106 protein-coding genes, 2 tRNA genes, 1 other RNA gene, 2 pseudogenes, 1 riboswitch and 3 other annotated features (1 of these 115 running past the window's edge) are annotated in these 115,343 nt (G+C 43.0%); of the genes and pseudogenes, 92 read left to right on the forward strand and 19 right to left on the reverse strand.

Annotated elements, in window-relative coordinates; all coding sequences use genetic code 11:
- Positions 1-122 precede the first annotated feature (122 nt).
- The gene (gene asnA / locus AB5213_RS04570; protein ID WP_008374783.1) at positions 123-1,133 is read right to left on the reverse strand and encodes an aspartate--ammonia ligase; all 1,011 of its coding nucleotides are present in this window, start codon (positions 1,131-1,133) and stop codon (positions 123-125) included.
- A gap of 282 nt (positions 1,134-1,415) precedes the next feature.
- Between asnA and AB5213_RS04575 the strand changes: the two genes are divergently transcribed.
- Complete coding sequence (locus AB5213_RS04575) at positions 1,416-1,574, forward strand: hypothetical protein (RefSeq protein ID WP_008374787.1); 159 nt, start codon at positions 1,416-1,418, stop codon at positions 1,572-1,574.
- 4 nt (positions 1,575-1,578) lie between these two features.
- On the opposite strand, the gene AB5213_RS04580 is transcribed toward AB5213_RS04575, so the two are convergent.
- Positions 1,579-1,800 (reverse strand): hypothetical protein, encoded by a 222-nt coding sequence (locus tag AB5213_RS04580; RefSeq protein ID WP_055260855.1) that lies wholly within the window; start codon positions 1,798-1,800, stop codon positions 1,579-1,581.
- A 136-nt stretch (positions 1,801-1,936) separates the two neighbouring features.
- Here AB5213_RS04580 and AB5213_RS04585 point away from each other — a divergent pair, with 136 nt between their 5' ends.
- The 8 genes from AB5213_RS04585 to AB5213_RS04620 all read left to right on the forward strand — a co-directional run bounded on the left by AB5213_RS04585 (position 1,937) and on the right by AB5213_RS04620 (position 10,273).
- Entirely contained in the window at positions 1,937-2,446 is a 510-nt protein-coding gene (locus AB5213_RS04585; protein WP_022220547.1) for an SEC-C metal-binding domain-containing protein, read from the forward strand.
- Between the two features lie 70 nt (positions 2,447-2,516).
- Positions 2,517-2,726 (forward strand) — a binding site (T-box leader).
- Positions 2,727-2,925: 199 nt separating this feature from the next.
- Complete coding sequence (locus AB5213_RS04590) at positions 2,926-3,789, forward strand: aldo/keto reductase (protein WP_008374798.1); 864 nt, start codon at positions 2,926-2,928, stop codon at positions 3,787-3,789.
- 37 nt (positions 3,790-3,826) lie between these two features.
- Positions 3,827-5,758: a threonine--tRNA ligase gene (gene thrS / locus AB5213_RS04595; protein WP_055157604.1), complete on the forward strand. Its 1,932-nt coding sequence runs from the start codon at positions 3,827-3,829 to the stop codon at positions 5,756-5,758.
- Between the two features lie 76 nt (positions 5,759-5,834).
- Complete coding sequence (locus AB5213_RS04600; protein ID WP_022220546.1) at positions 5,835-6,155, forward strand: DUF1540 domain-containing protein; 321 nt, start codon at positions 5,835-5,837, stop codon at positions 6,153-6,155.
- A 159-nt stretch (positions 6,156-6,314) separates the two neighbouring features.
- Positions 6,315-7,697: an AI-2E family transporter gene (locus tag AB5213_RS04605; protein WP_173689877.1), complete on the forward strand. Its 1,383-nt coding sequence runs from the start codon at positions 6,315-6,317 to the stop codon at positions 7,695-7,697.
- 6 nt (positions 7,698-7,703) lie between these two features.
- Positions 7,704-8,630, forward strand: coding sequence for a homoserine O-succinyltransferase (metA, locus tag AB5213_RS04610; RefSeq protein ID WP_008374805.1), 927 nt, complete (start codon positions 7,704-7,706; stop codon positions 8,628-8,630).
- A 115-nt stretch (positions 8,631-8,745) separates the two neighbouring features.
- Positions 8,746-9,375 (forward strand): cyclodeaminase/cyclohydrolase family protein, encoded by a 630-nt coding sequence (locus tag AB5213_RS04615; RefSeq protein WP_055260861.1) that lies wholly within the window; start codon positions 8,746-8,748, stop codon positions 9,373-9,375.
- Positions 9,376-9,400: 25 nt separating this feature from the next.
- Positions 9,401-10,273, forward strand: a complete 873-nt coding sequence (locus AB5213_RS04620) for a bifunctional 5,10-methylenetetrahydrofolate dehydrogenase/5,10-methenyltetrahydrofolate cyclohydrolase (RefSeq protein WP_270222812.1) — start codon at positions 9,401-9,403, stop codon at positions 10,271-10,273.
- Between the two features lie 149 nt (positions 10,274-10,422).
- On the opposite strand, the gene AB5213_RS04625 is transcribed toward AB5213_RS04620, so the two are convergent.
- A complete protein-coding gene (locus tag AB5213_RS04625; protein ID WP_022220545.1) occupies positions 10,423-10,770 on the reverse strand; it encodes a helix-turn-helix domain-containing protein in 348 nt (115 codons plus the stop codon).
- A gap of 122 nt (positions 10,771-10,892) precedes the next feature.
- Here AB5213_RS04625 and AB5213_RS04630 point away from each other — a divergent pair, with 122 nt between their 5' ends.
- The 7 genes from AB5213_RS04630 to AB5213_RS04660 all read left to right on the forward strand — a co-directional run bounded on the left by AB5213_RS04630 (position 10,893) and on the right by AB5213_RS04660 (position 17,850).
- Positions 10,893-11,186 carry a hypothetical protein gene (locus tag AB5213_RS04630; protein WP_270222813.1) on the forward strand — a complete coding sequence of 98 codons (294 nt, stop codon included), beginning with the start codon at positions 10,893-10,895 and terminating at the stop codon, positions 11,184-11,186.
- Between the two features lie 71 nt (positions 11,187-11,257).
- Positions 11,258-11,508, forward strand: a binding site (T-box leader).
- A gap of 174 nt (positions 11,509-11,682) precedes the next feature.
- Positions 11,683-12,702: an ABC transporter substrate-binding protein gene (locus AB5213_RS04635; protein ID WP_270222815.1), complete on the forward strand. Its 1,020-nt coding sequence runs from the start codon at positions 11,683-11,685 to the stop codon at positions 12,700-12,702.
- A 30-nt stretch (positions 12,703-12,732) separates the two neighbouring features.
- Positions 12,733-13,620, forward strand: coding sequence for an ABC transporter permease (locus AB5213_RS04640; RefSeq protein ID WP_055158458.1), 888 nt, complete (start codon positions 12,733-12,735; stop codon positions 13,618-13,620).
- Positions 13,607-14,380, forward strand: coding sequence for an ABC transporter ATP-binding protein (locus tag AB5213_RS04645; RefSeq protein ID WP_008374812.1), 774 nt, complete (start codon positions 13,607-13,609; stop codon positions 14,378-14,380). Before AB5213_RS04640 ends, AB5213_RS04645 begins: the two co-directional genes overlap by 14 nt.
- Before the next feature lie 340 nt (positions 14,381-14,720).
- Positions 14,721-16,853, forward strand: coding sequence for an anaerobic ribonucleoside-triphosphate reductase (gene nrdD / locus AB5213_RS04650; protein ID WP_195368174.1), 2,133 nt, complete (start codon positions 14,721-14,723; stop codon positions 16,851-16,853).
- Positions 16,854-17,351 (forward strand): anaerobic ribonucleoside-triphosphate reductase activating protein, encoded by a 498-nt coding sequence (gene nrdG / locus AB5213_RS04655; RefSeq protein WP_008374816.1) that lies wholly within the window; start codon positions 16,854-16,856, stop codon positions 17,349-17,351. It abuts the gene before it with no gap.
- Positions 17,335-17,850 carry a deoxyuridine 5'-triphosphate nucleotidohydrolase gene (locus tag AB5213_RS04660; protein WP_270222816.1) on the forward strand — a complete coding sequence of 172 codons (516 nt, stop codon included), beginning with the start codon at positions 17,335-17,337 and terminating at the stop codon, positions 17,848-17,850. The genes nrdG and AB5213_RS04660 overlap by 17 nt, the downstream gene beginning before the upstream one ends.
- A gap of 345 nt (positions 17,851-18,195) precedes the next feature.
- Here AB5213_RS04660 and AB5213_RS04665 read toward each other — a convergent pair whose 3' ends face one another.
- Positions 18,196-19,554, reverse strand: coding sequence for a spore germination protein (locus AB5213_RS04665; RefSeq protein ID WP_270222817.1), 1,359 nt, complete (start codon positions 19,552-19,554; stop codon positions 18,196-18,198).
- A gap of 255 nt (positions 19,555-19,809) precedes the next feature.
- Between AB5213_RS04665 and AB5213_RS04670 the strand changes: the two genes are divergently transcribed.
- On the forward strand, positions 19,810-20,676 hold the full coding sequence (locus tag AB5213_RS04670; protein ID WP_055246955.1) for a DegV family protein: 867 nt from the start codon (positions 19,810-19,812) through the stop codon (positions 20,674-20,676).
- 251 nt (positions 20,677-20,927) lie between these two features.
- On the opposite strand, the gene AB5213_RS04675 is transcribed toward AB5213_RS04670, so the two are convergent.
- A complete protein-coding gene (locus tag AB5213_RS04675) occupies positions 20,928-23,096 on the reverse strand; it encodes a TaqI-like C-terminal specificity domain-containing protein (RefSeq protein ID WP_055246953.1) in 2,169 nt (722 codons plus the stop codon).
- A 574-nt stretch (positions 23,097-23,670) separates the two neighbouring features.
- Between AB5213_RS04675 and AB5213_RS04680 the strand changes: the two genes are divergently transcribed.
- The 13 genes and pseudogenes from AB5213_RS04680 (at position 23,671) to AB5213_RS04740 (ending at position 33,134) form a co-directional block, all read left to right on the forward strand.
- Positions 23,671-24,009: a helix-turn-helix domain-containing protein gene (locus AB5213_RS04680; protein ID WP_008374833.1), complete on the forward strand. Its 339-nt coding sequence runs from the start codon at positions 23,671-23,673 to the stop codon at positions 24,007-24,009.
- 38 nt (positions 24,010-24,047) lie between these two features.
- Positions 24,048-24,461, forward strand: a complete 414-nt coding sequence (locus AB5213_RS04685) for an EamA family transporter (RefSeq protein ID WP_055158446.1) — start codon at positions 24,048-24,050, stop codon at positions 24,459-24,461.
- A 69-nt stretch (positions 24,462-24,530) separates the two neighbouring features.
- Positions 24,531-24,644 (forward strand): annotated as a pseudogene (locus tag AB5213_RS04690) (flavodoxin family protein); the annotation flags it as partial.
- Between the two features lie 154 nt (positions 24,645-24,798).
- Positions 24,799-26,403 (forward strand): AAA family ATPase, encoded by a 1,605-nt coding sequence (locus tag AB5213_RS04695; protein ID WP_055297085.1) that lies wholly within the window; start codon positions 24,799-24,801, stop codon positions 26,401-26,403.
- Positions 26,404-26,633: 230 nt separating this feature from the next.
- Positions 26,634-27,110: an AAA family ATPase gene (locus AB5213_RS04700; protein ID WP_008374839.1), complete on the forward strand. Its 477-nt coding sequence runs from the start codon at positions 26,634-26,636 to the stop codon at positions 27,108-27,110.
- A gap of 11 nt (positions 27,111-27,121) precedes the next feature.
- Positions 27,122-27,319, forward strand: a pseudogene (locus tag AB5213_RS04705) (DUF1848 family protein).
- A 129-nt stretch (positions 27,320-27,448) separates the two neighbouring features.
- Positions 27,449-27,601: a hypothetical protein gene (locus AB5213_RS04710; protein ID WP_156333115.1), complete on the forward strand. Its 153-nt coding sequence runs from the start codon at positions 27,449-27,451 to the stop codon at positions 27,599-27,601.
- Between the two features lie 249 nt (positions 27,602-27,850).
- Positions 27,851-28,159, forward strand: a complete 309-nt coding sequence (locus tag AB5213_RS04715; protein ID WP_022220535.1) for a metal-sensing transcriptional repressor — start codon at positions 27,851-27,853, stop codon at positions 28,157-28,159.
- Between the two features lie 90 nt (positions 28,160-28,249).
- A complete protein-coding gene (locus tag AB5213_RS04720) occupies positions 28,250-30,772 on the forward strand; it encodes a heavy metal translocating P-type ATPase (protein WP_270222819.1) in 2,523 nt (840 codons plus the stop codon).
- Positions 30,773-31,060: 288 nt separating this feature from the next.
- Positions 31,061-31,555: a translation initiation factor IF-3 gene (infC, locus tag AB5213_RS04725; protein ID WP_008374852.1), complete on the forward strand. Its 495-nt coding sequence runs from the start codon at positions 31,061-31,063 to the stop codon at positions 31,553-31,555.
- 33 nt (positions 31,556-31,588) lie between these two features.
- On the forward strand, positions 31,589-31,786 hold the full coding sequence (gene rpmI, locus AB5213_RS04730; RefSeq protein ID WP_022220532.1) for a 50S ribosomal protein L35: 198 nt from the start codon (positions 31,589-31,591) through the stop codon (positions 31,784-31,786).
- 34 nt (positions 31,787-31,820) lie between these two features.
- Positions 31,821-32,177, forward strand: a complete 357-nt coding sequence (gene rplT, locus AB5213_RS04735) for a 50S ribosomal protein L20 (protein ID WP_008374854.1) — start codon at positions 31,821-31,823, stop codon at positions 32,175-32,177.
- A 180-nt stretch (positions 32,178-32,357) separates the two neighbouring features.
- A complete protein-coding gene (locus AB5213_RS04740; RefSeq protein ID WP_270222820.1) occupies positions 32,358-33,134 on the forward strand; it encodes an ATP-binding protein in 777 nt (258 codons plus the stop codon).
- A 129-nt stretch (positions 33,135-33,263) separates the two neighbouring features.
- On the opposite strand, the gene AB5213_RS04745 is transcribed toward AB5213_RS04740, so the two are convergent.
- Positions 33,264-33,629 carry a metal-dependent transcriptional regulator gene (locus AB5213_RS04745; RefSeq protein ID WP_008374860.1) on the reverse strand — a complete coding sequence of 122 codons (366 nt, stop codon included), beginning with the start codon at positions 33,627-33,629 and terminating at the stop codon, positions 33,264-33,266.
- 298 nt (positions 33,630-33,927) lie between these two features.
- On the opposite strand from AB5213_RS04745, the gene AB5213_RS04750 reads away from it, so the two are divergent.
- The 10 genes from AB5213_RS04750 to AB5213_RS04795 all read left to right on the forward strand — a co-directional run bounded on the left by AB5213_RS04750 (position 33,928) and on the right by AB5213_RS04795 (position 41,644).
- A complete protein-coding gene (locus AB5213_RS04750) occupies positions 33,928-34,137 on the forward strand; it encodes a FeoA family protein (RefSeq protein ID WP_022220531.1) in 210 nt (69 codons plus the stop codon).
- 72 nt (positions 34,138-34,209) lie between these two features.
- Entirely contained in the window at positions 34,210-34,428 is a 219-nt protein-coding gene (locus tag AB5213_RS04755; RefSeq protein ID WP_055260881.1) for a ferrous iron transport protein A, read from the forward strand.
- Positions 34,429-34,477: 49 nt separating this feature from the next.
- A complete protein-coding gene (gene feoB, locus AB5213_RS04760; protein WP_349095883.1) occupies positions 34,478-36,655 on the forward strand; it encodes a ferrous iron transport protein B in 2,178 nt (725 codons plus the stop codon).
- An 83-nt stretch (positions 36,656-36,738) separates the two neighbouring features.
- A complete protein-coding gene (locus AB5213_RS04765; RefSeq protein ID WP_022220530.1) occupies positions 36,739-36,912 on the forward strand; it encodes a FeoB-associated Cys-rich membrane protein in 174 nt (57 codons plus the stop codon).
- Positions 36,913-36,926: 14 nt separating this feature from the next.
- Complete coding sequence (locus AB5213_RS04770; RefSeq protein WP_008374867.1) at positions 36,927-37,058, forward strand: hypothetical protein; 132 nt, start codon at positions 36,927-36,929, stop codon at positions 37,056-37,058.
- Between the two features lies 1 nt (position 37,059).
- Positions 37,060-37,428 carry a heavy-metal-associated domain-containing protein gene (locus AB5213_RS04775; protein ID WP_173686450.1) on the forward strand — a complete coding sequence of 123 codons (369 nt, stop codon included), beginning with the start codon at positions 37,060-37,062 and terminating at the stop codon, positions 37,426-37,428.
- A 27-nt stretch (positions 37,429-37,455) separates the two neighbouring features.
- Positions 37,456-37,848, forward strand: a complete 393-nt coding sequence (locus AB5213_RS04780; protein ID WP_008374870.1) for a Fur family transcriptional regulator — start codon at positions 37,456-37,458, stop codon at positions 37,846-37,848.
- A gap of 305 nt (positions 37,849-38,153) precedes the next feature.
- Positions 38,154-38,474 carry a DUF6110 family protein gene (locus AB5213_RS04785; RefSeq protein ID WP_008374872.1) on the forward strand — a complete coding sequence of 107 codons (321 nt, stop codon included), beginning with the start codon at positions 38,154-38,156 and terminating at the stop codon, positions 38,472-38,474.
- A 13-nt stretch (positions 38,475-38,487) separates the two neighbouring features.
- Positions 38,488-40,560: a heavy metal translocating P-type ATPase gene (locus AB5213_RS04790; RefSeq protein WP_368276387.1), complete on the forward strand. Its 2,073-nt coding sequence runs from the start codon at positions 38,488-38,490 to the stop codon at positions 40,558-40,560.
- A 325-nt stretch (positions 40,561-40,885) separates the two neighbouring features.
- Positions 40,886-41,644: a prolipoprotein diacylglyceryl transferase gene (locus tag AB5213_RS04795; RefSeq protein ID WP_055297075.1), complete on the forward strand. Its 759-nt coding sequence runs from the start codon at positions 40,886-40,888 to the stop codon at positions 41,642-41,644.
- A 291-nt stretch (positions 41,645-41,935) separates the two neighbouring features.
- Here AB5213_RS04795 and AB5213_RS04800 read toward each other — a convergent pair.
- Together AB5213_RS04800 and AB5213_RS04805 are read right to left on the reverse strand one after the other, a co-directional pair.
- Positions 41,936-42,020 (reverse strand) — tRNA-Leu (locus AB5213_RS04800).
- Positions 42,021-42,058: 38 nt separating this feature from the next.
- Positions 42,059-42,143: transfer RNA gene (locus tag AB5213_RS04805), tRNA-Leu, on the reverse strand.
- A gap of 277 nt (positions 42,144-42,420) precedes the next feature.
- Here AB5213_RS04805 and pap point away from each other — a divergent pair.
- From pap to AB5213_RS04840, 7 genes are all read left to right on the forward strand, one after another.
- The gene (gene pap / locus AB5213_RS04810; protein ID WP_368276388.1) at positions 42,421-43,884 is read left to right on the forward strand and encodes a polyphosphate:AMP phosphotransferase; all 1,464 of its coding nucleotides are present in this window, start codon (positions 42,421-42,423) and stop codon (positions 43,882-43,884) included.
- Positions 43,885-43,887: 3 nt separating this feature from the next.
- Positions 43,888-44,892, forward strand: coding sequence for a deoxyguanosinetriphosphate triphosphohydrolase (locus AB5213_RS04815; protein ID WP_055155673.1), 1,005 nt, complete (start codon positions 43,888-43,890; stop codon positions 44,890-44,892).
- A gap of 84 nt (positions 44,893-44,976) precedes the next feature.
- A complete protein-coding gene (dnaG, locus tag AB5213_RS04820) occupies positions 44,977-46,752 on the forward strand; it encodes a DNA primase (protein WP_022220526.1) in 1,776 nt (591 codons plus the stop codon).
- Between the two features lie 39 nt (positions 46,753-46,791).
- Entirely contained in the window at positions 46,792-47,907 is a 1,116-nt protein-coding gene (rpoD, locus tag AB5213_RS04825) for an RNA polymerase sigma factor RpoD (protein WP_008374891.1), read from the forward strand.
- A gap of 4 nt (positions 47,908-47,911) precedes the next feature.
- The gene (locus tag AB5213_RS04830; RefSeq protein WP_022220525.1) at positions 47,912-48,628 is read left to right on the forward strand and encodes a class I SAM-dependent methyltransferase; all 717 of its coding nucleotides are present in this window, start codon (positions 47,912-47,914) and stop codon (positions 48,626-48,628) included.
- Positions 48,629-48,638: 10 nt separating this feature from the next.
- Positions 48,639-49,436 carry a Nif3-like dinuclear metal center hexameric protein gene (locus tag AB5213_RS04835; protein ID WP_044999230.1) on the forward strand — a complete coding sequence of 266 codons (798 nt, stop codon included), beginning with the start codon at positions 48,639-48,641 and terminating at the stop codon, positions 49,434-49,436.
- 70 nt (positions 49,437-49,506) lie between these two features.
- The gene (locus AB5213_RS04840; RefSeq protein ID WP_173691926.1) at positions 49,507-51,180 is read left to right on the forward strand and encodes a nucleoside kinase; all 1,674 of its coding nucleotides are present in this window, start codon (positions 49,507-49,509) and stop codon (positions 51,178-51,180) included.
- A 248-nt stretch (positions 51,181-51,428) separates the two neighbouring features.
- Here the strand turns inward: AB5213_RS04840 and AB5213_RS04845 are convergent, their stop codons facing one another.
- Genes AB5213_RS04845 through AB5213_RS04865 form a run of 5 tightly spaced genes read right to left on the reverse strand, consistent with a single transcriptional unit; the run spans position 51,429 to position 56,638 of the window.
- Entirely contained in the window at positions 51,429-52,313 is an 885-nt protein-coding gene (locus AB5213_RS04845; RefSeq protein ID WP_055246944.1) for an RluA family pseudouridine synthase, read from the reverse strand.
- A complete protein-coding gene (locus AB5213_RS04850) occupies positions 52,313-54,196 on the reverse strand; it encodes an extracellular solute-binding protein (RefSeq protein WP_195509105.1) in 1,884 nt (627 codons plus the stop codon). The genes AB5213_RS04845 and AB5213_RS04850 overlap by 1 nt, the downstream gene beginning before the upstream one ends.
- A complete protein-coding gene (locus AB5213_RS04855; protein WP_195368189.1) occupies positions 54,196-55,032 on the reverse strand; it encodes an ABC transporter permease in 837 nt (278 codons plus the stop codon). The genes AB5213_RS04850 and AB5213_RS04855 overlap by 1 nt, the downstream gene beginning before the upstream one ends.
- The gene (locus AB5213_RS04860) at positions 55,004-56,077 is read right to left on the reverse strand and encodes an ABC transporter ATP-binding protein (protein ID WP_022220521.1); all 1,074 of its coding nucleotides are present in this window, start codon (positions 56,075-56,077) and stop codon (positions 55,004-55,006) included. The genes AB5213_RS04855 and AB5213_RS04860 overlap by 29 nt, the downstream gene beginning before the upstream one ends.
- Positions 56,078-56,098: 21 nt before the next feature.
- Positions 56,099-56,638: a helix-turn-helix domain-containing protein gene (locus tag AB5213_RS04865; protein WP_008374904.1), complete on the reverse strand. Its 540-nt coding sequence runs from the start codon at positions 56,636-56,638 to the stop codon at positions 56,099-56,101.
- Positions 56,639-56,873: 235 nt separating this feature from the next.
- Between AB5213_RS04865 and AB5213_RS04870 the strand changes: the two genes are divergently transcribed.
- The 8 genes from AB5213_RS04870 (at position 56,874) to AB5213_RS04905 (ending at position 66,908) form a co-directional block, all read left to right on the forward strand.
- Positions 56,874-57,128, forward strand: coding sequence for a hypothetical protein (locus AB5213_RS04870; RefSeq protein WP_215633986.1), 255 nt, complete (start codon positions 56,874-56,876; stop codon positions 57,126-57,128).
- 55 nt (positions 57,129-57,183) lie between these two features.
- Positions 57,184-57,681 (forward strand): YaiI/YqxD family protein, encoded by a 498-nt coding sequence (locus AB5213_RS04875; protein ID WP_215633985.1) that lies wholly within the window; start codon positions 57,184-57,186, stop codon positions 57,679-57,681.
- Positions 57,678-58,109 carry a flavodoxin family protein gene (locus tag AB5213_RS04880; protein WP_055246930.1) on the forward strand — a complete coding sequence of 144 codons (432 nt, stop codon included), beginning with the start codon at positions 57,678-57,680 and terminating at the stop codon, positions 58,107-58,109. The genes AB5213_RS04875 and AB5213_RS04880 overlap by 4 nt, the downstream gene beginning before the upstream one ends.
- A 579-nt stretch (positions 58,110-58,688) precedes the next feature.
- Positions 58,689-58,764: riboswitch (cyclic di-GMP riboswitch) on the forward strand.
- An 87-nt stretch (positions 58,765-58,851) separates the two neighbouring features.
- Positions 58,852-59,667 carry an ABC transporter substrate-binding protein gene (locus AB5213_RS04885; RefSeq protein ID WP_215633984.1) on the forward strand — a complete coding sequence of 272 codons (816 nt, stop codon included), beginning with the start codon at positions 58,852-58,854 and terminating at the stop codon, positions 59,665-59,667.
- The gene (locus tag AB5213_RS04890) at positions 59,651-61,807 is read left to right on the forward strand and encodes a response regulator (RefSeq protein ID WP_368276389.1); all 2,157 of its coding nucleotides are present in this window, start codon (positions 59,651-59,653) and stop codon (positions 61,805-61,807) included. Before AB5213_RS04885 ends, AB5213_RS04890 begins: the two co-directional genes overlap by 17 nt.
- 173 nt (positions 61,808-61,980) lie before the next feature.
- Positions 61,981-62,187, forward strand: coding sequence for a hypothetical protein (locus AB5213_RS04895; protein ID WP_252198731.1), 207 nt, complete (start codon positions 61,981-61,983; stop codon positions 62,185-62,187).
- A gap of 104 nt (positions 62,188-62,291) precedes the next feature.
- On the forward strand, positions 62,292-64,004 hold the full coding sequence (locus AB5213_RS04900) for an ATP-binding protein (RefSeq protein WP_252198730.1): 1,713 nt from the start codon (positions 62,292-62,294) through the stop codon (positions 64,002-64,004).
- A 36-nt stretch (positions 64,005-64,040) separates the two neighbouring features.
- Complete coding sequence (locus AB5213_RS04905) at positions 64,041-66,908, forward strand: transporter substrate-binding domain-containing protein (RefSeq protein ID WP_368276390.1); 2,868 nt, start codon at positions 64,041-64,043, stop codon at positions 66,906-66,908.
- A gap of 309 nt (positions 66,909-67,217) precedes the next feature.
- Here the strand turns inward: AB5213_RS04905 and aroC are convergent, their stop codons facing one another.
- Positions 67,218-68,336 carry a chorismate synthase gene (gene aroC / locus AB5213_RS04910; protein ID WP_215633981.1) on the reverse strand — a complete coding sequence of 373 codons (1,119 nt, stop codon included), beginning with the start codon at positions 68,334-68,336 and terminating at the stop codon, positions 67,218-67,220.
- A gap of 305 nt (positions 68,337-68,641) precedes the next feature.
- Here aroC and AB5213_RS04915 point away from each other — a divergent pair, with 305 nt between their 5' ends.
- The 18 genes from AB5213_RS04915 (at position 68,642) to AB5213_RS05000 (ending at position 91,268) form a co-directional block, all read left to right on the forward strand.
- On the forward strand, positions 68,642-70,531 hold the full coding sequence (locus tag AB5213_RS04915) for a peptidoglycan binding domain-containing protein (RefSeq protein ID WP_215633980.1): 1,890 nt from the start codon (positions 68,642-68,644) through the stop codon (positions 70,529-70,531).
- A 22-nt stretch (positions 70,532-70,553) separates the two neighbouring features.
- Positions 70,554-71,687, forward strand: coding sequence for a tRNA guanosine(34) transglycosylase Tgt (gene tgt, locus AB5213_RS04920; protein ID WP_022220357.1), 1,134 nt, complete (start codon positions 70,554-70,556; stop codon positions 71,685-71,687).
- Positions 71,688-71,773: 86 nt separating this feature from the next.
- Positions 71,774-72,052, forward strand: coding sequence for a preprotein translocase subunit YajC (gene yajC, locus AB5213_RS04925; protein ID WP_008374927.1), 279 nt, complete (start codon positions 71,774-71,776; stop codon positions 72,050-72,052).
- Between the two features lie 130 nt (positions 72,053-72,182).
- On the forward strand, positions 72,183-73,727 hold the full coding sequence (malQ, locus tag AB5213_RS04930) for a 4-alpha-glucanotransferase (protein WP_177999156.1): 1,545 nt from the start codon (positions 72,183-72,185) through the stop codon (positions 73,725-73,727).
- Between the two features lies 1 nt (position 73,728).
- Entirely contained in the window at positions 73,729-74,775 is a 1,047-nt protein-coding gene (locus AB5213_RS04935) for a LacI family DNA-binding transcriptional regulator (protein WP_022220358.1), read from the forward strand.
- Positions 74,760-77,018, forward strand: a complete 2,259-nt coding sequence (locus AB5213_RS04940) for a glycogen/starch/alpha-glucan phosphorylase (protein WP_055155652.1) — start codon at positions 74,760-74,762, stop codon at positions 77,016-77,018. Before AB5213_RS04935 ends, AB5213_RS04940 begins: the two co-directional genes overlap by 16 nt.
- A 232-nt stretch (positions 77,019-77,250) precedes the next feature.
- Positions 77,251-78,567: a Na+/H+ antiporter NhaC family protein gene (locus AB5213_RS04945; RefSeq protein ID WP_242856248.1), complete on the forward strand. Its 1,317-nt coding sequence runs from the start codon at positions 77,251-77,253 to the stop codon at positions 78,565-78,567.
- Between the two features lie 142 nt (positions 78,568-78,709).
- Positions 78,710-79,795, forward strand: a complete 1,086-nt coding sequence (gene leuB / locus AB5213_RS04950) for a 3-isopropylmalate dehydrogenase (protein ID WP_055297292.1) — start codon at positions 78,710-78,712, stop codon at positions 79,793-79,795.
- 103 nt (positions 79,796-79,898) lie between these two features.
- Positions 79,899-81,569 (forward strand): dihydroxy-acid dehydratase, encoded by a 1,671-nt coding sequence (gene ilvD, locus AB5213_RS04955; protein ID WP_008374941.1) that lies wholly within the window; start codon positions 79,899-79,901, stop codon positions 81,567-81,569.
- A 28-nt stretch (positions 81,570-81,597) separates the two neighbouring features.
- Positions 81,598-83,289 carry a biosynthetic-type acetolactate synthase large subunit gene (gene ilvB, locus AB5213_RS04960; RefSeq protein WP_022220361.1) on the forward strand — a complete coding sequence of 564 codons (1,692 nt, stop codon included), beginning with the start codon at positions 81,598-81,600 and terminating at the stop codon, positions 83,287-83,289.
- A 47-nt stretch (positions 83,290-83,336) separates the two neighbouring features.
- A complete protein-coding gene (gene serC, locus AB5213_RS04965; protein WP_022220362.1) occupies positions 83,337-84,419 on the forward strand; it encodes a 3-phosphoserine/phosphohydroxythreonine transaminase in 1,083 nt (360 codons plus the stop codon).
- Position 84,420: 1 nt separating this feature from the next.
- Positions 84,421-85,581, forward strand: a complete 1,161-nt coding sequence (locus AB5213_RS04970) for a phosphoglycerate dehydrogenase (protein ID WP_368276391.1) — start codon at positions 84,421-84,423, stop codon at positions 85,579-85,581.
- A 221-nt stretch (positions 85,582-85,802) separates the two neighbouring features.
- The gene (gap, locus tag AB5213_RS04975) at positions 85,803-86,828 is read left to right on the forward strand and encodes a type I glyceraldehyde-3-phosphate dehydrogenase (RefSeq protein ID WP_349095867.1); all 1,026 of its coding nucleotides are present in this window, start codon (positions 85,803-85,805) and stop codon (positions 86,826-86,828) included.
- Between the two features lie 278 nt (positions 86,829-87,106).
- Complete coding sequence (locus AB5213_RS04980) at positions 87,107-87,976, forward strand: shikimate dehydrogenase (RefSeq protein ID WP_055155649.1); 870 nt, start codon at positions 87,107-87,109, stop codon at positions 87,974-87,976.
- 78 nt (positions 87,977-88,054) lie between these two features.
- Positions 88,055-88,325: a binding site (T-box leader), on the forward strand.
- Between the two features lie 102 nt (positions 88,326-88,427).
- Positions 88,428-89,441 carry a 3-deoxy-7-phosphoheptulonate synthase gene (gene aroF, locus AB5213_RS04985; RefSeq protein ID WP_008374949.1) on the forward strand — a complete coding sequence of 338 codons (1,014 nt, stop codon included), beginning with the start codon at positions 88,428-88,430 and terminating at the stop codon, positions 89,439-89,441.
- A gap of 28 nt (positions 89,442-89,469) precedes the next feature.
- Entirely contained in the window at positions 89,470-90,528 is a 1,059-nt protein-coding gene (aroB, locus tag AB5213_RS04990; protein WP_368276392.1) for a 3-dehydroquinate synthase, read from the forward strand.
- Between the two features lie 136 nt (positions 90,529-90,664).
- Positions 90,665-90,922, forward strand: a complete 258-nt coding sequence (locus tag AB5213_RS04995) for a toxin HicA (protein WP_055155647.1) — start codon at positions 90,665-90,667, stop codon at positions 90,920-90,922.
- The gene (locus AB5213_RS05000) at positions 90,906-91,268 is read left to right on the forward strand and encodes a type II toxin-antitoxin system HicB family antitoxin (RefSeq protein WP_368276393.1); all 363 of its coding nucleotides are present in this window, start codon (positions 90,906-90,908) and stop codon (positions 91,266-91,268) included. Before AB5213_RS04995 ends, AB5213_RS05000 begins: the two co-directional genes overlap by 17 nt.
- 259 nt (positions 91,269-91,527) lie before the next feature.
- Here AB5213_RS05000 and AB5213_RS05005 read toward each other — a convergent pair whose 3' ends face one another.
- The gene (locus AB5213_RS05005) at positions 91,528-92,700 is read right to left on the reverse strand and encodes a ribose-phosphate pyrophosphokinase (RefSeq protein WP_008374954.1); all 1,173 of its coding nucleotides are present in this window, start codon (positions 92,698-92,700) and stop codon (positions 91,528-91,530) included.
- Positions 92,701-92,872: 172 nt separating this feature from the next.
- Here AB5213_RS05005 and der point away from each other — a divergent pair, with 172 nt between their 5' ends.
- The 4 genes from der to AB5213_RS05025 all read left to right on the forward strand — a co-directional run bounded on the left by der (position 92,873) and on the right by AB5213_RS05025 (position 98,405).
- On the forward strand, positions 92,873-94,201 hold the full coding sequence (der, locus tag AB5213_RS05010) for a ribosome biogenesis GTPase Der (protein ID WP_055246914.1): 1,329 nt from the start codon (positions 92,873-92,875) through the stop codon (positions 94,199-94,201).
- A gap of 1 nt (position 94,202) precedes the next feature.
- Positions 94,203-94,853, forward strand: a complete 651-nt coding sequence (gene plsY, locus AB5213_RS05015) for a glycerol-3-phosphate 1-O-acyltransferase PlsY (protein ID WP_055246911.1) — start codon at positions 94,203-94,205, stop codon at positions 94,851-94,853.
- Positions 94,854-94,859: 6 nt separating this feature from the next.
- The gene (locus AB5213_RS05020; RefSeq protein ID WP_055246909.1) at positions 94,860-95,870 is read left to right on the forward strand and encodes an NAD(P)H-dependent glycerol-3-phosphate dehydrogenase; all 1,011 of its coding nucleotides are present in this window, start codon (positions 94,860-94,862) and stop codon (positions 95,868-95,870) included.
- Positions 95,871-95,954: 84 nt separating this feature from the next.
- Positions 95,955-98,405 (forward strand): cation-translocating P-type ATPase, encoded by a 2,451-nt coding sequence (locus tag AB5213_RS05025; protein ID WP_368276394.1) that lies wholly within the window; start codon positions 95,955-95,957, stop codon positions 98,403-98,405.
- 51 nt (positions 98,406-98,456) lie between these two features.
- Here AB5213_RS05025 and AB5213_RS05030 read toward each other — a convergent pair whose 3' ends face one another.
- Positions 98,457-99,440: a cation diffusion facilitator family transporter gene (locus AB5213_RS05030; RefSeq protein WP_270222833.1), complete on the reverse strand. Its 984-nt coding sequence runs from the start codon at positions 99,438-99,440 to the stop codon at positions 98,457-98,459.
- Between the two features lie 212 nt (positions 99,441-99,652).
- On the opposite strand from AB5213_RS05030, the gene spoIVA reads away from it, so the two are divergent.
- From spoIVA to AB5213_RS05060, 6 genes are all read left to right on the forward strand, one after another.
- Positions 99,653-101,125 (forward strand): stage IV sporulation protein A, encoded by a 1,473-nt coding sequence (gene spoIVA / locus AB5213_RS05035; RefSeq protein WP_215633974.1) that lies wholly within the window; start codon positions 99,653-99,655, stop codon positions 101,123-101,125.
- A gap of 164 nt (positions 101,126-101,289) precedes the next feature.
- Complete coding sequence (locus AB5213_RS05040) at positions 101,290-101,775, forward strand: molybdenum cofactor biosynthesis protein B (RefSeq protein WP_008374969.1); 486 nt, start codon at positions 101,290-101,292, stop codon at positions 101,773-101,775.
- 8 nt (positions 101,776-101,783) lie between these two features.
- Complete coding sequence (locus AB5213_RS05045) at positions 101,784-102,473, forward strand: MBL fold metallo-hydrolase (RefSeq protein ID WP_117823138.1); 690 nt, start codon at positions 101,784-101,786, stop codon at positions 102,471-102,473.
- Positions 102,474-102,484: 11 nt separating this feature from the next.
- Entirely contained in the window at positions 102,485-102,958 is a 474-nt protein-coding gene (gene rnhA, locus AB5213_RS05050) for a ribonuclease HI (RefSeq protein ID WP_117834045.1), read from the forward strand.
- Between the two features lie 46 nt (positions 102,959-103,004).
- Positions 103,005-103,352: RNase P RNA component class A (rnpB, locus tag AB5213_RS05055), an RNA gene on the forward strand.
- A gap of 231 nt (positions 103,353-103,583) precedes the next feature.
- Entirely contained in the window at positions 103,584-104,513 is a 930-nt protein-coding gene (locus AB5213_RS05060) for a hypothetical protein (RefSeq protein WP_368276395.1), read from the forward strand.
- A gap of 394 nt (positions 104,514-104,907) precedes the next feature.
- On the opposite strand, the gene AB5213_RS05065 is transcribed toward AB5213_RS05060, so the two are convergent.
- Complete coding sequence (locus AB5213_RS05065) at positions 104,908-105,354, reverse strand: aspartate carbamoyltransferase regulatory subunit (protein ID WP_008374977.1); 447 nt, start codon at positions 105,352-105,354, stop codon at positions 104,908-104,910.
- A gap of 14 nt (positions 105,355-105,368) precedes the next feature.
- A complete protein-coding gene (gene pyrB, locus AB5213_RS05070) occupies positions 105,369-106,289 on the reverse strand; it encodes an aspartate carbamoyltransferase (RefSeq protein WP_173686484.1) in 921 nt (306 codons plus the stop codon).
- Positions 106,290-106,506: 217 nt separating this feature from the next.
- On the opposite strand from pyrB, the gene pheA reads away from it, so the two are divergent.
- Genes pheA through thiI form a run of 6 tightly spaced genes read left to right on the forward strand, consistent with a single transcriptional unit; the run spans position 106,507 to position 113,091 of the window.
- Positions 106,507-107,637 carry a prephenate dehydratase gene (gene pheA, locus AB5213_RS05075; RefSeq protein WP_055155638.1) on the forward strand — a complete coding sequence of 377 codons (1,131 nt, stop codon included), beginning with the start codon at positions 106,507-106,509 and terminating at the stop codon, positions 107,635-107,637.
- Positions 107,638-107,660: 23 nt separating this feature from the next.
- A complete protein-coding gene (locus AB5213_RS05080) occupies positions 107,661-108,950 on the forward strand; it encodes an ATP-binding protein (protein ID WP_022220371.1) in 1,290 nt (429 codons plus the stop codon).
- Positions 108,951-108,963: 13 nt separating this feature from the next.
- The gene (gene prmA, locus AB5213_RS05085) at positions 108,964-109,926 is read left to right on the forward strand and encodes a 50S ribosomal protein L11 methyltransferase (RefSeq protein WP_368276396.1); all 963 of its coding nucleotides are present in this window, start codon (positions 108,964-108,966) and stop codon (positions 109,924-109,926) included.
- 19 nt (positions 109,927-109,945) lie between these two features.
- Entirely contained in the window at positions 109,946-110,683 is a 738-nt protein-coding gene (locus tag AB5213_RS05090; protein ID WP_055246891.1) for a 16S rRNA (uracil(1498)-N(3))-methyltransferase, read from the forward strand.
- 59 nt (positions 110,684-110,742) lie between these two features.
- Positions 110,743-111,900, forward strand: a complete 1,158-nt coding sequence (locus AB5213_RS05095) for a cysteine desulfurase family protein (protein ID WP_008374989.1) — start codon at positions 110,743-110,745, stop codon at positions 111,898-111,900.
- A 9-nt stretch (positions 111,901-111,909) separates the two neighbouring features.
- Positions 111,910-113,091: a tRNA uracil 4-sulfurtransferase ThiI gene (gene thiI, locus AB5213_RS05100; RefSeq protein ID WP_055155635.1), complete on the forward strand. Its 1,182-nt coding sequence runs from the start codon at positions 111,910-111,912 to the stop codon at positions 113,089-113,091.
- Positions 113,092-113,183: 92 nt separating this feature from the next.
- Here thiI and AB5213_RS05105 read toward each other — a convergent pair whose 3' ends face one another.
- Entirely contained in the window at positions 113,184-113,417 is a 234-nt protein-coding gene (locus tag AB5213_RS05105; protein WP_008374994.1) for an HPr family phosphocarrier protein, read from the reverse strand.
- A 134-nt stretch (positions 113,418-113,551) separates the two neighbouring features.
- On the opposite strand from AB5213_RS05105, the gene mtaB reads away from it, so the two are divergent.
- The 3 genes in view from mtaB to ruvX are tightly spaced (at most 51 nt apart) and all read left to right on the forward strand, a layout consistent with a single transcriptional unit that may run on beyond the window.
- A complete protein-coding gene (gene mtaB / locus AB5213_RS05110; protein ID WP_368276397.1) occupies positions 113,552-114,877 on the forward strand; it encodes a tRNA (N(6)-L-threonylcarbamoyladenosine(37)-C(2))-methylthiotransferase MtaB in 1,326 nt (441 codons plus the stop codon).
- A gap of 51 nt (positions 114,878-114,928) precedes the next feature.
- Positions 114,929-115,186, forward strand: coding sequence for an IreB family regulatory phosphoprotein (locus AB5213_RS05115; protein ID WP_008374998.1), 258 nt, complete (start codon positions 114,929-114,931; stop codon positions 115,184-115,186).
- Positions 115,187-115,198: 12 nt separating this feature from the next.
- Positions 115,199-115,343: the 5' end (the start) of a Holliday junction resolvase RuvX gene (gene ruvX / locus AB5213_RS05120; protein ID WP_044999233.1), read on the forward strand. The gene runs 284 nt beyond the window's last position; the window shows 145 of its 429 coding nt (coding positions 1-145); the start codon lies at positions 115,199-115,201; the stop codon falls past the right edge of the window.

The following is a 115,343-nucleotide window of genomic DNA, read 5'->3' on the forward strand; positions in this document are numbered from 1 at the left end:
CAGAAAGAAGGACCTTAGGGTTTATAATAAACCCTTGGTCCTTCTTTTTTTCGGGACTATGCTTTTTTCACAGCCCCATTTTTATGGTAAATTATCAAATTGTGATAATGGTTGGTTATGTATTACAGTAAGTACACTCCGCGGGATGCGGCTTCTTCGAGGACGTCGTCCGGCCAGATGGAGGACTGGACTTCTCCGATGTGGGCTTTGCGGAGATAGAACATACAGATTCGGGACTGTCCGATTCCGCCTCCGACTGTGTACGGAAGTTTTCCGTTCAGTAATGCTTTCTGGAAATCCATCTCGGCGCGTTCTTCGCAGCCGGCTTCCTTTAACTGACGGCGGAGTGCATCTTCATCGACACGGATACCCATGGAAGAAAGCTCCAGTGCGATATCGAGTACCGGATAGTAGACGATGATATCACCGTTCAGTTCCCAGTCATCGTAGTCCGGTGCACGTCCGTCATGACGCTGTCCGGAGGCAAGGGTCTTACCGATCTGTTTGATGAATACGGCACCTTTGGCTTTGGCAAAGTGGTATTCACGTTCCTTTGGTGTCTTGTCCGGATACATGGTTTCCAGTTCCTGGGATGTGATGAAGCTGATTTCATCCGGAAGGAATTCTTCAATATAATTGTAACGGCGTGCCATGTAGGCTTCGGTTTCTTTGAGTGCACTGTATACTTTTCCTACAGTGTATTCCAGTGTCTCCATGTTGCGTTCTTCTTTGGAAATTACTTTTTCCCAGTCCCACTGGTCAACATAGATGGAATGGATGTTGTCAGTATCTTCATCTCGGCGGATAGCGCTCATATCAGTATAAAGTCCTTCTCCTGAATGAAAGCCGTAGCGCTTTAAGGCGTAACGTTTCCATTTTGCAAGAGAGTGGACGATCTCAACTTCGCGGTCTTCCTGTTCTTTGATGCCAAATGCAACCGGGCGTTCTACTCCGTTCAGGTTATCGTTCAGTCCGGATTCCGGGCGGACGAAAAGAGGAGCGGATACACGCGTCAGATGCAGAGATTTGGCAAGTGCGCGTTCAAAGTGGTCTTTTACTTCTTTGATTGCCACTTCAGTCTCGCGGATCGTAAGTGGAGAATGGTAATTCTCCGGTATCTGCAAATTGTTCATGATGTTCTTCCTTTCTTACTACTCACTATGTCTAGTTTAGTGAATTGACGTGGTGTTGTCAATCATATTTTCTTAAGAAACAACTTATGATTTTTTTAGAGAATCTCCATAGTAAGGTCACAGAACACGGCTATACTCTTAAAATAAAACATTCATCATAAAAAAGAAAAAGTCATAAATCAGAAAATAAGAACATATATTAAAGATGTCGGGGAAATGCCGGATGAGGCTTATACCAGAAGGCAGACAGACGAAAAAACTGTAGACAGGAGGTAACAAGATATGCAGAAAGAGAAGAATATCAGCACACAGGAAGTCATTTCCATGGAAGAATATTTAAATAAGAGACAGAAGATCAGAGAACAGGAGAAAAAACGATTCGGTGGCAGATTCGGCGAAGAGAAAAGCCCTGCCTGGATGATGGCAGAGCTTTATGTATGAGATGTTAATATTCACTGTGAAAGTCGTCATCATTCCTGTGGATCAGACGATAAACCAGGATGTAGGCGTAACTCATAACCGGCACAAGAATCGTGCAGGCAACAGATGCTTTCAGAAGTCCTAATGATCTGGATTTGTCGATAAATGCAAATACCAGAGTGCTGACGTACATCAGGAACAGAAGAATTGCACAGATAAGAGCCGCAAAACGCTTGATTTTTTTCATAACAACCACCTTCGTACTGTACTTTATCTCTATTATATAGATAAAAAACAATTTCTACAAGAAAATGTTTTGCAAACAGTCGAAAAATGCTGTATGATATATGAAGTGATAAAGAACAAAAAGGAGAATTTACAGTATGAGTACATTATTAGAACAGTGGAGAGATACCGCTTACTCGAAAGAGATGGATAAAGCTTCTCTGCAGAAGTTCTGGGGAACCTATTTCCAGACTGAAAAAGAGATCTATGAAAAGCTGCTTGAGAATCCGGACGAAGAAGTAAAAGGAACTGTAAAGGAACTTGCTGAAAAATATGGCATTAATGTATTTACAATGACAGGATTCCTTGATGGAATCAATGACAGCCTGAAAGTGGCTAATCCAATTGAAACAATGGATGAGGACACTGAGGTAAGTCTTGCTTTTGATAAAGAACTGCTTTACAAGAACATGGTAGATGCAAAAGCTGACTGGCTGTATGAACTGCCACAGTGGGATAAGATTTTTACAGAAGAAAAGAAAAAAGTCCTTTACAAAGAACAGAAAAACGCACGTACAATCCACGTAGAAAAGAAAGTTTATCCAAACGATCCATGTCCGTGCGGAAGCGGTAAAAAATATAAAAAATGCTGTGGTAAGAACAAATAAGTTCTGATAGAAATTTTCAATACATTTTTTTGAACGTGTTGACAAATGAAAATCCCATGGTATAATGTTAGCAAATGCGATGAAGAGAAGAGTAGAACGCAGAAAAATCCCAGAGAGAGAGGTCTTAGGCTGAGAGCCTCTTATTACAGAAGCGTTTGAAGACCACCTCCGAGCGGCTGTAAAACAGTCCGGCTGGATACCGTTATCATCCACAAAGAGGTCCTGGAAATCAGGACAAGCGGGGTGGAACCGCGGGTATACAAAGTAACTCGTCCTCTGCAGCAGATAATCTGTTGCAGAGGTTTTTTATTTTAAAAGTTAAGTTGTCTGGAAAAGATGTACTAGAAAATTTGAAGGAGCATATTGCACAAAAGAAATTCAGCCAATTCACTTTTTGCGCAATGGAATTGGATGAAATTCTTTTGTGCAATATGCGGTCTTGAATTACAGACAGTAGCTTTTACAGAAAGGATGATCTAATGGAAAGTATTTACGATTGTTTTAAGCTGAACAATGATATGAAAATCCCATGCGTTGGTTTTGGAACTTACAAAGCAGCAGAAGGGAATAACGTAGAGGTTTTAAAGACTGCCATAGAAGCAGGATATCGCTATTTTGATACTGCATCCTTTTATCAGACCGAAGATTTTTTAGGGCAGGCGATCCGTGAAAGCAATCTTCCAAGAGAGGATTTTTTCCTTGTATCCAAGATGTGGAAAGATGAAATGGGATATCAGCAGACAAAGGATGCATTAGAAAAGAGTCTGAAAAGACTTGGTACCGATTATCTGGACATCTATCTGATCCACTGGCCAAGACCGTCGGCTGACTGTGAGAACTGGAAAGAACTGGATCTTGAGACCTGGAGGGCGATGGAAGAACTTCAGAAAGAAGGAAAAATCCGGGGACTTGGACTCAGCAATTTTCTTCCGCACCATATTAAGAACATTCTGGAGAATGGAACAGTAAAACCAGTTGTCAACCAGCTGGAACTGCATCCGGGTTATATGCAGCAGGCTGCTGTGCAGTATTGTAAAGAGCATGGTATTCAGATGCAGGCATGGAGCCCGATCGGAAGACGGCGGATTCTGGAAGATGGACTGATCCTTGAACTTGCCGGAAAGTATCAGGTTTCACCGGCGCAGCTATGTCTGAGATTCCTGCTTCAGAATGATATCATTCCGCTTCCGAAATCATCTTCGATGGAGCGGATGAAACAGAATATGGATCTGTTCCATTTTGAGATCAGCGAAGAGGATGTATCGAGACTGGCAACTATGCCACAGGCAGGATGGTCAGGAGAACATCCGGATCCGGAGCTTGCACAGAAAAATGTTGTATAATCAGAAATTATAAAATAAAGAGAGGAACAAAAAGACTATGAAAATCACATTAAAAGATGGATCAAGCAAAGAATATGCACAGAGCATGTCAGTAATTGATATTGCAAAAGATATCAGTGAAGGACTTGCAAGGGTTGCAACAGCAGGAGAAGTTGACGGAGAAGTTGTTGATTTAAGAACTGTGATCGACAAAGACTGTGAGCTGAACATTCTTACATTCAATGATGAAAAAGGAAAAGGTGCATTCCGTCACACAACATCTCACATTATGGCACAGGCAATCAAGAGACTGTATCCGGATACAAAACTTGCGATCGGACCTTCAATTGAAGACGGATTCTATTATGATATTGACCGTGAGACTCCGCTTGTAGCAGAAGACCTGGAAAAGATCGAAGCTGAGATGAAGAAAATCGTTAAAGAAGATCTTCCAATTAAACAGTATACAATGCCAAGAGCGGAAGCAATCGCATATTTTAAAGAAAAAGATGAACCATATAAAGTGGAACTGATCGAAGACCTTCCGGAAGATTCCGTAATCAGCTTCTATTCACAGGGAGAATTTACAGATCTTTGTGCAGGACCTCACCTGATGAGCACAAAACCGGTAAAAGCATTCAAACTTACAAGCCTTGCAGGAGCTTACTGGCGCGGAAGTGAAAAGAATAAGATGCTTCAGAGAGTTTATGGTACTTCCTATCCGAAGAAAGCAGAGCTTGAAGAATATCTGCATATGATGGAAGAAGCAAAGAAGCGTGATCATAGAAAACTTGGAAAAGAACTTGGACTTTTCATGATGAGAGAAGAAGGACCGGGATTTCCATTCTTCCTTCCAAAAGGAATGGAACTGAAGAACCAGCTGCTTGATTACTGGAGAGAGATCCACAAAAAAGCCGGCTATGTTGAAATTTCAACACCGATTATGTTGAGCCGCCATCTCTGGGAAACATCAGGCCACTGGGATCACTACAAAGACAATATGTATACAACTGTGATCGATGATGAAGATTTCGCTATCAAACCAATGAACTGCCCGGGAGGAATTCTTGTATATGAATCTGAACCACGTTCATACCGTGACCTTCCGCTTCGTATGGGAGAACTTGGACTGGTTCACCGTCATGAAAAATCAGGACAGCTTCATGGACTGATGCGTGTAAGATGCTTTACACAGGATGATGCACATATCTTCATGACACCAGAGCAGGTACGTGATGAGATCAAAGGCGTTGTAAAACTGATCAATGAAGTTTACAGTCTGTTTGGATTTAAATACCATGTGGAGCTTTCTACAAGACCGGAGGACAGCATGGGAAGTGATGAAGATTGGGATATGGCTACTGAAGCCCTTCGTGGCGCATTGGACGATCTGGGACTTCCATATGTAGTAAATGAAGGAGATGGAGCGTTCTACGGACCGAAGATCGACTTCCATCTGGAAGATTCTATCGGAAGAACATGGCAGTGTGGAACCATCCAGCTTGATTTCCAGCTTCCGCTCAGATTTAACCTTGAATACACAGGAGCAGATGGTGAGAAACATCGTCCGATCATGATCCACCGTGTAATCTTCGGATCGATCGAAAGATTTATCGGTATCCTGATCGAGCATTTTGCAGGGGCATTCCCGACATGGCTTGCACCGGTACAGGTTAAGGTGCTTCCGATTTCAGACAAATATATGGATTATGCACAGAAGGTTCTGGATGAACTGAACAATTCAGGTGTTCGTGCAGAAATTGATACACGTGCAGAGAAGATCGGATACAAGATACGTGAAGCACAGATGAAGAAGATCCCGTATATGCTGGTTGTCGGAGCAAAAGAAGAAGAGGACGGACTGGTATCTGTAAGAAGCCGTTTTGAAGGGGATGAAGGACAGAAGTCACTGACGGACTTCCTTGCAGCAATCAAGATGGAGATCCAGGCCAAAACAGCAAGGGAAGTAAAAAAAGAAGACGATAAATAGAGTTTTAAATAAAATCTGAATAAGAAATAAAACTTTCGGGCATAATGATACTGATTTTCAAAAAGGAGGTAACATTATGCCTGAATTAAAATGTACAGTACAGACATGTATGCACAACAAAGATTTTTATTGTGATCTGAACGCAATTACGGTGGGAGGAAAATCTGCACGGAAAGCTGCAGAGACAAGCTGTGACAGCTTTGAAGAAAGAAAAAGCGGCACCTACAGCAATGTGACTGGTGAGGCGGGTCCGACAAGCAAGATCGACTGCAAGGCCACGGAGTGCCAGTACAATAAGGAATGCCAGTGCCATGCAGGAAAGATCAGTGTGGAGGGCAGCAAGGCATGCAGCTGTGATGAGACGGAATGTGCAACTTTCAGTTGTGGATGTGCGTAGATGAAAGTGATGGGTGTGGGAGAGTTTCTCCTGCACCTGTTTGTTTGTGTGCAAGGAATGAGAGAAAAGGTGCGAAAAGGATGGTTGGGGAGGTTGACGGGGGTGTTAGAAAGAAGGTATAATAAAAATCGGACTTTTGAAGAAAGACAGGGAAATTAAATGGAAAAAAAAGACAATGTAGAGAAAGGGGTTTCGGGGAAGCCGGAAAAGAAGAAATCGGCAGCGTATTATGAAAAGCGTCCGGAATTTGGTAACAGAGGGCCGTCAAAGATTTTGCTGCATTTCAGGAAGGGGATTACCTTTTTCCTTGTTATTGCGGCTTGTGTAATCTTTTATTTTCTGTTACTCCGAATAGAGGATATATCAGTAGGTGTCAGTAAAGTAATTGATGTGTTAAAGCCGATCCTATACGGAATGGTGATCGCATATTTGCTGAATCCGATCGTAAAGCAGATTGACCGGTGGCTGATTCCACAATTAAAAAAGAAAATGTCTCAGGAAAAGGCAAAGAAGGTTTCGCGTAGTGTCGGTGTTTTTGCAGCGCTGGTTATGCTGCTTGCTTTGATCCTGGCACTGTGCAATATGCTGATTCCGGAACTTTATAAAAGTATCCGTGACATGGTTCAGACTCTGCCGGGACAGATCAGTGATATGGTTACGAAGATCATAAGTATCCAGAAAGATACCAGTCCTGCCGGAGTCATGGCACGTAACCTGTTAGAAAAGGGATCGGATGCATTACAGAACTGGATCAAACAGGATCTTTTAACCAAGGTTAATGAAGTGATGTCAAACCTGACGGTTGGGATCATCAATTTTGTCAGTGAGATCCTGAATTTTCTGATTGGTCTTATTGTATCAGTCTATATTCTGTTCAGTAAGGAAACATTTTCCGCACAGAGTAAAAAGATCGTCTATGCAGTGTTCCGTACAGATCATGCCAATATGATCCTGCATCTGACAAAGAAAAGCAATGAGATTTTTGGTGGATTTATTATTGGAAAGATTATTGATTCTATGATTATCGGAGTGCTTTGCTTCTTTGGACTTACGCTCCTGAAGATGCCGTACATACTTTTGATCAGTGTAATCGTTGGTGTGACCAATGTCATTCCTTTCTTCGGACCGTATATCGGTGCTATTCCGAGTGCCGTTCTGATTTTGCTGAATGATCCGATCAAGGGCTTGTATTTCCTGATCTTCATTCTTGTACTGCAGCAGCTTGATGGAAATGTGATCGGACCGAAGATTTTGGGCAATTCGACCGGATTATCTGCATTCTGGGTTGTATTTTCAATCCTGCTCGGAGGCGGTCTGTTTGGATTTGTAGGAATGATCATGGGCGTGCCTACATTTGCAGTAGTTTATTATATTATTACAATGCTGATCAATCATTTGCTGGAGAAGAAAAAGCTTCCGCTTCAGACTTCGGAGTATGGGGAAAAGAGTTATGTGGATGATAGCGGAAGATTTGTCAGAGAAAATCCGGAAGAAAATGATACAGCGGTAAAAAACGGGGAAAATAAAAAAGAGAGGAAGTAAGCAGAAATGCCAATTCGTGTACAGAATGACCTTCCGGTAAAAGAAATACTGGAAAAAGAAAATATATTTGTAATGGATGAGAACCGTGCGGTTCATCAGGACATTCGTCCGATCAAGATCGGACTTCTGAATCTTATGCCACTGAAAGAGGATACAGAACTTCAGCTTCTGCGCTCCCTTTCCAATACACCGCTGCAGGTTGACATTGTATTTTTGGCAGTGAAAAATCATGTTTCAAAGAATACTTCAGCGAATCACCTGAACCGGTTTTATGAGAATTTTGAAAATGTAAAAGATCAGAAATTTGACGGATTTATCATAACCGGAGCACCGGTAGAGCAGATGCCTTTTGAAGAGGTGGATTACTGGGAAGAGCTTGTAGAGATCATGGAGTGGACAAAGACGCATGTTACTTCAACGATCCATCTCTGCTGGGGAGCACAGGCAGCACTTTATTATCATTATGGGATTAATAAAGTACAGCTGGACAAAAAGCTTTTCGGTATCTTTGAACATAAGGTTATGAACCGTAAGATTCCTCTGGTACGTGGATTTGATGATGTATTTTATGCACCGCATTCGAGACATACAGATGTGCCGATTGAGAAGATCCGTGCAGATGAGAGACTGATGATTCTGGCAGAGTCGGAAAAGGCAGGAGCATACCTTATCATGGCACAGAATGGAAGACAGATTTTTGTGATGGGACATCCGGAGTACGACCGGGTGACACTGGATCAGGAGTATAAGCGGGATCTGAGCAAAGGACTTCCGATTGAAATGCCGGAGAATTATTATCCAGACAATGACAGCACACAGAAGCCACTTCTTACATGGAGAGCACATGGTAACTGTATGTATGCAAACTGGCTGAATTACTATGTTTACCAGGCAACCCCGTATGATATGGTGGGGACACCGGATTTTCATTAGGATTCAGATAGAATTTCATATACCGATATCCTGAAAGGCATATCAGAAAGTACTATGTTTCAGAAGAGAAATCCTTTGCTATAATAGGAAAGCAAAAATAAGCGGGAGGAAAAATATGTTATTGGAGCAGAAAACAACTGATTTTTTGGAACAGCTCTCATCGTCAGCACCGATTCCGGGAGGTGGCGGTGCATCGGCAGCAGTCGGAGCGTTCGCATCAGCTTTGGGACTTATGGTTACAAATCTGACTGTCGGAAAAAAGAAATATGCGGATGTTGAAGAGGAAATTCTAGAGATAAGAGAAAAACTTGAGCAGAAGAAGCAGGATCTGGTCCGGATGGTAGATGAAGATGCCGAGGCTTTTGAACCACTGGCAAAGGCTTACAGAATGCCAAAAGAGACAGAGGAAGAACAGGCAGAGAAGGAAAAAGTTATGGAGACCGCACTTAAAAATGCGGCAGAAGCACCACTGTGTATCATGAAAACAATTGTAGATACTATGGAGATGATCCGAGTGCTGGGGGAAAAAGGAAGCAGGCTTGCTGTCAGCGATGCAGGAGTTGCAATTCTCTTTGCACAGGCAGCCCTTGAAGGAGCTTCTCTTAATATTTTTATCAATACAAAGATGATGAAGGATCAGGAAGAAGCTGAAAGACTGAATTATCTGGCTGATCAACTGATTGCGACAGGCAAAGAATTGAAAGAGACAACTTATGATGCTGTACTTAAGGGTATCAGACCATAACAGATAAGACAGACAGGAGGAAGACATGAGCATACAGATGCGAGGGGCTGAAGTGGCAAAAGCCATGAAAGAAAAGCTGATCAGAGAAAGAGAAGAGTTGAATGCGGCGGGAGTAAATCCATGCCTTACGATCATTCGGGTAGGAGCGAAAGAAAATGATCTTGCCTACGAACGTGGAGCAAAAAAAAGAATGGAAATGATCGGAATCGAGTGCCGCATTGTAGAACTGCCAGAAGATATTTCACAGGAAGAATTTGAGGATGCTTTCTGTAAGATCAATAAAGATCCGGAGGTTCACGGGATTCTTTTGTTCCAGCCGCTTCCGGAGCAGCTCGATGTAGAGAAGATCAGACAGATGATCGACCCGGCAAAGGATATGGATGGAATGAGTCCTGTAAATCTTGCAAAAATATTCGAAGGTGACAGAACTGCTTATGCGCCTTGTACTTCTGAGGCAGTGATGCACATTATGAATCACTATGGAATTGAACTCCAGGGGAAAAGAGTGACCGTCATCGGAAGAAGCATGGTTGTTGGAAAACCGCTCTCCATGCTGATGCTTGGACAGAATGCAACTGTAACTATCTGCCATTCACGCACAAAAGATCTGGCGGACAGATGTCGCGAAGCAGAGATAATAGTAGCTGCGATCGGACGGGCAAAGCATATCACCGCCGATATGATCGCCGAAGGAGCGGTGGTAGCGGATGTCGGAATCAACGTACTGGAAGACGGAACCCTCTGTGGAGATGTGGACTACGAAAATGTCCGGGAAAAAGTATCCCATATCACACCGGTTCCGGGAGGAGTAGGAAACGTCACAACCTCTGTACTCGCCTCTCACGTGCTGCGTGCCGCCCGTATAGGTCAGAACGAACCCGGACAACGCAGAGGGTAACACCTCTTCTCTGTCGAACACAATACAAATGGGCGAAGAACAGTTACAACTGGTAACCCAGAGCGCCCGGGAAGAGAAAAAATCCTATAGATTCAAGTTGAATCTATAGGATTTTTTCTCCTCCGGCTCCGGGGTGGCATAGACTACATTTATTTTTCGCCCATCTCTGGTGGAATCTTTTCTAACAACTGTCGGATATTATCACGGATCAATCGTTTATAATTATCAGGAAGCGGTGTGATCATATCCAGGATCTCGGCATTGATCGGATCCTTTGAATGAATTGAATCATCCAGGTAGTCACAGATCAGATAATCAAATTTGACATCTAATGCTTCTGAAAAATTAAGCATGGTTGCAAAGGATGTTGCCTGGCTGCCATTTTCAATCCGGCTTATCGTTGTCTCATCAAGATTTAGTTTTTCTGCTAGTGCTGCCTGTGTAAGACCGGCTTTGTGACGTGCCTGCCGAACGCGTGTACCGAAATTCTTTTCCATGCTGTATCTCTCCTTCATAAAAGTAGTGTAGCATTTCAATTTGAAAAAAGAATGATATTATATGCAAGTTAACTTTACAAAAACGCCGTGATAGGATATGATTAAAAAAAGGGGGGAGAGAAATGGATTGGGAATCGTACAGAACAGATATTGAGGCGATAAAGCTTGCGGTGAATGAATGTGAAAGACTTGGAGTGGATAAAGAAGAACTCCTCATAATCAGTATTTACCGTTTGTATGAATTTTATAAAACAGAAGACGACAGAGTCTATCTTCTGGGGGCATTATTGCATCTTAAGGCTTATCTTGAGCTGGGGATGGAATATGAAAAGAACCGTAAGATTTTTTCGCTGATTTTAGATAATTACGGAGTATGTTATCAGGATATTTTTCAGGGAGCTGTGGAAACGGAGTAGAAAAATCTGAAAAATTCCAAAAATCAGGTTGACAAACAGAGAATAAAGAGGTAATATATTAACCATAAATTGTAAAACCGTTGAGAAAGAGGAGTAGGTTATCGAACGATATCACAGAGAGCAGCAGGCGGTGGGATTGCTGTATGGAGTTGATAATTGAATGGACTTTCGAGGGCAGCCTGAAATCAGATGATTGAGAGTATGGTTTGTCGGGAACCAAACCCGTTATCAATAAGGGATGTATGTTAGTACATAAAAGAGGACAGGAAACTGTTAAAGTTGAGTGGTACCGCGTTAGTAGAAGATATTAGTCGCCTCAATCCGTAGAAGGATTGGGGTGTTTTTTATTTACCAGGAAAACCTTTCCTGATAAATAAAAAGTCTCCGGCAGGATGTTACATATGTATTCCTGTTGTGGTACGGCGCGGAATCAAGAAACACCTTCTCTTGAAAGCTAACAAAGAAAATTATTTATCAAGAAGAGGAGAACAAAATTATGAAAAAGAGAACAATCGCAGTATTATTAACAATGGCAATGGCAGTAACAATGATGGTAGGATGTGGAAGCAAGTCGGATTCCAAGACAGCAGATGGAGAAAAGAGCTATACAATCGGTATTTCCCAGTTTGCAGAGCACGGATCTTTAGATAACTGCCGTGAAGGATTTTTAGAGGGACTGAAAGAAGAAGGTATCGAGGAAGGAAAGAATCTGAATGTTGAATACAAGAACTCGGCAGCAGATATGGGAACTGCATCACAGATCGCAAGCAGCTTTGTATCCGATAAAGTAGATCTGATCTGCGGAATCGCAACACCAAGTGCACAGACAGCATACAATGCTGCGATGGATACGGATATTTCGGTTATCTATACTGCAGTTACGGACCCGAAAGCAGCAGAGCTTGCAGATGATAAAGGGAACCCGGTTGGAGAAGTCACAGGAACCAGTGATAAACTTCCGATTGAAGCACAGCTGAAAATGATCCGTGAACTTCTTCCGGATGCAAAGAAGATTGGTATCCTCTATACAACAAGTGAGGCAAACAGCGTATCTGCAATTGCTGAATACAAAGAAAAAGTCGGTGACTATGGATTTGAACTTGTAGAAAAGGGAATTACAAATACATCAGAAATCGCACTTGCAACAGACGATCTTCTGTCACAGGTAGACTGCATCAGCAACCTGACAGATAACACGGTAGTAAGCTCACTTGCAACCATTCTGGATAAGGCAAATGCAGCAAATATCCCGGTATTCGGAAGTGAGATCGAACAGGTGAAGCTTGGATGCCTGGCAGCAGAAGGCCTTGATTATGTAGCACTTGGCAAACAGACAGGTAAGATGGCAGCAAAGGTTCTCAAAGGAGAAAAGAAAGCATCTGAAATGCCATTTGAGACGATCACAGAAGCAGGACTTTACCTGAATACAAAAGTAGCAGAAAATCTTGGAATCACAGTGGAAGACGATCTGAAAAACAGCGCAGTAGAGACATACGATTCTATCAGCGAAAACTAAATTTGAATTAGAAAAGTGAGGAGCAATGCAATGAGCTTTGCAGTATCGATTTTGGAGCAGGGACTGATTTACGGAATCCTTGCATTGGGAATTTATATAACATACAAAATTCTGGATTTTCCAGATCTGACCGTAGATGGCAGCTTTCCATTAGGAGCTGCCGTAACGGCGCTTATGATCACAAAAGGAGCGAACCCATATCTGACCCTTCCGGCTGCATTTGCAGCAGGTGTGGCAGCCGGTATTTGTACCGGACTGATCCATGTCAAATGCAAGGTAAGAGATCTGCTTTCAGGTATCATTATGATGACAGCGCTCTGGACGATCAACCTTCGTGTGGCAGGAACAGCCAATGTACCATTGTTTTCCCAGAAGACAATCTTTAAAAATGATACACTGGATAAGCTGCTTCCGTCAGGATTTTCCGCTTACTCTACATTGCTCATCATTCTGATCATTGCGTTAATTGTGAAAATCATTCTCGACCTTTACCTGAATACCAAGTCCGGATACCTGCTCCGTGCAGTCGGAGATAATGATAAACTGGTTACTGCAATGGCAAAGGATGAAGGAAATGTGAAAATCCTGGGACTTGCGATCGCAAACGGGCTGTGTTCGCTTGCGGGATGTATTTTCTGCCAGGAAGAACGTGTATTTGAAATTTCCAGTGGTACAGGGGCGATGGTAATCGGTCTTGCAAGTGTTATCATCGGAACCAGTATTTTCAAAAAAATCAGTTTTGTAAAAACAACGACAGCTGTATTGATCGGTTCTATCATTTACAAGGCCTGTGTGGCAATCGCACTGAAGAACTTCGAACCGCAGGATATGAAGCTGATCACAGCCGTACTATTCCTGGTAATTCTGGTGCTTAGTATGGAGAGAAAGAAGAAGGTGAAGAAGAATGCTGGAGCTTAGAAATATTCACAAATATTATAATCCGGGTACAGTCAATGAGATGTGTCTTTTTGAGGACTTCAATCTGACGATCAATCAGGGCGAATTTGTATCCGTAGTAGGAAGTAACGGTTCCGGTAAAACTTCGATGTTGAATATCATCTGCGGAAGTATTCCGGTAGAATCCGGACAGATCCTGATCGATGGAAAAGATATCACAAGGGTAAAAGAATACAAGAGAAACCAGAAGATCGGACGCGTGTACCAGAATCCATCTATGGGAACCTGTCCGTCCATGACGATCTTGGAAAATATGTCTCTTGCGGACAATAAAGGAAGGTTCTACGGACTTGGACGGGGAACGAATAAGGCACGTATTGATTATTACAGAGAACAGCTCGCCCAGCTTGGTCTTGGACTGGAAGATAAGCTTCATGTCAAAGTCGGATCACTTTCCGGAGGACAGCGCCAGGCGATGGCACTGCTGATGTCTACGATGACACCAATCGAGTTTTTGATCCTGGATGAGCATACTGCTGCGCTGGATCCAAAGACAGCAGAACTGATCATGGAGCTGACCGATAAGATTGTAAAAGAAAAAAATCTGACAACGGTTATGGTCACACACAATCTCCGCTATGCAGTAGAATACGGTAATCGTCTGATCATGATGCATCAGGGACATTGTGTGATGGATAAGGCAGGAAAAGATAAAGAGGATACCTCGATCGATGAAATCCTGACGATGTTCAATGAAATCAGTATTGAGTGTGGAAACTAAAAAATACAAGATTATGAATTAAAGAGATAAGCAGAAAAGGAAACAGTTTTGGCTTATCTCTTTTTGTGTCTCCAAAGGTTTTGGAAAAATTATTCGAGGATTTTCAAAATGAAAGGCTATTGTCTGAATACAGAAGGAGAAGCCTGTCCGGTATAAAATGTCAATGGATTTTCAGGAATATGCCTGTAGAAGATTTGGTTGTCTGGCTGCCGGAAAATTGGTTATTTTCACAGATTGACGCTCTCTCTGTGATAGTGCTAAAATAGAGGAAAACGGTCAAGATATAGTATGTCTTTTAAATAGAATACAATATATTGTAGTTATCAGAAAGGAGAAGAAGATGAGCTTAAACAATGTGAAAGTTGTAAAAAAAGATGGGACAAAAGAAGAATTTAACGTGCAAAAAGTCGTTGTGGCAGTCAATAAGTCTGCATATCGTGCACTGATCAAATTTTCACAGAAAGATATTGATTTTATCTGTCATTTTGTAGAAGAAAAGGTAGAAGAACTCGGAGTGCATGAGATCCAGATTCCGGAAATGCACAATATTGTAGAGGGAGCGCTTGAGAAAGTGAATCCGATCGTGGCAAAAAGTTACCGGGACTATCGGAATTACAAGCAGGATTTTGTGCAGATGCTTGACGAGGTTTATAAGAAAAGCCAGTCGATCATGTATATCGGGGACAAAGAGAACAGTAATACAGACAGTGCACTGGTATCGACCAAGCGAAGCCTGATCTTTAATGAGCTGAACAAAGAATTATATAAGAAATTTTTCCTGACGGTGGAAGAATTACAGGCAATCCGGGAAGGATATATTTATATCCATGATATGTCAGCCAGAAGAGATACGATGAATTGTTGTCTCTTTGATGTGAAAAGCGTACTGACCGGTGGATTTGAGATGGGAAATCTGTGGTACAATGAGCCAAAGACACTGGATACGGCATTTGATGTGATCGGAGATATCGTACTGAGTGCGGCAAGCCAGCAGTACGGAGGATTTACCGTGCCGAGCGTAGATGAGATCCTGGAGCCTTATGCGAAGCGTTCCCATGAAAATCATCTGAACAAATACAGAAGCCTTGGACTTTCGGAAGAAGTAGCACAGGAGATTGCCTGGAAGGATCTGGAAAAAGAGATGGAGCAGGGATTCCAGGGATGGGAGTATAAGTTCAACTCCGTATCCTCAAGCCGTGGAGACTATCCATTTATTACCATGACCAGCGGAACCGATATCAGCGAATACGGAAAGCTTGTCACAAAGACGATGCTGGAAGTAAGAGCAGGAGGACAGGGAAAGCCGGGACATAAAAAACCGGTACTTTTCCCGAAAATCGTGTTCCTTTATGATGAAAATTTACATGGACCTGGAAAGCCGGGAGAAGATCTTTTTGAAGCCGGAATTGAGTGCTCCAGAAAGACTATGTATCCGGACTGGCTCAGCCTTACCGGAAAAGGCTATGTGCCGAGTATTTACAAGCGCTACGGAAAGGTCATCAGTCCGATGGGATGCCGTGCATTTTTATCTCCATGGTATGAAAGAGGCGGTATGAATCCGGTGGACGAAAAGGATGAGCCGGTATTTGTCGGAAGGTTCAACATCGGTGCGGTCAGTCTCCATCTTCCGATGATCCTTGCCAAATCCAGACAGGAGAACCGGGATTTCTTTGAGGTACTGGATTATTACCTGGAACTGATTCGGAAGCTTCATATCCGTACTTACGAATACCTCGGAGAGCTGCGTGCTTCTACAAATCCGCTTGCCTACTGTGAGGGTGGTTTCTATGGCGGACATCTGAAGATCCATGACAAGATTAAACCGGTGCTGAAATCGGCAACCGCTTCCTTTGGAATTACGGCGCTCAATGAATTCCAGCAGCTTTATAATAAAAAGTCCCTGGTAGAGGATGGAGCATTTGCCATCAAGACCATGGAATATATCAACATGAAGGTCAATGAATTTAAAAAAGAAGACGGTTATCTGTATGCGATTTACGGAACACCGGCTGAGAATCTGTGTGGTGTGCAGGTACAGCAGTTCCGTAAGAAATATGGAATCGTGGAAAATGTATCGGACAGGGCGTATGTGAGCAACAGTTTTCACTGTCATGTAACCGAGGATATTACACCGATCGAAAAGCAGGATCTGGAAAACCGTTTCTGGGATCTGTGTAACGGTGGAAAGATCCAGTATGTAAAATACCCAATCAATTATAACAAAGAGGCTATCAAATCACTGGTACGCCGTGCAATGGATATGGGATTTTATGAGGGCATTAATCTTTCACTTGCCTACTGTGATGACTGTGGTCATGAAGAGCTGTCTATGGATGTGTGTCCGGTATGTGGAAGCAAGAATCTGACAAAGATTGACCGTATGAACGGATATCTGTCTTATTCGAGAGTCAAGGGAGATACCAGACTCAATGATGCCAAGATGGCAGAAATTGCGGAAAGGAAAAGTATGTAAATGCGTTACCATAATATAACAAAAGATGATATGCTCAATGGGGATGGTCTGCGGGTTGTCCTCTGGGTTGCAGGATGTGACCATTGCTGTAAGGAATGCCACAATCCGGTGACCTGGGATCCGAATGGTGGGCTTTTCTTCGATGAAAAGGCGAAGGCAGAGATTTTTGAAGAACTGGAGAAGGATTATATCAGTGGGATCACATTCAGTGGAGGCGACCCGCTACATTCGGCAAATGCCTATGAGGTCATGATGCTGGCAAAAGAGATTAAAGAAAAATTTCCGTCAAAGACGATCTGGCTTTACACCGGTTATGAATGGAAAGATATCAAGAATATGGATATTGTAAATTATCTGGACGTTCTGGTGGACGGAGAATTCGAGGTTGAGAAGAAAGAACTGGATCTGCACTGGAAAGGCAGCGCGAACCAGATGGTCATTAACGTACCGGAGACATTAGGAAAAGGAGAAATTGTATTACATGAAGAGAATTGCTAAATTTCACAAAGTAAGTCTGAAACAGTTTATGGAAGGATGGAAGGATACTTTTGGTGAGCAGTATACAGAGGATCAGATCAAGGCTTTATATGAAGAAGTCAAACTGCCGAAGCGTGCAACGGCAGGAAGTGCCGGATATGATTTTTATGCACCGGATGATTTTGTGATCGAGCCGGGAAAGACGATCAAGATCCCGACAGGGATCCGTGTGGAAATGGAAGAAAACTGGGTGCTCAAATGCTATCCGAGAAGCGGACTTGGATTCAAGTTCCGTCTGCAGCTGAATAATACGGTAGGAATTATTGACAGCGATTATTTCTATTCTGATAATGAAGGTCATATCTTTGCGAAACTGACGAATGATACCAATGAGAATAAAACGGTAGAGCTTGGAAAAGGGACAGGCTTTATGCAGGGGATTTTTGTTGAGTATGGAATTACTGTGGATGACGATGCGACAGCAGTCAGAAACGGGGGATTTGGAAGTACGACGAAGTAGGGGTGTAAAAAAGAGTGACTAAGGTATAGGTTGTGTTGGCGACCGGGATTAAAAAATGGTGTCCAATTCCATTGTGCAAGGGCATTACGATGAGCCTCTTAGGGCGGGAAGCGTGTTCAGCAAAGGCTTCCGCGCTTCCTGAGTCTCATCTCCATTGCACAATAAGTGAATTGAACACTATTTTTTTGATCCCGGTCGCCGGATTTACTGTATTAGAGAGGCGTTTTTTTACAAGGCTGGACTGATAACCGGTTGAGGAGATTTAGGTAGTGGTGGGAAGGGGTGTTGTGGAAAGGTGAAGGTTATGTAGGTGTAGCCTGCAATTTTGTTGCAGGCTACAGGGGATTAGTTTAATTTTACGTTCAGGTAACTACGGCCGGAGAGGGTTTTGTTGAAGGTGATACAGAGGATGACGATGAGGCAGCCTGTGAGGAATCCTGGGAGGTTGAAGATAGCGGTGAGGATGAGGAGCAGGAGGCGCATGAATTTTAATGCGTAGCCTAGTTCAAAGTTTGGCTGGGTGTAGTTGGCGATGGAAACGAATGCCATGTAGAGCATGATCTCGCTGTTGAACCAGCCGGATTCGACAGAAAATTCACCCATGACGATACCGGCGATGACGCTGAGTGGTGTGCTGAGCATGCTGGGGGTGTTGAGGGCGGCGAGGCGGAGTCCGTCGATGGCAAGCTCCAGGATCAGGATCTGGAAGATCAGGGGGATGTTGACCGTATCTTCGATCAGAACGAAGCGGAAGATCTCTGGTATCCATGCCGGGTTCTGCATAAAGAGCAGAAAGAGTGGAACCATGAAGACAGTGAGCAGTGTGATCAGTACACGGGATATTTTCAGGTAGATTCCGGTGATTGGCGGAAAGTAGTAATCATTTGCCTCTTCGATCATATCAAAGATGGAGGTTGGCAGGATCAGTGCAGATGGGGAGGTATCAGTAAGGAGGATCACTTTTCCTTCCATCAGGCAGGCGCAGGCTGTGTCTGGACGTTCGGTAAATTTATATTTTGGAAAGGGATTGTACCATTTGCGCTGAAAGAGAGATTCTGCAAGAGATTGCTGACTCATTTTCAGATCCTGGGATTTGCTTTCTTCCAGTTTGTTCTGGATCGTGGTCAGAAGTTCGCGGTCTACACGGTCGGACATATAGCAGAGAGCTACGTCGGTGCGTGTGGAAGTGCCGGCTTCATACATTTCCATGATCAGATGCGGATCGCGGATCCGGCGGCGCATCAAGGCAGTATTGAATACGATTGTTTCCACAAAGCCATCACGGGAACCGCGCAGGGATTTGTCTTTATCGGGTTCCTCGATGCTGCGGGACGGGTAAGTACGGCAGTCGATGGCAATAGCGGCTTCATAGCCGTCAATAAAAAGACAGGTGACACCGGACAGAAGATTTTTGAAAATGCTGTCAAAGTCACCGAGAATATCAACTTCCACATAGGGGATGCAGCTTGTAGAAAAGGAAGTTGCATCCTCTGGCATATCATCGGCGGAAATATTGAGGAAGGAGTCCATAAGTTTCAGCATGGTTTCATCCTTGGTGAAACCATCAATAAAATAAAAGGCACTATTTTGACCGCCGATGATCAGATTTCGTTCGATAATATCAAAGCTCTTTTTTACGGGAAGAGCCCGGTTCATATATTTTGTATTGTCGGTGAGAGAAGCACTGACAGTATGTTTTTCCATATTGAATCCTCCATTCAGAGATAATTTAAAGTTAAGAAAATCTGGAATCCCGGAAATATTTTACTGCCTGGATTCTGCATAGATTTAGCATTTCACAAAAAAAGGAAAATATACCGGATTATGACAAAAGTTATTAAGAAACTTAAGATTTTTTTAGCATGGGAAAAAGATTTTGCTATCTTGCGGAAAAGAGGGTATACTGTACATAATTATAAGTAATATATAAATCCCTAAAGGGATGAAGGAGGCACACTTATGAGTGAATATATGATCATGACAGACAGTACAGTAGATTTACCGAAGGAATACCTGACCGAGGAGCTTGGGGTTCCGTATATTCCTCTTACTTATCTGATCGATGGACAGTCTTATGAGGATATGATTGGACTTACCGGGGAAGAATTTTTTGCAAAAGTCAGGGCAGGGTCGATGCCGACTACTTCTCAGATCAATCCGGAGCAGGCAAGAGAAGCACTGGAACCGTATCTGAAAGAGGGAAAGGATATTTTATATATTGCTTTTTCGTCAGGACTTAGCGGAACTTATAACAGTATCCGGATGGCAGCAGAAGAATTGCAGGAAGAATATCCGGAGCGGAAGCTGATCGTGATTGATTCACTCTGCGCCTGCATGGGAGAGGGGCTTCTTGTGTACAAAGCTGTTCAGTTAAAGCGTGCAGGAAAGAGTCTGGAAGAAGTGGCTGCCTGGGTGGAGGAGAACAAGCTTCACATCATGCACAACGTTACGATTGATGATTTATTCCATTTACATAGAGGCGGAAGAGTATCAAAAGCTTCTGCTATTGTTGGAACGATGATCCAGATCAAGCCGATCATCCACATGGACGATCATGGTGAACTGAAGGTTATTGGAAAAGAACGTGGCAGAAAGAAAGCATTGACACACATCGTGGATATGGCAGTGAAGCAGTCCGAAGGTTGGGATAATGATATTGTGATGATCACACACGGTGACTGCAAAGAAGATGCGGAATTTGTGGCAAGACAGGTGGAGAAGAAGATGGGAGTCCACAATATTCTGATTAACTGCATTGGAACGGTGATTGGGTCACATACAGGTCCGGGGGTTGTGGCTGTGTTCTGTATGGGGAATAAGAGATAAGACTTTGTGAAGACGAGGCATACAAATGAAAGAATTACGGAGACAATTGAAAGAGCTACTGCAACAGGCGGGAGCAGATGTATTTGAAGGTCAGGTTTTTATGATAGAAGAGGACTAAGACCATTTTTGGTTGCTGAAAAAGATGTCCTTAATGTCGTTAAGAAGAAAGGGAGATAAGAAAAAACCAGAGCAGACCTGGCAATCCTATTGTTAAATAGGGAAAGCCAGGAATATCTCTGGTTTTATGTTTGTCAGAACAGAAATTTGTTTTCTCCATCTACTGCATGCTTAATGATATCCTGCTCTTTAGAGGTAAGATTAAATAATTTAAAAATCAATTGGTCAAGTTGCTCGTAGGCAATTTGTGCTCCCTCAGGAGGCAGTCCGTTAATTAGTGGTTCGACAGCTTGGATGATACTGTTTTGCATGTCGGCATTAACATCCAGAATCGGAATATTTTCAATATGAGAGCGCAATACCTTCACGGAGTGAAATTCCATTTTGTAAATAAACTGTGCAATTCTGGAATTAAGGATGGCAAGAATATATTTTATATGCAGTCCTTCAAGTTTGGGGATGACTAAGTTGCAGCTATTCAAAGAAAGTGTTTGTTTATCATCATAAGCAAAGACAAGCTGGCTGCTGATAAAACGATACAAAAGCTTTTCTGGCGCACGGTACATTTCTATAGGTGCTACCTGCTGAAAATTCTGTGGGTTAAACACGATATAGTTTGAGTTAGGATTAGTATGGTACTTACAGATATCGGAGCCTTTTAAAATAACTTCGTTATCTTTGTTTTTCACGGAAGAAATATATTTTTTATTATTTCCGGTTACGATTCCTAAAGCAAAATCGGCGTTTCCGGCAAGGAATTTTGTTTTAGGAATATGCCGAATTTTTTCAAGCAGCTGATATTCAGCATCCGTTGTATGAAAGCTGAAATATTCGGCTGAAATTTTACGGTTTGTCAGAATGGTTGTACAGTGACTACAGTCGGATACTTCCATTCCGACTGTCGAAAGTGGCTTTCCGGTGTGAATGAGCTGCAATATAATGCAGGGACACTGAACCTTATCAAAGGCATTTCCCAAAAAATTAAGATATCGGATGGAATTACTTTCCATAATGGCAGTACGGACCGGTGTATGTGCCTTTACATTAAGTATTGCCTCTGGAAGAATAAAAGAGAGTTGTCCGTTTATGGACAAATTACGTAGTGCTTTTTCAATAAACAAATCATAAGACTCTATATTTTTCCCGGAAGCAGTCCGATAGTTTTTGCGAAGCTTTTCCTTTTCCGACTCGGAAAATTCATATCCCCATGGCGGATTGCCGATGATATACTGATAAGAGGTTTTTGAATCGGATGCAAGATAATCGGCTTCGGTTATATGCTCGTACAGAGTTTTGACAGAAAGAATGTCATATTTTAAAACCATGTTCAACCGGGTGATTTTTACACTGATTGTATCGGTGTCATTGCCATAAATCTGGTCAAAACGAACATGTGCTGGAAGTTGCAATAAAAAATTTCCAGTTCCACAGCAGGGATCCAGAATTCTGGCATCTGATGCAATATCCAGCTTCTCAATCAGCTTTTTGACGATTTTGGTAGGCGTATAGTAGGAGCCGGTTGCCTTGCGGCTGTCGATATTTTTACAAGAAATGTAAATGAGACCAAGAATATCTTCAGCAGGTTCGTATACATAATCAAAATCAAAAAGCGGAGAATATTTTTCACAGAAAAGCAGAGCCTGCTCGGAATCTGCAATCAAAGCATAGATCAGTTCGTCGTATAGAGACAGGGTGATTTCTTTTTTTAAAAATCTGCTCAGCAACGCTTTTTCATGCTTGAAAGAAAGATCATATTTTTGGGCGAGCAAATGCAGGGCACAGTCAGCAATGAAATATTGAATCACATCCGATGAAAGAGCAATGGATTCATCGGTTACAATTCGGAGAATCTGCTGCAGTGGTTCGATATTCTGACAATTTTCAGAAATATAGGCGCTGTAAAGAGAATTTCCACAGACAAATTTCTTGTTACGTCTGCTTTTCAGCGATTGATTTTTGCCTGATTGCAGTTCGGCTTTCAACTTTTCGGTATATTGTTTTGTAAAATAAGGCTTTCTTTTATCCGTATATTCAGGAATAAGTTTGCCAAGCTTGATCCAGTTGCGCCCGGTTGCGGTCGAAATGGAAAGTATATCACATAATTCTTTTAAAGAGAGATAATCGGAATCTTTCGGGAAATTCGTCATTCGCTCATCGGAAGGTTTAGTGGCCGAGGCAGGGATCAACCAGATGCCGCTGACCATTTTGCAACCCTCAATCCGGTTGGTTTCGCAGAGTTTTTGTATGCGGCGTTCAGATAAATGGAATTTCTTCGAAGTTTCTTTTACAGAAATATAATCCATAGTCGTGCAGACTCCTTTTTTTGTATAATAATGATGTGAGTGTCAAAAGTAAATTTTGCCGCTCACTGGTGTAATCAGATTGCTCCATTGCGAAGCGATTCCCGCAATCCTTGAACACCTCAAACTCCCATAAAATGGCGTATTCATATCATTTTATTTCGTTTTCAGTGTTCGGCGTGTCAATAAGTATCAATTGCTTATTTGCGCGAGCACAAACGCAATTGATACTTTTGACACTTACATCATATAATAAAGATTATATACGGCAATACGAATGAAAACAATATTAATTTAAAGGATTCAAATTTGGACTGGACGATTGTTTGACTCATGCTGATTATTGGAAGGTGAATTGAGCGTTACTATCAATTTATATAGTTGAAAAAGGGAAATTCCTTTTCTGATAAGAAATTTTCCTAAGTAAATGTCATTTACTGTGAACAGTAACTAGTTTTGCTCTCATAACTTGAAATTCATTTGACAGTATGATTTATCCTGCTTATAATTATATACAGGCAATTTATAAATTCAAGTACTAACAAAAAAGACAGGTACTATCTAAGGAGAAAGCGTTATGATAAAGAACTATATCGAAAATGCAAATTTTGAAGATACAGGCTTTGCCTACACATTGTCCCTGATTTCCGGCAAACATAAGATGGTTATTCTATACTGTCTGATGGAGTTTGAAACGGTACGGTTCAATGAATTAAAACGGTATCTGAAAACTATTTCCGACAAAACACTCAGTACCAATCTCAAAGAGCTGGAGAAAGACCGACTGATTATCAGGACGGAATATCCGCAGATCCCGCCGAAGGTGGAGTACAGCCTTTCAGAAAGAGGGAAGTCATTGATGACTGTACTGGATCAACTTTGCATTTGGGGAGAAGAGAACAGATTGGTGAAATGATCAGTTCTTATTTTTTTATGTGAAAAGAAGGTGTTATTATGTGGATGATATTTGCTGTCTTATCAGCGGTATTTGCTGCGTTAACCTCAATTCTTGCCAAGATAGGTATAGAAGGAGTGAATTCCAACCTGGCAACTGCAATCCGAACCATTGTTGTAGTAATCATGGCATGGGGCATGGTCTTTCTTACTCATGCGCAGAATGGACTGGCAGAAATCAGTAAGAAAAGCTGGATTTTTTTAATCTTATCTGGATTAGCAACAGGAGCTTCGTGGCTGTGCTATTATAAAGCTTTACAAATGGGGGATGCATCAAAGGTTGTACCAATAGATAAACTGAGTGTGGTAATCACACTTATATTGGCATTTGTGTTTTTACATGAACAGTTTACTGCAAAATCACTCATTGGCTGTATTTTGATAGGAGCAGGTACATTGATAATGGTGTTATAAATTTTTAATTAAATCGGAAAGATTTGGTGAAATAAAAAGAGTATATAATTCGATGGTTGGAGGGGATATATGAACATTGTAATTATTAACGGAAGTGCCAGAAAAGGAAACACGCTGACCACAATTGATGCATTTATAAAAGGGGCATCAGAAAAGAATGAAATTGAAATCATTAAACCGGAAAATCATTGTACATCGTATGAGAGCGGTAGAAAATGCAGATGGAGTCAGCGGACTGGAAGCTGAATGCGAAATAGATTTACATTTTTATAATTCTTGCACCACCGGAGAAAAAAGGCTATACTCATATTATAGGCATAGAGGGAGGGCACATAAAATGGGACAGTTTTTGAATAATAAAGAACCATATGATAAATACAGAACCGTCAAGAATGGGCCCTATTTTGTTGATAAGTCGGAGATACTTGAAGAATTGATTCCGGCATTGCAGCAGGAACAGCGCTTTTTCTGTATTACCCGTCCAAGGCGTTTTGGGAAGACGATTATGGCAAATATGATCGCGGCTTTTTTTGAAAATACAGAGGAAGAATCCTTATTTGATGATCTTTATATTTCAAGGTATAAGCACTATAAAGAACAGGCTGGCAGGCATGATGTGATCTATATTGATTTCAGTGAAATGCCGAGGGGATGCAGAAATTATCAGGAATATATCCTCAGAATCCAGGATGGTCTGATCCGGGATATTGAAGAAGCGTATCCAGAGCTTGAGATAAAATCTGATGCAGCAGTATGGGATATTTTATCGCATGTTTTTGACAAGACAGGAGATAAGTTTGTTTTTGTAATGGATGAATGGGATGCTGTTTTTCATATGTCTTTTATTACAGAGCGGGACAGAGAAAATTTTCTTCTTTTTCTGAAGCTTTTACTGAAAGGAAAAAGCTATGTAGAACTGGCATATATGACTGGTGTTCTTCCGATTGCAAAGTATTCGGATGGATCAGAATTGAATATGTTTCTGGAATATAATATGGCAACAAGAGTAAGGTTCAGTGAGTATTTTGGATTTTCAGATGAAGAAGTTGACGTGTTGTATGACCGTTATCTGAAAAATACGAAAAAACCACAGATTACCAGAGAAAGCCTGAGAGAGTGGTATGATGGATATCATACAGCCTCCGGAGAACGACTGTATAATCCACGTTCTGTAGTATGTGCGCTTACCGACAATCAATTATCGAATTACTGGGTAAGCTCTGGCAAATATGATTCGGTGTTTACTTATATCCGATATAATGTGGATCAGATTCAAAATGATCTGACACTGATGTTTGCGGGAGAAAAAATACCTTCCGGGATACAGGAGTATGCTGCGACAGCACAGGAATTAAAGACAAAAGAAGAGATTTATTCAGCAATGGTTGTGTATGGACTTCTGACATATGATAACGGGATGGTGTTTATCCCGAATAAGGAGCTTATGGGCAGTTATGCAGCAATGATGAAAAAAGAAGAATCTTTGGGATATGTGTATCGTTTGGCAAATGCGTCCTCGCAAATGTTGCAGGCGACTCTTGCGGGCGATACGGAAACAATGGCAAAGATTATTCAGTATGCACATAATACGGAAGTACCGATTTTATCGTACAATAATGAGACAGAATTATCAGCAATTATCAATCTTGTATATCTGGCTGCGAGAGACCAGTACAGAGTGGAGCGGGAAGATAAAGCGGGGAAAGGATATGTTGATTTTATTTTTTATCCAATCAGACATGATCAGGATTGTATGATACTGGAACTGAAAGTAGATCATAAGCCGGAAGAGGCAATTGCACAGATAAAAGAAAAAGAATATGCTTTGCGGTTTAAAGGAAAAACAGCAGAAAGAAAGGAATATACAGGACGCATTCTTGCTGTTGGAATCAGTTATAACAGCAAGACAAAGGAACATGAATGTAAGATTGAACAACTCTAAAAAAAGTGCAGTTTTATTACAGGATTCTAAAATCATTCATTCATCAGATTGCTATAATATTTCGTTTTGCTCGCTTATTTTATGGTATAGTGGCGGATATATGTACGGAATGAAGGAAATGGTTCATATGTCCAGAGTAGATATGTGTGGGAATGTTGCTGGAGGTTTGTGATATACTGAGGTTGGCTTCTTTAACTATAATTAGGAAAAGGATCAGGAGATAAATAAATATGAAAAAAGTTCTGATACTTGGGTGTCCTGGTGCGGGGAAAAGTACATTTGCAAGAAAACTCAGAGACAAAACAGGACTTCCATTGTATTATCTTGATATGATCTGGCATAAGCCGGACAGGACAACGATAACAAAGCAGGAATTTGATGCAAAATTATCTGAGATTATAAAGCAGGAAGAATGGATTATCGATGGTAATTATGGAAGAACACTTGAAATGCGTTTTAAAGAATGTGATACGGTATTCTTTTTAGATCTGCCAACAAATGTGTGTCTTGCGGGCGTAGAGGGGCGTATTGGAAGTGAAAGAGAAGATATGCCATGGCAGGAAGAAGAACTGTCAGCAGAATTCAGAAATTTTATTATCAATTTTTCAAGGGATGAAATCCCTGAGATTAATGAGATGCTAAGAAAATATAAGAATAAAAATATTATTATATTCAAATCGCGGGAAGAGATAGATGCATGGAAATGAGGAAGAGATAAATGATCCTACACACAGGAATGCGAACGGACATCCCGGCGTTCTATTCAGAATGGTTTCATAATCGAATAAAGTAAGGTTACGCGCTGACCCGCAACCCATATAATCCAAGTCAGGTAACAAGATACAGTCTGTCACCGGAAGTTGTGGATCTGCTTGCATTCTGCACAAAAATTGAAAAGATTTTCGTCTATAATTGAAGATATGAAAATATTTCTTTTAAAGAAAGTGCGAAGGAACAAGATGAGACAAGCTATGAGTGATATGTTGAAAATAATCCGCAGGAAGGAGATCTGGTAGGAGCCATTTATGAAGGAATCGCAGAATTCTTGAATGGACTGGATGATGCGGAGCGTGCAGAAGTTTTGTATGATGTTTATGCAGCAAATGTTTATCAGAATGGAAACGGAGAAGATGAACAGGGCAGAGTACTTCATACGATGTTTGATCAGGTGATTATTGAGAATGTTTCTTTTAAATAAACAGTAAGAAGGAATAAGAGAATCTGTGGGTTGAAAAACCTGCAGGTTCTTTTTGCGTGTAAAAAAGTTTCTGCTAAATAAAAGATACAATGAGCCAAAGACGCGTGCCCGGTACAAGAATGTGTCATTGTGCAACCATCATTCATTGCTGTATATAAAAATTTTAAAATCGAGAAAATTTCCCTTGCAATATACCCCAATGGGGTATATAATAGCCATCGTAGAGAGAAAAAATAAGAGGTGAGACGCATGGAAGAAAAGAAAGAATGTTGTCACTGTCATAAGACGAAAGAGCGTTCTGAAAAGGAATACAAGGACATGATCAACCGCCTGAGCCGGATCGAAGGGCAGGTCAGAGGTGTGAAGCGCATGGTAGAAGAAGATGCGTACTGTCCGGATATTCTGATTCAGGTATCGGCAATCAATGCGGCGCTCAACAGCTTCAATAAAGTCCTTTTGGCGAATCATATCCGTACCTGTGTGGCAGAGGATATCCGCGAGGGAAAAGATGAGACGATCGATGAGCTGGTTGTAACGCTTCAGAAACTGATGAAATAACAGGATTGTTATAGATTTTTATGCAACAGGCGCAGGAGGATCTTTACAATATAAAAAGGCAGATAAAGCCAAAGAGTGAGGTGGATTTTTGTGGAACAATATACAGTAACAGGAATGAGCTGTGCGGCGTGCAGCAGCAGAGTGGAAAAGGCAGTATCGAAGGTATCGGGAGTTACCAGCTGTTCGGTCAGTCTTCTGACGAATTCCATGGGAGTAGAAGGAACCGCATCCCAGTTGGAGATCATTGCGGCTGTTGAGGCAGCAGGATACGGTGCTTCGGTAAAAGGAGCAGATGCAGGAGCCAAAAAGGGCGCAGCAATGGATGAGGATGCCCTGAAAGACAGGGAGACACCGATTATGAAGCGTCGTCTGATCGCATCACTGTGTTTTCTGATTCCACTGATGTACATTTCCATGGGTCATATGATGTGGAACTGTCCACTGCCGGGATTTCTGGCTGGCAATCATGTAGCAATGGGACTGATCCAGCTGTTATTTACCGGAATTATCATGGTGATCAACCAGAAGTTCTTCATCAATGGATTTAAGGGACTCCTTCATGGTGCGCCGAACATGGATACCCTGGTTGCACTGGGATCAGGGGCATCCTTTGTATACAGCACCTATGCATTGTTTGCAATGACCGATGCACAGGTGAAGATGGATATGGAAGGCGTCATGTCTTATATGCATGAGTTCTATTTTGAATCAGCAGCCATGATCCTGACGCTTATCACAGTCGGAAAGATGCTGGAAGCGCATTCCAAAGGAAAGACAACAGATGCATTAAAGAGTCTGATGAAGCTGGCTCCGAAGACAGCTGTTGTCTTGAAAAATGGTGTGGAGACAGAGGTTTCCATCGACCAGGTGAAAAAAGGCGATATCTTTGTAGTAAGACCGGGGGAAAATATACCGGTAGACGGTATCGTGCTGGAAGGAACCAGTGCAGTCAATGAAGCAGCACTTACCGGAGAGAGTATTCCGGTTGACAAAGCAGAAGGTGACAAGGTATCTGCTGCAACCATGAATCAGTCCGGTTTCCTCAAATGCGAGGCAACCAGAGTTGGGGAAGATACCACACTTTCACAGATCATTCAGATGGTCAGTGATGCGGCGGCAACCAAAGCACCGATCGCAAAGATTGCAGACCGTGTATCCGGGATATTTGTGCCGGCGGTTATTACGATTGCAGTGATTACAATTATCGTATGGTTGATCGCAGGTCAGAGTGTTGGATTCGCACTGGCAAGAGGTATTTCCGTACTCGTTATCAGTTGCCCTTGTGCACTGGGACTTGCCACACCGGTTGCCATTATGGTTGGTAACGGAATGGGCGCAAAGAACGGAATCATGTTCAAGACGGCGGTATCTCTGGAAGAGACCGGTAAAATGCAGATCGTAGCTTTGGACAAGACTGGAACCATCACAAGCGGGGAACCGAAAGTAACGGATATGATACCGGCAGAGGGTATCTCGGAGGAAGGACTTTTGGGATTTGCTTATGCACTCGAAAGAAAGAGCGAGCACCCACTGGCACATGCAATTTTACAGGAAGCCCAAGAGCGCAGACTGGATGCGGAGGAAGTAGAAGACTTCCAGGCAGTACCTGGAAACGGACTTTCCGCAGTTCTTGCAGGAAAGACGATTTATGGTGGAAATAAGAAATTTATCCAGACAAAGACTTCTGTGGATGCAGGAATGCTGAAAAAGGCAGAAGATCTGGCGGCAGAAGGAAAGACACCTTTGTTCTTTACGAAAGAAGATCAGCTGATCGGAATCATTGCGGTAGCAGACGTCATCAAAGAGGACAGTCCAAAGGCAGTCAAAGAACTGCAGAATATGGGAATCCAAGTGGTAATGCTGACCGGCGACAATGAGAGAACCGCAAAAGCGATCGGACGTCAGGCGGGTGTAGATGAAGTCATCGCAGACGTTCTTCCGGACGGAAAAGAAGCCGTTATCCGGAAATTAAAGAAAAAAGGAAAAGTTGCCATGGTTGGTGACGGAATCAATGACGCGCCGGCACTTACCAGAGCCGATATGGGAATTGCGATTGGTGCAGGAACCGATATCGCGATCGACGCAGCAGACGTTGTTCTGATGAAAAGCCGTTTAAGTGATGTACCGGCAGCCATTCGTATGAGTAAAGCAACTTTAAGAAATATCCATGAGAACCTGTTCTGGGCATTCTTCTACAATGTGATCGGAATCCCGCTTGCAGCAGGTATCTGGTATCCAATCTTCGGATGGAAATTAAATCCGATGTTTGGCGCAGCAGCTATGAGTCTTTCAAGCTTCTGTGTCGTAACCAATGCACTTCGTCTGAACTGGTTTAAAATGTATGATGCCAGCAAAGATAAGAAGATAAAGTCAAAAGTCAAAGAAATAGAGGAGGAAAAGACAATGACAAAAACAATGAAAATCGAAGGTATGATGTGTGGACACTGTGAGGCAACCGTAAAGAAAACTCTGGAAGCAATCGAAGGAGTAGAGGCGGCAGAAGTAAGCCATGAAAATGGAACAGCGGTAGTAACACTTGCGGCAGAAGTAGCCGATGAGGTACTGAAAAAAGCTGTTGAAGACAAAGATTACAAAGTGACAGGGATTGAGTAGGTTTAAGTCCGAAAAATAAAGATTGTTAGAAATTAAGTGAAGATTGGCTGGTTCATAAAAAAATAAAAAAAGTGTTGACACCATATAAAATTTGTGGTAAATTATAACTTGCGTAAAGCGAACAACAAAGAAGAGTATCCACTCTCACCTTAGCGCAATCAGGCGACTAACGGTTTGATATTGAATTTATAATACCGGATATAAGTATTGTATGCAATAGATAGTGGATAGTCTGCAGCTATTCACTATTTTTTTATTTATTGGAGGTGCACAACAATTAGCGATTTAATGATTAACGAACAAATCCGCGACAGAGAGGTACGCGTGGTTAGCGAGAGTGGGGAACAGTTAGGAATAATGTCAGCAAGAGAGGCTATGAAGCTGGCACAGGAAGCGGAACTGGATCTGGTTAAAATCGCTCCGACAGCGAAACCGCCGGTTTGTAAGATTATCGATTATGGTAAGTACAGATACGAACAGGCAAGAAAAGAAAAAGAAGCAAAGAAAAAACAGAGAACTGTCGAGGTTAAGGAAGTGCGTCTTTCACCAAATATTGACACCAACGACCTGAACACGAAGATGAATAATGCTAGAAAATTTATCTCAAAAGGAAATAAAGTAAAGGTTACACTTCGTTTCCGTGGTAGAGAGATGGCTCATATGCAGCAGAGTAAACATATTCTTGACGATTTTGCTGAGAAGATGAAAGATGTTGCTGTCATTGAAAAGCCGGCAAAACTTGAAGGCAGAAGCCTGAGCATGGTTTTAACTGAAAAACGTTAAAAATAAATTATCTATATTAAGGAGGAAAACATCATGCCAAAAATTAAAACAAATAGAGCTGCTGCAAAGCGCTTCAAAACAACAGCTACAGGTAAACTTAAAAGAAACAAAGCTTACAAGAGCCATATCTTAACAAAGAAGTCTACTAAGAGAAAAAGAAATCTTAGACAGTCAACTATCACAGATTCTACAAATGTAAAGAACATGAAGAAAGTTTTACCATATCTCTAAGATTTGGCAGGAAAGATAGAAGGAGGATTAAGTAATGGCAAGAATTAAAGGCGGAATGAACGCTAAGAAGAAACACAATAGAACTTTAAAACTGGCTAAAGGATACAGAGGAGCTCGCTCTAAACAGTACAGAATTGCAAAACAGTCTGTAATGAGAGCCCTTACATCAGCATACGCAGGAAGAAAGCAGAAAAAACGTCAGATGCGTCAGCTTTGGATCGCTCGTATCAACGCAGCTGCAAGAATGAATGGTCTTTCTTACAGCAAGCTTATGCACGGACTTAAAGTTGCCGGTGTAGATATGAACAGAAAGATGCTCGCTGAAATGGCAGTTAATGATGCAGCTGGCTTCGCAGCTGTAGCTGAAGTTGCTAAAAAGGCACTTGCATAATTAAATCAGACGATTTCGTATAGAGTTTGAGAGAAGAGGGAAAACCTTGTGGAGAGAATCCGCAAGGTTTTTTTATGTGGATTGTTGTTATAACAACAGAATAGAATGCGGTTGTAAGCTAAAATAAGCTGGTAAAGTTAAAGGAATACAAATTTTTCGAATAGGAGGATATAAAGGAATATGATTCGTAGAATTATTCAGATAGATGAGGAGAAGTGTAATGGGTGTGGAGCTTGTGCAAAGGCCTGCCATGAGGGGGCTATTTCTATGGTAAATGGGAAAGCAAAGCTGATGAGAGATGATTATTGCGACGGACTGGGAGACTGTTTGCCGAATTGTCCGGTGGATGCCATTCATTTTGTAGAGCGTGAGGCGGCGGCTTATGATGCGGAGGCTGTGAAGCAGAATATGCTTAAAAAGCAGCAGGAAGAGGCTACAAAGCAGAATGCGGGAGAAGGACCTAAAGCACCGGTAAAATCATTTGCAGGGGGATGTCCTGGAACCCGCATGCGTATGATGAACAGAGAGGAGAGTATGCAGAATGCAGAGAGCGAAGAGGAAGGAAGGGAGACGGCGAAAAGCGTGAATAAGAGTATGCTTTCCCAGTGGCCGGTACAGATTAAGCTTGCACCGGTGAATGCACCATATTTTGACGGGGCGAAGCTTCTGGTCGCTGCAGATTGCAGTGCCTATGCTTATGGAGATTTTCACAATCGTTTTATCAAAGGGCATGTGACTTTGATTGGATGTCCAAAACTGGATAATGTGGATTATTCGGAGAAGCTGACGGAGATTATTAAGAACAATAATATTAAGAGTGTGACGATTGTGCGGATGGAAGTACCTTGTTGTGGCGGACTTGAGCTGGCGGCTAAGAAAGCTCTTCAGGAAAGCGGTAAATTTATTCCGTGGCAGGTCGTGACCTTATCGCTTGACGGACAGATCCTTGATGAATAGTATCAGTAAAGTAATTTCATTACGGAAAACAGCATATGAAATATGTTGCGGTAAATCTGTAGAGTCTGCAAAAGGGCAAAGAAAAAGGCTGAAAAGTTATAAACTTTTCGGCCTTTTTTGACGCATTTACTAATGTGTTCGTACATATTCTTTGATTGCGTTAAAGCTTTCTCTACTGATTACGTGCTCCATCTGGCAGGCATCATCTGTAGCGATTTCTTCTGGGACACCGAGTTCGATCAGCCATTTTGAAATAAATTCATGCCGTTCATAGATCATGTTCGCGATCTCTTTTCCTGAATCGGTAAGATAGATAAAACCTGCATCTGTTACGGTAATATGATTCTCCTGACGAAGTTTCTTCATGGCGATGCTGACGCTTGATTTTTTGAAACCAAGTTCGTTGGCAATATCTACGGAACGTACGACAGGTAATTTTTTACTTAACATCAATATTGCTTCAAGATAATTTTCGGAAGATTCATTTTTAGCCATTTATTCCGGTCACCTCACTATTTATTCTTATATCTAATAGGATACCATGGATTATATTTTTTTTCAAATAATATTGTTCTGTAAATGCTCTTTTTGTGCAAAAAGTAGAAGCTATAACTATTAGAAGTAAGTGATAAATGGCAAAAATGAGTAACAGAAAACAATGGTTTAATAAAACTTAAAAAAATACTTGACAACACACAAATGTTAGCATATACTAACGAATGAACAAAAGTTGGTAATGAAAAAAATTATCATTCAAAATTCCAAATACGCAAAAGAACAGGAGGTAGGGATTATGCCTTTAACGATGGCGAATATTGGTGAAGTAAATGAGATCAAGAGAATTGGTGGAAATGAAGAAACAAGGCGATTCCTTGCGAATCTCGGATTTGTAGCAGGTGCAGAAATTACAGTTGTTTCTGCAATCGGTGGTAATGTGATCGTGAACATCAAGGATTCACGTGTTGCGGTTAATTCTGATATGGCGCGGCATATCATGATCTAGCCTCTGGCTGGTCGATGGATCCGCTGCATATATATTCTGTATTACGAAGCTTAAAGGAAAGGAGATACGACAATGACTTTAGGTGATGCAAAGGTTGGAAGCACTGTTGTTGTGACCAAGATTGAAGGAGACGGAGCTTACAAACGCCGTATTATGGACATGGGCATAACAAAAGGAAGCGAGCTGTACATCAGAAAAGTTGCGCCTCTCGGTGATCCTGTTGAGATTACTGTAAGAGGATATGAACTTACAGTAAGAAAAGATGATGCACAGTGTGTGCAGGTAAAATAGCATATACATAATTATGCATGAGAGTAGTACAACAAGGAGGTAAAAAGGAATGGCAATTAAAATTGCACTTGCCGGAAACCCGAACTGCGGTAAAACTACCATGTTTAACGCGCTCACAGGAGCCAACCAGTATGTTGGTAACTGGCCAGGGGTTACTGTAGAGAAAAAAGAGGGTAAATTAAAAAGTAAGAAGACAAAGGAAGAAGTTATCGTAACTGACCTTCCGGGTATCTATTCAATGTCTCCATATACACTGGAAGAGGTCGTCAGCCGTGACTATGTGCTGAAAGAAAATCCGGATGTGATCATTGATCTGGTGGATGCAACCAATATTGAACGTAACCTGTATCTGACAACTCAGCTGATCGAGACAGGTGTTCCGGTTGTTATTGCACTGAACATGGCAGATCTTCTTGCGAAGAGAGGAATCAAGATTGATGTGAAGAGACTTTCAATGCTGCTTGACTGTCCGATTATCGAGACATCTGCGCTGAAAGGTGAAGGACTTGACAAACTGATCGATGAAGCAGTAAAAGTTGCTAAGAAGTCAGAAATCGATCTTCCGAAAGATATCTTCTCAGCAGAGCTGGAAGGTGCTGTAGCAGAAGTTAAGAGCGTTCTTCCGAGTTCTGTTTCAGAAGAGAAGAAGAGATGGTACGCTGTAAAATTCCTTGAGAACGACAGCAAGGTAGTAGAGAGCATGAAACTTTCCGGTGCGGCAGCCCAGACGGTGGAAGCACAGAGAAGAGCTCTTGAAAAGAAACATGACGATGATATGGAAAGTATTGTAACAGACGAACGTTACAAATTCATTCAGAAGATTGTTTCAACAACTGTTCAGAAGGGAAAAGAAAAACTTACAACTTCTGATAAGATCGACCGTATCGTTACGAACCGGTTCCTCGGAATCCCGATCTTTATGCTGGTAATGTGGATCGTATATTATGTTTCTGTAACGACAGTCGGTACCTTTGTAACAGATTGGACAAATGATGTATTTGTAGTAGCAATTCAGGATGCAGCAACAAGCGCACTTTCAGCGATCGGTGCCGGTGACATGGTTATGGGACTTGTTGTTGATGGTATCATCGGTGGTCTTGGAGCCGTTCTTGGTTTCGTTCCACAGATGGCGATTCTGTTCCTTTTCTTGTCTATCCTTGAAGACTGTGGATACATGGTTCGTATCGCATTCGTCATGGACCGTGTGTTCAGACATTTCGGACTTTCGGGAAAGAGCTTTATCCCGCTTCTGATTTCATCAGGCTGCGGTATTCCTGGAATCATGGCTTCTAAGACTATTGAACAGGACAATGACAGACGTCTTACAATTATGACAGCAACTTTTATCCCGTGTGGAGCTAAGCTTCCGGTTATCGCTCTGATGGGTGGTGTTATTTCCGGTGAAGTAGCAGGATATCAGGAAAGTTCATTTATCGCACCGCTTATGTATTTCATTGGAATCGTTGCAGTACTTGTAGCTGCGATCATCCTGAAAAAGACAAAACCGTTCTCAGGAAAACCGGCACCGTTCGTAATGGAACTTCCACAGTACCATATTCCACAGGCTAAGACAGTTCTCCTTCATGTATGGGAAAGACTGAAAGGCTTCATCATCAAAGCCGGAACAATCCTGTTCCTTGCCTGCGTTGTAATGTGGTTCCTTGGCGGATTCGGATTTGTAGACGGAAGCTTTGGCATGGTAGAAGACAGCGCAGACAGTCTTATGGCAATGATTGGTGGCGTGATCGCACCGCTCTTTGCACCACTTGGATTTGGCGAGTGGCAGCCGGTAGCAGCTTCTATCTCTGGATTTACAGCAAAAGAAGCAATTGTTTCAACAATGGGTGTACTTGCAAATGTATCTGGTGATACAGAAGATGCAGTCAACGTAGCAGCTGGTGTTGCATCTTGGTTCCCAAGCTCAATTGCAGCATTTACATTCCTGATGTTCAACCTTCTTGATTCTCCTTGCCTTGCAGCAATTGCTACAATGGCACAGCAGATGCAGTCAAGAAAATGGTTCTGGTTCGCAATTCTCTTCCAGAACATCTTCGCTTACATCGTATGCCTCTGTGTATATCAGATCGGTTCATTCGTAACAGGCGGAGCATTCGGAGTTGGTACAGCAGTTGGATTCCTTTTCCTTATCGCAATCCTTTTCATGCTGTTCAGACCAGATCCGTATAAAAATCAGAAAGTTTATTCAAAACGTTCTGTAAACGCATAAGATTTATAAGAACTTTAAGGCGGAAGCCGGATGCAGAAGCCTGTGTCCGGCTTCCAGTGTAAAAGAAAGACAAGGTGAAGGTTATGATCGCAAATATTGTGATAGTGGCACTGATCGCAGCATATTGTATTTATCTGATTTACAAAGGTTATAAAAACCATAAAGAAGGAAAACCGGTCGGTTGCGCTGGATGCAGCGGTAACTGCAGTTCGTGTAGCGGATGTAGTGGAAAAACCGCACCAAAGAAGAAAGACTGAAAGGCGGAAGGCATATGGGAAGTTCAACAGGCTCTATGTTCTATGCATTCGGAGCATTCTTGATCATTTATCTTGTAGGAGTCAGCATATATCAGTTGGTTTTATGGATAAAGAAATGGCGTGAACGCCGGAAGGATGAGGAATAAGATGGTTGATGCAATTATTGTTCTGATCGTGATCGTACTTCTTATTTTTGCATTAAAGGGTACACTTAAACATTTTAAAGGGGAAAGCCCTTGCTGTGGTGGTGGATCTGGACTGATCAAGACAGAGATTGAAGAAAAGGTTCTGGAGCATCCGGCAATCGGTAAAAAGACGGTGATGATTTCCGGTATGCACTGTGATCATTGCGTGAAAAGTGTAACGGAAGCAATTGACAAAATCGAAGGTGCATCTGCAAAGGTGAATCTCAAAAAAGAAGAAGCAGTTGTAAGCTATGACAGAGAAATCGATGATGATGATCTGAAAAAAGCTGTCGAGGAAGCAGGATTTAAGGTGGTTGATATCAGAGCCTAACAGGCGACAGCATGGAAAGGGGCTATCATGGACGCGAAAGAAAGAATAATCGAGCAGCTGAAAAGAAGTGGCTGTAGGGTTACGAAGCAGCGGCTCATGCTGATCGATGTTATTTTGGAAGGAAAATGTAATTGCTGCAAGGAAATTTATTATCAGGCGTCTCTGAAGGATCCGAGTATCGGACCGGCGACGGTATACCGTATGGTCAATACGCTGGAACAGATCGGAGCGATCAGCCGCAAGAATATGTATCGTATTTCGGATGAGGGCAATAAGATGGAATGCATGGTCGAACTGGAGGATGGAACGGTTCTTGATCTTCCGGAAGATAAATGGACAGCAGTAATTAAAACTGGTCTGGATGCCTGTGGATTTTCGGGTGGACAGAATGTGAGAAACATCACACTCAAAGAAGCATAACATTGTAAAAAAACGTTCTGAAACGGAACGGTTCGGATATGGAGGCAGGTACCGTGGTTGTATCTGTCTCTTTAAGATACCGGGAAATGAGTTTCTTCTATATAAATATGGATATAGATAACTGTGAAAAGTTGTGTAAAAATTAAGGTGAAAATAGCGAATTTGTGTTAGATATAATGAAAAAAGTTTGACAAAACTGATTTTGCGCAAAAGTGAGAAAATTTATCAGAAGCAAAAAAAGACTGGAAATTTTCAGATTCGTGTCATATAATAGGCGTTAATGAAAAAACAGGAGGTACGTAGATATGTTTGATATTACTAAAGTAAATTGGAAAAAGGTTGGAATTTTTGCATCAGGAGTTCTTTTTGGAACAGCTGGAATCAAAGCGCTTTCAAGCAAGGATGCTAAGAACGTGTACACAAATTGTACAGCAGCAGTTCTTCGCGCAAAAGACTGTGTTATGAAAACGGCTACAAATATCCAGGAAAATGCAGAGGATATTTACGCTGAAGCTAAGAACATCAACGAAGAAAGAGCTGCTGAAATGGAAGAATTTTCTGATGCAGATACAGCAGCAGAGGCTGAAGAAGCTGAAAATACAGAGTTCAACGAAGTAACAGAGTAAGAGGCGCCTGAACGTGAAGTTTATAATTAAACATGAGATGAAAGGCCGGATGAGAGTCCGGCTTTTTCAAAAAAGAATGACATATGAACAGGCTGATATATTACAGTATTATCTGCTCTGCAATGAATCAGTCAAATTAGCAAAGGTATATGACAGAACCTGTGATGCAGTCATTAATTATACCGGCGACAGAGAAGATGTAATCCGTCTTCTGCAGGAATTTCACTATCAGACAGTGGAAGTTCCGGCAGACGTACTTGCAACTTCCGGTCGTGAAGTGAATGCGCAGTATCAGGAAAAGCTGTTCAATAAAGTAGTATTTCATTATGCAAGAAAATGGTTCCTTCCGTATCCACTGAATGCATGCTATACATCGGTCATGTCACTGAAGTATATCTGGAAGGGAATCAAGTGTCTGTGGGCACGCAAAATTGAGGTTCCGGTGCTGGATGCGACTGCAATCGGTGTATCCGTTGCACGTGGGGATTTCAGTACAGCCGGATCCGTCATGTTCCTGCTTGGAATCGGTGAGATTCTGGAAGAGTGGACACATAAGAAATCCGTAGATGACCTGGCAAGGACCATGTCTCTGAACGTAAGTAAGGTATGGCTGAAGACAGAAGATCAGGAAGTTCTGGTTCCTGCATCCAAGATAAAAGCAGGAGACCGGATTGTGATTCGTATGGGAACTGTGATTCCGTTTGACGGCGATATCGTGGATGGTGAAGCGATGATCAATCAGGCATCTCTTACCGGAGAGTCAGTGTCTGTCCGCAAGACGGTTGGAAGCTATGCATATGCAGGAACGGTGGTTGAAGAAGGTGAGATCACAGTCGGAGTCAAACAGGTAAGCGGAAACAGCCGCTTTGATAAGATCGTTACGATGATTGAAGAATCTGAGAAGTTAAAATCAGGAGTAGAAAGCAAGGCAGAACATCTTGCAGACAGGCTTGTACCGTATTCGCTTGGTGGAACAGCTCTTACCTATCTGCTGACGAGAAATGTCACAAAGGCCCTTTCAATCCTGATGGTAGATTTTTCGTGTGCCCTTAAGCTTTCAATGCCGATTTCGGTGCTGTCTGCAATCCGTGAAGCAAACCTTTACAATATTACCGTAAAGGGCGGAAAGTATCTGGAAGCCGTGGCAGAGGCAGATACGATCGTATTTGACAAGACTGGTACACTTACAAAAGCAACACCTACCGTGGTGGATGTGGTTCCCTTTGATGGAAGAACACCGGATGAACTGCTCCGTATTGCAGCGTGTCTGGAAGAACATTTTCCACATTCTATGGCGAAAGCAGTAGTAAATGCAGCAAAAGAGAAAAATCTGGATCATGAGGAAATGCATTCCAAGGTAGAGTATGTGGTTGCACATGGCATTTCTACAACGATTGATGATAAAAATGTAATTATCGGAAGCTCTCATTTTGTATTTGAAGATGAAAAATGTACAATTCCGGAAGGAAAACAGGAGTTATTTGACAGTCTTTCGGAAGAATATTCACATCTGTATCTTGCAATCGAGAATCAGCTTGCAGGAGTGATCTGTATTGAAGATCCATTGAGAGAAGAGGCGAAGACAGTAGTTGCCGAGCTCAAGAAAACAGGATTTGGAAAGATTGTTATGATGACAGGTGACAGCGACCGTACAGCTTCGGCGATCGCAAAGCGTGTCGGTGTGGATGAATATTATTCAGAAGTACTGCCAGAAGATAAGGCTGCATTTGTAGAAAAAGAAAAAGCAGCCGGAAGAAAAGTTATTATGATCGGCGATGGTATCAATGATTCTCCGGCGCTTTCAGCGGCAGATGTGGGAATTGCGATCAGCAATGGCGCAGAGATTGCACGTGAGATTGCAGATATTACGGTAGGCGCAGATGATCTTGGACAGATCGTAACCTTAAGACGTCTCAGCAATAGGCTGATGAAGAGGATTCAAAGTAATTACCGTTTTATCGTTGGATTCAATTCCGGTCTGATCGTACTTGGAGTAACCGGTGTGATCCAGCCGACGACATCAGCACTTTTACACAATACTTCAACTCTGGCAATTGGGCTGAAGAGTATGAAGAATCTTCTGTAAGGCAGAACAATTTAATGATAGCTCTAAACGTGGGGGATGATTCTCTGAATCATGCCCCATTGCTGGATTAATAAGAGGCAAAATAGCGTTACTGTTCACTCCCGTGTCAATCACTACGCTGATTGGCACGGAGGATGCACGTTTTATCTTGAATGGCATCTCGCCCATCGCCAAAGGCGATTTAAAATGGCGAGATGCGTTGCTGGTCACAGGTACTGTGAACAGTAACAAAATAGCAGATAGTATCCAAAAGGATAAGATTGACAAATGAAGGGATAATCCATACAATGATAAATAGATTGATAAAAGGGAGGAAGAAAAAAGCGTGAAAATTGATCTGTTTTCAATAGGAAAGTTTACGATACATGGATATGGACTGATGATCGCAATCGGTATCCTTTGTTGTGTGGCAATGGCTTCTTATCGGGCAAAAAAGAATGGCCTGGATCAGGAAGCAATTGTGGATATTGGAATTTACGGTGTAATCGGCGGTTTTTTAGGTGCAAAAATTCTATATGTGATCGTGGAGTTTAAGACGTTTATCAAGGATCCGAAGACGGTACTCGGTTCAGAAGGGTTTGTCGTATATGGTGGAATTATTGCCGGTTTTCTGACAGCAATTGTATATTGCAGAATCAAGAAGCTTTATTTTCTGGAATATTTTGATCTCGCTGTGGCAAGTATTTCGATGGCACAGGGATTTGGAAGAATCGGATGTTTTCTTGCAGGATGCTGCTATGGAAGGGAGACAACCTTCAGATTTGGTGTGGTCTTCCCGGAAGGTGGGCTTGCTCCGGCAGGTGTAAAACTGATTCCGACACAGCTTATTTCGTCGGCGGGTGATTTCCTGATCATGATCGTGTTACTTCTATATTATAGAAAGAATAAAAAAGACGGTACACCGGGAAACGTAGGCTTTTTATATATGCTGCTGTATGGTGTGGGAAGATTTCTTGTTGAGTTTTTGAGAAATGATAACAGAGGGGGAGCTTGGATGTTCTCAACCTCTCAGTGGATCTCCATGGTGATCGTAGCAGGTGGAATTGTATTGTATCTTGTAAATAAAAAAAGGCATAAATGGTAAGGAAGCGGAAGATGGGGCCAGGTTCGTCCGGTGGACGGATGCTCTGCGCCGACCGTAGCGAAGCGAAGACCTGAACCATGGGTTTAAGCTGTACGTTGGTATAAAAAAGAATTTCTAAACAAAAACGGAGAGTTTGAAAAAGGAAGGAAGCGGAAGATGGGGCGCAATTCGTCCGGTGGACGAATGCTCTGCGCCGACCGTAGCGGAGCGAAGACCTGAACCATGGGTTCAGGTCACGCTTCGGTACTATAAAAAGGAACCTCTGATAAAATCAGAGGTCCCTTTTTATAATGCGGAAGATGGGACTTGAACCCACACAAGCGCAATGCTTACAAGATCCTTAGTCTTGCTCGTCTGCCAGTTCCGACACTTCCGCACAAAAATATTTAATTACCGGATTCGGATAAATCCGAATGCGGAAGATGGGACTTGAACCCACACAGGCGCAATGCCTACAAGATCCTTAGTCTTGCTCGTCTGCCAGTTCCGACACTTCCGCATATCACTCAGTGAGCTTTGTTTTTAACTGCTCGCCGCTGACAAAAGCTATAATACTATATTCCAAACGCAAAGTCAACAAAAAATTAAAAGAAATTTTAATTCGCAATATATTACAAAAAATATCGAAAAGATAAATAATTCAATGATTTTACAAATTTACTTTCTTATTATGAGAAAATATAGTAATATGATATATAATTGTATGCGTTAAATGCGCGTTTTATCAATGAATTTGGGGATAATAAGAGCAGAAACTGGTGAAATGGAGGCATTTTATGGAGAAAAATATAAAAATGAAGGATATAAAAGAACTGGGAGAGCAGCTTGGAGAACTGCAAAGAGTGTGCAGGGAGAAAAAAATCCCGGTGATGATCGCGTTTGAGGGTTATGGAGCAGCAGGAAAAGGACTTCAGATTGGTAATCTGATCCAGGCACTCGATCCAAGAGGCTTTAAAGTATATGCGGTAAAAAATGAAACGGAAGAGGAATGGATGCATCCTTTTATGTGGCGTTTCTGGACGAAGATCCCGGAAAAAGGAAGAATTGCGATTTTTGATACCAGCTGGTACCGGAGAGTTATGATTGAACGTTTTGAAGGAAAAACACCGGAAAAAGAGCTGGAAAAGGATTTTGCATCGATCCGTGCGTTTGAAAAACAGCTGACGGATGATGGAATGGTGATCATCAAACTGTTTTTAAAGATTGACCGGAAAGAACAGAAAAAGCGCTTTGAGAAACTGCTTGCTTCCAAGGATACTGCATGGCGGGTAAGCAAAGGCGATCTGAAGCGGAACCATGATTTTAAAGAGTATAAAGCAATCAATGAAGAGATGCTGCGGAAAACGGATGCAGATTACGCACCGTGGACAGTGATCAATGCTACAAAGAAGAAAGAAGCCAAAGTGGCTGTTTATCAGGCGGTGATCCAGGCAATGAAAGAAGCAGTCGCAAGAAAGGAACTGGAAGAAAAAGGCAGTCTGGAAAAGAAAACGGAAATGAAAAGGGAAACAGCAGAATCCATTCTGGCAAAGACGGATCTTTCCAAATCCATGCCAAAAGAGGTTTATGAGGAACGCTTAAAAGAACTTCAGAAAAAGATGGAACATCTGCATGGAGAGCTTTATCGCAGGAGAATCCCGGTTGTCCTTGGCTTTGAGGGGTGGGATGCCGGAGGAAAAGGTGGTGCGATCAAACGTCTGACTTCACATATGGATCCGAGGGGATATGTGGTGAATCCGACAGCGTCACCGAGTGATACAGAGAAAGCACATCATTATCTGTGGCGTTTCTGGCGTGCAATGCCGAAAGCCGGCCATATTGCGATATTTGACAGAACCTGGTACGGAAGAGTGATGGTAGAGAGGATTGAAGGATTTTGTACCGAAAAAGAATGGAAGAGAGCTTATGGGGAAATCAATGCCATGGAGCAGGATCTGGTAAATGCAGGAGCAATCGTGCTGAAATTCTGGATGCAGATTGACAAGGATGAGCAGGCGAGAAGGTTTAAAGCCAGACAGGAAAATCCGAAAAAACAGTGGAAGATCACCGATGAAGACTGGAGAAACCGGGAAAAATGGGATCAGTATGAGGTGGCGGTAGAAGAAATGCTGGAAAAGACTTCTATGCCACATGCACCGTGGATCGTAGTGGAAGGAAATGATAAATACTATGCACGTATTAAAGTTCTGGAATGCGTGACAGAAGCAATCGAGAAACGACTGAAAGAAGAGAGAAAATAAAAAATGACAATCAGGGAACAGATGGAAGAAAGAGAAAAGGAATATCTAAGCCCCTGTGCCACATTAAGCATGGCTTCCCGGGGGAGAAAGAGAAATGAGCCACAGTGTGACATCCGACCGGTTTTTCAGAGGGACAGAGATCGGATCCTGCACAGTAAGGCATTCCGGCGCATGAAGCAGAAGACGCAGGTGTTTCTCCTGCCAATCGGAGACCATTACAGGACACGGCTGACGCATACGCTGGAAGTATCGCAAAACGCCCGGACGATCGGAAAGGCGCTCAGGCTGAACGAAGATCTGGTGGAGGCAATTGCACTGGGGCATGATCTTGGGCATACTCCGTTTGGACATGCAGGAGAGAGAGCTCTGAACAATGTGTGTCCGTGTGGATTTAAACACAATGAACAAAGTGTCCGTGTAGTAGAGGTGTTGGAGAAACAGGGGGAGGGACTGAACCTGACTTGGGAAGTGATCGATGGAATCCGCAACCACAAAAGTGCGGGAATGCCTGCGACACTGGAAGGGCAGATCGTTAGACTGTCTGATAAGATTGCTTATGTGAACCATGATATTGATGACGCAGTAAGGGCGGGGATCATGAATGAAGAGGAACTGCCCAAAGAGCTGCGAAAAGTTCTGGGCAACAGTAAAAGAGAGCGTTTGAACACACTTACCCATGATGTGATCGTAAACAGCATGGACAAACCGAAGATCTGCATGTCAGAGGAAGTCCGTGAAGCATTGATGGAGCTGCGGGCATATATGTTTACTCATGTTTATGAGAATCCACTTGCAAAGGGCGAAGAGGACAAAGCAATCCGAATGGTCGAAGATCTGTATTCTTATTATGAAACGCACATGGAAAAGATGCCGGAGCAGTATCTGAAACAGCTGCAGAAGGGGGAAATGCCGGAGATCGCAGTGTGTGATTACATAGCAGGAATGACGGATAATTTTGCCGTAAAAAAGTTTGAAGAAATTTTTATTCCACAATCTTGGAAATTTTAAAGGAAATAAAAAAGTTTTGTCGAATATATATTATGTAGGGGTTGCGCAAGGCGCGTGAACCCTGCCAGGAAGGTGTAGGACATAATGTATTATTCAGATGAGATTATAGAAGAAGTAAGATCGAAAAATGATATCGTAGATGTGATTTCCGGATATGTGAAGCTGAAGAAGCAGGGGAGTTCGTATTTCGGACTTTGCCCGTTTCACAGTGAGAAATCTCCTTCTTTTTCTGTGAGCAGGGATAAGCAGATGTATTACTGCTTTGGCTGCGGAGCGGGAGGAAATGTATTTACCTTCATTATGGAGTATGAGAATTATTCTTTTGTAGAAGCACTCAAGTTTCTGGCACAGCGTGCCGGTGTGGAGCTTCCGCAAGAGGAATATTCAAAAGAAGCGAAAGAAAGAGCAGATACGAGAAGTGCGCTGCTTGAGATGAACAAGCTGGCGGCCAAGTATTATTATGCGCAGCTGAAGACGGAGGGCGGAAGGCAGGCAAGAGAATATCTGCAGAACCGTCAGTTGAGCCAGGAGACGATCACCGCATTTGGACTTGGATATTCCAGCAAATACAGTGATGATCTGTTTCGATACCTTAAGATGAAGGGTTATAGTGAAGAGATGATCATCAAAGCCGGTCTGGTAAATGTCGATGAAAAGCACGGAGTTTACGACAAATTCTGGAACCGTGTCATGTTTCCGATTATGGATGTGAATAACCGTGTGATCGGATTCGGCGGGCGTGTGATGGGCGATGGGAAGCCAAAGTACCTGAACTCACCGGAGACTCTGATCTTTGATAAGAGCCGGAATCTGTACGGACTTCACCGGGCGAGAACATCAAGAAAGCCGTATTTTATTGTATGTGAAGGCTATATGGATGTAATTTCGCTCCATCAGGCGGGATTTACCAATGCAGTTGCATCACTTGGAACTGCACTTACAGCAGGACATGCAGCATTGATCAAACGGTATGTGAATGAAGTCTATCTGACCTATGACAGTGATGAAGCCGGAACTAAAGCGGCACTCCGGGCAGCTCCGATCCTTCGGGAGGCCGGTGTGACGACCCGCGTGATCCGGATGGAACCGTACAAGGATCCGGATGAATTCATCAAGAATCTTGGAGCTGAGGCATTTGAAGAGCGGATCAGGAAAGCAAGGAACAGCTTTATGTTCGGTCTTGAGATGCTGGAAAAAGGTTATGACCTGAATGCACCGGAAGGAAAGACGGAATTCCTCAGAGAGGCGGCGAGAAGGCTGGCACGTTTTGAAGAAGAAATTGAACGTGATAATTACATAGAAGCGGTGGCAAAGACTTATCACGTCGGCTACGAAGAACTTAAGAAGCTGGTTGTCAAGGTAGCAGTCCAGAGCGGAATGGCAGCTCCGGCCACAAAGCCAAGACAGACGATCCGCCAGGAAACGCCAAAAGAGGATGGTCATATCCGGTCACAGAAGATTCTGCTTACCTGGCTGATCGACAGGGAAGAGCTGTTTGATCAGGTAAGCCGTTATGTTACGCCGGAGGATTTTACGGTGGAGCTGTACCGGAAAGTTGCTGAACTTCTGTATGAACAGCATGCAAAAGGAGAACTGAATCCTGCGCAGATCATGAATTATTTTACAGAGGAAGAGGAACACCGCGCGGTGGCAGCACTTTTTAATACGAGAATCAAAGAGCTGACGACTGCGGGAGAGCAGGAAAAAGCGATCAAGGAGACGATTCTCCGGGTAAAGGAGTACAGTATCGAAACCGCAACCCGGAATCTGGATCCGACAGACATTCAGGGGCTGCAAAGGCTTATGAATGCGAAGAAGGCAGTGCAGGACCTTCATAAACTGCATATTTCCATTAATTAGGGATAGAATATAAACAAGCGATGAGAGGAAGGACACTACATGGAAGAGAACGTAGTAAAGTTTCAGGAAAAATTAAAAAATCTGGTTGCCCTTGCGAAGAAAAAGAAGAACATTCTTGAAATCCAGGAAATCAATGATGCATTCCGGGATATGGAGCTGGAACCGACACAGATGGACAAGGTATTTGAGTACCTGGAGGCCAATGGGATCGATGTGCTTCAGATGAATGATGACTCCAATGTGGATGATGATGATCTGGAGATCATGCTTTCGGATGAAGACGAAGTGGATATGGAGAAGATCGACCTGTCTGTTCCGGACGGAATCAGCATCGAAGATCCGGTCCGTATGTATCTGAAGGAGATCGGTAAGGTTCCGCTTCTTTCAGCAGAAGAAGAGATTGAGCTGGCAAAGAGAATGGCAGATGGTGATGAAGAAGCGAAAAAGCGTCTTGCAGAAGCCAACCTGCGACTGGTAGTCAGCATTGCAAAGCGTTACGTGGGACGTGGTATGCTGTTCCTGGATCTTATACAGGAAGGAAACCTTGGACTTATCAAAGCGGTAGAGAAGTTTGATTATCAGAAGGGATTTAAGTTCAGTACCTATGCAACATGGTGGATCCGTCAGGCAATCACACGTGCGATTGCTGACCAGGCGAGAACCATCCGTATACCGGTTCATATGGTAGAGACGATCAACAAACTGATCCGTGTATCCAGACAGTTACTGCAGGAGCTTGGACGTGAACCTACGCCGGAAGAGATCGCTGCAGAGTTGGACATGCCGGTAGACCGTGTGCGTGAAATCTTAAAGATTTCCCAGGAACCGGTTTCTCTTGAGACTCCGATCGGTGAGGAAGAGGACAGCCACCTGGGCGACTTTATCCAGGATGACAATGTACCTGTTCCGGCAGAAGCAGCAGCGCAGACACTTCTGAAAGAACAGCTGGATGAAGTTTTAAGTACACTGACAGAGAGAGAGCAGAAGGTTCTCCGCCTGCGTTTTGGTATGAGTGATGGAAGAGCACGTACACTGGAAGAGGTCGGAAAAGAGTTCGATGTCACCCGTGAGCGTATCCGTCAGATTGAAGCAAAAGCACTCCGCAAGCTTCGTCATCCAAGCCGTAGCAGAAAATTAAGAGATTATTTGGATTAAGAAGATGGCTGAATTATCAAAAAGATTACAGGCAGTGGCGGATCTTGTCACACCGGGAATGCGTCTTGCGGATGTGGGAACAGATCACGCTTACATCCCAATCTATCTGACACAGAACGGGCTGGTTCCATCCGCAATTGCCATGGATATTAACAAAGGACCATTAGAGAGAGCGGATACACATATCCTTGAACATGGACTGGATGGGAAGATCGTTACCCGTCTTTCTGATGGTCTGGTGAATTTGAAAATGGAAGAAGCTGACACAATGATCGCCGCCGGAATGGGCGGCGGTCTTGTCATACATATTTTGAATGAGGATCCGGCAAAAACCAGAAGCTTAAAGGAACTGATCCTGCAGCCGCAGTCAGAGCTTGCGAAAGTCCGCCGTTATCTGGAAGAACATAGATTTCGTATCGTTGCAGAGGACATGGTGGAAGAGGATGGCAAATACTATCCGATGATGAAGGTGATCCCGACAGAGCAGAAAGGTCTTTATGCGGAAGGTGTTCCGGCAGCAGAAGAAGAGCTTGAATATGGAAAATATTTATTAGAGAAGGGTCACCCGGTGATGGGAGAATATCTGAAAAAAGAACTGTCTGTGAATCAGGGCGTGTATGAAAAGCTTCGGGTGCAGGAGAGTGAACGCACGAAGGAGAGAAGTGCAGAGATTCTGCATATGATAAAGAGAGCAGAAGACCTGCTTGACCGGTATTTTTAGGAGGAAAATGATGATTTGCAGAGAAATTATAAAAGAAATAGAAGCACGTTTTCCAAAGCACTATGCTATGGAGTGGGATAATGTAGGACTGCAGGTCGGAAGAAGCGATAAAGAAGTAAAGCGGATCTATCTTGCACTGGATGCGACGGATGAAGTGATCGAAGAAGCAGCAGACTGGGGCGCGGATATGCTGATCACACATCATCCGATGATCTTTAAAGCAATGAAAAAGATCAATGACGAGGATTTTATTGGCAGAAGAGTACTGAAGTTGATCCGGGATGACATTTCTTACTATGCGATGCATACCAATTATGATGTGATGGGAATGGCAGAGCTTGCTGGGAAGGTACTTGAACTGAGTGAACCGGAGGTTCTGGAAGTGACGGGAAGCATGCATTCAGAATCCGGCGAAGTTCCGGTTGGGATCGGAAGAGTTGCTGATCTGGCACAGCCGATGGATTTAAAATCCTGTGCGGAAATGGTAAAAAAAGCATTTGATCTTCCGAATGTGAAAATTTTTGGAGAGCCGGATATGCAGGTACATCGCCTTGGTGTTTTTCCGGGCTCCGGGAAGAGCGCAATTTCCGTATCTTTGGAAAAAGGTGTGGATGTACTGGTGACAGGTGACATTGATCACCATGAGGGGATTGATGCAGTTGCGCAAAAAATGGCAGTAATTGATGCCGGACACTATGGCGTGGAGCATATCTTTATTGCAGATATGGAACATTTTTGCCGGGAGAAATTTCCAGAGGCAGAGATCCGGACAGCAAAGATCCGGCAGCCATTCTGGGTTTTGACGTAAGGTGTTTGGGAGCGGGGAGAAAACAGACAGATTTGTCAAAGCGCCGTAAGGCAGAAAGAAGGCGGTAAATATGGAACAGCAGATGTACAAAGTACAGATTGACGGGGAAGAGAGAAGTTTTCCGGCAGGAACCACATATCTGCAGATTGCCGGGGAATATCAGGAAAGATACCCACATGATATTGTTCTTGTATATGTAAATGGAAAGCTTCAGGAGCTTGGAAAGAAGCTGAAAAAGGACTGTACGCTCCATTTTGTGACGACAGGCGAGACAATTGGAAATCTTACCTATCGCCGTGGTGTAAGTTTTCTGCTGGTGAAGGCAGTATATGATACAATCGGACACGATAAGATAGAACAGGTGAGAATCCATTTTTCTGTAGATAAAGGGTATTATTGTACAATAAAAGGAGATCAGAAGCTGGATCAGGAACTGCTTGCAAGGATTGAAGAACGGATGCATGAAATGGCAGATATGGATCTTTCAATCCGGAAGAGATCGGTTCATACCGATGAAGCGGTTGAAATGTTCCGCAAGTACGGTATGAAGGATAAAGAGCGTTTGTTCCGGTATCGCAGAGTGTCTACAGTCAATATTTACAGTATCAATGAATTTGAGGACTACTATTACGGCTATATGGTTCCATCAACCGGCTATCTGAAATATTTTAAATTATATTTATATGATGAGGGATTTGTAGTGCAGATGCCGGAGGCAGCTGAACCGGAAAAGATACCTCCGTTTCAGCCACAGAATAAGCTGTTCCATGTGCTGAAGGAATCTACGCGTGGCGGTGACATGCTTGGAATTGAGACGGTAGGGGCACTGAATGATTATGTGACAGGCGGCAGCGCCAATCCAAAGGAACTGCTTCTGGTACAGGAGGCAATGCAGGAGAAGAAGATTGCGCAGATCGCAGAGCAGATTGCAGGAAATCCGCAGAAAAAGTTTGTCTTGATCGCCGGTCCTTCTTCGTCAGGAAAGACTACATTTTCCAGACGGCTTTCCATCCAGCTCCGGGTAAGCGGTCTGGTCCCGCATCCGATTTCGGTGGATGATTACTTTAAGAACCGTGTGGATACACCGCTGGACGCAGAAGGAAAGCCGAATTATGAGTGTTTGGAAGCACTGGATGTGGAACTTTTTAATCACGATCTGAAAAAGCTGCTTGCAGGAGAACGGATTGAGCTTCCGACGTTCAATTTCAAGACCGGAAAACGGGAATATAACGGACATTATATGCAGCTTGGTGAGCAGGATATTCTGGTGATCGAAGGCATTCATTGTCTGAATGATGCGTTGACCCATGATCTGCCAAAAGAAAATAAATTCAAGATCTATATCAGTGCACTGACCCAGCTGAATATCGATGAGCATAACCGGATCGCATCAACAGATGGACGTCTGATCCGCCGGATGGTGCGTGATGCAAGAACCAGAGGTACTTCGGCAAAGCAGACGATCGCTATGTGGCAGTCGGTGCGAAGAGGGGAAGAGAACAATATTTTCCCGTATCAGGAAGACGCGGATGTGATGTTCAATTCAGCTCTTCTTTATGAGCTGGCAGTTCTGAAAGCTTATGCAGAACCGATCCTGTTCGGAATTGAGAAGGACTGCGCCGAATATCAGGAGGCGAAGAGACTGCTCAAATTCCTGGATTATTTTGTGGGGATCGGAAGTGAGTATGTTCCGCAGAATTCGATTTTGAGGGAATTTATTGGAGGCGGATGTTTCGATTTGTAGAATGTTGAAGCTGGTCACATGGTAAGAGACCAATATAGATTATAGGGGCAGTTTGAATCCGTTCCGCTGTTTTTTTAGTGTGATCCGTCGTCAGAAATAAGAAATAAACAGAAGAAGAGCTTCTGGGAGAATGAATATCTTTGTTCTCTCAGGAGCTCTTCTTCTGTTTGACCGGAAAATACATATGGAAAATTCTTCCATAAAAAGAGTATTATGTGCCGGGGATGGGGATCACTTAAATATATTTATCAGAGTAACATATCTTCAGGCACAGGCGCTGTGAAATGCATTTCTTCTCCTGTGATTGGATGCCGGAAACGCAGATGATGTGAGTGCAGTGCCTGACGGCTGATATGGCTGTAATCCGGATTATAGAGAAAATCTCCCGGAAGCGGATGACCGATGTAATTCATATGCACCCGAATCTGATGAGTGCGTCCGGTATCCAGCTTTAAGGCAACCAAAGAGTAGACCGGATCTGTATTTGTGATGGAAAGCCTGCGGTAATGGGTGCAGGCGTATTCACCATGTTTAAAATCGACCATGCGCTCGATGGTAGAACCCTCTTTTCTGGCAATTGGAGCAGTGATGATTCCGTCTTCCGGGACGATTCCCGTGGCAAGTGCCAGATATTCCCGGTGGATTTCCCGGCGTGCCATCATGGCAGAGAGGAGAGAGGCACTGTAAAGATGCCGGGCAATAATCAGAAGACCGGTGGTGTCCCGGTCAAGTCGGTTAATGCAGCGGTAGACAAAAGGCTCGCCTTTCTCTTTGAAATACCAGGCACAGGCATTGGCAAGTGTGTTGTCATAATTTCCCTGGGAAGGGTGAATTGGCATTCCGGCAGGTTTATTGATGACCAGCAGGTCCGGATCTTCATATACGATCGAAAGAGGCAGATCTGACGGAACAATATTTTCGGAGAATTTTGTTTCGGTAATCCGGATGGCAAGCTGGTCGCCGGGAGTAAGAAGAGTGCGCGCCAGTACCGGTTCCCCGTTCAGACGGATTCCTTCCGTATCCTCTTTGATTGCCCGGATCAGAGAAGAAGAATATCCATGAGCTTTTAAAAACTCATGGATATTGGAAGTTTTCTGTTCGGTTATTGTATAATTCAGAATTCTTTCCCACATTACTTTGATTTCACTTCCCGCCATAATTCATTGTAGACAGCATCGTTTTTATCTCCAAGGAATTTGAAGGTCTCACATCCGGAGAGCTCGCTTGCATCCGGGAATGCAATCTTGCTGTTGCGGATGGACTCGTCTTCAATCAGTTCCCGTGCTGCTTCATTTGGAGTCGAGTAGGTGATGTACTCAAAGTTCTTCAGTGCGATGTCCGGACGGCAGAGGAAGTTGATGAACTTTTCTGCATTTTCCTTATGCTCTGCATTCTTCGGAATTACCCAGGAGTCGATCCAGATATTGGATCCTTCTTTCGGGATCACGTATTCCAGGTTTGGATTTTCTTTCTGTGTGTAAATGGCTTCACCGGAGTAAATAACACCGATGGCTGCTTCGTTTCCGATCATCTTGTCACGCACCTGGTCAACGACGTATGCCTGAACCAGTGGTTTCTGTTTGATCAGAAGATTCTTCGCTTCGTTCAGCTCGTCCAGGTCGGTTGAGTTCAGGGAATATCCAAGATATTTTAAGGTAACACCGAATGCATCGCGGACGCTGTCCTGCATCAGAATGCTGTCCTTGTACTTTGGATCCCAGAGAACAGACCAGGAATCAATTGGTTCGTCTACCATGGTTTTGTTGTAAAGGATCCCGACAGTTCCCCAGCAATAAGGAACAGAGTATTTATTTTCCGGATCAAATGCTTTGGACTGATCCATGTAAGTCTGTCCAATATTTTTGATATTCGGAATATTATCCCAGTTGATCTCGGCGAGGAGATCATTCTCAATCATACGCTGGATCATATAGTCAGAAGGGCAGACCACATCGTAGGAAATGGCGCCGGACTGCACCTTCGGGTACATGATCTCATTGGTTTCGTATTCTTCATAAACTACCTGGATACCGGTTTCTTCTTCAAAGATATCCAGGACATCCGGGTCCAGATATTCGCCCCAGTTGTAGACAATTACCTTTTCGGCGCCGGAAATCTTTGTCTTTGAATTGTAGAAAAATCCTCCGGCTGTAATGACGATCACGAGCAGTGCCGGTACGACACGTGTTACGACGAGACGCATCGTGTGGCGTGCACGGGATGGCTTGCGGATCGTGCCGTCTTTTTCGTGAACTTCTTTTTCCGGTTTTAAATTGACCAGGAAGAGAAGGAAGAGCACCGTTACAAACATGATCGTTGAGAGTGCGTAAATTTCCGGACGGATTCCTTTTCGTACTTCACTGTAAATTTTGGTGGACAGGGTATCGATTCCAGGTCCTTTGGTAAAGTGGGTGATCACAAAATCATCCAACGACATGGTAAATGCAAGCAGGAAACCGGAAAGAATTCCTGGAAGGATATCCGGAAATACGACTTTGAAAAAAGCGTAGATCGGGGAAGCACCCAGATCCAGTGCAGCTTCATAGGTCCGCCGGTTGGTCTGCTTTAGTTTTGGCATGACACTTAGGATGACATACGGGATATTAAAGGTTATATGTGCAATCAGGATTGTCGAAAATCCCATGTTCATACGGAATGCGATAAACAACAGCATCATAGATACACCAGTCACAATGTCTGCGTTCAGCATCGGAATGTTGGTGACACCCAGCATAAAGGTACGAAACTTGCGGTTCATACTCTGGATTCCAATGGAAGCCAAAGTTCCGATCACGGTTGCAATCAGCGCAGAAAGAAGTGCGATGATCAGGGTGTTGTATAAGGTGCTCATGATCGCTTCATCCTGGAAAAGGGATACATACCATTTTCCGGTAAATCCGCCCCATTTGGCACGGGTTCTGGAACTGTTAAAGGACAGAACCATCAGTGTCATGATCGGAGCATAGAGGAAGATCACGATCAGCAGTAAATATAAATTCTGTAATTTCTTTTTCATTAGAATGCTGTGCCCTCCCCGTCTTTATCGTATTTGGCGATCAGAGCCATACTTGCAATGATGAAGATCATCAGGACAAGTGAAAGTCCACTTCCTACATGCCAGTTGCTTCCCTGCTGGAATTCCTGTTCGATGACATTTCCGATCAGAAGGATTTTGCTTCCACCGAGGAGGTTGGAAATGACGAAGGTTGTAAGCGCAGGTACAAATACCATAGTGATTCCACTGATGATACCCGGAACACTAAGCGGAAGGATGATCTTGGTAAATGTCTGGATATTTCCGGCACCGAGATCTCTGGCTGCGGAAATAACATCTTTGTCAATCTTTACAAGTACATTGTAAATCGGCAGCACCATGAACGGCAGGAAGTTGTAGACCATACCGAGGATGATCGCTGTCGGTGTGTTGATAATGTTCCATGAAGGCAGCCCGAAGAAATGGAGAACGGAGTTGATGACACCGTTTTTCTCCAGGAGGTTCTGCCATGCAAGAGTTCTGAGCAGAAAGTTCATCCACATCGGAAGGATGAAAACAAGTACTACGAAGCTGGACTGGTTTACATTTCTTCCGACAAGGATCATTGCCAGAGGATAGGCAAGGATCAGGCAGATCACTGTGCTGACAAATGCAAGTAGAAGTGCAAGCCCCAGAGCCTTTAAATTCTCAGGTGTTGTGATTTTGGCAAGGTTCATCCAGGTGAAATTTCCGTCATTGTCAGTCAGACCATAATAGAAGATCATGATCAGAGGAATGATAATGAAAGAAACTGCCCAGAAAAGGTATGGCCCTGCCAGGAGACGTTTGCTATTCTTCAATTCCTGCAGCCTCCTCATCTTCAGATTCCGGTTTTTTCATGATCTGAATATCAAACGGGTCAACATGGATTCCAACCTCAGTGCCAACCGGGAACATATCGGTGCTGTGTACCAGCCATTCATAGTTGTTGGCAAGGACTTCCATTTCATAGTGGACTCCTTTGAAAATCAGATGGGTAACGACACCCTTTAATGTGCCTTCTTCTGGTTTTACAAGATCGATGTCCTCCGGACGGATGACCGCATCGACCGGTTTGTTGGTTCCGAATCCGGTATCCACACACGGGAATTCGGCACCGACAATATTGACCAGCTTATCGCGTACCATGATGGCATTGAAAATGTTGCTATCGCCAATGAAGTCGGCTACGAAAGCATTTTCTGGTTCGTTGTAGATATCTTCCGGTGTACCGATCTGCTGGATGTATCCCTGATTCATGACAACAATCGTGTCAGACATGGTGAGGGCTTCTTCCTGATCGTGGGTAACGTAGATAAATGTAATTCCCAGCTCATTTTTTAAACGGATCAGTTCATACTGCATGTCCTGGCGGAGCTTTAAATCCAGGGCACCGAGAGGTTCATCCAGAAGAAGAACTTTTGGTTCATTTACAATGGCGCGGGCGATGGCAATACGCTGCTGCTGTCCCCCACTTAAAGAATCCGGATAACGGTTCTGGTAACCTTCCAGATTGACCAGTTTTAATGCATAATGAATCTTATCATCGATGTAAGATTTTGATTTCCCTTTGATCTTTAGACCAAAAGCAATATTTTCAGCAATGGTCATATGGGTGAAAAGCGCATATTTCTGGAAAACAGTGTTGAGCTGCCGTTTATTCGGTGCAAGGGATGTAATGTCCTTTCCATCGAAAATTACTTTTCCGGAGTCCGGATTTTCGAATCCGCCGAGGATACGCAGAAGCGTTGTCTTTCCGCAGCCGCTAGGTCCTAAAAGTGTGAGAAATTCATTTTCTCTGATATAAAGGTTCAGGTCGTCCAGAACCAGATTGTCTCCATATGATTTGGAAACACCAACAATGTCAATCAGTTTGTTTGGCATATGTATAATCCTCCTGTGTACTTAAAAACTTGGGGGAGTGCTGACCCAGATCAGGCGTGCCCCGGAAGAAGACGATGCTTCTATATAATGCTTTGCGTGGGGAGTAAAATAAAAGGATTCTCCCTTTTTAGCTTTGTAGACCTTATTGCCTACGTGGATTTTGACGGAACCCTGAAGCACGTATCCGAATTCCTCACCTTCGTGTGGAAGATCCGGGTAGGTTGCACCGCCCGGAGCCAGGGTAAGACGGATCGGTTCCATCATATTGCGCTGGGCATTCGGAATGATCCATTCAATCGTATTCTTCAGATCAGTATCCTTTTTTTCAAAATAATCCTCATCACCGAAGACAACCTGTTCTTCCTCGTCATCGCTGAAAAATTCATTCAGATTGGTGCCGAGACACTGCAGAATATCAACCAGTGTGGCGATAGAAGGAGAAGTAAGATCCCGTTCCAGCTGGGAAATGAATCCCTTCGAAAGCTCACTCCGGTCTGCAAGTTCTTCCTGGGTAAGATTTTTCGCAATACGGAGCTCCCTTACTTTCTGTCCGATGTTCATAAATAGCTCCTTTCTGTAAATTGTTTGTAAAAATAAAAATAAACCTAGAGTTTAGTATTTCTATACACACGACAAGGTTTATTATACTATAGTTTAGAGAAAAAGCAACCGTTTTATAAGGAAAATGGAGGCTTTTTTGAAAAATAAAAAACGGGTAAGAATTGACTAATTTTAGTTAATTACAAAAAAGTTTGATTTGTTTAGTAAAGGCTGTAGCTTTACAGATGATTCTGTTATGACAATAGCAGTTGGAGAAGCTCTTCTTGCAGTCGGAACGGAAGCTATAGTAAAGAAAATAGAAGAAGCGGTAGTAACTAACATGCAGGATTGGGGAAAAAGATATCCATATGCAGGTTATGGTGGAAGATTCAGGTATTGGTTTAGAGAAAGAAATCCTAAGCCATACGGAAGTTATGGGAATGGTTCTGCTATGAGAGTGTCAGCGGCGGGATGTGGTGCTAGAATAGTGTTTGGTGAAAAGGGGGAATAGTGGTATAATTCTATTGTAGTAGATTATAGATTTAAAAAGAAATGGAGAGGCACTAGTGCAGATATTTGTAGATGCAGATGCATGTCCGGTAGTAGGTATTATCGAGACAATAGCAGAGAAATATAATATTCCAACTACATTGCTGTGTGATACGAATCATATTTTGTATTCTGATTATAGCGAAGTGATTGTAGTAGGGGCAGGAGCAGATGCAGTAGATTATAAACTGATTAGTATCTGCCATAAAGGAGATATTGTCGTATCACAGGACTATGGTGTTGTAGCAATGGCACTGGGAAAAGGTGCTTATGCCATTCATCAATCGGGCAAATGGTACACGAATGACAATATTGATCAGATGCTCATGGAACGTCATTTGAATAAAAAAGCCAGAAGAAGTTCCCATAAGAATCATATCAAGGGACCGAAAAAACGAACAGAAGAAGATGATGTAAGGTTTGCACAGTCTTTTGAAAAAATGCTCATGATGGTACAGGAGAAATTTCAAAAGAATACTAAAACAATGGAGACAGGCAGAAAGGAAAACAAATGAGAAAAGCAATCGTATATGCATCTGTACATCATGGAAATACAGAAAAACTAGTAAAGGGCATAGCAGAAGAATGCCAGGTCGATTTGATTGATGCTGTAAAACAGCCAGATGTAGATCTGAGCAGTTATGATATGATTGGATTTGCATCAGGAATCTATTTTTCAAAATTTCATCAGTCGATATTGGGATTTGCAGAGAAGAATCTACCGGACGATAAAAAGGTATTTCTGATCTGTACTTATGGTGGAAGTGCGAATTATAAATCCATAGAGCAGATTTTGGATGAGAAGCGTTCTAAAGTGATAGGAAAATTCGGATGCAAGGGTTATGACACATTTGGTCCATTTAAAATGGTAGGTGGTATTGCAAAAGGACATCCGGATGAGGAAGATATAAAAAATACAGTTGAGTTTGTAAAAGGATTATAAGTAGTCCGCAAATAAAAAGTCAAGGCTTAATGACATTGGGCTAAATGGTTACTTTTTTGTTTGAGTTTCCAAACTTTTATGTGGCAAACGTAGCTGTCTGTGATATTATTAAGATAATATAAGCGAAAAAGACTTTTGCAGAAACGAAAGTATCTTCAAATTTTATTTTACGAATGTACTTCCTATAATAAAACTAATTACTTGTAAAATTGATAACTAATATTTTTCTGCTATTACAAGTACAATAAGAACATGTAATAACAGAAATGAGGTATAGTTACTTGCAGATAGAGAAGTATATCGCAGATAAAATAACATCTTTATGTGAGAAGCGTGATATCAGTAAATACAGATTATCGCAGTTGTCGGGAATTTCCCAGTCGTCACTGAGAGAATCATGACGCAGGAAACAGTAATGTCAATGCTGCGTGGACTTTGGAAGTAGGAGAACAGTTCGAGTATATGTATCGGCTGTTCTTTTTTATTTTTCAGCGTTAAAGCGGTGAGGTTTTTCTTATGCACGATAGATTGTGGGAGTATAATAACATCAATATTTTTGCATAAGTTTAAAAACTATAATAGGATGATCGGCAAACCAGATGAAAATCTGGGACGCAAAGCTACAGGGCCTGTAAAATGGCAGCCAGTTGCATGAAATGAGATGCACTGTCTGTAGGACAGTGTTTTTTTATTTCATAGATATATGAAAAAAACGAAAAGGATAGTTAGGAATAGGCGGAAAATGAAAGGGAAAAGAGTGATTGCAGGCATTCTGCTTGCGGAAATTTTAGCAGTCACCCTGGCAGGGTGTAAAAACATAGATAACACCAGAGAAGAAACAGAAAAGCCGGTCATTACACTCGGCAACGATAACTACCCACCATACAATTATCTGAATGAGGATGGTGTACCTACGGGCATAGATGTAGAACTTGCTACAGAAGCTTTCAAAAGAATGGGATATCAGGTGGATGTTGTCCAGATCAACTGGGAGAAGAAAAAAGAATTGGTAGAAAGCGGAGAGATTGACTGTATCATGGGTTGCTTTTCCATGGAAGGACGCCTTGATGATTACCGCTGGGCAGGACCATACATAGCAAGTCGACAGGTGGTAGCCGTAAACGAGAGCAGCGATATCTATAAGTTGAGTGATCTGGAGGGAAAGAATCTGGCTGTCCAGTCCACAACCAAACCGGAAGGTATCTTTCTGGACAGGATGGATGAGAGAATCCCAAAACTGGGCAATCTGATCAGTCTTGGACACCGGGAACTGATCTATACGTTTCTGGGGAAAAGGTATGTGGATGCAGTTGCCGCACATGAGGAATCTGTTGTCCAGTATATGAAGGATTATGATACAAGCTTCCGTATCCTGGAAGAGCCTCTGATGATCACCGGAATAGGTGTTGCTTTTGCAAAAGATGATGACAGAGGAATCTGTGAGCAGATGGAACAGACATTGGAAGAAATGCGCCAGGATGGCACATCCCTGAAAATCATTGAAAAATATCTGGATGATCCCCAGAAGTATCTGGAGGTGGATGATCTTGGATATTAAGAAAAAAGAAAAACGAATCCAGCTGCTCGGCGGTCTGCTTGGAATCTGTGTGGCGGTAGTTTCCCTGTTTTATTTCTTCCACTCAGAAAAAGCGGAAGCAGAGAAAAGAATGGTGGAGATTGTAAATTATGTGAAAGTGCAGTGTTCCACCTACACCCATTATAATGAATCATCGGAATCCAAAAGTCTCCTCCGTGCGATTGAAAGTGCCAGACAGATGAGTACAAATATTAAAACGGAAACAGAAAACGGCGGGCAGCTAAGCCGGGATTTTCTGAAGGGAAATCTGCAGACTCTCTGGGTGGATGGTATCCTTGTATTGGATGCAGATGGAAAGACGGACTGTGAATACAGCACAGATGAGTCTCTGACTAATGAGATTACGGAGTATCTGCAAAAAGACATCATCATGGATTTTGCCGGATATGAAGAAAGAAGCTATTCGGAACGGTTTACCAGGGAAGATGGGGCACATATCGATATTGCAGCCTGTGCCAGAAAAGATGCACCGGGCATCGTCGCAATCTACTATTACACTTCTCCTGAATTTGCCAGAAACTATACACTGACGATACAGAGGCTTTTAAACGGTTATAGTACTCAGAAAGATGGAAAGATTCTTGTTACAGACAATGGGACAGTTGTTGCCTGCAATGATGAGAGCCTGTTGGGGCAGAATACAGCCGACAACGAAGTGGTTCGGGCAATGAAAAAGCATACAGACAGTCAACATATCTATCATTTTAAGAAAGAAGGAATCGGATGTTACGGAATCATGCTGAAGCAGCGTGATTATTATATCTATGCATATCTTCTGGATACGGAAGTATTCCACAACCTTCCATTAAATGTGATGAGTGTTATTTTTCTTTATTTTTTGATGTTCGGTTTATTCTGGTTCTGGACATATAAAACCAATCTGACACATCAGAAACTGGAACAGGAAAAAGATGAAAAATATAAAGCAGAACTTCTGATAGCAGCTAAAAAGGCAGAAGCCGCCAATGAGGCAAAAACAGAGTTTCTTCAGCGAATGAGCCATGATATCCGGACTCCGATTAATGGAATTTGCGGCGTGCTCAATGTGGCAGATCATTATGCAGACGATATGAAAAAACAGACGGAATGCAGGGCAAAAGTCAAAGAGGCCTCTCATCTGCTTCTGGAACTGGTAAACGATGTCCTGGATATGAGTAAGCTGGAGTCAGATGAAGTGATTCTGGAAGAAATACCATTCAATCTGAGCGGTATTTTCAGGGAAGTATTTGTTGTGATTGAACAGATTGCAGCAGAACAGAATATTCGGATTGCGTGGGAGAAAAAAGAAATCATACACCGGAATCTTATCGGAAGTCCGGGGTATGTGAAACGTGTGATGATGAATATTCTGTCGAATGCGGTGAAATATAACAGAGAAAACGGACATATTTATATCAGCTGCGTAGAAATTCCATCCGAACAGCCAGAAACGGCGATAATGAAATTTGTCTGCCGGGATACCGGAATCGGAATGGCAGAAGAGTTCCAAAAACATATTTTTGAACCATTTGCACAGGAACATGCAGGAAGCCGCACAAAATTTGCCGGAACAGGTCTGGGAATGCCAATTACCAAAAAACTGGTTGAAAAAATGGGTGGAACCATTATGTTTAAAAGTAAAGAAGGTGTTGGGACAACATTTGTGATCCGGGTTCCATTCAGAATAGATCTGGCTACGGATAAACGGAAAGAACAGAAGGATGCATCAGAAAAAACGATAAAGGGGCTGCACATTCTTCTGGCGGAAGATAATGAGCTGAACATGGAAATTGCAGAATTTATGTTTCAGAATGAAGGCGCTGAAGTGACCAAAGCATGGAATGGACTGGAGGCTGTTGAAATATTTGAAAAAAGCAGACCTGGTGAATTTGATGTGATTCTGATGGATATCATGATGCCAGTCATGAATGGTTATAATGCCACAAAGAGGATCCGTTCTATGGACAGAGAGGATGCCAAGGAAATACCGATCATTGCAATGACAGCAAATGCATTCACAGAGGACAGAATAAGAGCAAAAGAAGCAGGGATGGATGAGCATATTTCCAAGCCTGTTGATGGAAATTTACTGGAAAAGGTAATTCATGAATTGTTGAACTAGCGGAAAAAGAAGATGCAGAAACAATCACGGTGTACTTATTTTGATGACTGCTATCGGTCAGAGCCAGTCCGAGTCAGAGGATTCAATTATTATGGTCGCCTTTAAAGAAGGATGGATACATCGGGATCATTGGATATTTTGACAATTAAGTTTTTTTAAAGAGAGGGTAGCGTATGGATGATTTTAAAAAACTCACAGAACAACTTTTGAAAATATATATTAATGCCGGATCAGTAAATAATCTTGGTATAGAAAATTATTTTGATGAAAATATCAGTCTGATTGGAACTGGGAAACATGAGTTATTCACGAATCTGCATGAGTTTTTAGAATCATTCAAATTTGATGTAAAACGAAGAGGAAAATCAGACTCGAAGTAAGAAATTTACATCAGGAAGAAGAAAGACTTGATGATGACCATGTTCTTGCACATGGAACAGTAGATTTTACTGGTCTGTTTAAAGATGGTTCAATCTGTTTTAAAATGGAGACAAGATTTACGATTATCTATAAGTGGACGAATGGAAAATGGATGGTTCAGCATCTGCATCATTCAACACCGGATCTGGAACAGATGGACGGTGAAGAGTTCCCTCTCGCATTGGGGGAGCAGGTCAAAAAAACCCGGCAGGCCCTTCATGCATTAGGTACTGCTTATTATCATATCTCAAGGCTGAACTTAAAAACAAAGAAGATAGAACTTGTTAAAAGATCTCGAGAAATGGATATGGGTATTAAAGAGAATACTTCAGATTGGGATCCTCAGTTCAAGATTATCGAAGATATTATAGCAGAACCATTTGTGCAGAAGTATATGGAATTTTTTGACATACAAACCATGGCGGCACGTCTTCATAATAAAGAATCTATGTCTTCCGAATTCAAAAAGAAGGATGGATCATGGTTTCTTTCCATGGTTGTTCCTCAGAGTTATGATAAAAATGGAAATGTGACATCCGTGTTGTTTGCAAATAGAGATGTGACAGATGAAAAATTGAGGGAATTAAAACAAGAGGAAGAATTGCGGGAAGCTAAATTAAAAGCGGAATGTGCAAACAAAGCAAAATCATCATTTCTGTTAAATATGTCTCATGATATCAGAACTCCTATGAATGCAATCATTGGTTATGCAGAACTGGCATCCAGACATTTGCAGGAAACAGATAAGCTTGGCAGATATCTTGAAGAAATCCAAATATGCGGAAAAGAACTTTTGTCGATGCTTGGTAATGTTTTAGATCTTGCAAGAATTGAGAATAATAAGGTTGAGATGGAATACACTGTTTCAAATGTCCATGAGTGCTTTGAAAATTGTGTCATTATGTTCCAACAACAGGCAGAAAGTAAAAATCAGACGATCTCTTTGACAGAACAAATCATGTATCCATATGTGTATATGGATGAACCTCACCTGTCAGAAGTCTGTCTTAATATAATAAGCAATGCAATAAAGTATACAAATACAGGAGGTTGGATATCCTGTAATGTTGTACAGAAATCCTGTGAAAAAGAAGACTGGTGCAATATGATCATTAGTATTACCGATAATGGAATTGGTATGTCTGAAGAATTCCAAAAGCGTGTTTTTGAAACTTTTGAAAGAGAACGTAACACTACATCCAGTCATATTGAGGGCAGCGGCATCGGAATGGGCATTACAAAAAAGCTTGTAGAGCTCATGGATGGCACAATAGAAGTGAAAAGTGAGCAGGGTAAAGGTTCCACATTTACAGTAACTATTCCTTGCAGAAAAGCGTCAGAAGACGATTCTCTGGTGAAGAAAAACAGTAATTTGAGCAATAAGAATTGTTTGAACGGTGTTCGGATCTTACTGGTCGAAGATAATGAGATCAACACTGAAATCGCAACGGAATTATTGAAGGAAGAAGGATGTATTGTTGAGACTGCCAATGATGGTGTTGCATGTATTGACATGATTGAAAAGGCTGATGCTGATTATTACAAGATGATCCTTATGGATATCCAGATGCCGGTTATGAATGGATATGATGCTACATTAGCTATCCGAAAGATGAAGGATACGAAAAAAGCCAGGATCCCTATTATTGCGATGACTGCCAATGCTTTCGCAGAAGATGCACAAAAGGGTCTTTCTGTTGGAATGAATGCTCATGTTGCAAAGCCTGTTGATATGAATATTCTTGTCCCAACCATGCTGAAATTTTTGGGTTTGTGACGTGTAATAATCTGGTGATTTAAGGAGAAAAGAACAATGTACAAAAGTAGAAAAAAATCAGACGTACTATTTGCAGGTATATTTGTGATTTTAGGAATGTGGATGATATTATCAGTACACTGCCGGGCCGCTGAAAAGAATAATGATGAAAAACAGTCACAGATCGTCCGTATCGGATCCTTTGAAGATACCTTTGATTATATCGATAAAAACGGTGTCAGACGAGGATATGGGTATGAACTCCTGCAGGCTCTGGCAGGCTATACCGGATGGAAATTTGAGTACGTGAAATGTGACTGGTCCAACTGCTTTGATAAGCTTGAAAATGGTGAGATTGATATCATGGGCGATATCTCTTATACCGATGAACGTGAACAAAGGATGCTTTTTTCAGATGAAGCGATGGGTGAAGAAAAATATATTCTTTATGCTGATTTGTCAAACATGGATCTGGGAATGTCCGATTTCAAATCTATGGACGGGAAACGAGTAGGTGTGCTCATGGATACAGAACCGGAAATTATGCTGACAGAATGGGAAAATAAGAATAGCATACATACAGAGCATGTAAATGTGAATAATAACGATGATGTCGAAAAGAAATTAGCGAATCATGAGATTGATGCTTTTGTATCTTTGGAGGAATCCGTCTGGTCTGAACAGGGAATATCATCTGTTACCACGATTGGCAAATCAGGCATATATTTTGCAATAAATAAAGAGCGCAGCGATATCAAGACGGAGCTGGACTGGGCAATGCGCAAGCTAGATCAAGATAGTCCATTTTTTAAGGCAGATTTGTATAAGAAGTATTTTACGCTTGAATATAGTCAGATTCTTACAGGTGAAGAAAAGTCCTGGGTGGAAGAACATGGTAACATCCGGATCGGATTTCAGAGCAATGATCCGGCGGTATTTTCCATGGACGAAGAAACTGGAAAACTTACCGGAATGCTGGCAGAATATGTATCCTATGCCAAAGACTGTCTGGGGAATCAGAAACTGGAATTTAATATACAGGAATACAATGATTATGACGAAATGATACAGGCTTTACAAGAGCGTGAGATTGACATGATTTTTTATACCGGCAGAAATCCCTGTTTTGCAGAAGAAAAAGGATATGCACTTACAAACACAGCCTGGACTTACAGCCTGATGGCGGTAACTGATGAAGAAAATTTTGATGAGCATAATGTGTATAAAGTAGCTGTGCAAAAGGAAAAAGAAGCCTTAAAACAGCATATTGCTTTCTGTTATCCACAATGGGAGCTGGTAAATTGTGATTCGCTTGATGATGCAGCAGATATGGTTTTGAATGAAAAGGCAGACTGTTTCCTCATGGGAGCAAGCCAGGCGATGATATATGATAACAGTAGAAATTTCAAGAGTGTTCCACTTACAAAAACAATGGAGGCATGCTTTGCGGTAAGAGGTGGAGCGGGTAGCCTTTTATCAATACTGAATAAAACCTTAAAGGCCATGCCGTCTGATATGCTTACAAGTGCACTTGCTATCTATGACAGTACGGCAGATAAGGTAACATTTTCTGACTTTGTAAAAGATAATCTGATTGCTTTTTTTATTACGGCAATATTTTTTGCATCCAGTATAATTAGTATTATCCTCGTACTTTTACGAAAGGCAAGAAAAGCAGAAACTGTTGCAAAGCTTGCAGCAAATAATACACAAAAACTCAATGATAAATTGGAGATTGCTTTGAAAAAAGCAGAGGATGCCAGTCTCGCAAAGACTCGTTTTCTTAACAATATGTCACATGACATCCGGACGCCTATGAATGTAATTCTGGGCTATGCACAGCTTATGGAGGATGAACTGAAAGGAAAAGACATGCCTGAAACCTTAGAACATTTGGAAAAAATGCAGCAGTCGGGGAATCTTCTCCTGTCAATTATAAATAATGTACTGGATATGGCCCGGATCGAGAGTGGAAGGATGGAACTTGATGAGAATTACTGCCGGATTGAAGATGTCAGGAAGTCTTTGTTTGCAGTATTTGATGAGAAAGCAAGGAAAAAGAATATTGCGCTTCATTGCACGATGAATGTAGAACATGAGCATGTACTGACAGATGTTACCAAGGTGAAAGAAATATTTGTCAACATCCTGAGCAATGCTATAAAATATACTCCGTCCGGTGGTTCTGTTATGATGAGCGTAGATGAATTGCCATGCGACGAGCCAGGGTACACGATCGTGAGGAACAGAGTGAGTGATACAGGAATTGGCATGAGTCAGGATTATATGACGAAGATTTTCGACGCATTTACACGTGAACAGAACACTACAAAGAGCAAAATCGCAGGAACTGGACTGGGAATGTCGATAGTCCGGAAATATGTTGATCTGCTTGGTGGAACAATAGATGTAGAGAGTGAACTCGGAAAGGGCAGCACCATTACAGTTACACTTAAACATAAGATAGCCGATGAAAGCTATTATGTAAAAAAGCATATTGAAGAGTCTGGAACAGGCAGCGAAATCCTTGAAGGCAGGAATATCCTTCTGGCAGAGGATAATGATCTGAATGCAGAGATTACAGAAGCAATCCTTGAGCGTGCCGGCATTAAAACAGAACGTGTGGAGGATGGCATTCAATGTGTAAATATGATAGAAAAGATGCCGGCAGGTACATATGATATGATCCTGATGGATATTCAGATGCCGAAAATGAACGGTTATAAAGCAACACAGGCAATCAGACGCCTGCCGGATAAGGATAAAGCATGCATACCTATCATTGCAATGACAGCAAATGCATTTGAAGAAGATAAGAGAGATGCTCTTGCAGTTGGTATGAATGGTCATATCGCAAAACCCATTGAGCTTGATAAACTGCTGTCGATGTTAGCGGAAGTAATAAGGCAACAAGAAAATTGCTGATTTCATGTTATACTGAATGGAGTGTCATTTTGGAAAATATGCAAAAGCAGGGAGAGATGCATTGTGATACAGAAATCGTAATTCTGATAGGAATATCAGAATATATTTTCAAGATGTTATTGGAGAATGGAATCGGTTATAAAAAGCCACCTGACTGATGAGGTGGCTTTTTGTGTGTCAGAAATTATTTCAAAGTCCAGACAGTTATTATAAAAAATGAGGAGGAACTCTATGGAACAGAAGTCTGACGGTACAATAGCAGATAAAACATACAAAATATACATGAAGTTTTATCTTGGAAATCAGATATCAAAATAAGGCTACCACATCAGTGCCGTAGAAGCTTTTGAGTTTGTCCATTCGGGCACTCATGTTGGTGAAGAGCAGATCGAGGATCGTGATTGCAGCCATGGATTCTACGACTACGACGGCGCGTGGGACGATGACCGGGTCGTGACGTCCTTTAATGATCATTTCGGTGTTTTCTCCATCTTTGGTGACGGTGGACTGTGGCTGTGAAATAGACGGAGTCGGCTTTACTGCCGCGCGGAAGATGATCTTGCTTCCGTCACTCATACCGCCGAGGACACCGCCTGCATGGTTGGTGTCTTTGGTGATCCTTCCATCTTTTGTATGGAAGGAATCATTGTTGATACTTCCTTTTGTATCTGCAGCTTTAAAGCCGTCACCGATCTCAAAGCCTTTGACTGCTCCGATGGACAGCATTGCTTTGGCAAGATTGGCGTCCAGTTTTTCAAATACGGTATCACCGATTCCTATCGGCATACCGGTAACAACACATTCAATGATGCCTCCTGAGGAATCCTGATTTTTAATACATTCTTCCAGATAGGCAGATGCTTTTTGGGCATATGCGTTGCTTGGCATATAAATCGGGTTCTGGAAAATCTCTTCCGGATGGTATTCATTTTCCGGAACAGATACCGGACCGATTGCTTTCGTATAAGCATGTACTTCAATGCCAAGTTCTTTCAAAATCTTAGCAGCAACTGCACCTGCAGCAACTCTGGCAGTAGTTTCTCTTCCGGAAGAGCGTCCCCCTCCTCTGTAATCACGGAAACCATACTTTTCATCAAATGTATAATCTGCGTGTCCCGGTCTGTATGTGTTCATAATATTTCCGTAATCACGGGAACGCTGATCCTGATTTTGTACGAGAATTGAAATCGGAGTTCCGGTCGTCCGGCCTTCAAATACGCCGGACCAGATCTGTGCCATATCACTTTCCTTACGTCCGGTTGTAAACTGGCTTTGTCCGGGTTTTCTTCTATCCAGATAAACCTGGATATCCTCCTCTGAAAGAGAAAGCCCTGCCGGACACCCGTCGATCACAACACCGATCCCCTTTCCGTGCGATTCCCCCCATGTAGAAATCTGAAACAATCTTCCATAAATAGATCCTGCCATACTATATACCATCCTTTCTGTAAGCTTTTATTTATAAAGAATTAATTTGTGAATCAGTCAAAATGAAAAAACGAACAATAAAGCAGAAGAACACTTGCGCGATGGGATTTGAAACATTTCGTTTATTCTATTTGTCATCACAACGCAAATCATTCATTCCCCCAAATCACCTCATTATTATAATAGAAGATTCTCATCCCAACAAGTGATAAAAATATGAAAGTTAAAGTTATGTATTGTATTTACACGCCCCTTCGTATTATAATGACTACATATTGAGTGAAAAAAGGAAGTCAATAGTATAAATGAGTGAAAAAAGTATGAATGAAAAAAACGAAAGAAATCTTGACAGCACAGTAGATGAAATCATGGAAGAGATCAGAGAGCAGACTGTAAGTGAGGTGAAGGACATCAATGAAAAAGAACAGAAAAGCGAAGAAAGACCGCGGAAAAAGAAAGTCACTAAAACAAAACGTCCTTCAGACCATCACGTATCTGGCGATGGTGTGGATCATAAAGCAGCCTCAGACAAAGATCGACCGGTTAAGAAAAAGGCTCCGCGCCGGAAAAAGAAAGTAGTTCGTGAAGAGACCGGGCTTCTGGATCTGGATGGAGCAGAAGAATGGCGGGATGAAGAAGAGACAGCAGTACCACCGGTTATTAAAAGTGCAGATATTTTAAGCAGTGGAGATGCAGAAGCATTCAATCCGGATGAGGAAGAAATTTTTGATGATTCTTTCTTTGATGAAGAAGAGGAAAAGCCGCGTAGAAGAACTAAACGGAAGAAAAAGCAAGGCTCTGAAAAGTCCGGTAAAGTGGTTAAAATTGTAGTTGGCGCTGTGGTTGGAGTGGCAGCGGTTGTTTACCTTGGATTTTCCGTATATTTCATGAATCATTTTTATTTTAATACGAAGATCAACGGTGTGAACTTCTCCGGAAAATCAGTTTCGGCAGTAGAGTCATACATGAAGAGTCAGGTAGATGGATATGTTCTCACGATGAAGGAATCAGACGGAACAGAAGAGAAGATTGCCGGAACAGATATTTCTCTTGCGTACAAAGCAGGAGATGAACTGCAGAAGCTTGTAAAAGAGCAGAATGCATTTCTGTGGCCGGTCTGCCTTGGAAAGACACAGACAATTACGGCATCAGTCGGTGTTACATATGACGAAAACCAGCTGGATACCCTGATTAACGGTCTCGAGTGTATGCAGGCAGATAAGCAGGTTGAACCGGTAAATGCACATCCGGAGTATGACGGCAATTCGTATGTAGTCAAAGCCGGGGAGACCGGAAGTAAGATTGATACCGAGAATTTCAAAAAGGTAGTGAAAGAATCAATCGAAGGTTTCAAAAGCGAGATTGACATGACCGCTGAAGATTGCTATGTAGAACCAAAATACACAATCGAGTCAGAAGAAGTGAAGAAAGCATGTGACGATATGAATAAGTATCTGAAGGCAAGTGTCACTTATACTTTTGGTTCGAATACAGAAGTTGTAGATAAAGATCTGATTTCCCAGTGGGTAACGGTAGATGATAACATGGCAGTTACCTTTAACAGTGATGCAGTTGTAAAATATGTACAGCAGCTGGAGAGTAAGTATGACACTTACCAGACAAAGAGAACATTTACAACCGGAGGCGGCAACAGTGCAACGGTTGAAGGTGGAGACTATGGATGGATCATTGATGAAGCTGCCGAGATTGCAGCCCTTGAAGCGAATATCCGCAATGGAGAAACTGTAACGAGAGAGGCGAATTATTCACAGACTGCAGCAAGTCATGACGGAGCAGACTGGGGGAATACTTATGTTGAAGTCGATCTGACAAACCAGTATATGTATCTTTTTGTAAATGGTGCAATTGTGACACAGGGACCGATCGTTACCGGTAAGCCAAGCAGAGGAGATGCTACACCGCAGGGAGTATATATTCTGAAATACAAAGAAAAAGATACAACCCTTCGTGGACCAAAGAAGGAAGATGGAAGTTACGAATGGGAATCACCGGTTACTTACTGGATGCCGTTTAACGGTGGAATCGGACTGCATGATGCACCGTGGCAGACGAACTTTGGCGGGGACTGGTATCTGGAACATGGGTCACGCGGATGTGTCAACCTACAGTATGATGTTGCAGAGACGGTGTTCAACAATGTAGATTCCGGAACACCGGTTGTATGTCATTACTAAATTTGAGAGAGAGGTCAATTTTATGTATGAACTGATAAAAAGGGACGGTCGCGCCAAGCGCGGCCGCTTCCATACCGTACACGGAGTGATCGAGACTCCTGTATTTATGAATGTAGGAACAATTGCAGCGATCAAAGGGGCTGTTTCTACCGCAGATCTTGAAGAAATCGGAACACAGGTGGAATTGTCTAATACTTATCATTTGCATGTGCGTCCGGGGGATCAGGTAGTGAAAAAGCTTGGCGGGCTGCACAAATTTATGGCCTGGGACAAGCCGATCCTTACTGATTCCGGCGGATTCCAGGTGTTTTCTCTTGCCGGACTCAGAAAGATTAAGGAAGAGGGTGTATACTTCAATTCCCATATTGACGGAAGAAAGATTTTTATGGGACCGGAAGAAAGTATGCAGATTCAGTCGAATCTGGCGTCTACGATCGCAATGGCATTTGATGAATGTCCGTCCAGCGTAGCGGAAAGGAAATATATGCAGGCATCGGTAGAGCGTACAACGAGATGGCTCGCAAGATGTAAAGAAGAGATGGCAAGACTCAATTCTCTTGATGATACGATCAACAAACATCAGATGCTTTTCGGGATCAATCAGGGTGGTGTCTATGAAGATATCCGTATTGAGCATGCACAGCAGATCGCAGAGATGGATTTGGATGGATACGCAGTCGGCGGACTCGCAGTTGGTGAGACACATGAAGAGATGTACCGGATCCTGGATGCAGTAGTTCCGTGTCTTCCGGTTGCCAGACCGACCTATCTGATGGGAGTCGGAACGCCGGCAAACATTCTGGAAGCGGTAGACAGAGGTGTGGATTTCTTTGACTGCGTATATCCAAGCCGTAACGGAAGACATGGACATGTTTATACAAAACATGGTAAGCTGAATCTGTTCAATGCAAAATTTGAACTGGATGAACGCCCGATCGAAGAAGGCTGTCAGTGCCCGGCCTGCCGCCGTTATTCAAGAGCTTATATCCGTCATCTGCTGAAAGCAAAAGAGATGCTTGGAATGCGGCTTTGCGTTCTCCACAATTTATATTATTATAATCATCTTATGGAAGACATCAGAGAGGCGATCGAAGAGGGAAGATATGCCAGGTTTAAGAAAGAGACACTGGCAAAAATGGAAGAAAAAGAAGATTAGGATAAAAAAATTCTAAAATGTCTTGATGAATGTCCTATTATTGTGTATGATGGTAACAGTGTCTATTTTAGCAGGAGGAAAGAAGAATGAATAATCCAATCGTACTTATTTTATTTTACGTTGTAATTATCGGAGGATTCTGGTGGTTACTGATGAGACCACAGAAAAAGGAACAGAAGAGAGTACAGCTGATGTTATCTGAACTGGCTGTAGGAGATACTGTTCTTACAACAAGCGGTTTTTACGGAGTTGTTATTGATATTACAGATGAAGACGTAATCGTTGAATTCGGAAGCAACAAGAACTGCCGTATCCCGATGCAGAAATCTGCGATCATGCAGGTTGAAAAGCCGGAGAACAACTAAATCCAATTTTTTGAAAAAGTTGAAAAAAAGCATTGCATTTTATATGCAATGCTTTTATAATACAATTATTGGAAACGTTACCGATACCGATACCGAAACCGTTGCTGTAGAAAGATATGAGGTGCATATTATGAGAACAAGCGGTATATTACTGCCGGTGGCAAGTCTGCCATCAAAATATGGAATAGGTGCTTTTTCGAAAGAAGCATACAAGTTTGTAGATACACTTGAGAAGGCAGGTCAGAGTTACTGGCAGATCCTTCCGCTAGGTCCGACAGGGTATGGAGATTCGCCGTATCAGTCTTTCTCAACTTTTGCAGGAAATCCGTATTTTATAGACCTGGAAAAGCTGATAAAAAAGGGCTGGATTACAAAAGATGAATGTAAGGCATATGACTTTGGTGATAATGCGGGATATGTGGATTATGAAAAGATTTATAACTGCAGGTATGAGATCTTAAGAAAAGCATATGAAAGAAGCCAGATCGCAGATGATGCAGATTTTCAGAAATTCTGTAAGGAGAATAAAGAATGGCTGGATGATTATGCGCTTTATACGGAGATCAAAGCCGCGAATGATGGGAAGAGCTGGAGTGAATGGGAAGATGAATATCGTCTGAGAGATGAGCTGGCGCTGGAAAAATTCGCCAAAGAGAATCGGGAAGGCATCCTGTTCCAGAAGTTTATGCAGTATGAATTTGCAACACAGTGGGGTGCACTGAAAGCATATGCGAATGAAAAAGGGATTGAGATCATTGGTGATATCCCGATTTATGTAGCGTTCGACAGCGCAGACAGTTGGTCGCATCCGGAACTGTTCCAGTTTGATGAGAACGGACTTCCGACTGGTGTTGCAGGGTGCCCGCCAGATGCATTTAGTGCAACCGGACAGCTTTGGGGCAATCCGCTTTATAAGTGGGAATATCATAAAAAGACAGGATATGCATGGTGGATGAAGAGAATCCGTCATTGTGTTGAACTTTATGACGTGATCCGAATTGATCATTTCCGTGGATTTGATGAATATTATTCCATTCCATACGGAGATCAGACAGCGGAATTCGGACATTGGGAAAAAGGACCGGGAATGGATATTTTCCGGACGGTAAAAGAGACTCTGGGTGATGTGAAAATTATTGCAGAGGATCTTGGATTCCTGACAGACAGTGTGATCCGGATGGTGGAAGAGTCCGGATATCCGGGAATGAAAGTTCTGGAGTTTGCATTTGATTCCAGAGAGCCTAGCAACTATCTGCCACATAATTATGATAAGAACTGCGTAGTATACACGGGAACCCATGACAATGAAACACTGGCAGGATGGTACAGAGAATTAAAAAAAGAAGATAAGAAGTTCGCACTTCGCTATATGGGAAGAAAGAAACTCAGTGTCAATGAAGCAGTATGGGAAATCATCCGTCTTGCGCAGTCGAGCGTGGCGGATACCTGTATCATTCCGATTCAGGATTATCTCTGTCTCGGTAATGAAGCGAGGATCAATCATCCGTCAACCCTTGGCGGTAATTGGATCTGGAGACTTCATAGGGATGAGATCTCAAAAAAACTTGTGAAAAAGATCCGCAGGATGACAGAACTTTATTGCAGGATCCCGGAGAAGACAGAGATGCTCCTTAAGGCTGAAGATGCGGAGGACTTAGGAGAAGAAAAGAAATAAAATGGGAATGACGATTAAAGATATTGCGAAGAAGTGCGGGGTCGGAGTCAGCACCGTGTCCCGTGCGCTGAACAATCATCCGGATATCAATCCTGAGACCAAAAAGATGATTTTAAAGACGGTTGAAGAATCAAATTTTGTGCCGAATAACAGTGCGAGGAATCTGAAACGGACCGATTCGAAATCCATTGCGATTCTGGTAAAGGAGATTGATAATCCATTTTTCGCGACGATGATGCGGGTAATGGAAAAAAAGATCCGCAGACAGAAATATTCCTTTTTTATCCAGCATATGGGAAAGGATCAGGATGAGGTCGATACCGCACTGGAGCTGATCAAAGAAAAAAAGCTCAGAGGGATTATTTTCCTGGGTGGGGATTTCAGGAAGAACAAAGAGCGGATTGCAAAGATAAAGGTTCCGTTTGTTGTAAGTACGGCAGCATTTGATAAACTGCCGGAGAAATGTATCGCATCCTATGTATCAATTGACGACCGTGCGGAAAGCCGTAAGATCGTAGATTATCTGTGCGAGACCGGACATAAAAAGATTGCAATCCTTGCCTCGGATAAGAAAGATGAGAACATCGGAAAACTCAGACTGGAAGGTTACAGGGAAGCACTAAAGGCACATGGTCTGGAAGCGGATGAGGAAAGAATCTGTTATCTGGATGAAGAAGATACCACTTATTCGATGGAAAACGGATATCGGATGATGAAAAAACTGTTGAAAAAAGAAACAGAATTTACCGCAGTATTTGCAATTTCCGATCTGATGGTGATTGGTGCATGCAAGGCGCTTTTGGAAGAGGGAAAAAGGATTCCGGAAGATGTGGCGGTTGCAGGATTTGACGGACTTGACTATACCGGATTTTATCAGCCGGCGATCACTACGATGGCGCAGCCGGTCGAAGAGATCGCGAGACAGTCTGTCGGGATTCTGTTTGACATGATAGAAACAAAGAAAAGCCAGGAAGGGAAATATCTTCCGGCAACACTGAAAGAAAGAGAATCAACTACAGGAGGTAGAAGAACATGGAAGCAAGACTGACAGAGATTTTACAGGAGAAATTCCAGACAGGACTTGAACAGGCAACGAATGAACAGGTATATTATGCGCTGCTTACACTGACAAAGGAACGGATCAAAGAAGGCCCGAAGAACGAAGGAAAGAGAAAACTCTATTATATTTCCGCAGAATTCCTGATCGGAAAGCTTTTATCCAACAACCTGATCAACCTTGGAATTTATGATGAGACAGCAGAGGTGCTGAAAAAGCACGGGAAAAATCTTGCAGAGATCGAAGAAGTTGAACCGGAACCGTCTCTTGGAAATGGTGGACTTGGACGATTGGCAGCCTGCTTCCTGGATTCCATTGCAACACTCGGACTTCCGGGAGACGGAATCGGACTGAACTATCATATGGGTCTGTTCAAACAGGTATTTACCGACCACAAACAGGATGAACAGAAGAATCCGTGGATTGAAAAAGACAGCTGGCTCAATGATACCGGTATTTCATTTGAAGTCCCGTTCAAGGATTTCAGTCTTCGTTCCCATCTGTATGATATTGATGTAACCGGATACGAAGGCGGAAGCAACAAACTTCATCTTTTTGATGTAGAGACGGTAAATGATGCAATCGTTGGAAACGGAATCAATTTTGATAAGAACGATATCCGTGAGAACCTGACGCTGTTCCTCTATCCGGATGACAGCGACAAGGCAGGAAATCTGCTCCGTATTTATCAGCAGTATTTTATGGTTTCCAATGCAGCACAGTATATCATCCGCGAGTGTGAAGAAAAGGGATATGATCTCAGAAAGCTTCATGAGCATGTGGCGATCCAGATCAATGATACACATCCTTCTATGGTTATTCCGGAGCTGATCCGTCTTCTTGTTCAGAAACAGATCGACTTCAATGAGGCGATTGAGATCGTACAGAAGACCTGCGCATATACCAATCACACCATCCTCGCAGAAGCACTGGAAAAATGGCCGGTTGATTATCTGGAGCAGGTTGCACCGCAGATCGTTCCGATCATCCGAGATCTGGATGCAAGAATTAAGGGAAGATATAAAGATCCGAGAGTCCATATTATCGATGATCAGAATCGTGTACACATGGCTCATATGGACATCCATTATGGATACAGTGTCAACGGAGTTGCTTATCTTCATACAGAGATCCTGAAAAATGAAGAGCTGAAACCGTTCTACGACATTTACCCACAGAAATTCAACAACAAGACTAATGGTATTACGTTCAGAAGATGGCTGCTGCACTGCAACCATGAACTGACTGCATGGCTGGATGAGAAGATCGGACCGGATTACCGAAAAGATGCAACAAAGCTTGAAAAACTGCTTGACTATGTAAATGATGAGGAAACTTTAAAGAGCCTTCTTGTAGTAAAACAGAAAAAGAAAGAGGATCTGGCAGCTTACTTAAAAGAAACACAGGGACTGGAAATCAATCCAAATTCAATTTTTGATATTCAGGTAAAACGTCTGCATGAATACAAGCGTCAGCAGATGAATGCATTATATGTGATCTATAAATATCTGGAGATCAAGAGCGGAAAGAAACCGGAGACTCCGATCACGGTAATCTTTGGAGCCAAGGCTGCACCGGCTTATATTATTGCAAAGGATATCATTCATCTGATCCTCTGCCTGCAGGAGCTGATTGATAACGATCCGGAAGTTGCACCGTATCTGAAAGTGGTTATGGTAGAAAACTACAACGTGACACTGGCAGAAAAGCTGATCCCGTCCTGTGATATTTCTGAACAGATTTCTCTTGCATCCAAAGAAGCAAGTGGAACAGGTAACATGAAATTCATGCTGAACGGGGCTGTGACAATGGGAACAGAAGATGGAGCCAACGTAGAAATCCATCAGTTTGTAGGGGATGAAAATATCTACATCTTCGGAGAATCCAGTGAACAGGTTATCGAGCATTACCGCAAGATGGATTATAATGCAGTTGATTACTATATCAATGATGAAGAGATCCGCAGACTGGTAGACTTTATCATCAGCCCGGAACTTCTCCGTATCGGAGATAAATACCTGCTTCTTGAACTGCATGCAGAACTGATCCGTAAAGACTGGTTCATGACACTTCTTGATGTGAAAGATTATATCCAGAAGAAAGAACAGGCTTACGCAGATTATGAAGACCGCATGGCATGGGCAAAGAAGATGGTTGTGAATATCGCAAAAGCAGGATATTTCTCATCTGACAGAACCATTGCTGAATACAACAGAGACATCTGGCATCTGTAAAATGTATATGTAAAAAACAGAAGTCTGTCCTGAAAAAACAGAGACAGACTTCTGTTTTTTGTGCAAAAGTGTATTTTTATACGGTTTCTGCAGGAACTTTCTGTATTTCCCTTATTGCGGGAAAAGAGAAGGATATGCTATGATAAGGAGAAATATTGCTGTTTGTTTTCCGGATATGGAAAAGTTTTTGGGAAGATCCGGGAAGCAATAGAAGCAGATGAGAGGTGAATATATGGAAAAAAGAAGAAAAAGTGCATCACTTTTGCCGGTCGGTGTATTTCTGGTATTTTATCTGGGACTGGGTATTTTATTTGAATACATAATGAAAATTCCAATGGGGTTTTATAATGTACCGATCGTAGTGGCGTTTCTGGCGGCACTCCTGGTCGCGTGTCTGCAGAACAGAAAGGTTGGCTTTGATGAGAAGCTGGAGATCATGGGACGGGGAATCGGAGATAAGAATATTATCACAATGCTGCTGATTTTCCTGACGGCGGGAACTTTTGTGGGAGTGGTTGGAAGAAGCAGTGCAGAGAGTGTGGCGTATTTTATGCTATCGATCATCCCGGCACGGTTTGCGGTTGCCGTTCTGTTTGTGGTTGCATGTTTTGTTTCAACAGCAATGGGAACTTCGGTTGGGACGATCACCCTTCTGACTCCGATTGCGGCGGCAGTTTCGCAGTCGTCCGGTTTTTCCCTGGCACTTTGCGTGGCATCGGTGATGGGAGGCTCCATGTTCGGGGACAATCTTTCTTTCATATCAGATACAACAATTGCTGCCTGCAACGGGCAGGGATGTGAGATGAAAGATAAATTCCGGGAAAATTTCTGGATCGCACTTCCGGCGGCGATCGTATCGTTGGTTCTGATCCTGATCAGCTCTTTCCGGGCAGAGATCGGAACGGCAGTTACGCACGAATACAATCTGACGCAGATCATTCCGTATGTGCTGGTGCTGGTCGGCGGGATCGCAGGGTTCAACGTCTTTCTGGTACTTTTGACAGGAATTGTGTCCGGTGCGGTGATCATGCTTGCAATGGGGCAGGTAACACCGTATGAAATGCTTGCTGCCATGGGCTCAGGTGTATCCGGGATGTTTGAAACCTGTATGGTGGCGGTGCTGGTTGCTGCAATGTGTGCGCTGATCCGGGAAAATGGTGGCTTTGATGTATTGCTGGATGTGATCCACCGTGTCTTTAAGGGATCGAAAAGTGGTCAGCTGGGTGTTGGTATTTTGGTAGCGCTCCTGGATGTGGCAACAGCGAACAATACCGTAGCAATTGTGATGGCTAATCCAATTGCAAAGGAAATGGCAGACGATTATCAGATCACACCGAGAAAGACAGCCTCCCTTCTGGATACTTTTTCCTGTATTTCACAGGGGGTGATCCCGTATGGTGCGCAGATGCTTGTGGCAATTTCGGCAGTGCATGAGCTCGGCGGTGAGATTTCTGCATTTCAGATCATTCCGAAGCTTTTTTATCCGGGAATGCTGTTTGTCAGTTCGCTGATCTTTATCTTTGTGATTCCACAGAAAACAGGAAAATAAAACAGAGTTCACTCTGGATTTTTATACTTTTACAGATTAAAGGGTTGAAACCTGACGAAAAATACGGTATTATAGTGTTTAACAGATTTTTGGAACAAAAAATGGTACAAAAATCACAGATACATAGAAGGGAATGACAAAGATGAGCCTGAAAATCGGAGTAATTAAAGGTGACGGAATCGGTCCGGAGATTGTAACGGAAGCGATGAAGGTTCTTGATAAAGCAGGAGAGGTATACGGATTTGACTGTTCTTATGAACAGCTGCTTCTTGGGGGCGCATCCATTGATGTACATGGAGTCCCGCTTACAGATGAGACGGTAGCAAAAGCAAAAGCATGTGATGCCGTACTGATGGGATCCATTGGAGGAGATGCAAAGACTTCCCCGTGGTATAAGCTGGAACCGTCAAAGAGACCGGAGGCCGGTCTTCTGAAGATCAGAAAAGAACTGAACCTGTTTGCAAATCTGCGTCCGGCAGTTTTGTATAATGAACTGAAGGGTGCATGCCCTCTGAAAGAAGAGATTACAGAAGGCGGATTTGATCTGATGATCATGCGTGAACTGACAGGCGGTCTTTATTTTGGAGAGAGGAAGACAGAAGAAGTGGATGGTGTGATGACTGCATTCGATTCACTTACCTATAATGAGGATGAGATCCGCAGGATTGCGATCCGCGCGTTTGACATTGCAATGAAGAGAAGAAAGAAAGTGACAAGCGTCGATAAGGCGAATGTACTGGATTCTTCAAGACTCTGGAGAAAAGTAGTAGAAGAAGTTGCGAAAGATTATCCGGAAGTTACACTGGAGCATATGCTGGTTGACAACTGTGCAATGCAGCTTGTAAGAGATCCGAAGCAGTTTGATGTCATTCTTACAGAGAATATGTTCGGAGACATCCTTTCTGATGAAGCAAGCATGGTAACCGGTTCGATCGGAATGCTGGCAAGTGCAAGTCTGAATGAAACCAGGTTCGGACTGTATGAACCAAGTGGCGGTTCGGCACCGGATATAGCAGGACAGGGAATTGCAAACCCGATAGCAACAATTCTTTCAGCAGCAATGATGCTTCGTTTCAGCCTGGATCAGGATAAAGCAGCAGATGCGATTGAAGCAGCAGTTTCCCAGGTGTTAAAAGATGGATACAGAACCGGGGATATTATGTCAGACGGATGTACAAAGGTTGGAACAGCCCGGATGGGAGATCTGATCTGCGAAAGAATTCGATAGTCAAGGATTGGGAAAGATACAGTTCCGTACTGCTATGGGGAAAGAAAAGCAGGACGGAACTGTAATAGAATAGAGCCAAAAGTTACAGGAGGATTATAAAATCATGAGAAGTGATAATGTAAAAACAGGTATGCAGCAGGCGCCGCACAGATCATTGTTCAATGCGCTTGGTCTTACAAAAGAAGAACTGGAGAGACCGCTTGTCGGAATCGTATGTTCTTATAACGAAATCGTTCCGGGACATATGAACCTGGATAAAATTGCAAATGCAGTAAAGATGGGAGTTGCCATGGCAGGTGGAACACCGATCATGTTCCCGGCGATCGCAGTCTGTGACGGTATTGCAATGGGACACATCGGTATGAAGTATTCTCTGGTAACGAGAGATCTGATCGCAGATTCGACAGAAGCAATGGCAATGGCGCATCAGTTTGACGCCCTTGTTATGATCCCGAACTGTGATAAAAATGTACCTGGGCTTTTGATGGCAGCAGCCCGTATTAATGTACCTACAGTGTTCGTCAGTGGCGGACCAATGCTTGCGGGACATGTAAAAGGACAGAAGAGAAGTCTTTCCAGCATGTTCGAGGCAGTTGGATCCTACGCAGCAGGAACAATGGACGAATGTGATGTATGTGAATTTGAAAATAAAGTATGTCCTACCTGCGGATCATGCTCCGGAATGTATACAGCCAACAGTATGAACTGTCTGACAGAAGTACTTGGTATGGGGCTTCAGGGAAATGGAACAATTCCGGCTGTATATTCAGAAAGAATCCGTCTTGCAAAACATGCAGGTATGCAGGTAATGGAAATGTACAGAAGAAATATCCGTCCGAGAGACATTATGACAAAAGAAGCCATCTTAAATGCCCTTACTGTTGATATGGCACTTGGATGCTCAACCAACAGTATGCTTCACCTTCCGGCGATTGCACATGAGATCGGTATGGATTTTGAGATTGATTTTGCAAATGGAATCAGCGAAAAGACTCCGAACCTCTGTCACCTTGCACCGGCAGGTCCGACATATATGGAAGACTTGAATGAAGCGGGTGGTGTATATGCTGTTATGAACGAGCTGAATAAGAAAGGTCTTCTTTACACAGACTGCATGACAGTAACCGGAAAGACAGTTGGAGAAAATATCGCAGGATGCGAAAACAAAAATCCGGAAGTAATCCGTCCGATCGACAATCCATACAGCCAGACGGGTGGACTTGCAGTCCTCAAAGGTAATATCGCACCGGATGGCAGTGTTGTAAAACGTTCTGCAGTTGTACCGGAAATGCTGGTACATGAAGGACCTGCAAGAGTATTTGAATGTGAAGATGATGCGATCAAGGCAATTAAAGGCGGAGATATCCATCCGGGAGATGTTGTAGTTATCCGTTACGTCGGACCAAAGGGTGGTCCTGGTATGCCGGAAATGCTGAATCCGACTTCTGCAATCGCAGGTATGGGACTTGGTTCATCGGTAGCACTTATTACAGACGGACGTTTCAGCGGTGCATCCCGTGGAGCTTCTATCGGACACGTATCACCGGAAGCGGCAGTCGGCGGTCCGGTAGCACTGATCGAGGAAGGCGATATCATCGAGATCGATATCCCGAACCTGAAATTAAATGCAAGAATTTCAGATGAAGAACTTGCAAGAAGAAAAGAAAAATGGCAGCCAAGAGAACCGGAAGTTACAACAGGATATCTTGCAAGATATGCAGCAATGGTAACTTCAGGAAACCGTGGAGCAGTTCTGGAAGTTCCACACAAATAAAATAAAATCTGGACAAGGGGAATGTACAATGCAGTTAAATGGTGCAGAAATACTGATAGAGTGTTTAAAAGAGCAGGGCGTGGATACCGTATTCGGATATCCGGGCGGCGCAATTTTAAATGTATATGATGAATTATATAAGCATAGTAATGAAATCAGACATATCCTTACATCGCATGAGCAGGGAGCTTCTCATGCGGCAGACGGATATGCGCGTGCCACTGGTAAGGTTGGGGTGTGTTTTGCAACCAGTGGACCTGGAGCAACAAATCTCGTAACAGGAATCGCGACCGCATTTATGGATTCTATTCCGATCGTTGCGATCACCTGTAATGTAGGGGTACCGCTTCTTGGAAAAGACAGCTTCCAGGAAATTGACATTACCGGTATTACGATGCCGATCACAAAGTATAATTTTATTGTGAAGAATGTCAATGATCTTGCAAAGACGATTCGCAAGGCGTTTGAGATCGCACAGTCCGGAAGACCGGGACCGGTGCTGATCGATATCCCAAAAGATGTGACAGGCAATAAAGCAGAGTATGAGCCTGTCAAAATCCAGCCAATCGTAAAATACAAAAAAGAAATCTGCATGGAAGATATTGACAAGGCAGTAGAGATGATCGAAGAAGCAAAGCGTCCGTTTGTATTCGTCGGAGGCGGAGCTATATTATCTGATGCAAGTGAAGAACTCCGTGCATTCGTAGACAAGGTACAGTGTCCGGTATGTGATTCCCTGATGGGAAAAGGTGCATTTCCGGGAACTGATGAACTTTATACAGGAATGCTTGGTATGCATGGTACCAAGACATCGAACTTTGGAGTCAGTGAAAGCGATCTTCTGATCGTAGTCGGTGCAAGATTCTCCGACCGTGTCACAGGTAATCCAAATAAATTTGCAAGTAATGCAAAAATTCTCCAGTTTGATATTGATGTGGCAGAGATGAACAAAAATGTCATTATCGATGAAGGTGTGGTTGGAGATATCAAAGAAGTGCTTGCGGCAGTTAATGAAAAACTGCCACAGCAGGAACACACCGAATGGATCAAAAAGATCCAGGAATATAAAGCAAAATACCCGCTTGCCTATCATCCGGAAAGTCTGACCGGTCCGTATGTGATCGAAGAGATTTACAAACAGACAGAAGGTGATGCGATCATCGTCACAGAAGTTGGACAACATCAGATGTGGGCAGCGCAGTATTATAAATTCACAAAACCGAGAACACTGCTTACGTCAGGTGGTCTTGGAACCATGGGATACGGTCTTGGAGCCGCAATCGGAGCCAAGATGGGCAGACCGGAGAAGACGGTAGTCAATATCGCCGGAGACGGATGCTTCCGTATGAATATGAATGAAGTTGCAACAGCGGCGCGTTATAACATTCCAATTATCCAGGTTGTAGTGAACAACCATGTGCTTGGTATGGTAAGACAGTGGCAGAATCTGTTTTACGGACAGCGCTATTCAGCAACTGTTCTGAATGATGCAGTAGATTTTGTGAAACTCGCAGAAGCGATGGGGGCGAAAGCGGTAAGAGCTACGACCAGAGAAGAATTCGCAGATGCATTTAAGTTTGCTTTAAATGCAGGCGGTCCGGTGGTGATTGACTGCCAGATCGACAGCGATGACAAGGTATGGCCGATGGTTGCTCCGGGTGCTCCGATCAGTGAAGCTTTTGACGAGAAGGATCTGCAGGAAAAACAGCAGACAAACTAAAAAACATATGCAGCGACAGATACGCAGAGCAGGAATGGAGGAGTAATATGAAACGAGTTTACAATTTTTCAGCAGGACCGGCAGTACTGCCGGAAGAAGTTTTACGAGAAGCAGCAGATGAGATGCTGGATTACAAAGGATGTGGAATGTCCGTTATGGAGATGAGTCATCGCTCGAAAGCTTTTGCTGAAATCATTGAAACCGCTGAACAGGATCTTCGTGATTTGATGGGAATCCCGGATAATTACAAAGTACTGTTCCTTCAGGGTGGCGCAAGCCAGCAGTTTGCAATGATTCCAATGAATCTGATGAAGAACAAAGTAGCGGATTATATTGTTACCGGGCAGTGGGCTAAAAAAGCAGCTGCCGAGGCATCCAAATATGGAAAGGTGAATAAGATCGCATCGTCCGAGGATAAAACCTTTTCGTACATTCCTGACTGTTCGGATCTGCCGGTTGATGAAGATGCAGATTATGTATATATCTGCGAAAATAATACAATTTACGGAACCAAATTTAAGGAACTTCCGAACACGAAAGGCAAGACACTGGTAGCGGATGTATCATCCTGCTTCCTGTCTGAGCCTGTAGATGTGACAAAATATGGTCTCATCTATGGCGGAGTCCAGAAGAATATCGGACCAGCGGGTGTTGTTATCGCGATCATCCGTGAAGATCTGATTACAGAGGATGTACTTCCTGGAACACCGACCATGCTTACATACAAGACACATGCAGACGCAGGTTCTCTTTACAATACACCGCCGGCATACGGAATCTATATCTGCGGTAAGGTATTTAAATGGCTCAAAAAGATGGGCGGACTGGAAGTTATGAAAGAACGCAACGAAAAGAAAGCCAAACTGCTCTATGACTACCTGGATCAGAGCAAACTGTTCAAAGGTACGGTAGAAAAGAAAGACCGTTCTCTTATGAATGTACCATTTGTGACAGGCAGTGACGAGCTGGATGCCAAATTTGTAAAAGAGGCAAAAGAAGCAGGTCTTGAGAACCTGAAAGGACACCGTACTGTTGGGGGTATGCGTGCAAGTATTTATAACGCAATGCCATACGAAGGTGTGGAAGCCCTGGTTGCATTTATGAAGAAGTTTGAGGAGGAGAATCTGTAATATGTATAAATATTTTTGCTTAAACCCGATTTCTCCTGTTGGACTGGAGAAATTCAGTGATGACTATGTGCCTGCCGGTGAGATGGCAGGAGCAGATGCGGCACTTGTAAGAAGTGCCGGAATGCATGAACTGGAATTTGATAAAGATTTAAAAGCGATTGCCCGTGCCGGAGCCGGTGTAAATAATATTCCACTGGACAAATGTGCGGAGCAGGGAATCGTTGTATTTAATACGCCAGGGGCAAATGCCAATGGTGTAAAAGAGTTGGTGATCGCCGGTATGCTGCTTGCATCCAGAGATATCCTTGGCGGTATCAACTGGGTACAGGAGAACGAAGAGGATGGCAATATTGCCAAAGATGCAGAAAAAGCGAAAAAAGCATTTGCAGGCTGTGAGATCCAGGGAAAGAAGCTTGGTGTGATCGGTCTTGGTGCAATCGGTGTCCTGGTTGCGAATGCGGCTACGCATCTTGGGATGGAAGTGTATGGTTATGATCCATATGTTTCTGTAGATTCTGCATGGAGACTTTCAAGAAGTATCCATCACACTAAGAATGTAGATGAGATCTACAAGGAGTGTGATTATATCACAATCCATGTACCGGCACTGGAAGATACAAAGGGTATGATCAATAAGAATGCCATCAGTCTGATGAAAGAGGGCGTTGTGATCCTGAACTTTGCAAGAGATGTACTGGTGAACAGTGAAGACATTGTGGATGCACTTGTTGGTGGAAAAGTCGGACGCTATGTAACTGACTTTCCGACACCGGAGATCGCAGGAGTGAAGCATGCGATTGTCATTCCGCATCTGGGAGCGTCAACTGCTGAATCAGAAGACAATTGTGCAAAGATGGCAGTAGAAGAGCTGAAGGATTTCCTGGAAAATGGAAATATCCGTAATTCTGTCAACTTCCCGGCATGCGATATGGGTGTAAGGGATAAGACAAGAATTACGATCCTGCACAGGAATATTCCGAACATGATCGGTCAATTTACTGCGCTTCTGGCAAAGGATAATGTCAATATCGATGATATGACGAATAAGAGCCGTGGCAGCTATGCATATACGATGATCGATGTGGATAATGATGTGGCAGAAGACGTGGTAAAAGGTCTGGAAATGATCGAGGGTGTTCTGAAAGTCAGAGTAATTGCATAAAAAGTGACAGAGGGTGCGTTTGGAAAAGCGCATCCTTTTTTGTTAAAAAAATAGGAATCCTGTTAAAAAAATAAGAATCCTGTTAAATGATTAATTACTGCCATTTCGGTAGCATTTCAAAAAAAAGTGTGTTACACTCGCAATAGATTGTGGCGGACTGTTATTGCAAGGAAAGAAGATACAAAGAGTATCAATATGTCATATACAGGGAGGTATTTAATATGGCAATAACAATCGGCATAAACGGATTTGGACGTATTGGAAGAGTTGCATTCCGCATTGCCATCAATCAGCCGGAAAAATTTAAAATTTGTGGGATCAATGTGAGAAACGCAGATCTGGATTATATGATTTATATGATCCGTTACGATTCGATCTTTGGACGTTTCCAGGGAAGTCTGGAAAAATATGAGGATGGAATTGTTGTAAATGGCGAGAAGATCCGAGTGTATTCAGAAAATGATGCTGCTGACATTCCGTGGGGAGAGTGTGGAGCAGAATACATTATAGATGCGACAGGTGCTTACTGTACGACAGAAAAAGCAATGGCACATATCCGGGGTGGAGCAAAGAAAGTGATCATCTCTGCACCGGCTAAAGATCAGGACACACCGACATTTGTAATGGGCGTGAATCATGAACTTTATCAGTCATCTATGCAGGTCGTTTCAAATGCATCTTGCACAACAAACTGTCTTGCACCGATCTGTAAGGTTTTGGAGGATAATTATGGAATAGAGTATGGTCTGATGTCTACCATCCATTCAGCTACAGCAAAACAGAAGGTAGTTGACTGCCGTTCGCTGAAAGACTGGCGTACAGGTCGTGCTGTATTCGGAAATCTGATCCCATCTTCAACAGGAGCTGCAAAAGCAATCTCACTTGTTATTCCGGCGTTAAAGGACCGCATGAATGGAATTTCTTATCGTGTACCGACTTCAGATGTATCCATTGTGGATCTGAATGTCGCGTTGAAGACAGAAACCACTTATGAAGATATCTGTAAGAAAATGAAGAAAGCTTCCGAAACAACTCTTAAGGAGATTCTGGATTATGTGGATGATGAAGTTGTTTCTTCCGATTTTATCGGAGATAATCACGCATCCTCTTTTGATGCAAGGGAAGGAATCCAGGTAAACGGTCATTTTTTCAAACTGATCAGTTTTTATGATAATGAATGGGGATATACCAGTCAGATCTTCCGCCTGATTTCGCATATGTACCAGGTGGACCATGGTGTAAAATAAAACAGATTGTAAATGAAAAAGTAAAACGTATATCAGCAGTAACAGTCAGAAGCCATGAAAGAAAGAGTATCACGTGAACAAGAAGAAACGTGATACTCTTTTTGCTACATAGGAACATTCATTCTTATTTGGTATTTAAAATTTTTCAAAATGTTTTTTCAAAGGCAGAAAATATCGTCTTTTTTATAACGATACTTGCGTATTTTGAAAAATATGGTATGATAAAGGACAAAAGTAGCACTTTACAGTGTGAAAATGTAACGCAGGAGGAAGAGATAATGGCATACGAGATTACAGGACATACAGTCCTTACCGGATTACTGGGGAGTCCGGTAGCACACAGCATTTCCCCAATGATGCATAACGAGGCATTTCGCCAGCTGGAGCTGGATTACGCATATTTGGCATTTGATGTTGGAACAGATAACTTAAAGACAGCAGTAGATGGTCTGAAAGTCATGGGAGTCAGAGGATTCAACCTGACTATGCCTGACAAGAATCTGATGTGCTCACTGGTTGATAAACTTTCACCGGCATCTGAGATCGGTGGGGCGGTCAACACTGTTGTAAATGATAACGGTGTCCTGACAGGTTATACGACAGACGGAATTGGATTCATGCGTGCAGTCAGTGAGACAGGCGTTGATATCATTGGCAAGAAAATGACACTTCTTGGAGCGGGTGGAGCCGCAGCAGCGATTCTGATCCAGGCAGCACTTGACAAAGTAGCAGAGATTTCGGTATTCAACATCCGTGATGAATTCTTCACACGTGCGGAGAAGACAATCGAGAAACTTCATGAGAAGACAGACTGCAAGATCAACCTCTATGACTTTTCTGACCCGGAAGTCCTCAAAAAGGAGATCGCAGAAAGTGCAATTCTGGTAAACGGAACTTCCATCGGTATGGCACCGAAGACAGACAGATGTATCATCACAGATGACAGTGTGTTCAGAAAAGATCTGTTTGTATTTGATGTAATCTACAATCCGGAAGAGACGTTATTCCTGAAGAAAGCAAAAGCAGCAGGATGCCAGACACTGAACGGTCTGAATATGCTGTTATATCAGGGTGCTGCATCATTTGAACTCTGGACAGGAAAAGAAATGCCGGTTGATATTATCAAAGAAAAATATTTCTCGCGTTAATATGCTGAAAATGATTGACAAAGCCTATTGATTCGTGTAACATAAACTATAGATTTTGAAAATTACATATTCTACTATCAAAATACAATGAAAAGAAGTAGTAAATATAATAAGACGTCACAGAGAGTCCTTTATCGGTGGAAGAAGGATACCGAAGATTATATTGAATTCCTCTTGGAGTAGGATACTGAATGCATTCTTTTGAAGAATTGTTAATAGGTATTTCCGGTAGCAGCCGTTATCTGCAAGGGTATAACCGTTATGAACGACGTACCTGACGAGGCAGTTGTCGTGAGACAATTGTAAAATGAGGTGGAACCACGAAGTATATAATACTCTCGTCCTCTGTTTTTACAGAAGACGGGGGTTTTTTGTTTCATAGGAAATTCCGAAGGAACTTCTAAAAGACATATTCGATGATTAGTAGAGAGAAGAGAAAGGGAAAAAGATTATGATTATCGTATTAAAACCAAGAACAAGTGATGAAAACGTAAAACGAGTTGAGAATATGGTCCGTGCAAAGGGACTGGAAGTACATACTGTAAAAGGTGAGGATCTTACAATTATCGGCTGTATCGGCGATACGGTCCGTGTGGATCCAAAGCTTTTCGAAGTAGACTCTTCTGTTGAGAAAGTTATGCATGTACAGGAACCTTATAAACTTGTAAACCGTGCATTCCATCCGGACGATACCATCGTAGATGTATCTGGTGTCAAAGTTGGCGGCGGACATCTGGCACTGATCGCCGGACCTTGTTCTGTGGAGTCAGAAGAGCAGGTGATCGAGATCGCAAAGGCTGTTAAGGCATCCGGTGCAAATATGCTCCGTGGTGGTGCATTCAAGCCGAGAACAAGCCCATATTCATTCCAGGGACTGGGCCTTGAAGGTCTGGAAATCTTATGTGCAGCAAGAGAAGAGACAGGGCTTCCGATCGTAACAGAGCTGATGTCACCGGAATATCTGGAAATCTTCGATGAAAAGGTAGACCTGATCCAGATCGGTGCACGTAACATGCAGAACTATGACCTGTTAAAACAGCTCGGACAGACAAAGAGACCGATCCTTTTGAAGAGAGGACTTAATGCAACTTACGAAGAATGGATGATGTCAGCAGAATACATTATGGCATCTGGAAATCCAAATGTTATCCTCTGCGAAAGAGGAATCCGTACCTTCGAGACTTATACCAGAAATACACTGGATCTTCAGTCTATTCCGGTAGTAAGAAAACTCAGCCATCTTCCGGTAGTTGTAGACCCGAGCCACGCAGGAGGAAAATGGTGGCTGGTTGATCCGATGGCAAAAGCATCAGTTGCAGCAGGAGCGGACGGGTTGATCATCGAAGTACATAACAGTCCGGAAACGGCACTTTGTGACGGAGCACAGTCGCTGAAACCGGAAAAATATGATACACTGTTAAAAGAGATTACCGGAATCGCAAAAGCAGTCGGTAAAGAAATGTAAAAAACAGCAGCCTGGGAGGAACAAAACGATGAAAATGACGGTAGATTTAAAGGAACACAGCTATCCGATCTATATTGAAAGAGGAATTCTGAAAGAAGCGGCAGAAAGAATAGCGGAAGTATATCAGGGATCAAAGATCATGATCATTTCCGATGACAGAGTTTATTCTTATTACGGAGAAGCGCTTAAAAAAAATCTTTCTGAAAAATATGAGTGTGCGGAAACCGTGATTCCACATGGAGAACCGTCAAAAGCATTCGAAACCCTTCCGGGGGTATACAGTTCTCTTCTGGAAGCAAAGATTTCCAGAACAGACCTGATCGTTGCACTTGGCGGTGGAGTGGTAGGAGACCTTGCCGGATTTGTGGCAGCGACCTTTCTTAGAGGAATCAAGTTCGTACAGATTCCAACTTCCATTCTTGCACAGGTAGATTCTTCTGTTGGTGGAAAAGTTGCAGTCGATCTTCCACAGGGTAAGAACCTGGTAGGTGCTTTTTATCAGCCGAAGATGGTACTGATCGATCCGGATGTGCTGGAAACCTTGCCGGAGCGTTACGTGACGGATGGCATGGGGGAGGTTATCAAATACGGATGCATCAAAGACCGCAAGCTTTTTGATCTTCTGGAAAAATGCGGATGCTATGAGAATCTGAAAGAGCATTTAACTGATGTGATCGCAACCTGTGTCGATATCAAACGTCGCGTTGTGGAAGAAGACGAGTTTGATATCGGAGAGAGGATTCTCCTGAACTTCGGACATACCCTTGCCCACACCATTGAGCAGCACTTCCACTATGAAAGAGAAAGCCACGGTGAAGCCGTAGCCATCGGAATGTACCAGATCACAAAGATTGCTGAAGAGAAAGGACTCACCAAAAAAGGCGAAGCCGAGCACATCCGGAAAGTCCTGGAAGCTTATAAACTTCCGGTAAAAGCCGATGTCCCACTCCCACAGCTTACCGAAGCAATCAAGCTGGATAAAAAAACACTGAATAATAAATTAAAAGTCGTCCTTCTCCATGAAATCGGAGATTCCTATACATACCCGACCGGACAGGAATTCTTTGATGGGGATAGGACAGTATAAGTAAATACGATAAATAAGAATGCCGTAAAACCATGAAAGATATTGGTTTTACGGCATTTTAGTTAATTTCTGCGCATATGCCATAATAGCTTGACACCATATATGACACCATTCATAATAAAAGGAGAGATAAATAATGTCAAAATGGGATAAACTGATAATGCAGATATGTAATTTATCAAAAGACATCCGGTTTGATGAACTGCGGAAAGTGTTGGAAAGCTATGGTGATGAAATGAATTCGCCCAAGGGAGGAAGCAGTCATTATACATTCAGAAAGTGTGGCTGTATGCCAGTTACAATACCAAAGCATGAACCGATCAAAAAAGTATATGTAGAAATGGTAAGACAGATAGTAGAAAGTGAGACGAGGAAAGATGAAAACGCTGAATGAATATATGAAAATGCCTTATCGAATGGAAATTGTAGAGGATGAAGAGGAAGGTGGATTTGTAGTTTCATATCCAGATTTGCCAGGGTGTATTACCTGTGGCGAGACAATAGAAAGTGCAGTACAAAATGCATTAGATGCAAAAAGAACTTGGATTGAAGCAGCATTAGAAGAAAGAATTGAGATATATGAACCAGACAGCTTGGAAAATTATTCTGGACAGTTCAAATTAAGGATTCCAAGAAGTCTTCATAGATCTCTAGCAGAACACTCTAAAAAAGAAGGAATTAGTATGAATCAATACTGTATATATCTTCTTACAAAAAATGATGCAGTATTTTCAAAATAATATGATATAAAAAAGAGCTTCTTGTTTGTCAGAAAAGTAAAAATATACTAACAAACAGCCGCAAGAGAACCATAAAACAGGACAGATTCCATTTTTGTGCAATGGAGATGAGACTCAAAAATCGTGGAAGCCATTGCTGAACACGATTTTCGCTTTCAGAGGCTCATCGGAATGGTTTGCACAAAGGAAGCTGTCCTGTTTTATGGTTCTTTTGCGGCGTCTGTTCGCTAATATATCCTTACTATCCCGCCAACAAAATTTATCTCATATTTCTCTTCGCAAGCAAATCATGAATCTTATCCGTCGGATTCATAACCGCACTAATAGATGTAGAATGATTCATCGAATCAATGATCAGTGCAAGGAACTTACTCATATCTGCTTCAATGAAATACGGTTTATCATGAAGCTGAGGAGGCAGATAGGTCAGATTGGTTGTGATCAGTCTGTCCAGATAGCCCTTTTCATAATATTCATCGAACTTGTCAAGACCTTCTGTGAAGAGACCAAAAGTAGTACATACAAATACACGCTCAGCACCGCGGTCTTTTAACTGCCTGGTAACATCCAGCATACTTTCACCGGAAGAAATCATGTCATCGATGATGATAACGGTCTTTCCATGTACATCGTCACCTAAGAATTCATGTGCAACGATCGGATTTTTACCATTTACGATGGTAGAATAATCACGGCGTTTGTAGAACATACCCATATCAACACCGAGTACGTTGGAGAAGTATACGGCTCTTTGCATTGCACCTTCATCCGGGCTGATGATCATCAGATGGTCTTTGTCTGCTTTCAGATCCGGTTCTGCTTTAAACAGAGCTTTGATGAACTGATACAGAGGGTTGAAGCTGTCGAAACCATTGAGTGGGATCGCATTCTGTACACGCGGATCATGTGCGTCAAATGTAAGAATGTTAGATACACCCATTGCGGTTAATTCTTCCAGAGCCATTGCACAGTCCAGAGATTCGCGTTTGGTTCTCTTGTGCTGGCGGCTTTCGTAAAGGAATGGCATAATTACATTTACACGGTGTGCCTTTCCTGTAGAAGCGGAGATGATACGCTTCAGATCCTGATAGTGATCATCCGGTGACATATGATTGATATGTCCGTTTACTGTGTATGTCAGGCTGTAGTTGCAGACATCCACCATAATAAAGAGATCTTTTCCGCGGATACTTTCGCCAAACATTCCCTTTGCTTCCCCCGAACCAAAACGTGGGCAACTGTTCTTTGCAAGATAAGAATCTGCTTCATAAGATGAATAGATTGCAGGATCCAGAAAATCATGCAGAGAATTTTTGCGGAACGATACGATGTACTGATCCACTTTTTCTGCCAGATCCTTGCAGCTTTCCAGGGCAGCAATTTTAAGTGGTGCTGTTGGAAGAGCTTTTTCCATAAGTTCGATATTTGTCATGAGTGCCTCCTTATAATAAGCGTTTTAAGTGCTTTTTATCTAATCTTACTTATCTTTTATACCATTATTTAAAAGCAATGACAAGAAAGAGGCGTTAAAAAATTGCATTTTTTGAAGAAATCTAGTATGATATAGAAGCAGAATTCCGAATAAATATCAGGAGGAAGAAAATATGAGTAAACCAGTTGTTGCCATTGTAGGGCGGCCGAACGTTGGAAAGTCGACGCTTTTTAATGCACTGGCAGGAGAAAAGATAGCAATCGTTAAAGATACGCCGGGTGTTACCCGCGACAGAATTTATGCAGAAGTGAATTGGCTCGATAAAGAATTTACGTTGATCGACACCGGTGGAATCGAGCCGGACAGCCGTGATGTGATCCTCTCCCAGATGAGAGAGCAGGCACAGATCGCCATTGACACTGCGGATGTGATCCTGTTTATGACAGATGTAAAGCAGGGACTTGTAGATTCCGATTCAAAAGTGGCAGATATGCTCCGCCGCTCCCACAAGCCAGTCATTCTTGTTGTCAATAAAGTGGACAATTTTAACAAGATGATGCCGGATGTGTATGAATTTTATAATCTGGGAATCGGAGATCCGGTTCCGATCTCAGCATCGGAACGAATTGGAATCGGAGATATGCTGGATAAGGTTCTGGCACATTTTCCGGAAGGGGCAGGCCAGGAAGAGGAAGATGACCGTCCGAGAATTGCAATCGTTGGGAAGCCGAACGTTGGGAAGTCTTCGATCATCAACCGTCTGATCGGAAAAGACCGTGTGATCGTATCCGATATTGCCGGAACTACAAGAGATGCCATTGACACGGAAGTAGTGCACAATGGAAAAGAGTATGTATTCATTGATACAGCAGGACTTCGCCGTAAGAATAAGATCAAAGAGGAACTGGAGCGCTACAGTATTATCCGTACAGTTACGGCAGTAGAAAGAGCGGATGTGGTCCTGGTTGTGATCGATGCGGCAGAAGGAGTAACCGAGCAGGATGCCAAGATCGCAGGAATCGCACATGAGCGTGGAAAAGGTGTCATCATCGTTGTAAATAAATGGGATGCCATTGAAAAGAACGATAAGACCACGAGGGAATATGAGCATCAGATCAGGATGGTGCTGTCTTTCCTGCCTTACGCAGAGATCATGTATGTGTCTGCACTGACAGGCCAGAGACTTCCGAAGCTCTTTGACATGATCGACACCGTTATTGAGAACCAGACACTCCGTGTGGCTACGGGTGTCCTTAACGAGATCATGACCGAAGCTGTTGCAATGCAGCAGCCACCGTCAGATAAGGGAAAACGGCTGAAACTTTACTATATTACCCAGGTAGCGGTCAAACCGCCGACATTTGTCATCTTTGTAAATGATAAAGAACTGATGCATTTCTCTTATACGAGATATCTGGAGAATAAGATCCGTGAAGCGTTTGGCTTCCGTGGAACGTCTCTTAAATTCTTTATCAGGGAGAGAAAGGAGAAGGACAAATAAGATGGAACGTCTTGTATGTTTGCTGATCGGCTATATATTTGGTCTGTTTCAGACCGGCTATTTCTATGGAAAAACTCAGGGGGTAGATATCCGCAAGATGGGAAGCGGAAATGCAGGTTCTACCAATGCACTTCGCACCATGGGAATCAAAGCCGGAATGATCACCCTGCTAGGTGACTGCTTCAAATGCGTGATCGCAGTTCTGGTGGTCCGCGGAATTTACGGACAGTCTCACGCAGATATTTTACCGCTCCTTTCGCTGTATACAGGTTTTGGGGCAGTGCTCGGACATAATTTTCCATTCTATCTGAAGTTCAAGGGCGGAAAGGGAATTGCAGTTACGGCAGGTATGATCTTATCTACAGATATTCGGATTGCGGCAGTATGTTTGATCGTGTTTATCGTAATTGTTGCCGTGACACGTTATGTATCACTGGGATCGCTGGTGATTTCCGTACTGTTCCTTGTCGGACTCGTCGTTGACGGACAGATGGGAATGTTTGGAATGGCGCAGAAGTATCTGTTTGAAATGTATGGAATCGGAGTACTTTTTGTTCTCTCTGCATTTATCCGTCACCGTGCGAATATCGGACGTCTGAGAAATGGTACAGAGAGCAAGATTAGTTTTTCAAAAAAGAAAAATAAGAGGTAATAATTTATGGCAGAAATCGGAGTTATCGGTTCAGGAAGCTGGGGAACGGCTCTGGCCCTGGTACTGAATAAAAACGGACATCATGTAACCATCTGGTCTTATTTAAAAGAAGAAGCAGATGAGATCAGGAAAAAGCGGGAAAATCCAAGTAAGCTTCCGGGCGTTCATATCCCGGAGGAGATCGAGATCACAACAGATCTGCAGGGAAGTGTGGAAGGAAAAGATGTGGTCGTTCTTGCAGTTCCGTCTATGGCAACCAGAGCTACGGCGAAGAAAATGTGCCCGTATGTAAAGGAAGAGCAAATTCTGGTCAATGTGGCAAAAGGAATTGAAGAGGGTACTTTAAAGACGCTTTCTGAGCAGATTGAAGAAGAGATTCCGCAGGCAAATGTAGCTGTTCTTTCTGGTCCAAGTCACGCAGAAGAAGTAAGCCGCGAACTTCCGACAACGGTTGTAGTCGGAGCAGAGACAGAAGAAACCGCCATTTATCTGCAGAAAATTTTCATGAATGATGTATTCCGTGTCTACACAAGCCCGGATATTAAAGGAATTGAGCTTGGCGGTTCCCTGAAAAATGTAATCGCACTTGCAGCCGGAGTTGCAGATGGACTAGGATACGGGGATAACACCAAAGCTGCACTGATCACCAGAGGAATTGCGGAGATCACAAGACTTGGTGTAAAGATGGGCGGAAAGCTGGAATCCTTTACCGGACTTACCGGAATCGGTGATCTGATCGTCACCTGTGCAAGTAAGCACAGTCGTAACCGTAAAGCAGGTGTTCTGATCGGTGAGGGAATGACGATGGAAGAAGCGATGGCTGAGGTCAAGATGGTAGTTGAGGGTGTGTATTCAGCAAAAGCGGCAAGAGAGCTGGCTGAAAAATATGAGGTATCCATGCCGATCGTGGAAAAGGTCAATCAGGTACTTTTTGAAGGCAAACCCGCAAAGGATGCGGTAAGTGAACTGATGATGCGTGACGGGCGCAGCGAATACAGTAACCTTCCGTGGGATTAAAGTTTCAAAGAAATTTCATAAAGTCTTAATGGAAAATCCTTCCGTATAGGCGTATAATGACGTGTATACAGGAGGATTTTTTGTATGAAATTCGGAAAAAAAGAAAAAGAAACACAAGAGGAAAAAGTCGTTCGCGGCGAGATCCAGCGTGTGGTTCCAGACTACCGGGTAGGTCTTAATCCCGAGCAGATCCGGATAAGGGAAGAGAATGGCTGGACCAATGATGAGGTTGCTCCACCGGGACTTACGACAAAAGAGATTGTTCATAATAATATATTTACCTATTTCAACCTGATCTTTCTGATTCTGGCGATTCTGCTGTGCCTGGTAGGTTCTTTTCGAAATCTGACATTCCTGCCGGTTATCATCTGTAATACACTGATCGGGATCATTCAGGAGATCCGTTCCAAGAAAGTACTGGATAGGCTGACCATGCTGAATGCACCGCACGCGGAAGTAATCCGTGGAGGGGTATCGCTGAATCTGGAGGCGGATCAGCTGGTTGTGGACGACATTGTTGTATTTCGTGCAGGGAACCAGATCTGTGCAGATGCGGTTGTTGAGGCTGGCGAGGTTCAGGTCAATGAATCTTTACTTACCGGTGAATCTGATGAGATCACGAAAAAGCGTGGAGACCGTCTGATGTCAGGTAGTTTTGTGGTATCAGGAAGCTGTCATGCACGCCTGGACAAGGTTGGAGCGGATTCCTATATTTCACAGCTGACTCTGGAAGCAAAAGCCATGCAGCAGGGGGAACAGTCGGAGATGATCCGTTCCCTGGACAAGCTGGTAAAAATGGTCGGAATCGCACTGATTCCGATAGGAATCATTTTGTTTGTGCAGAGTTATTTCTATAATCACGACAGCTTCCGGCAGAGTATTATCTCCATGGTTGCTGCAGTGATCGGCATGATCCCGGAAGGATTATATCTTCTTGCAAGCGTGGCACTTGCGGTAAGTGCAATGCGTCTTGCATCGAAAAAGGTATTGCTCCATGATATGAAGAGTATCGAGACTCTGGCGCGGGTAAATGTGCTTTGTGTTGACAAGACAGGTACGATCACAGAAGACAGTATGTGTGTCAGTGAAGTGGTGAAAGCCAAGGCCTATGACGAAGAAAAGATGCCGGATCTGAACCGGATGATCGGCGATTTTGTCAAAGGAATGGACGCGGATAACAGCACGATGCATGCGATGCAAGAACATTTTACAGAGCATTCAGATAAAGTGCCGGAAAAAGTGATTCCTTTTTCTTCCACGGTCAAATACAGCGGAGTAATTTTCAAAGATCAGGCATATGTGCTTGGTGCACCGGAATTTGTCCTGCGTGAGGATTATACAAAGTATCAGGGAAGAATAGAACAGTATACGTCCAGGGGGTTCCGTGTACTGGTATTTGGAAGCTATGATGGAGAGCCGGATGGTAAGCCGCTGACTGGAACGGTAACGCCGCTTGGTTATGTCCTCCTTCTTAATAAAGTCAGGGAAGAAGCGCCTGCGACTTTCAAATATTTTGCGGACCAGGGTGTTGCGATAAAAGTTATTTCGGGTGATAATCCGATCACCGTATCGGAGACTGCGAAGCAGGCCGGAATTGAAGGCGCAGAGAATTACGTGGATGCGGGAACATTAAAGACCGAAGAAGATATTGCCCTTGCGGTGAGCAAATATACGGTCTTCGGAAGGGTAATCCCGGAACAGAAAAGACAGTTTGTGCAGGCACTGAAAAAGCAGGGAATGACGGTCGCTATGACCGGTGATGGTGTTAATGATGTACTTGCCCTGAAGGATGCAGACTGTTCGGTGGCGATGGCATCAGGAAGCGATGCGGCGGTCCAGGCGTCCCAGGTGGTACTTCTGGAATCCGATTTTTCAAGGATGCCGGAGGTTGTTCTGGAAGGAAGAAGAGTTGTCAATAACATTCAGCGTTCAGCAAGTCTGTTCCTGGTGAAGAATATTTTTTCCTTCCTGCTTGCAATTTTCTCGGCAGTCTTTATGATTACCTATCCGCTGGAGCCATCCCAGGTATCGCTGATCAGCATGTATACGATCGGTATTCCGGCATTCTTCCTGGCACTGCAGCCGAACCGGGATATCATTAAGGGACACTTCCTGACCAATGTGTTCTTAAAGGCACTTCCGGCAGGACTTACGGATGTACTTGCGGTTGGTGCGCTGGTTGTATTTGGACAGACGTTCGGAGTTGCATCCAAAGATATTTCTACGGCGGCGACGATGCTGCTTGCAATTGTCGGATTCATGATCCTTTACCGAATCTGCCAGCCGATGAATGCACTGCGTATGATCGTCTGGATCGGATGCGTGATCGGACTGTTAGGATGCAGTATCTTCCTGCCACAGTTATTTGCGATTACGGGAATGTCCAGAAAATGCATTATGCTTTTTGTAATATTCTCTATTGCGACCGAGCCGGTACTTCGGTATCTGACGAAGCTGATCGAATGGCTGAGAAAGCAGTACATAAAATTTATCAAGAATCCAATCAAAGAATTTAAAGGAAAAGCTGCCGTTTAAGGCAGCTTTTCTTGGAAAATGAGTATTTTTAAAGAATAAGGATCAGATAATTCAGTCTGCAAATTTTGCATTCTGATCCACTTCTTCCGACTGGCTTACGATATGATTGGTCAATGCCTCATCATCCGTGGTAAACACAATATCCGGCAGAAGTTCAAAATAAAAATCCGTATATTTTTTCGCAAGAGCCTGGATACAGAAATTCTGTACGATCTTAAACCGGGTAATGGAAACCAGATCTTTGTCAAAGGTGATGTAAACACTGATCCAGAGCTTTCTTCCGGTACGGAGAATGTCATAGTAGAGTTTTTTGTAACCATAGGCATTTAGGACAGGTTCGATCGTTTCTTTAATTTCATCAACAGTCTCTTCCTCCGGCGGGATCAGGAACAGATCCCGAAGTCCGGTTATTACCGTCTTTATCGGTGTCGGCAGCATAAAGATGGACAGGGTGACGGTAATGATCTGGTCAAGATAAGGTGTTATGGGTCTGAACCATGGAAAAGGCAGCAGAACCGGAAGAAAGAAGGCAATTGCCATACCGAAAGAGGCAATACTGTCGATCTCCCAGCCTTCCATTTCCATTGTGATCATTGGTGAATCCATCAGACGATTCTTATATTTGAGATAAATGGATACGGTAATTCCCAGAAAAAATGCAAATAATTCAAACCAGGCAATGGTATCAAAAGCGACTTTTCTGCCACCATGGATCATGATTTCGATATTGTTCAGGATCAGCCCGACGGTAACGCCAGTCATGGTAATGCCCTTGACAACGACAAACATAGATTCAATCTGCATATAACCGAACGGGTGCTTTTCATTGGATGGCTTGTAAAGTAGCGGAATCAGAAAAAGCGACGGAAGGAGCATGCAGAACTCGACTCCGTCATAGATTGCGTCCAGAAGAACTGCCTGGGAACTGGTGTAGATTGCCATGACGATCTCAACGATAACGAAAAACAGATTCCCGTACAGGGAGACAGACATGGCTTTTTTTTCTCTTTTTTGTGCTTTTCTTCCTACGTGCATAGGATACCTCCTTTTTTGACTGTAAGAAAATCCCGATAGGATTTTCTGATAAATGAAAGGCATTACGTGCCTGTAATACGCTTTTTTGTTACCATTTATCATACCCGATTTTGAAATTGATGGCAAGAAAGTAAAAGTGAACTGGCAGTATAGTTGTTCTAAACCGGGGAAAGCCCGCATACACTGTATCAGCAATCAAAGGGGGACAGTGTATGGATACATTTGATTTATACAAGGATATACAGTGCCGGACGAATGGAGAGATCTATCTGGGTGTGGTAGGACCGGTACGGAGTGGCAAATCAACCTTTATCAAGCGTTTTATGGATGTGCTGGTGCTGCCGAAAATGACCGATGAGCATGCAAAAGAGCGGACGGTGGATGAGCTTCCGCAGTCTGCGTCAGGGAAGAGCATCATGACAACGGAGCCGAAATTTGTGCCAAAAGAAGCTGCCGAAATCCAGCTCGCAAAGGATGTGAGTGTGCTGGTGCGTCTGATCGATTGTGTGGGCTATATGGTGGAGGGAGCCGCCGGTCACATGGAAAATGGAGCAGAACGTCTGGTGAAAACGCCGTGGAACGAAAAAGAAATTCCGTTTACAAAGGCGGCAGAAATCGGGACGAAAAAGGTAATCCATGACCACTCCACGATCGGGATTGTTGTGACGACAGACGGAAGTATCGGAGAGCTTCCCAGAAACAGCTACCGGGCGGCAGAAAAGAAAACGATCCAGGAGCTGAAAAGCATTGGCAAGCCGTTCGTGGTCTTGGTCAATACCCGGAAACCGTACAGCACAGAGGCAAAAAACGTGGCAGAAGAAATCCAGAAAGAATATCAGGTAACGGCACTTCCGGTCAACTGTGAACAGCTCCGGGAAGAAGATATCCACCGGATCATGGAAAATGTGCTCTTTGCATTTCCGGTCACAGAAGTAAAATTTTTCCTTCCAAAATGGGTGGAAATACTTACAGCAGATCACAAGGTCCGGGAAGAGCTGGTATCTTATGCAAGAGAAGTCATGGGCAGAATCGGAGAAATCCGGGATGCGATGGAGATCCGGAAGCCGGAGCAGAGTACCTACATAAATGCAGTAAATGTAACAGGTGTGTCCATGGATACCGGTGAGATCTCGGTTGAAATCAAGGTGGAAGATGGCTGTTATTATGAAATGTTAAGTGATCTGACCGGAACGCAGATCAGCGGGGAATATGATCTGATCCATACAGTGCGTAATCTTGCCATGCTCCAGAAAGAATATGAAAGTGTCAAAGATGCACTTGCTTCGGTTAAAATGAAAGGCTACGGTGTAGTCAGCGCGACAAGAGAAGAAATCCGGCTGGACGATCCAGTGGTAATCCGGCAGGGCAATAAATACGGAGTAAAGATCCGTTCGGAAGCACCTTCTATCCATATGATCCGAGCTAACATTGAGACCGAGATCGCACCGATCGTGGGGAGTGAGCAGCAGGCAAAGGATCTGGTAAATTATATCAACGAGGCGGCAAAGAGCCCGGATGGAGTCTGGGGAACCAATATTTTCGGAAAATCGATCGAAGAGCTGGTGATGGATGGCGTGCGAAACAAGATTGCCATGATCGGAGATGAGAGTCAGGCAAAACTGCAGGACACCATGCAGAAGATCGTCAATGACAGCAACGGAGGTATGGTTTGCATCATTATCTAAAATTTTTCTTAAATCAATTCGATTGGCGGCAGGAAACTTGCATGGCAATCCGAGAGTATGTTATACTAAAGTCTATACGTTAGGGGATACATTTTCATGGAATGAATGGTCATATAAGATACCATGAAATCTATACGTGAGGAGAAAAGAAAAGAGGGACATCTATGAAAGTAGCAATTGTATCAGCAGACACCATGATATACAGAAAACAGAAGGATGATACGTGTTCGCCAATCGTGCGAAGAGTGCTCGATCAGGTCAGCTTCAAGACAGAGCTTGTACAGCCGGTACCAAATGACAGGGAGGTTATCCGCAAGATCCTTGCGAAGATCGCGGATGCACAGATGGCAGATCTGATCCTTACGATCGGTGGGATCGGATGCAGAGAAGAGGACTGTGTTCCGGAAGCGACAAAGGCAGTGGTCGATAAGGAGATTCCGGGGATCGGAGAGTCGATGCGTCTTTTTATGACACGGACCAGAAAAAGGGCAATGCTGACGAGAGGAACAGCAGGTATCCGGGGTAAATCCCTGATCGTCAATCTTCCGGGAAGTCCGAAGATCATTAAAGAGTGTCTGGAATATGTTCTTCCGGAGATTGTTTATGCGACAGAGACGGCAGCCGGTGAACATGATGATGTTGAGGAGTAGGCAGACAGATGAGGGTGACGTATATCGGACACAGCGGATTTTCGGTGGAACTGGAATCCCATATTCTATTATTTGACTATTATGAAGGAACGATGCCGGAGTTTGATCCAGCGAAGAAGCTGTTGGTGTTTGCCAGCCATTCCCATCCGGATCATTTTAACAGAGAGATCCTGAAGCTTGCGGATGTGTATCCGGATGTGGAATATATTTTCCCGAAGGATATCAGAATTGCGAAAAAGGAGCAGCGTGAATCGGAACATTTCATGCGAAAAAGGGATGAGATTACTGTCGGGGATACAAAGGTAAAAAGTCTGCGCTCAACCGATGAAGGGGTTGCCTTTCTGGTAAGATGCGAAGACAGGATCATTTATCATGCAGGGGATCTGAACTGGTGGCACTGGGAAGAGGAAGATGATGCGTATAACCGGATGATGCGCGGCGATTATCAAAAGGAGATTGAAACGCTGGCTGGTGAAAAGATCGATCTTGCATTTGTCGTGCTTGACCCGAGACAGGAAGAGCAGTTTTACTGGGGCTTTGACTGGTATATGCGGCATACGGATACGAAGATTGTATTTCCGATGCATATGTGGAAGCAGTACGAGGTGCAGGATCGGCTTATCGGAATGGAAGTATCAGAACCATACCGGGAGAAGATCATGCGGGTCCGGGAAAAGGGACAGGTATTTGAACTATAAGGAGACAATTTATGAAAGTCAGTATTTATACAGATGGAGCGGCAAGAGGTAATCCGGACGGACCGGGCGGTTATGGAGTCGTTCTGGAATATGTAGACCCGAAGGGAGAACTTCACGTTAAAGAGCTTTCCGGCGGCTATGTGCGGACAACCAATAACCGGATGGAGCTGATGGCTGTCATCCGGGGGCTGGAAGCGCTCAACAGACCTTGCGAGGTAGAGCTTTTTTCTGATTCCCAATATGTGGTCAATGCATTCAATCAGCACTGGATTGAGGGATGGATCAAAAAGGGCTGGAAACGTGGGAAGAATGAGCCGGTCAAGAATACCGACCTGTGGAAGCGTCTTCTGGAAGCGAAAAAGCCGCACCAGGTGAACTTCAATTGGGTAAAAGGGCATGATGGACACCCGCAGAATGAACGTTGTGATACTCTTGCGACAACGGCAGCAGACGGAAATGAGCTGCAGGTTGATCCGGGGGTGTAGAAGAAATCCTTTACACTGATAAAAAAATGTGATAAAGTATCTAAGGCAAGTAAGACAGACGTTCGCGGATGCAGGTGCCGAAAGGCCGCAGACGAGGAAAGTCCGGGCTTCACAGGGCAGGATGCCGGATAACGTCCGGTAGAGGTGACTCTAAGGATAGTGCAACAGAAATATACCGCCTGCAGATGCAGGTAAGGTTGGAAGGGCAGTGTAAGAGACTACCGCCTGGGTGGTAACACACAGGGCATATGTAAACCCCATCCGAAGCAAGACCGAAAAGAAGTGGTATGGCGGCCCGTCATGCTTCAGGTTGGTCGCTTGAGTCTGCTGGCAACAGCAGAACTGGATAGATGAACGTCCACGACATAACCCGGCTTATCGTTTTGCTTGCTTTTTTATTTTTAATTGAGAAATTTTGAAAAGAATCTGTATTCATATTCATGAAGGATATAGATTCTTTTTTTGTTGCGGTGCCATTTAAAAAGCTTTAATTTTTATGATATCGTAGTATTGTGTGAATGATTTTTTGAGTGGAATGAAAAATAAAAAAACGTGATAATCCGTTTGACAATCGTTTGAAAAATATGGTAGTTTTAGGAGGATTAAAGTTATGTAGGAGTGTCAAATGAGGAATAATCGTTTTCAAAGTCGGGAAAGAGGAAATGTAGCATATTACCATCTTCCGGGCTTGTTTGAATTTTATGAACTGTACAGACTTTTTTTGTCGCTGTTTTATACACACAGGGAGTATTTCTATGACTGGTGTGAGATTGGTTCTATTTATGGAGCCCCGGAAGACTGCCTGTGGGGCGGAGGACGTGTGGAAGCAGGAGAAGCTGAGCCGGAAGAAGTGCTTGCACTTATGCAGAAGTACGGGATTTCTGCCCGTCTGACCTTTAGTAATTCTCTGCTCAGGAAAGAGCACCTTGCGAATCAGAGATGCAATATGCTTTGTCAGTTATTTGAGAAAAGCACAGGTGTGAAAAACGGTGTGATCGTGCACTCAGAGCTGCTGGTGGATTATCTGAAAAAGAAGTATCCGGGGTTTTATCTGGTCTCATCTACCACGAAAGTGTTGACCGAATTTCAGGAGTGTCTGCGGGAAATCCAGAGAGAAGATTTTCAATATGTCGTGCCGGATTTCCGTCTGAATAAGATGTTGGATAAATGGAATACATTATCAGAAGGTCAGAAGGATAAAGTCGAATTCCTGTGTAATGAGTGTTGTTGGTTTGGCTGCAGGGACCGGAAAGCCTGTTATGAGGATGTGAGCCGAAAGAATCTCGGAGAAGATGGAGAGGAACACCGGTGTACTGCGCCAAATGCAAAGGAAGGCTATCGTTTTTCAAAAGCAATGACAAATCCGGGATTTATCAGCGTAGACGATATCAAAAATATCTATTTGCCGATGGAATTTACAAATTTTAAGATCGAAGGCAGGGGACTTGGAAGTGCGCTGATCCTGGAATTTCTGCTGTATTATATGACAAAGCCGGAATATCAGCTGCATGTAAGAGAGGAATTGTATCTGGATAATATGCTGGATTTGTTTTAAAATCAAGGGAAAGATTTTTATGGACAAATACCAGAAATTTCGAAGACATATTCGTTTTTGTTTTTGTGCGTCTATAGGAGGTATTTTTTATGTTATTAAGTATTGCGCTGATCCTGCTTGTTGGAATGTGTATGAGTTGGATCTGTCAGGACTGAAGAAAATAGGAAGATCCGCAGTGATGATGTGCTTTGTCCCTGCAAGCCTATGACTGCATTCTGTCAACATCCACTGTATGCTGTGTCGGACAAACATACTGCAGAAAACAGGACGAGCAATACCAAGATCTCCTTTCTTACTGTACGAAGGAGACAAAAAATAAAGGACGCATGAAAAAAATTTCTTTTTTCATGCGTCCTTTGCGTGACACCTGTCCGCCTAGTCCAACAAGCCGACGCTAGCCCCGCTTTCTGTTGTATTTCTCTTCACAGTATTTACATCTATACACTTCGTTCTCCGGATCAGTCAGTACAAACACATGATCCAGTCCCTGTTCAATCGAAGTAATACATCTCGGATTGTGGCATCTGATTACATTCTTGATTTCAGATGGCAGTTTCAGTTCTTTTTTCTCAACAATCTTGGAATCTTCGATAATGTTTACCGTGATATTATGATCGATAAAACCAAGGATATCCAGATCAATGATATCGATCGGGCATTCAATCTTGATGATGTCCTTTTTACCCATCTTGTTACTTTTGGCATTCTTGATGATGGCTACGCAGCAGTCAAGCTGATCAAGTTTCAGATATTTGTAGATATCCATGCTTTTTCCTGCTTTGATGTGATCCAGTACGAAGCCCTCTGAAATTTTCCCAATGTTCAGTGTATTTTCAACCATGTCTTTCGCCTCCCTTAATCTACATGAATATCCAAAAGTGTCAGGATCAGTGCCATACGGATATAGACACCATACTGTACCTGCTTGAAATAAACAGCTCTTGGATCATCATCAACTTCAACAGAAATTTCGTTGACACGCGGAAGTGGATGGAGAACCAGCATATCTTTTGGTGCAAGTTCCATTTTCCCTTTGTCCAGGATGTAGAAATCTTTCATACGGATATAATCTTCCTCGTTGAAGAAACGTTCCTTCTGAACACGTGTCATATAAAGGATATCGAGATCCGGAAGGGCATCCTCCAGGCGTTCTACTTCTGTATATGGGATATTTTTCTTATCCAGTACGTCTTTGCGTACATAACCTGGCAGACGCAGTTCCTCCGGTGAAATAAGTACAAACTCGATGTTCTCATAACGCACCAGGGCATTGATCAGAGAATGTACGGTACGACCGAATTTGAGATCTCCACAGAGTCCGATCTTCAGATTATTCAGACGTCCTTTTAAAGAACGGATGGTTAAAAGGTCAGTCAGTGTCTGTGTAGGATGCTGATGTCCGCCATCACCTGCGTTGATCACCGGGATTGAAGAGTACTGTGCTGCAACCATCGGTGCACCTTCTTTTGGATGTCTGATCGCACAGATATCTGCATAGCAGGAAACCATACGGATCGTATCTGCTACGCTTTCCCCTTTGGTAGCAGAGCTGGAAGCTGCCGAAGAAAAGCCAAGTACATTACCACCGAGATTCATCATTGCTGCTTCATGACTCAGTCGGGTACGGGTACTTGGCTCATAGAATAAAGTGGCAAGCTTTTTGCCTGCGCAGGCGTGTGCATATTTTTCCGGATGAGCTTCGATATCACCTGCAAGATCCATAAGCTGGTCGAGCTCTTCCACAGAAAAATCTAAAGGACTCATTAAATGTCTCATAAGAAACCTCCTTAAAAATAACCGCAGAATATGTGCGGGTTCATATATTCTTTATCTATAATATAACAAAAACATGGTTATTTCAACAAAGTTTTACATGTTTTTTCTGATCGGGTTTGCGAAGAAATGTAGATTTTACAGAAAAAATATATTATAATGAAAAATTAGTAACGTCAGCGTAAGAAGACATAAGGATAAAACGATAAGGAGTGGGACGATGCAGAGTCTGGAAGAGATGAGAAAAGAGCTGGATGTGATCGATGACCAGATCACCACGCTTTATGAGAGACGTATGAAGGTCTGCGAAGGAGTTGCAGAATATAAGATAAAGAACGGACGAAAGGTATTTGATAAGACAAGAGAGAACGAGAAACTGGCAGCAGTAGCGGAAAAGGTGTCCACAGATTTTAACAAAAAAGGGATCCGGGAGCTTTTTGAACAGCTGATGAGCATGAGCAGAAAGCTGCAGTACCAGCGTCTTTCTGAGGAAGGAGTTCTGGGAAGACTTCCCTTTATCGGACTGGATCAGCTGGATCTTGATGGTGCACGTGTGGTCTTCCAGGGAGTGGAAGGAGCCAACAATCAGGCAGCTATGTTAAAATATTTTGGGAAAAATGTGAAAAACTTCCATGTACCGTCATTTCGTGATGCAATGGAAGCAATTGAAGAGGGAAGCGCAGATTATGCAGTCCTTCCAATTGAAAATTCTTCCGCAGGTCCGGTGACACAGGTGTATGACCTTCTGGTGGAATTTGAAAATTACATTGTAGGAGAGACGGTCCTTCCGATTAAGCATATGCTTGCCGGAGTGAAAGGAACTACACTTTCCAGCATTGAAAGAGTGTATTCACATCCACAAGGACTGATGCAGACATCCCATTTCCTGGATGAACACGGAACCTGGCAGCAGATCAGTGTTGCCAATACTTCTATGGCGGCCAAGAAGATGATGGAAGACCAGGATACCACGCAGGCAGCTGTCTGCAACGAATATGCAGCAGAGCTTTACGGACTGGATATCCTGGCAAGAGAGATCAATGACGAATCTGACAACAGTACAAGATTTATCATTGTCACAAACCAGAAGGTATTCCTGAAAAATGCATCCAAGATCAGTATTTGCTTTGAAATACCGCATGAGAGTGGATCGTTGTACCATCTGCTTTCCCATTTTATTTACAATGACCTGAACATGACAAAGATCGAATCCCGACCGGTAGAAGGAAAAAGCTGGGAATATCGTTTCTTTGTGGACTTTGAAGGAAATCTGGCAGATGCCGCAGTGAAAAATGCGATCCGTGGACTGAGGGAAGAAGCACTGAACCTGAAAATCCTTGGAAATTATTAGACTGAAAAAGAGAGGACACGTCTATGAGAACAAATGAACTGATATTATATCGTTATATGGAACATGAAGATCTGCTTCGGGACATGACATTTCTGATCGACAATGCAGATAATGATTATTACAACAAAGAGGATTTGAAGAGCCTTCTTTTCGAAAATTTAAATGAGCTGATCGAGCTGGCTGCAAACTATGGATTCGAGGGGAACCTCTGGCATACCTTCCTGACGTTTCTGCTTGCCAACAGTGAGAATGCTTACAGCACAGCCTGTGAAGTGGTAGGAGAGGTAGAGGGAAGCGTCAATAAAGCAGCCCTTCATGATTTTCAGATTTTCAAAGAACTGTTCGAATATGATCTGAAAGAGATGGGTGAAAAGCTCGGTACAGACAGCCTGGAACTGATTGAGGACTATCATCCGGTCAATGCCAAGGGACATGTATTTAACAAGAGGATTCGCGACCGGATCTGCGACTTAAGCAAAGCTCTTGCACAGACAGATGATGCAGAAGAATTTAAGACAACTGTAACCCAGTTCTACAAAGAATTCGGAGTGGGAACTTTCGGACTTCACAAGGCATTCCGTATTGAGCATACGGAAGAAGGAGCACAGATCGTGCCGATCACCAAGATTGCACACGTCCATCTGGACGATCTGGTGGGCTATGACATTGCCAAGAAGAAACTGATCGATAATACCGAGGCATTTGTAAAGGGTAAAAAAGCTAATAACTGTCTGCTTTTTGGTGATGCCGGAACCGGTAAATCTTCTTCGATCAAGGCAATCCTGAACCAGTATTATGACCAGGGACTTCGTATGATCGAAGTGTACAAGCATCAGTTCAAAGACCTGAATGATGTGATCGCACAGATTAAGAACCGGAATTACAAATTTATTATTTATATGGATGATCTTTCTTTTGAAGAATTCGAGATTGAGTACAAATATCTGAAAGCGGTGATCGAAGGCGGTCTGGAGAAGAAACCGGATAATATCCTGATCTATGCAACTTCCAACAGAAGACATCTGGTACGTGAGACATTCAAAGATAAAGCTGACAGAGATGAAGAACTGCATACCAATGATACCGTACAGGAGAAACTGTCGCTGGTAGCAAGATTCGGCGTGACCATTTATTTTGGAAAACCGGATAAAAAAGAATTCCAGAAGATTGTCACCACGCTTGCAGATCGTTACGGTGTCGAGATGGAAGAGGAAAAGCTTCTTCTGGAGGCAAACAAATGGGAATTGAGCCATGGTGGATTAAGCGGACGTACTGCACAGCAGTTTATTGATTATTTGCTTGGACAACAATAAAAGGAGAACCAATATGAAGTGGAATAAATTCAGATTAAAGACAACAACCGAGGCAGAAGACATTGTCAGTAGTATGCTGATGGACCTTGGTGTACAGGGAATCGAGATTGAGGATAAGATTCCGATGACACAGGCGGAAAAAGAGCAGATGTTTGTTGATATCCTTCCGGAGACAGGAATCAATGACGGTATCGCATATATCAGTTTCTATCTGGAAGAAGATGAAGATAAAGAAAGTCTTCTGGAAGCTGTGAAAAATGAACTGGAAGATATGCGTGCCTATGTGGAAGTAGGTGAAGGAACGATAGAAGAATCCCAGACAGAGGATGTGGACTGGGTCAATAACTGGAAAAAATATTTTCACCAGTTCTATGTGGATGATATCCTGATCATTCCGTCCTGGGAAGAAGTAAAGCCGGAAGATGAAGGCAAGATGATCGTGCATATCGATCCGGTAACTGCATTCGGAACGGGAATGCATGAGACCACACAGCTCTGCATCCGTCAGCTCCGCAAATATGTGACAGAGGACACCAGAATTCTGGATGTAGGATGCGGAAGTGGAATTCTTGGAATGCTGGCGCTGATGTTCGGTGCAAAGTATTCTGTAGGAACAGACCTGGATCCGTGTGCGATTGATGCAACCTATGAAAATATGGAAGTCAACGGTATTTCAAAGGATAAATACGAAGTAATGATCGGAAATATCATTGATGATAAAGCGGTCCAGGATAAAGTTGGTTATGGATGCTATGATATCGTTGTGGCGAATATTCTTGCAGACGTACTGGTGCCACTGACACCGGTGATCGTGAACCAGTTAAAAGATGGTGGTATCTACGTGACAAGTGGTATCATCGAAGACAAGGAGGAGACAGTAAAAGCAGCGGTAGAGGCAGCAGGTCTCACGGTCCTGGAGGTTCATCATCAGGGAGAATGGGTATCTGTAACAGCGAGAAAAGAAACGAAAGCGTAGGCAGAGAGGATCAGAAAAGATGCATCATTTTTTTGTAACACCACAGCAGATCTCCGGAGATAAGATCCGGATTGAAGGCGGAGATGTTAATCATATGAAGAATGTGCTCCGGATGAAGCTGCATGAAAAGGCTGAAATCAGTGACGGAGAAAGCAGAACCTATCTGTGCGAGGTGGAAGCCTATGAAGAAGATGTGGCGGTTCTGCATATTCTGGAAGAAATGGAAGCGGACACAGAACCGGCGTCAAAGCTGTATCTTTTCCAGGGGCTTCCTAAAAGCGACAAGATGGAGCTGATCGTGCAAAAAGCGGTGGAGCTTGGCGTGTATCAGGTGATTCCTGTAGCAATGAAGCGTTCTGTTGTTCGTTTGGATGATAAGAAAGCAGCGAAAAAAGCAGACCGTTGGAATTCCATCGCAGAAAGTGCGGCAAAGCAGGCCGGAAGAAGCCGGATCCCGGAAGTTACCATGCCGCTTTCTTATAAAGAAGCACTGAAAATGGCAGAAGAGCTTGATGTGACGTTGCTTCCGTATGAACTTGCAGGTGGTATGAAAGTGACAAGAGAAGTGATCCGTCAGATTAAAAGTGGACAGTCTGTTGGGATTTTTATTGGACCAGAGGGTGGATTTGAACCGGAAGAAGTTGATGCAGCAGTCAGTATGGGGGCGAAGGTCATCACCCTGGGCAGGCGGATCCTGCGGACAGAGACAGCCGGACTTGCAACGCTTGCTGTACTGATGTTTGAACTGGAACAGTAGACCGGCAGGCAAAGAACTGCATAAGATAAAGAGAAGAAGTGTTTGGGAGACAAAGAAAAATGGAAGTTTATCTGGATAATTCAGCAACAACGAGAGCCTATGAGTGTGTTCGGGATATAGTTGGAAAAGTGATGTGTGAGGATTACGGCAATCCATCCTCCATGCATAAAAAAGGTGTGGATGCAGAAGCGTATGTCCGTGAGGCGAAGGAGACACTTGCAAAGATTCTGAAGGTGCAGGAAAAGGAACTTTATTTCACATCCGGTGGAACAGAAAGTGACAACCTTGCATTGATCGGAGGTGCACGTGCCAATCACCGTGCCGGCAAGCATCTGATCACCAGTTCAATTGAACATCCGGCAATTCTCAATACCATGCGTTACCTGGAAGAGGAGGAGGGTTATCGTGTGACCTATCTTCCGGTTGATGAGTATGGACGGATCCGCCTGGATGCGTTAAAGGAAGCGCTCTGTGACGAGACGATCCTGGTATCGGTCATGTATGTGAATAACGAAGTGGGATCGGTTCAGCCGATTGCAGAAGCATCTGCGATCGTAAAGGCATATAATAAAAATATCCTGTTCCATGTGGATGCAGTACAGGGATTTGGAAAATATAAGATTTACCCGAAAAAGATGGGAATCGATATGCTTTCTGTAAGCGGACATAAGATCCATGGACCGAAGGGAATCGGTTTTATCTATATCAATGAAAAAGCAAAAGTAAAACCGATCATTTTCGGAGGCGAGCAGCAGAAAAACATGCGTTCCGGAACAGAAAATGTACCGGGGATTGCAGGAATCGGGCTGGCAGCAAAGACGATTTACACAGACCTGGATGAAAAGGTGGCACATATGCGTGCCTTGAAACAGCACTTTATCGAAGGGGTACAGAAAATCGATCATACTGTGATCCACGGACTTTATGATGAAACAAGTGCACCACATATCATCAGTGTGGGATTTGCAGGAATCCGGAGTGAGGTTCTTCTTCATACACTGGAAGAGAAGGGAATTTATGTATCATCCGGTTCGGCATGTGCATCCAACCATCCGGCGATCAGCGGAGTGCTAAAGGGAATCGGAGCCGGAAAAGAATATCTGGACGCAACGCTCAGATTCAGTATGTCAGAATTTACTACAGAAGAAGAAATTGACTATACGCTGGAAACATTATATAATTGTGTACCGATGCTTAGAAAGTACACACGCCATTAGGAGGAAAGAATGAAGTTTCAGACTTATTTGATAAAATATGGAGAAATCGGAATCAAAGGAAAGAACCGTTATATGTTCGAGGATGCACTGGTAAGACAGATCAGGCATTCGTTAAAAGACCTGGATGGATTATTCCATACTTATAAAGCACAGGGAAGAGTTTATGTGGACTGTGACGGAGATTATGACGGAGATGAAGTGGTAGAAGCTCTGAAAAGAGTATTCGGAATTGTAGGGATCTGTCCGGTTGTCCGCGTAGAGGATAAAGGATTTGAAGAACTGAAAAAAGATGTGATCGCATACATGGATGAGGTTTATCCGGATAAGAATATCACATTTAAGGTAGAGTCCCGTCGTGCAAAGAAAACCTATCCGAAGAAATCAATGGAGATCAATTATGACCTCGGAGAAGCTATTCTGTATGCATTCCCGGAAATCCGGGTAGATGTACACCACCCGGATGTACTGCTTCATGTAGAGGTAAGAGAAGAGATTTATATTTATTCCGAGATCATTCCGGGACCTGGCGGTATGCCGATCGGGACCAATGGAACCGCGATGCTTCTGCTTTCCGGTGGAATCGACAGTCCGGTTGCAGGTTATATGATCTCCAAACGTGGCGTCGGACTGGAGGCAACCTATTTCCATGCACCGCCGTACACCAGCGAGAGGGCCAAACAGAAGGTAGTGGATCTTGCAAAGCAGGTTTCCAAATATACAGGACCGATCAAGCTGCATGTAGTCAACTTTACCGATATCCAGCTTTATATCTATGAAAAATGCCCACATGATGAATTGACGATCATCATGCGCCGTTATATGATGCGGATTGCAGAGCATTTTGCAAAAGAAGACGGATGCCTGGGACTTATTACCGGTGAAAGTATCGGACAGGTGGCAAGCCAGACCATGCAGAGCCTGATGGCAACCAACGATGTATGTACATTGCCGGTATATCGGCCGCTGATCGGATTTGACAAGCAGGAGATCGTAGATATTTCAGAGAAGATCGGAACCTATGAGACTTCCATTCTTCCATACGAAGACTGTTGTACGATCTTTGTGGCAAAACATCCGGTAACAAAACCGAATGTAGAAGTGATCCGCAAATCAGAAGAAAACTTAAGTGAAAAGATTGATGAACTGTTTGCAGAAGCAGTGAATACTGTGGAGACGATCATCGTAAAATAATAAAAGAAAAAGGGGAGCTTTTTCAGGCTCTCCTCAAAAAAGGAAGGGACGCAGTACAGAAAATGTACTGCGTCCTGATACTTCACATTCTATTATACTAAGTATGGTTTCAGAAGTTCGATGATGTTATCAGCATCCTGGTTCTCAGCATGGATGTTCAGATCGATCGGTTTAGAAAGATCAAGACTAAAGATACCCATGATAGATTTTGCATCAATCACATATCTTCCGGATACCAGGTCAAAATCGTAATCGTATTTTGTGATTTCGTTTACGAATGATTTTACTTTGTCGATAGAATTTAAAGAAATTTGTACGGTTTTCATTGAAAACACACCTCCTTGATTTCATTTTCTATAGTTATATTAAAAGTTATACATAAAAAAGTCAAGGAACAAAACGCCGAAGAATGAATGAAATTTTCGTTAAATGTTATAAATATTGAAAGTAGGATGAATTTATGAAAAAAGCAGCATTACACAACCTGGGCTGTAAGGTAAATGCTTATGAAACAGAAGCGATGCAGGAACTGCTGGAAAAGAACGGATATGAGATCGTACCGTTTCATGATCTGGCAGATGTCTATGTGATCAATACCTGCTCGGTGACGAATATGGCAGACCGCAAGTCCAGACAGATGATCCATCGTGCCCGAAAACAGAATCCTGATGCAGTGATCGTAGCGGCCGGCTGTTATGTGCAGGCGCAGGCGGATATGGGTGAGCTGGATGAGAATATAGATATTGTAATCGGGAATAATAAAAAAAAGGATCTGATCCGCCTTCTGGAAGAATATTTTAAAGAAGACATTCCGGAACAGATGCAGGAGGTCATTGACATTAACCATACCTTCGAGTATGAGAGCCTCCATCTTTCCCGGACAGCAGAGCATACAAGGGCATATCTGAAAGTACAGGATGGCTGCAACCAGTTCTGTACCTACTGCATCATTCCTTATGCGAGAGGACGTGTGCGCAGCAGGAAAAAGGAAGATGTAGTGGAAGAGGTGCGTACACTTGCGAAACATGGGTATCAGGAAGTGGTGCTTACCGGAATCCATCTCAGTTCTTACGGATTGGAATGGAAAGATGAAAATGGAAAGCAGACAGAAGGACTCCTGGATCTGATCCGCGCGGTACATGGAGTTGAAGGGATCAAAAGGATCCGTCTGGGTTCTCTGGAACCGCGTATCGTGACGGAAGAATTTGCAAAAGAACTGGCTTGCCTGCCGAAGATATGTCCGCATTTTCACCTGTCTCTGCAGAGCGGATGTGATGCAACCCTGAAACGGATGAACCGCAGATATGATGTGGCAGAATATCGGGAAAAATGTGAGCTTCTCCGGAAGTATTTTGAAAATCCGGCACTGACAACCGATGTGATCGTAGGATTCCCGCAGGAATCAGAGGAAGAATTTGAAGCCTCCCGGGACTTTGTAGACAGCATCAATTTTTATGAGACTCATATATTTAAGTATTCAAAGCGCCAGGGAACGAAGGCTGCGAAGATGGACGGGCAGATCCCGGAACATGAAAAAACGCGAAGAAGCAATATCATGCTGGAACTGAACCGCAAAAAAATGCAGCGCTATGAAGAAGGATGGCTTGGAAAAAAGGTGGAAGTTCTATTTGAAGAGATAACAGAGCGTGATGGAAAAAATTATGTCACAGGGCACACCAAGGAATATCTGCGGATTGGGGTTCCATGCGAACCGGAACAGGCAGACCGGTGGACCAATCAGTTAAAAGAGATAGAACTTACTTCACTTTCACAAATTATGCATTGAATTTTTGTATAGATTATATTAAAATGAATATGAAGTATTGGAGGTCGTAAGATGAAAGATATAACGAATACACAATTTTTTCAGGTAGAGACAGGACCACAGATCCAGGCAAAAGATATTCTGGAAATTGTATATAATGCTCTGGTGGAAAAAGGATATAATCCGGTGAATCAGATTGTAGGATACATTATGTCCGGTGATCCTACATACATTACCAGCTATAACGGAGCAAGAAGCCTTGTGATGAAGGTTGAGCGGGATGAGATAGTAGAAGAATTATTAAAAGCTTATATCAGACATGAACTGTAGGTTGAAGATATGATGCGGATAATGGGACTTGATTATGGTACGAAGACCGTAGGTGTTGCTGTAAGTGATCCTCTGGGGATTACGGCACAGGCAGTGGAGACAGTTACGAGGAAGGACGAGAACAAGCTTCGGAAGACACTGGCAAGGATTGAGAGTC

It is taken from the genome of Coprococcus sp. RTP21204st1_G4_RTP21204_210225, from assembly GCF_040915385.1.
GTDB classification, from domain to species: Bacteria; Bacillota; Clostridia; order Lachnospirales; family Lachnospiraceae; genus Allocoprococcus; species Allocoprococcus comes.

Coding starts and splice junctions, on each gene's coding strand:
- asnA (WP_008374783.1), bottom strand. CDS start 1,133: ATGAACAATTTGCAGATACCGGAGAATTACCATTCTCCACTTACGATC.
- AB5213_RS04575 (WP_008374787.1), top strand. CDS start 1,416: ATGCAGAAAGAGAAGAATATCAGCACACAGGAAGTCATTTCCATGGAA.
- AB5213_RS04580 (WP_055260855.1), bottom strand. CDS start 1,800: ATGAAAAAAATCAAGCGTTTTGCGGCTCTTATCTGTGCAATTCTTCTG.
- AB5213_RS04585 (WP_022220547.1), top strand. CDS start 1,937: ATGAGTACATTATTAGAACAGTGGAGAGATACCGCTTACTCGAAAGAG.
- AB5213_RS04590 (WP_008374798.1), top strand. CDS start 2,926: ATGGAAAGTATTTACGATTGTTTTAAGCTGAACAATGATATGAAAATC.
- thrS (WP_055157604.1), top strand. CDS start 3,827: ATGAAAATCACATTAAAAGATGGATCAAGCAAAGAATATGCACAGAGC.
- AB5213_RS04600 (WP_022220546.1), top strand. CDS start 5,835: ATGCCTGAATTAAAATGTACAGTACAGACATGTATGCACAACAAAGAT.
- AB5213_RS04605 (WP_173689877.1), top strand. CDS start 6,315: ATGGAAAAAAAAGACAATGTAGAGAAAGGGGTTTCGGGGAAGCCGGAA.
- metA (WP_008374805.1), top strand. CDS start 7,704: ATGCCAATTCGTGTACAGAATGACCTTCCGGTAAAAGAAATACTGGAA.
- AB5213_RS04615 (WP_055260861.1), top strand. CDS start 8,746: ATGTTATTGGAGCAGAAAACAACTGATTTTTTGGAACAGCTCTCATCG.
- AB5213_RS04620 (WP_270222812.1), top strand. CDS start 9,401: ATGAGCATACAGATGCGAGGGGCTGAAGTGGCAAAAGCCATGAAAGAA.
- AB5213_RS04625 (WP_022220545.1), bottom strand. CDS start 10,770: ATGGAAAAGAATTTCGGTACACGCGTTCGGCAGGCACGTCACAAAGCC.
- AB5213_RS04630 (WP_270222813.1), top strand. CDS start 10,893: ATGGATTGGGAATCGTACAGAACAGATATTGAGGCGATAAAGCTTGCG.
- AB5213_RS04635 (WP_270222815.1), top strand. CDS start 11,683: ATGAAAAAGAGAACAATCGCAGTATTATTAACAATGGCAATGGCAGTA.
- AB5213_RS04640 (WP_055158458.1), top strand. CDS start 12,733: ATGAGCTTTGCAGTATCGATTTTGGAGCAGGGACTGATTTACGGAATC.
- AB5213_RS04645 (WP_008374812.1), top strand. CDS start 13,607: ATGCTGGAGCTTAGAAATATTCACAAATATTATAATCCGGGTACAGTC.
- nrdD (WP_195368174.1), top strand. CDS start 14,721: ATGAGCTTAAACAATGTGAAAGTTGTAAAAAAAGATGGGACAAAAGAA.
- nrdG (WP_008374816.1), top strand. CDS start 16,854: ATGCGTTACCATAATATAACAAAAGATGATATGCTCAATGGGGATGGT.
- AB5213_RS04660 (WP_270222816.1), top strand. CDS start 17,335: ATGAAGAGAATTGCTAAATTTCACAAAGTAAGTCTGAAACAGTTTATG.
- AB5213_RS04665 (WP_270222817.1), bottom strand. CDS start 19,554: ATGGAAAAACATACTGTCAGTGCTTCTCTCACCGACAATACAAAATAT.
- AB5213_RS04670 (WP_055246955.1), top strand. CDS start 19,810: ATGAGTGAATATATGATCATGACAGACAGTACAGTAGATTTACCGAAG.
- AB5213_RS04675 (WP_055246953.1), bottom strand. CDS start 23,096: ATGGATTATATTTCTGTAAAAGAAACTTCGAAGAAATTCCATTTATCT.
- AB5213_RS04680 (WP_008374833.1), top strand. CDS start 23,671: ATGATAAAGAACTATATCGAAAATGCAAATTTTGAAGATACAGGCTTT.
- AB5213_RS04685 (WP_055158446.1), top strand. CDS start 24,048: ATGTGGATGATATTTGCTGTCTTATCAGCGGTATTTGCTGCGTTAACC.
- AB5213_RS04695 (WP_055297085.1), top strand. CDS start 24,799: ATGGGACAGTTTTTGAATAATAAAGAACCATATGATAAATACAGAACC.
- AB5213_RS04700 (WP_008374839.1), top strand. CDS start 26,634: ATGAAAAAAGTTCTGATACTTGGGTGTCCTGGTGCGGGGAAAAGTACA.
- AB5213_RS04715 (WP_022220535.1), top strand. CDS start 27,851: ATGGAAGAAAAGAAAGAATGTTGTCACTGTCATAAGACGAAAGAGCGT.
- infC (WP_008374852.1), top strand. CDS start 31,061: ATGATTAACGAACAAATCCGCGACAGAGAGGTACGCGTGGTTAGCGAG.
- rpmI (WP_022220532.1), top strand. CDS start 31,589: ATGCCAAAAATTAAAACAAATAGAGCTGCTGCAAAGCGCTTCAAAACA.
- rplT (WP_008374854.1), top strand. CDS start 31,821: ATGGCAAGAATTAAAGGCGGAATGAACGCTAAGAAGAAACACAATAGA.
- AB5213_RS04740 (WP_270222820.1), top strand. CDS start 32,358: ATGATTCGTAGAATTATTCAGATAGATGAGGAGAAGTGTAATGGGTGT.
- AB5213_RS04745 (WP_008374860.1), bottom strand. CDS start 33,629: ATGGCTAAAAATGAATCTTCCGAAAATTATCTTGAAGCAATATTGATG.
- AB5213_RS04750 (WP_022220531.1), top strand. CDS start 33,928: ATGCCTTTAACGATGGCGAATATTGGTGAAGTAAATGAGATCAAGAGA.
- AB5213_RS04755 (WP_055260881.1), top strand. CDS start 34,210: ATGACTTTAGGTGATGCAAAGGTTGGAAGCACTGTTGTTGTGACCAAG.
- feoB (WP_349095883.1), top strand. CDS start 34,478: ATGGCAATTAAAATTGCACTTGCCGGAAACCCGAACTGCGGTAAAACT.
- AB5213_RS04765 (WP_022220530.1), top strand. CDS start 36,739: ATGATCGCAAATATTGTGATAGTGGCACTGATCGCAGCATATTGTATT.
- AB5213_RS04770 (WP_008374867.1), top strand. CDS start 36,927: ATGGGAAGTTCAACAGGCTCTATGTTCTATGCATTCGGAGCATTCTTG.
- AB5213_RS04775 (WP_173686450.1), top strand. CDS start 37,060: ATGGTTGATGCAATTATTGTTCTGATCGTGATCGTACTTCTTATTTTT.
- AB5213_RS04780 (WP_008374870.1), top strand. CDS start 37,456: ATGGACGCGAAAGAAAGAATAATCGAGCAGCTGAAAAGAAGTGGCTGT.
- AB5213_RS04785 (WP_008374872.1), top strand. CDS start 38,154: ATGTTTGATATTACTAAAGTAAATTGGAAAAAGGTTGGAATTTTTGCA.
- pap (WP_368276388.1), top strand. CDS start 42,421: ATGGAGAAAAATATAAAAATGAAGGATATAAAAGAACTGGGAGAGCAG.
- AB5213_RS04815 (WP_055155673.1), top strand. CDS start 43,888: ATGACAATCAGGGAACAGATGGAAGAAAGAGAAAAGGAATATCTAAGC.
- dnaG (WP_022220526.1), top strand. CDS start 44,977: ATGTATTATTCAGATGAGATTATAGAAGAAGTAAGATCGAAAAATGAT.
- rpoD (WP_008374891.1), top strand. CDS start 46,792: ATGGAAGAGAACGTAGTAAAGTTTCAGGAAAAATTAAAAAATCTGGTT.
- AB5213_RS04830 (WP_022220525.1), top strand. CDS start 47,912: ATGGCTGAATTATCAAAAAGATTACAGGCAGTGGCGGATCTTGTCACA.
- AB5213_RS04835 (WP_044999230.1), top strand. CDS start 48,639: ATGATTTGCAGAGAAATTATAAAAGAAATAGAAGCACGTTTTCCAAAG.
- AB5213_RS04840 (WP_173691926.1), top strand. CDS start 49,507: ATGGAACAGCAGATGTACAAAGTACAGATTGACGGGGAAGAGAGAAGT.
- AB5213_RS04845 (WP_055246944.1), bottom strand. CDS start 52,313: ATGTGGGAAAGAATTCTGAATTATACAATAACCGAACAGAAAACTTCC.
- AB5213_RS04850 (WP_195509105.1), bottom strand. CDS start 54,196: ATGAAAAAGAAATTACAGAATTTATATTTACTGCTGATCGTGATCTTC.
- AB5213_RS04855 (WP_195368189.1), bottom strand. CDS start 55,032: ATGAGGAGGCTGCAGGAATTGAAGAATAGCAAACGTCTCCTGGCAGGG.
- AB5213_RS04860 (WP_022220521.1), bottom strand. CDS start 56,077: ATGCCAAACAAACTGATTGACATTGTTGGTGTTTCCAAATCATATGGA.
- AB5213_RS04865 (WP_008374904.1), bottom strand. CDS start 56,638: ATGAACATCGGACAGAAAGTAAGGGAGCTCCGTATTGCGAAAAATCTT.
- AB5213_RS04870 (WP_215633986.1), top strand. CDS start 56,874: ATGACAATAGCAGTTGGAGAAGCTCTTCTTGCAGTCGGAACGGAAGCT.
- AB5213_RS04880 (WP_055246930.1), top strand. CDS start 57,678: ATGAGAAAAGCAATCGTATATGCATCTGTACATCATGGAAATACAGAA.
- AB5213_RS04885 (WP_215633984.1), top strand. CDS start 58,852: ATGAAAGGGAAAAGAGTGATTGCAGGCATTCTGCTTGCGGAAATTTTA.
- AB5213_RS04890 (WP_368276389.1), top strand. CDS start 59,651: ATGATCTTGGATATTAAGAAAAAAGAAAAACGAATCCAGCTGCTCGGC.
- AB5213_RS04895 (WP_252198731.1), top strand. CDS start 61,981: ATGGATGATTTTAAAAAACTCACAGAACAACTTTTGAAAATATATATT.
- AB5213_RS04900 (WP_252198730.1), top strand. CDS start 62,292: ATGGAGACAAGATTTACGATTATCTATAAGTGGACGAATGGAAAATGG.
- AB5213_RS04905 (WP_368276390.1), top strand. CDS start 64,041: ATGTACAAAAGTAGAAAAAAATCAGACGTACTATTTGCAGGTATATTT.
- aroC (WP_215633981.1), bottom strand. CDS start 68,336: ATGGCAGGATCTATTTATGGAAGATTGTTTCAGATTTCTACATGGGGG.
- AB5213_RS04915 (WP_215633980.1), top strand. CDS start 68,642: ATGAGTGAAAAAAGTATGAATGAAAAAAACGAAAGAAATCTTGACAGC.
- tgt (WP_022220357.1), top strand. CDS start 70,554: ATGTATGAACTGATAAAAAGGGACGGTCGCGCCAAGCGCGGCCGCTTC.
- yajC (WP_008374927.1), top strand. CDS start 71,774: ATGAATAATCCAATCGTACTTATTTTATTTTACGTTGTAATTATCGGA.
- malQ (WP_177999156.1), top strand. CDS start 72,183: ATGAGAACAAGCGGTATATTACTGCCGGTGGCAAGTCTGCCATCAAAA.
- AB5213_RS04935 (WP_022220358.1), top strand. CDS start 73,729: ATGGGAATGACGATTAAAGATATTGCGAAGAAGTGCGGGGTCGGAGTC.
- AB5213_RS04940 (WP_055155652.1), top strand. CDS start 74,760: ATGGAAGCAAGACTGACAGAGATTTTACAGGAGAAATTCCAGACAGGA.
- AB5213_RS04945 (WP_242856248.1), top strand. CDS start 77,251: ATGGAAAAAAGAAGAAAAAGTGCATCACTTTTGCCGGTCGGTGTATTT.
- leuB (WP_055297292.1), top strand. CDS start 78,710: ATGAGCCTGAAAATCGGAGTAATTAAAGGTGACGGAATCGGTCCGGAG.
- ilvD (WP_008374941.1), top strand. CDS start 79,899: ATGAGAAGTGATAATGTAAAAACAGGTATGCAGCAGGCGCCGCACAGA.
- ilvB (WP_022220361.1), top strand. CDS start 81,598: ATGCAGTTAAATGGTGCAGAAATACTGATAGAGTGTTTAAAAGAGCAG.
- serC (WP_022220362.1), top strand. CDS start 83,337: ATGAAACGAGTTTACAATTTTTCAGCAGGACCGGCAGTACTGCCGGAA.
- AB5213_RS04970 (WP_368276391.1), top strand. CDS start 84,421: ATGTATAAATATTTTTGCTTAAACCCGATTTCTCCTGTTGGACTGGAG.
- gap (WP_349095867.1), top strand. CDS start 85,803: ATGGCAATAACAATCGGCATAAACGGATTTGGACGTATTGGAAGAGTT.
- AB5213_RS04980 (WP_055155649.1), top strand. CDS start 87,107: ATGGCATACGAGATTACAGGACATACAGTCCTTACCGGATTACTGGGG.
- aroF (WP_008374949.1), top strand. CDS start 88,428: ATGATTATCGTATTAAAACCAAGAACAAGTGATGAAAACGTAAAACGA.
- aroB (WP_368276392.1), top strand. CDS start 89,470: ATGAAAATGACGGTAGATTTAAAGGAACACAGCTATCCGATCTATATT.
- AB5213_RS04995 (WP_055155647.1), top strand. CDS start 90,665: ATGTCAAAATGGGATAAACTGATAATGCAGATATGTAATTTATCAAAA.
- AB5213_RS05000 (WP_368276393.1), top strand. CDS start 90,906: ATGAAAACGCTGAATGAATATATGAAAATGCCTTATCGAATGGAAATT.
- AB5213_RS05005 (WP_008374954.1), bottom strand. CDS start 92,700: ATGACAAATATCGAACTTATGGAAAAAGCTCTTCCAACAGCACCACTT.
- der (WP_055246914.1), top strand. CDS start 92,873: ATGAGTAAACCAGTTGTTGCCATTGTAGGGCGGCCGAACGTTGGAAAG.
- plsY (WP_055246911.1), top strand. CDS start 94,203: ATGGAACGTCTTGTATGTTTGCTGATCGGCTATATATTTGGTCTGTTT.
- AB5213_RS05020 (WP_055246909.1), top strand. CDS start 94,860: ATGGCAGAAATCGGAGTTATCGGTTCAGGAAGCTGGGGAACGGCTCTG.
- AB5213_RS05025 (WP_368276394.1), top strand. CDS start 95,955: ATGAAATTCGGAAAAAAAGAAAAAGAAACACAAGAGGAAAAAGTCGTT.
- AB5213_RS05030 (WP_270222833.1), bottom strand. CDS start 99,440: ATGCACGTAGGAAGAAAAGCACAAAAAAGAGAAAAAAAAGCCATGTCT.
- spoIVA (WP_215633974.1), top strand. CDS start 99,653: ATGGATACATTTGATTTATACAAGGATATACAGTGCCGGACGAATGGA.
- AB5213_RS05040 (WP_008374969.1), top strand. CDS start 101,290: ATGAAAGTAGCAATTGTATCAGCAGACACCATGATATACAGAAAACAG.
- AB5213_RS05045 (WP_117823138.1), top strand. CDS start 101,784: ATGAGGGTGACGTATATCGGACACAGCGGATTTTCGGTGGAACTGGAA.
- rnhA (WP_117834045.1), top strand. CDS start 102,485: ATGAAAGTCAGTATTTATACAGATGGAGCGGCAAGAGGTAATCCGGAC.
- AB5213_RS05060 (WP_368276395.1), top strand. CDS start 103,584: ATGAGGAATAATCGTTTTCAAAGTCGGGAAAGAGGAAATGTAGCATAT.
- AB5213_RS05065 (WP_008374977.1), bottom strand. CDS start 105,354: ATGGTTGAAAATACACTGAACATTGGGAAAATTTCAGAGGGCTTCGTA.
- pyrB (WP_173686484.1), bottom strand. CDS start 106,289: ATGAGACATTTAATGAGTCCTTTAGATTTTTCTGTGGAAGAGCTCGAC.
- pheA (WP_055155638.1), top strand. CDS start 106,507: ATGCAGAGTCTGGAAGAGATGAGAAAAGAGCTGGATGTGATCGATGAC.
- AB5213_RS05080 (WP_022220371.1), top strand. CDS start 107,661: ATGAGAACAAATGAACTGATATTATATCGTTATATGGAACATGAAGAT.
- prmA (WP_368276396.1), top strand. CDS start 108,964: ATGAAGTGGAATAAATTCAGATTAAAGACAACAACCGAGGCAGAAGAC.
- AB5213_RS05090 (WP_055246891.1), top strand. CDS start 109,946: ATGCATCATTTTTTTGTAACACCACAGCAGATCTCCGGAGATAAGATC.
- AB5213_RS05095 (WP_008374989.1), top strand. CDS start 110,743: ATGGAAGTTTATCTGGATAATTCAGCAACAACGAGAGCCTATGAGTGT.
- thiI (WP_055155635.1), top strand. CDS start 111,910: ATGAAGTTTCAGACTTATTTGATAAAATATGGAGAAATCGGAATCAAA.
- AB5213_RS05105 (WP_008374994.1), bottom strand. CDS start 113,417: ATGAAAACCGTACAAATTTCTTTAAATTCTATCGACAAAGTAAAATCA.
- mtaB (WP_368276397.1), top strand. CDS start 113,552: ATGAAAAAAGCAGCATTACACAACCTGGGCTGTAAGGTAAATGCTTAT.
- AB5213_RS05115 (WP_008374998.1), top strand. CDS start 114,929: ATGAAAGATATAACGAATACACAATTTTTTCAGGTAGAGACAGGACCA.